This is a genomic window from Helicobacter sp. MIT 05-5294, from assembly GCF_000765675.1.
Classification (GTDB): domain Bacteria; phylum Campylobacterota; class Campylobacteria; order Campylobacterales; family Helicobacteraceae; genus Helicobacter_D.
Genome location: NZ_JRPA02000009.1, coordinates 1 through 97,862 on the forward strand (window position 1 = coordinate 1; position 97,862 = coordinate 97,862).

Annotated in this window: 106 protein-coding genes, 1 tRNA gene and 1 pseudogene; 61 read left to right on the forward strand and 47 right to left on the reverse strand. The window is 38.9% G+C overall.

Features of this window, described 5'->3' with window-relative positions:
• The 7 genes and pseudogenes from LS69_RS10420 to LS69_RS05725 all read left to right on the forward strand — a co-directional run.
• Positions 1-330 (forward strand): annotated as a pseudogene (locus tag LS69_RS10420) (MBOAT family protein); the annotation flags it as partial.
• Between the two features lie 13 nt (positions 331-343).
• Positions 344-1,522, forward strand: a complete 1,179-nt coding sequence (locus tag LS69_RS05700; RefSeq protein WP_138123040.1) for a hypothetical protein — start codon at positions 344-346, stop codon at positions 1,520-1,522.
• Between the two features lie 184 nt (positions 1,523-1,706).
• Positions 1,707-2,120 carry a nucleoside-diphosphate kinase gene (gene ndk, locus LS69_RS05705; RefSeq protein WP_138123042.1) on the forward strand — a complete coding sequence of 138 codons (414 nt, stop codon included), beginning with the start codon at positions 1,707-1,709 and terminating at the stop codon, positions 2,118-2,120.
• A 3-nt stretch (positions 2,121-2,123) separates the two neighbouring features.
• Positions 2,124-2,501, forward strand: coding sequence for a hypothetical protein (locus LS69_RS05710; RefSeq protein ID WP_138123044.1), 378 nt, complete (start codon positions 2,124-2,126; stop codon positions 2,499-2,501).
• Positions 2,502-2,504: 3 nt separating this feature from the next.
• Positions 2,505-2,660 carry a 50S ribosomal protein L32 gene (gene rpmF, locus LS69_RS05715; protein WP_138123046.1) on the forward strand — a complete coding sequence of 52 codons (156 nt, stop codon included), beginning with the start codon at positions 2,505-2,507 and terminating at the stop codon, positions 2,658-2,660.
• A 15-nt stretch (positions 2,661-2,675) separates the two neighbouring features.
• Complete coding sequence (gene plsX / locus LS69_RS05720) at positions 2,676-3,671, forward strand: phosphate acyltransferase PlsX (protein WP_138123048.1); 996 nt, start codon at positions 2,676-2,678, stop codon at positions 3,669-3,671.
• Positions 3,671-4,675: a beta-ketoacyl-ACP synthase III gene (locus LS69_RS05725; RefSeq protein ID WP_138123050.1), complete on the forward strand. Its 1,005-nt coding sequence runs from the start codon at positions 3,671-3,673 to the stop codon at positions 4,673-4,675. Before plsX ends, LS69_RS05725 begins: the two co-directional genes overlap by 1 nt.
• A 156-nt stretch (positions 4,676-4,831) precedes the next feature.
• Here the strand turns inward: LS69_RS05725 and LS69_RS05730 are convergent, their stop codons facing one another.
• On the reverse strand, positions 4,832-5,152 hold the full coding sequence (locus tag LS69_RS05730) for a hypothetical protein (protein WP_138123052.1): 321 nt from the start codon (positions 5,150-5,152) through the stop codon (positions 4,832-4,834).
• 411 nt (positions 5,153-5,563) lie between these two features.
• On the reverse strand, positions 5,564-8,368 hold the full coding sequence (locus tag LS69_RS10830) for an autotransporter domain-containing protein (protein WP_238699185.1): 2,805 nt from the start codon (positions 8,366-8,368) through the stop codon (positions 5,564-5,566).
• Positions 8,369-8,504: 136 nt separating this feature from the next.
• Here LS69_RS10830 and LS69_RS05740 point away from each other — a divergent pair, with 136 nt between their 5' ends.
• A complete protein-coding gene (locus tag LS69_RS05740) occupies positions 8,505-8,714 on the forward strand; it encodes a hypothetical protein (protein WP_138123054.1) in 210 nt (69 codons plus the stop codon).
• 187 nt (positions 8,715-8,901) lie between these two features.
• Here LS69_RS05740 and LS69_RS05745 read toward each other — a convergent pair whose 3' ends face one another.
• From LS69_RS05745 to apt, 11 genes are all read right to left on the reverse strand, one after another.
• Complete coding sequence (locus LS69_RS05745) at positions 8,902-9,471, reverse strand: class I SAM-dependent methyltransferase (protein ID WP_138123056.1); 570 nt, start codon at positions 9,469-9,471, stop codon at positions 8,902-8,904.
• Positions 9,471-10,355 carry a carbon-nitrogen hydrolase gene (locus tag LS69_RS05750; RefSeq protein WP_138123058.1) on the reverse strand — a complete coding sequence of 295 codons (885 nt, stop codon included), beginning with the start codon at positions 10,353-10,355 and terminating at the stop codon, positions 9,471-9,473. The genes LS69_RS05745 and LS69_RS05750 overlap by 1 nt, the downstream gene beginning before the upstream one ends.
• A 20-nt stretch (positions 10,356-10,375) precedes the next feature.
• A complete protein-coding gene (locus tag LS69_RS10425; protein WP_194145436.1) occupies positions 10,376-10,540 on the reverse strand; it encodes a hypothetical protein in 165 nt (54 codons plus the stop codon).
• A gap of 2 nt (positions 10,541-10,542) precedes the next feature.
• Positions 10,543-11,217 carry a ThiF family adenylyltransferase gene (locus LS69_RS05755; protein WP_138123060.1) on the reverse strand — a complete coding sequence of 225 codons (675 nt, stop codon included), beginning with the start codon at positions 11,215-11,217 and terminating at the stop codon, positions 10,543-10,545.
• Positions 11,218-11,464: 247 nt separating this feature from the next.
• Positions 11,465-12,259 (reverse strand): 5'/3'-nucleotidase SurE, encoded by a 795-nt coding sequence (gene surE / locus LS69_RS05760; RefSeq protein ID WP_138123062.1) that lies wholly within the window; start codon positions 12,257-12,259, stop codon positions 11,465-11,467.
• Between the two features lie 9 nt (positions 12,260-12,268).
• The gene (locus tag LS69_RS05765; protein ID WP_138123064.1) at positions 12,269-13,132 is read right to left on the reverse strand and encodes a polyprenyl synthetase family protein; all 864 of its coding nucleotides are present in this window, start codon (positions 13,130-13,132) and stop codon (positions 12,269-12,271) included.
• Complete coding sequence (locus LS69_RS05770) at positions 13,107-14,258, reverse strand: PDZ domain-containing protein (protein ID WP_138123066.1); 1,152 nt, start codon at positions 14,256-14,258, stop codon at positions 13,107-13,109. The genes LS69_RS05765 and LS69_RS05770 overlap by 26 nt, the downstream gene beginning before the upstream one ends.
• Positions 14,258-14,569, reverse strand: a complete 312-nt coding sequence (locus LS69_RS05775; protein ID WP_138123068.1) for a YbaB/EbfC family nucleoid-associated protein — start codon at positions 14,567-14,569, stop codon at positions 14,258-14,260. The genes LS69_RS05770 and LS69_RS05775 overlap by 1 nt, the downstream gene beginning before the upstream one ends.
• On the reverse strand, positions 14,562-14,930 hold the full coding sequence (gene panD, locus LS69_RS05780) for an aspartate 1-decarboxylase (RefSeq protein WP_138123070.1): 369 nt from the start codon (positions 14,928-14,930) through the stop codon (positions 14,562-14,564). Before panD ends, LS69_RS05775 begins: the two co-directional genes overlap by 8 nt.
• A 174-nt stretch (positions 14,931-15,104) precedes the next feature.
• Positions 15,105-15,308, reverse strand: coding sequence for a hypothetical protein (locus tag LS69_RS05785; RefSeq protein ID WP_138123072.1), 204 nt, complete (start codon positions 15,306-15,308; stop codon positions 15,105-15,107).
• Between the two features lie 8 nt (positions 15,309-15,316).
• Positions 15,317-15,871, reverse strand: a complete 555-nt coding sequence (gene apt, locus LS69_RS05790; RefSeq protein ID WP_138123074.1) for an adenine phosphoribosyltransferase — start codon at positions 15,869-15,871, stop codon at positions 15,317-15,319.
• Between the two features lie 149 nt (positions 15,872-16,020).
• Between apt and LS69_RS05795 the strand changes: the two genes are divergently transcribed.
• Positions 16,021-16,608, forward strand: a complete 588-nt coding sequence (locus LS69_RS05795) for a thermonuclease family protein (protein ID WP_138123076.1) — start codon at positions 16,021-16,023, stop codon at positions 16,606-16,608.
• Between the two features lie 90 nt (positions 16,609-16,698).
• Positions 16,699-17,328: a trimeric intracellular cation channel family protein gene (locus LS69_RS05800; protein ID WP_138123078.1), complete on the forward strand. Its 630-nt coding sequence runs from the start codon at positions 16,699-16,701 to the stop codon at positions 17,326-17,328.
• 4 nt (positions 17,329-17,332) lie between these two features.
• Here LS69_RS05800 and LS69_RS10430 read toward each other — a convergent pair whose 3' ends face one another.
• Genes LS69_RS10430 through hemJ form a run of 5 tightly spaced genes read right to left on the reverse strand, consistent with a single transcriptional unit; the run spans position 17,333 to position 20,282 of the window.
• Entirely contained in the window at positions 17,333-17,500 is a 168-nt protein-coding gene (locus tag LS69_RS10430) for a hypothetical protein (RefSeq protein WP_194145437.1), read from the reverse strand.
• 30 nt (positions 17,501-17,530) lie between these two features.
• The gene (locus LS69_RS10435) at positions 17,531-17,674 is read right to left on the reverse strand and encodes a hypothetical protein (protein WP_194145438.1); all 144 of its coding nucleotides are present in this window, start codon (positions 17,672-17,674) and stop codon (positions 17,531-17,533) included.
• Positions 17,674-18,393, reverse strand: a complete 720-nt coding sequence (ubiE, locus tag LS69_RS05805) for a bifunctional demethylmenaquinone methyltransferase/2-methoxy-6-polyprenyl-1,4-benzoquinol methylase UbiE (protein ID WP_138123080.1) — start codon at positions 18,391-18,393, stop codon at positions 17,674-17,676. Before ubiE ends, LS69_RS10435 begins: the two co-directional genes overlap by 1 nt.
• A gap of 2 nt (positions 18,394-18,395) precedes the next feature.
• On the reverse strand, positions 18,396-19,841 hold the full coding sequence (gene argH / locus LS69_RS05810) for an argininosuccinate lyase (RefSeq protein ID WP_138123082.1): 1,446 nt from the start codon (positions 19,839-19,841) through the stop codon (positions 18,396-18,398).
• Between the two features lie 12 nt (positions 19,842-19,853).
• Positions 19,854-20,282, reverse strand: a complete 429-nt coding sequence (gene hemJ / locus LS69_RS05815; protein WP_138123084.1) for a protoporphyrinogen oxidase HemJ — start codon at positions 20,280-20,282, stop codon at positions 19,854-19,856.
• 136 nt (positions 20,283-20,418) lie between these two features.
• Between hemJ and LS69_RS05820 the strand changes: the two genes are divergently transcribed.
• From LS69_RS05820 to LS69_RS05870, 11 genes are all read left to right on the forward strand, one after another.
• On the forward strand, positions 20,419-21,093 hold the full coding sequence (locus tag LS69_RS05820) for an amino acid ABC transporter permease (RefSeq protein WP_238699187.1): 675 nt from the start codon (positions 20,419-20,421) through the stop codon (positions 21,091-21,093).
• A 2-nt stretch (positions 21,094-21,095) separates the two neighbouring features.
• On the forward strand, positions 21,096-22,289 hold the full coding sequence (locus LS69_RS05825; RefSeq protein WP_138123086.1) for a class I SAM-dependent methyltransferase: 1,194 nt from the start codon (positions 21,096-21,098) through the stop codon (positions 22,287-22,289).
• Positions 22,264-22,887, forward strand: a complete 624-nt coding sequence (locus tag LS69_RS05830) for a restriction endonuclease (RefSeq protein ID WP_238699189.1) — start codon at positions 22,264-22,266, stop codon at positions 22,885-22,887. Before LS69_RS05825 ends, LS69_RS05830 begins: the two co-directional genes overlap by 26 nt.
• 17 nt (positions 22,888-22,904) lie before the next feature.
• Entirely contained in the window at positions 22,905-23,558 is a 654-nt protein-coding gene (locus tag LS69_RS05835; protein ID WP_138123088.1) for an amino acid ABC transporter permease, read from the forward strand.
• A 16-nt stretch (positions 23,559-23,574) separates the two neighbouring features.
• Positions 23,575-24,324: an amino acid ABC transporter ATP-binding protein gene (locus LS69_RS05840; RefSeq protein WP_138123090.1), complete on the forward strand. Its 750-nt coding sequence runs from the start codon at positions 23,575-23,577 to the stop codon at positions 24,322-24,324.
• A 558-nt stretch (positions 24,325-24,882) separates the two neighbouring features.
• Positions 24,883-25,926 (forward strand): flagellar basal body P-ring protein FlgI, encoded by a 1,044-nt coding sequence (locus LS69_RS05845; protein ID WP_238699199.1) that lies wholly within the window; start codon positions 24,883-24,885, stop codon positions 25,924-25,926.
• 10 nt (positions 25,927-25,936) lie between these two features.
• A complete protein-coding gene (locus tag LS69_RS05850) occupies positions 25,937-26,266 on the forward strand; it encodes a rod-binding protein (RefSeq protein WP_138123094.1) in 330 nt (109 codons plus the stop codon).
• The gene (locus LS69_RS05855; RefSeq protein ID WP_138123096.1) at positions 26,263-27,282 is read left to right on the forward strand and encodes a HAMP domain-containing sensor histidine kinase; all 1,020 of its coding nucleotides are present in this window, start codon (positions 26,263-26,265) and stop codon (positions 27,280-27,282) included. Before LS69_RS05850 ends, LS69_RS05855 begins: the two co-directional genes overlap by 4 nt.
• Before the next feature lie 201 nt (positions 27,283-27,483).
• Positions 27,484-28,695 (forward strand): phosphoglycerate kinase, encoded by a 1,212-nt coding sequence (locus tag LS69_RS05860; RefSeq protein ID WP_138123098.1) that lies wholly within the window; start codon positions 27,484-27,486, stop codon positions 28,693-28,695.
• A gap of 83 nt (positions 28,696-28,778) precedes the next feature.
• A complete protein-coding gene (gene corA / locus LS69_RS05865; protein WP_138123100.1) occupies positions 28,779-29,735 on the forward strand; it encodes a magnesium/cobalt transporter CorA in 957 nt (318 codons plus the stop codon).
• A gap of 28 nt (positions 29,736-29,763) precedes the next feature.
• Entirely contained in the window at positions 29,764-29,955 is a 192-nt protein-coding gene (locus LS69_RS05870) for a hypothetical protein (RefSeq protein ID WP_138123102.1), read from the forward strand.
• A 69-nt stretch (positions 29,956-30,024) separates the two neighbouring features.
• Here the strand turns inward: LS69_RS05870 and LS69_RS05875 are convergent, their stop codons facing one another.
• The 5 genes from LS69_RS05875 to LS69_RS05895 all read right to left on the reverse strand — a co-directional run bounded on the left by LS69_RS05875 (position 30,025) and on the right by LS69_RS05895 (position 34,222).
• The gene (locus tag LS69_RS05875; RefSeq protein ID WP_138123104.1) at positions 30,025-30,618 is read right to left on the reverse strand and encodes a thioredoxin family protein; all 594 of its coding nucleotides are present in this window, start codon (positions 30,616-30,618) and stop codon (positions 30,025-30,027) included.
• A 49-nt stretch (positions 30,619-30,667) separates the two neighbouring features.
• Positions 30,668-31,279: a recombination protein RecO gene (recO, locus tag LS69_RS05880; RefSeq protein ID WP_138123106.1), complete on the reverse strand. Its 612-nt coding sequence runs from the start codon at positions 31,277-31,279 to the stop codon at positions 30,668-30,670.
• Between the two features lie 88 nt (positions 31,280-31,367).
• Complete coding sequence (locus LS69_RS05885; protein WP_138123108.1) at positions 31,368-31,946, reverse strand: manganese efflux pump MntP family protein; 579 nt, start codon at positions 31,944-31,946, stop codon at positions 31,368-31,370.
• Positions 31,947-31,950: 4 nt separating this feature from the next.
• Entirely contained in the window at positions 31,951-32,739 is a 789-nt protein-coding gene (locus LS69_RS05890) for a thiazole synthase (RefSeq protein ID WP_138123110.1), read from the reverse strand.
• 28 nt (positions 32,740-32,767) lie between these two features.
• On the reverse strand, positions 32,768-34,222 hold the full coding sequence (locus LS69_RS05895) for an NAD(P)H-hydrate dehydratase (protein WP_138123112.1): 1,455 nt from the start codon (positions 34,220-34,222) through the stop codon (positions 32,768-32,770).
• 92 nt (positions 34,223-34,314) lie between these two features.
• On the opposite strand from LS69_RS05895, the gene LS69_RS05900 reads away from it, so the two are divergent.
• The 11 genes from LS69_RS05900 to LS69_RS11090 all read left to right on the forward strand — a co-directional run bounded on the left by LS69_RS05900 (position 34,315) and on the right by LS69_RS11090 (position 43,880).
• Positions 34,315-34,746 carry a hypothetical protein gene (locus LS69_RS05900; protein ID WP_138123114.1) on the forward strand — a complete coding sequence of 144 codons (432 nt, stop codon included), beginning with the start codon at positions 34,315-34,317 and terminating at the stop codon, positions 34,744-34,746.
• Between the two features lie 75 nt (positions 34,747-34,821).
• Positions 34,822-35,538, forward strand: coding sequence for a UMP kinase (gene pyrH, locus LS69_RS05905; RefSeq protein WP_138123116.1), 717 nt, complete (start codon positions 34,822-34,824; stop codon positions 35,536-35,538).
• Positions 35,539-35,547: 9 nt separating this feature from the next.
• Positions 35,548-35,766: a DNA-directed RNA polymerase subunit omega gene (locus LS69_RS05910; protein WP_138123118.1), complete on the forward strand. Its 219-nt coding sequence runs from the start codon at positions 35,548-35,550 to the stop codon at positions 35,764-35,766.
• 39 nt (positions 35,767-35,805) lie between these two features.
• A complete protein-coding gene (locus LS69_RS05915) occupies positions 35,806-37,950 on the forward strand; it encodes a RelA/SpoT family protein (protein WP_138123120.1) in 2,145 nt (714 codons plus the stop codon).
• Positions 37,951-37,964: 14 nt separating this feature from the next.
• Entirely contained in the window at positions 37,965-39,179 is a 1,215-nt protein-coding gene (gene tyrS / locus LS69_RS05920) for a tyrosine--tRNA ligase (RefSeq protein WP_138123122.1), read from the forward strand.
• An 18-nt stretch (positions 39,180-39,197) separates the two neighbouring features.
• Positions 39,198-40,286 (forward strand): nitronate monooxygenase, encoded by a 1,089-nt coding sequence (locus LS69_RS05925; protein ID WP_138123124.1) that lies wholly within the window; start codon positions 39,198-39,200, stop codon positions 40,284-40,286.
• The gene (locus tag LS69_RS05930; RefSeq protein ID WP_138123126.1) at positions 40,283-41,506 is read left to right on the forward strand and encodes an N-acetylmuramoyl-L-alanine amidase; all 1,224 of its coding nucleotides are present in this window, start codon (positions 40,283-40,285) and stop codon (positions 41,504-41,506) included. Before LS69_RS05925 ends, LS69_RS05930 begins: the two co-directional genes overlap by 4 nt.
• Positions 41,507-41,515: 9 nt before the next feature.
• Complete coding sequence (locus LS69_RS05935) at positions 41,516-42,349, forward strand: hypothetical protein (protein ID WP_138123128.1); 834 nt, start codon at positions 41,516-41,518, stop codon at positions 42,347-42,349.
• Between the two features lie 25 nt (positions 42,350-42,374).
• Complete coding sequence (trpB, locus tag LS69_RS05940; protein ID WP_138123130.1) at positions 42,375-43,577, forward strand: tryptophan synthase subunit beta; 1,203 nt, start codon at positions 42,375-42,377, stop codon at positions 43,575-43,577.
• A gap of 22 nt (positions 43,578-43,599) precedes the next feature.
• The gene (locus tag LS69_RS10440) at positions 43,600-43,767 is read left to right on the forward strand and encodes a hypothetical protein (protein ID WP_194145439.1); all 168 of its coding nucleotides are present in this window, start codon (positions 43,600-43,602) and stop codon (positions 43,765-43,767) included.
• Complete coding sequence (locus LS69_RS11090; RefSeq protein WP_275050963.1) at positions 43,755-43,880, forward strand: hypothetical protein; 126 nt, start codon at positions 43,755-43,757, stop codon at positions 43,878-43,880. The genes LS69_RS10440 and LS69_RS11090 overlap by 13 nt, the downstream gene beginning before the upstream one ends.
• 255 nt (positions 43,881-44,135) lie before the next feature.
• On the opposite strand, the gene LS69_RS05945 is transcribed toward LS69_RS11090, so the two are convergent.
• Positions 44,136-44,498, reverse strand: a complete 363-nt coding sequence (locus LS69_RS05945) for a DUF805 domain-containing protein (RefSeq protein ID WP_138123132.1) — start codon at positions 44,496-44,498, stop codon at positions 44,136-44,138.
• 529 nt (positions 44,499-45,027) lie between these two features.
• On the reverse strand, positions 45,028-45,585 hold the full coding sequence (locus tag LS69_RS05950) for a hypothetical protein (RefSeq protein ID WP_138123134.1): 558 nt from the start codon (positions 45,583-45,585) through the stop codon (positions 45,028-45,030).
• 96 nt (positions 45,586-45,681) lie between these two features.
• Here LS69_RS05950 and LS69_RS05955 point away from each other — a divergent pair, with 96 nt between their 5' ends.
• Positions 45,682-45,951 carry a helix-turn-helix transcriptional regulator gene (locus LS69_RS05955; RefSeq protein WP_138123136.1) on the forward strand — a complete coding sequence of 90 codons (270 nt, stop codon included), beginning with the start codon at positions 45,682-45,684 and terminating at the stop codon, positions 45,949-45,951.
• A gap of 57 nt (positions 45,952-46,008) precedes the next feature.
• Here LS69_RS05955 and LS69_RS05960 read toward each other — a convergent pair whose 3' ends face one another.
• Complete coding sequence (locus LS69_RS05960) at positions 46,009-46,878, reverse strand: zinc ABC transporter substrate-binding protein (protein ID WP_138123138.1); 870 nt, start codon at positions 46,876-46,878, stop codon at positions 46,009-46,011.
• A gap of 76 nt (positions 46,879-46,954) precedes the next feature.
• On the opposite strand from LS69_RS05960, the gene LS69_RS05965 reads away from it, so the two are divergent.
• From LS69_RS05965 to LS69_RS05990, 6 genes are all read left to right on the forward strand, one after another.
• Positions 46,955-47,031 (forward strand) — tRNA-Arg (locus LS69_RS05965).
• A gap of 47 nt (positions 47,032-47,078) precedes the next feature.
• Entirely contained in the window at positions 47,079-47,786 is a 708-nt protein-coding gene (locus LS69_RS05970) for a TIGR00730 family Rossman fold protein (RefSeq protein WP_138123140.1), read from the forward strand.
• 124 nt (positions 47,787-47,910) lie between these two features.
• The gene (locus tag LS69_RS05975; protein ID WP_138123142.1) at positions 47,911-49,080 is read left to right on the forward strand and encodes a replication-associated recombination protein A; all 1,170 of its coding nucleotides are present in this window, start codon (positions 47,911-47,913) and stop codon (positions 49,078-49,080) included.
• A 136-nt stretch (positions 49,081-49,216) separates the two neighbouring features.
• Complete coding sequence (gene gatA / locus LS69_RS05980; protein WP_238699201.1) at positions 49,217-50,557, forward strand: Asp-tRNA(Asn)/Glu-tRNA(Gln) amidotransferase subunit GatA; 1,341 nt, start codon at positions 49,217-49,219, stop codon at positions 50,555-50,557.
• A 9-nt stretch (positions 50,558-50,566) separates the two neighbouring features.
• Positions 50,567-52,018 carry an IMP dehydrogenase gene (gene guaB / locus LS69_RS05985; RefSeq protein ID WP_138123146.1) on the forward strand — a complete coding sequence of 484 codons (1,452 nt, stop codon included), beginning with the start codon at positions 50,567-50,569 and terminating at the stop codon, positions 52,016-52,018.
• 9 nt (positions 52,019-52,027) lie between these two features.
• Positions 52,028-52,366, forward strand: coding sequence for a hypothetical protein (locus LS69_RS05990; RefSeq protein ID WP_138123148.1), 339 nt, complete (start codon positions 52,028-52,030; stop codon positions 52,364-52,366).
• A gap of 5 nt (positions 52,367-52,371) precedes the next feature.
• Here LS69_RS05990 and LS69_RS05995 read toward each other — a convergent pair whose 3' ends face one another.
• The 13 genes from LS69_RS05995 to rpmE form a co-directional block, all read right to left on the reverse strand.
• On the reverse strand, positions 52,372-52,770 hold the full coding sequence (locus LS69_RS05995; protein ID WP_138123150.1) for a hypothetical protein: 399 nt from the start codon (positions 52,768-52,770) through the stop codon (positions 52,372-52,374).
• Positions 52,771-52,805: 35 nt separating this feature from the next.
• On the reverse strand, positions 52,806-53,663 hold the full coding sequence (locus LS69_RS06000; RefSeq protein WP_138123152.1) for a site-specific DNA-methyltransferase: 858 nt from the start codon (positions 53,661-53,663) through the stop codon (positions 52,806-52,808).
• The gene (locus LS69_RS06005) at positions 53,647-54,489 is read right to left on the reverse strand and encodes a type II restriction endonuclease (RefSeq protein WP_034370047.1); all 843 of its coding nucleotides are present in this window, start codon (positions 54,487-54,489) and stop codon (positions 53,647-53,649) included. The genes LS69_RS06000 and LS69_RS06005 overlap by 17 nt, the downstream gene beginning before the upstream one ends.
• 80 nt (positions 54,490-54,569) lie before the next feature.
• Entirely contained in the window at positions 54,570-56,396 is a 1,827-nt protein-coding gene (gene ilvD, locus LS69_RS06010; RefSeq protein WP_138123154.1) for a dihydroxy-acid dehydratase, read from the reverse strand.
• A gap of 83 nt (positions 56,397-56,479) precedes the next feature.
• The gene (locus tag LS69_RS06015; protein ID WP_194145440.1) at positions 56,480-56,896 is read right to left on the reverse strand and encodes an AAA family ATPase; all 417 of its coding nucleotides are present in this window, start codon (positions 56,894-56,896) and stop codon (positions 56,480-56,482) included.
• A gap of 139 nt (positions 56,897-57,035) precedes the next feature.
• On the reverse strand, positions 57,036-59,525 hold the full coding sequence (locus tag LS69_RS06020) for a heavy metal translocating P-type ATPase (protein ID WP_138123158.1): 2,490 nt from the start codon (positions 59,523-59,525) through the stop codon (positions 57,036-57,038).
• A 7-nt stretch (positions 59,526-59,532) separates the two neighbouring features.
• The gene (locus tag LS69_RS06025; protein ID WP_238699203.1) at positions 59,533-60,777 is read right to left on the reverse strand and encodes an NCS2 family permease; all 1,245 of its coding nucleotides are present in this window, start codon (positions 60,775-60,777) and stop codon (positions 59,533-59,535) included.
• Positions 60,778-60,908: 131 nt separating this feature from the next.
• Complete coding sequence (locus LS69_RS06030) at positions 60,909-62,126, reverse strand: LL-diaminopimelate aminotransferase (RefSeq protein ID WP_138123162.1); 1,218 nt, start codon at positions 62,124-62,126, stop codon at positions 60,909-60,911.
• Between the two features lie 9 nt (positions 62,127-62,135).
• A complete protein-coding gene (locus LS69_RS06035; RefSeq protein ID WP_238699191.1) occupies positions 62,136-62,996 on the reverse strand; it encodes a hypothetical protein in 861 nt (286 codons plus the stop codon).
• Positions 62,990-63,907, reverse strand: a complete 918-nt coding sequence (locus LS69_RS06040) for a hypothetical protein (protein ID WP_138123164.1) — start codon at positions 63,905-63,907, stop codon at positions 62,990-62,992. The genes LS69_RS06035 and LS69_RS06040 overlap by 7 nt, the downstream gene beginning before the upstream one ends.
• Complete coding sequence (gene rlmB / locus LS69_RS06045) at positions 63,894-64,580, reverse strand: 23S rRNA (guanosine(2251)-2'-O)-methyltransferase RlmB (protein ID WP_138123166.1); 687 nt, start codon at positions 64,578-64,580, stop codon at positions 63,894-63,896. The genes LS69_RS06040 and rlmB overlap by 14 nt, the downstream gene beginning before the upstream one ends.
• A gap of 33 nt (positions 64,581-64,613) precedes the next feature.
• A complete protein-coding gene (gene rsmI, locus LS69_RS06050; RefSeq protein ID WP_138123168.1) occupies positions 64,614-65,447 on the reverse strand; it encodes a 16S rRNA (cytidine(1402)-2'-O)-methyltransferase in 834 nt (277 codons plus the stop codon).
• A gap of 16 nt (positions 65,448-65,463) precedes the next feature.
• Entirely contained in the window at positions 65,464-65,667 is a 204-nt protein-coding gene (gene rpmE / locus LS69_RS06055; protein WP_138123170.1) for a 50S ribosomal protein L31, read from the reverse strand.
• A gap of 144 nt (positions 65,668-65,811) precedes the next feature.
• On the opposite strand from rpmE, the gene hisS reads away from it, so the two are divergent.
• Entirely contained in the window at positions 65,812-67,113 is a 1,302-nt protein-coding gene (hisS, locus tag LS69_RS06060; protein ID WP_138123172.1) for a histidine--tRNA ligase, read from the forward strand.
• A 144-nt stretch (positions 67,114-67,257) separates the two neighbouring features.
• On the opposite strand, the gene LS69_RS06065 is transcribed toward hisS, so the two are convergent.
• Together LS69_RS06065 and LS69_RS06070 are read right to left on the reverse strand one after the other, a co-directional pair.
• Entirely contained in the window at positions 67,258-67,758 is a 501-nt protein-coding gene (locus LS69_RS06065) for a hypothetical protein (protein WP_138123174.1), read from the reverse strand.
• Between the two features lie 8 nt (positions 67,759-67,766).
• On the reverse strand, positions 67,767-68,366 hold the full coding sequence (locus tag LS69_RS06070; protein WP_138123176.1) for a DUF4879 domain-containing protein: 600 nt from the start codon (positions 68,364-68,366) through the stop codon (positions 67,767-67,769).
• Positions 68,367-68,564: 198 nt separating this feature from the next.
• On the opposite strand from LS69_RS06070, the gene LS69_RS06075 reads away from it, so the two are divergent.
• Positions 68,565-69,218 (forward strand): hypothetical protein, encoded by a 654-nt coding sequence (locus LS69_RS06075; RefSeq protein ID WP_138123178.1) that lies wholly within the window; start codon positions 68,565-68,567, stop codon positions 69,216-69,218.
• Positions 69,219-71,060 (forward strand): hypothetical protein, encoded by a 1,842-nt coding sequence (locus tag LS69_RS06080; protein ID WP_138123180.1) that lies wholly within the window; start codon positions 69,219-69,221, stop codon positions 71,058-71,060.
• A gap of 73 nt (positions 71,061-71,133) precedes the next feature.
• On the opposite strand, the gene LS69_RS06085 is transcribed toward LS69_RS06080, so the two are convergent.
• Complete coding sequence (locus LS69_RS06085; protein WP_138123182.1) at positions 71,134-71,760, reverse strand: superoxide dismutase; 627 nt, start codon at positions 71,758-71,760, stop codon at positions 71,134-71,136.
• 229 nt (positions 71,761-71,989) lie between these two features.
• On the opposite strand from LS69_RS06085, the gene LS69_RS06090 reads away from it, so the two are divergent.
• The 14 genes from LS69_RS06090 (at position 71,990) to LS69_RS06155 (ending at position 86,893) form a co-directional block, all read left to right on the forward strand.
• Positions 71,990-73,528: a saccharopine dehydrogenase family protein gene (locus LS69_RS06090; protein ID WP_138123184.1), complete on the forward strand. Its 1,539-nt coding sequence runs from the start codon at positions 71,990-71,992 to the stop codon at positions 73,526-73,528.
• Between the two features lie 268 nt (positions 73,529-73,796).
• Complete coding sequence (locus LS69_RS10835) at positions 73,797-74,099, forward strand: restriction endonuclease (RefSeq protein WP_238699193.1); 303 nt, start codon at positions 73,797-73,799, stop codon at positions 74,097-74,099.
• Between the two features lie 203 nt (positions 74,100-74,302).
• Positions 74,303-74,872, forward strand: coding sequence for a hypothetical protein (locus tag LS69_RS06100; protein ID WP_138123186.1), 570 nt, complete (start codon positions 74,303-74,305; stop codon positions 74,870-74,872).
• On the forward strand, positions 74,865-75,731 hold the full coding sequence (locus tag LS69_RS06105) for a hypothetical protein (RefSeq protein WP_138123188.1): 867 nt from the start codon (positions 74,865-74,867) through the stop codon (positions 75,729-75,731). Before LS69_RS06100 ends, LS69_RS06105 begins: the two co-directional genes overlap by 8 nt.
• A gap of 89 nt (positions 75,732-75,820) precedes the next feature.
• Positions 75,821-76,819, forward strand: a complete 999-nt coding sequence (locus LS69_RS06110; protein WP_138123190.1) for a virulence RhuM family protein — start codon at positions 75,821-75,823, stop codon at positions 76,817-76,819.
• Positions 76,812-79,664 (forward strand): DEAD/DEAH box helicase family protein, encoded by a 2,853-nt coding sequence (locus LS69_RS06115; RefSeq protein WP_138123192.1) that lies wholly within the window; start codon positions 76,812-76,814, stop codon positions 79,662-79,664. The genes LS69_RS06110 and LS69_RS06115 overlap by 8 nt, the downstream gene beginning before the upstream one ends.
• 13 nt (positions 79,665-79,677) lie before the next feature.
• Positions 79,678-80,748 (forward strand): three-Cys-motif partner protein TcmP, encoded by a 1,071-nt coding sequence (gene tcmP / locus LS69_RS06120; RefSeq protein WP_138123194.1) that lies wholly within the window; start codon positions 79,678-79,680, stop codon positions 80,746-80,748.
• The gene (locus LS69_RS06125; RefSeq protein ID WP_138123196.1) at positions 80,745-81,572 is read left to right on the forward strand and encodes a phage Gp37/Gp68 family protein; all 828 of its coding nucleotides are present in this window, start codon (positions 80,745-80,747) and stop codon (positions 81,570-81,572) included. The genes tcmP and LS69_RS06125 overlap by 4 nt, the downstream gene beginning before the upstream one ends.
• Before the next feature lie 19 nt (positions 81,573-81,591).
• Positions 81,592-82,257: a uracil-DNA glycosylase family protein gene (locus LS69_RS06130; protein WP_138123198.1), complete on the forward strand. Its 666-nt coding sequence runs from the start codon at positions 81,592-81,594 to the stop codon at positions 82,255-82,257.
• Positions 82,254-83,735: a cysteine--tRNA ligase gene (cysS, locus tag LS69_RS06135; protein ID WP_138123200.1), complete on the forward strand. Its 1,482-nt coding sequence runs from the start codon at positions 82,254-82,256 to the stop codon at positions 83,733-83,735. Before LS69_RS06130 ends, cysS begins: the two co-directional genes overlap by 4 nt.
• Positions 83,723-84,628, forward strand: coding sequence for a sulfite exporter TauE/SafE family protein (locus tag LS69_RS06140; protein ID WP_138123202.1), 906 nt, complete (start codon positions 83,723-83,725; stop codon positions 84,626-84,628). Before cysS ends, LS69_RS06140 begins: the two co-directional genes overlap by 13 nt.
• A gap of 176 nt (positions 84,629-84,804) precedes the next feature.
• Positions 84,805-85,857, forward strand: a complete 1,053-nt coding sequence (locus tag LS69_RS06145) for a hypothetical protein (RefSeq protein WP_138123204.1) — start codon at positions 84,805-84,807, stop codon at positions 85,855-85,857.
• On the forward strand, positions 85,854-86,369 hold the full coding sequence (locus LS69_RS06150; RefSeq protein ID WP_138123206.1) for a hypothetical protein: 516 nt from the start codon (positions 85,854-85,856) through the stop codon (positions 86,367-86,369). Before LS69_RS06145 ends, LS69_RS06150 begins: the two co-directional genes overlap by 4 nt.
• Positions 86,369-86,893 (forward strand): hypothetical protein, encoded by a 525-nt coding sequence (locus LS69_RS06155; protein ID WP_138123208.1) that lies wholly within the window; start codon positions 86,369-86,371, stop codon positions 86,891-86,893. Before LS69_RS06150 ends, LS69_RS06155 begins: the two co-directional genes overlap by 1 nt.
• A 14-nt stretch (positions 86,894-86,907) precedes the next feature.
• On the opposite strand, the gene LS69_RS06160 is transcribed toward LS69_RS06155, so the two are convergent.
• Entirely contained in the window at positions 86,908-87,444 is a 537-nt protein-coding gene (locus LS69_RS06160; protein WP_138123210.1) for a phospholipase D-like domain-containing protein, read from the reverse strand.
• 101 nt (positions 87,445-87,545) lie between these two features.
• Between LS69_RS06160 and LS69_RS10840 the strand changes: the two genes are divergently transcribed.
• From LS69_RS10840 to LS69_RS06185, 5 genes are all read left to right on the forward strand, one after another.
• Complete coding sequence (locus tag LS69_RS10840) at positions 87,546-89,486, forward strand: hypothetical protein (RefSeq protein ID WP_238699195.1); 1,941 nt, start codon at positions 87,546-87,548, stop codon at positions 89,484-89,486.
• Positions 89,487-89,491: 5 nt separating this feature from the next.
• Positions 89,492-90,106, forward strand: coding sequence for a guanylate kinase (gene gmk / locus LS69_RS06170; RefSeq protein ID WP_138123212.1), 615 nt, complete (start codon positions 89,492-89,494; stop codon positions 90,104-90,106).
• Positions 90,107-90,174: 68 nt separating this feature from the next.
• Positions 90,175-93,438 carry a carbamoyl-phosphate synthase large subunit gene (gene carB, locus LS69_RS06175; protein WP_138123214.1) on the forward strand — a complete coding sequence of 1,088 codons (3,264 nt, stop codon included), beginning with the start codon at positions 90,175-90,177 and terminating at the stop codon, positions 93,436-93,438.
• Positions 93,438-93,986 carry a hypothetical protein gene (locus LS69_RS06180; RefSeq protein WP_138123216.1) on the forward strand — a complete coding sequence of 183 codons (549 nt, stop codon included), beginning with the start codon at positions 93,438-93,440 and terminating at the stop codon, positions 93,984-93,986. The genes carB and LS69_RS06180 overlap by 1 nt, the downstream gene beginning before the upstream one ends.
• A gap of 4 nt (positions 93,987-93,990) precedes the next feature.
• Positions 93,991-94,446, forward strand: a complete 456-nt coding sequence (locus LS69_RS06185) for a hypothetical protein (protein ID WP_138123218.1) — start codon at positions 93,991-93,993, stop codon at positions 94,444-94,446.
• Here the strand turns inward: LS69_RS06185 and metA are convergent.
• The 4 genes from metA to LS69_RS06205 all read right to left on the reverse strand — a co-directional run bounded on the left by metA (position 94,433) and on the right by LS69_RS06205 (position 97,861).
• Entirely contained in the window at positions 94,433-95,320 is an 888-nt protein-coding gene (gene metA, locus LS69_RS06190; RefSeq protein ID WP_138123220.1) for a homoserine O-succinyltransferase, read from the reverse strand. The two genes, LS69_RS06185 and metA, sit on opposite strands and share 14 nt — an antisense overlap.
• 8 nt (positions 95,321-95,328) lie before the next feature.
• Positions 95,329-96,627, reverse strand: coding sequence for an aminotransferase class V-fold PLP-dependent enzyme (locus LS69_RS06195; RefSeq protein ID WP_138123222.1), 1,299 nt, complete (start codon positions 96,625-96,627; stop codon positions 95,329-95,331).
• A gap of 216 nt (positions 96,628-96,843) precedes the next feature.
• A complete protein-coding gene (locus LS69_RS06200; protein WP_138123224.1) occupies positions 96,844-97,242 on the reverse strand; it encodes a hypothetical protein in 399 nt (132 codons plus the stop codon).
• A 1-nt stretch (position 97,243) separates the two neighbouring features.
• Complete coding sequence (locus tag LS69_RS06205; RefSeq protein ID WP_238699197.1) at positions 97,244-97,861, reverse strand: T6SS effector amidase Tae4 family protein; 618 nt, start codon at positions 97,859-97,861, stop codon at positions 97,244-97,246.
• Position 97,862: the final 1 nt, after the last annotated feature.

Genomic DNA, 97,862 nt, shown 5'->3' on the forward strand with positions numbered 1-97,862 from the left:
TTTATCAATATCACTTGGATATTTTTCCGCGCTGAAAATCTACAAGGCGCACTCAATCTACTCAAAGGAATGTTTGGGATTGTGTGGGTGGAGATGCCTAGAAAGGCTCATCACATGAAAGAGTTGTTGGAAAAGATTGAAGGTTCAAATGAGACGATTATTTTTATCTGTGCTGCCTTGTGTGTAGTATGGGTTTTAAATAGCATTCAAAGACTTGATTTATTTAAACCAACTTTAGGGAATGCTGTTATGGTAGTGATTCTTTTGATTGTGGCATTATTTAGTCTTGTTTCTACGCCTTATAGCGAATTTATCTATTTTAATTTTTAAGGGGGAGGGGAGTATGCTAACTTCAATTAAAAAACTTTGGAATGAAAATATTAGCGCCAAAGAGTTTATGAGTATAGGATTGTTGGGTGCATTGGTTATTGTCGGCATTGTTTGTGTGCTTTTATATCTCTATGATCCTATGCAAATTTTTCACAAACCATACTTCAGAAAATTGACTTTTCATCAGGATATGCGAATACAAGCAAAGGGGATTATTAAGCATTATGATTTTGATTCGTATATTATCGGCACTTCTATGCTAGAAAACACTTCGGCAAAGGAAGCGGGAGAAAAATTAGATGGCAAATGGGTGAATATTAGCCTAAGCGGAAGTATTTTTGAGGAAAGATCTGTTATTCTAGAATATTTATTTGCAAACAAATCACCTAAAAGTATTATCTATACGCTAGAACCTTATGCTATGTCAGACAAGATTATAGAAAATAAGGAGGCTATAAAAAGAACCGCTAAAGTTAGCTATCTTTATGACGATACAGAAATTGATGATATAAAAACTTATATGAACTATAAATTTATTTCTTGCGCTTTTTCTTGGAGTAATAGTAAAAAATGTATAGGAGAAAGTGATGATTTGGAAACACTTTTGCAATGGGGTTTAAGAGATGAATATAAGCGGCTATTTGGTGGATTTGAAAATTGGATAGAATATTCTCGTGATGATAAAGGTTTTGAATTGCTGAATCTTGAGGGTAAAATTACTCATTGGGATTTTGTTGGTGGAGTAGAAGTTGATAAACAAAAGCAAAATCTTACTAAAACACTTTTGAGGTTTATTGACAAAAATCCTAATACGCGCTTTTATCTTATAATTCCGACTTATTCAAGGTTTTTTTGGAGATTTAATATACAAAATGAAAAAGGTGTGTTTGCCGATGTTTTGTTTTATCAAAATAAAGAAGTATTCCAATGGTTTGTTAATGAGCTAGAAAAATACCCCAATGCCACACTTTATGGTTTTGATACTTTAGATTATGCAGATAATATTGCAAATTACAAAGATAGCACACACTATAATACCGATATGAATTCTATGCAGCTTGACGCGATAGCCAATAAAACACATATCATAACACCACAAAATGTGGAATCTTATTTTGAGATTATGAAACAAAAGATTTTAGATTATGATGTAAAATCACTAGTAGAAAGCGTTAAAGAGTTTTTGAAATAACCCTTTTATGTGGAATCCTAAAATCATATAAAGCCAAAAGCTTAAAGAGATTCCGCATTTTTGTGCTTTTTAGGATTTCTTTATTGTCAAAATTGTTTCCATTTAATAAAAAATGCAGGTTATTTTTACTATAATAATCCCCTTGTTTTAAATTTGCCCAAAAGATTGGGTTTTAGGAGTAGCAATGGAGCAAACATTATCCATTATCAAACCTGATGCAGTCAAAAAAAATGTCATTGGGAAAATCATTGATCGTTTTGAAAGCAATGGACTAAGAATCGCAGCGATGAAAAAAATCAGACTTAGCAAATGCGACGCGAAAGCATTTTATGCAGTGCATAAAGACCGCCCTTTCTTTGGTGAATTGGTAGATTTTATGGTAAGCGGACCGGTTGTAGTTATGGTGCTTGAGGGCTTAAACGCTGTTGCTAAAAATCGTGAGTTAATGGGTTCTACAAACCCAAAAGAAGCCGCACCCGGCACAATTCGCGCAGATTTTGCAGAGAGCATTGACGCAAACGCAGTGCATGGAAGCGATAGTTTAGAAAATGCTAAAAAAGAAATTGCATTTTTCTTCGCTACAAGGGAAATTTGCTAAGTAATGCACAAAGTTGCCTTTGCTAAAGTCTTTCAAACTTGCAAAAATGGAGATAAATTCCCATTTTGCGTTGAATCAGACGAGGCGAAGCTAGAGGGTGTTTTATCTTTTTCGTCTAATCATTCCAATCTGCTGAAGCTTGAGGGAATCTTGAGTGGCACAATCACGCTTATTTGTGATGTGAGCGGGGAAGAGTATGTGAAGACTTTAGAAGAGCCTTTAGAATTTTATTTAAGCGAAACGATTGTAAGTTTGGATAACGAGCATTTCGAAGAAATCGTAGAATGCGAAAATGGCGTGATTGATTTTAATGAAATTTTATGTGGCGAGTTAGAGATGATTCGTTGCGATTATCATACTAAAGATGAATTTAAGGAGTAACAAATGGCAGTACCAAAGAGACGCGTAAGCAAAACAAGAGCAGCAAAAAGAAGAACACATTATAAAGTTGCTTTGGCAGTTCCGGTAAAAGACAAAGACGGAACTTGGAAAATGCCTCATCGTGTAAATAAATTTACCGGAAAATATAAAAATAACTAATTTGGAATACCAAAAATGAAAATTGCCGTTGATGCAATGGGGGGAGATTTTGGCTCTTCTCCACTTGTGCAAGGTGCTTTACAAGCTTTAAAGGATCGTGATTTTACGCTTGTGCTTGTAGGGGATGAGCAAGTGATTGCTCCGCTCGTCCCTGCGGAATATAAGCAAAGAGTAGAGATTGTGCATTGCACAGATTTTATTACAATGGAAGAGGGCGCGACCTCTGCGCTCAAACGCAAAGAAAGCTCCATTTATGTTGCGATTGAAATGCTCAAGGCAAAGCAAGTTGATGCGGTGGTTTCAGCGGGACATAGTGGTGCGACAATGAGCCTTGCGACGCTAAAAATAGGGCGGTTAAAGGGCATTTCTCGTCCCGCGATTTGCACACTTATGCCAAGAATTGACGCGAGAAAAAGTCTCGTCGTTGATGCGGGAGCAAATGTGGATTGTAAGCCTGAAAATCTCTTTGAATTTGGAATTATGGGACATGAGTATGCAACTGCGATTCTGAATTATCCAAAGGCAAGAATTGGCTTGTTGGCAAATGGTGAAGAGGAGTGCAAGGGCAATGAGATGACAAAAGCCGCCTTTGAACTCCTAAAAAAGCACCCAAGTTTTATTGGAAATATTGAGGGCAATAATATCTTTGATTCCAATGTGGAAGTGATTGTGTGTGATGGGTTTGTCGGCAATGTCGTGTTGAAAACGAGTGAGGGCGTGGCGGATTCTATCGTGTTTTTGTTGCGAAAATACATCAAATCTTCCCCGATTGGAATCTTTGGTTCGCTGTTTATGAAAAATGTATTTAAAAAGCTTAAAAAGCAGATTGATTACGCAGAATACGGCGGTGCGCCATTACTTGGAGTAGATGGCAATGTGATTATTTGCCATGGCAAAAGCAATGCTAAGGCGATGAAAAATGCAGTTTTTCAGGCAATCTTGATGATACAAAATAATGTAAATGATAAGATTCTACACGCGCTAGAGCAATACAAGACAAACGAGGACTAATGGAAAAGCCAATCTATGCGACTTTAACTTCCATTGGCGCGTATGTCCCAAGCAGAATCGTTACTAATGAGGATTTGTCTAAAATTGTGGATACAAGCGATGAGTGGATTACGAAGCGTACAGGTATCAAAGAAAGGCGATTTGCAGAGGGAAACGAAGCGACGAGCGATTTAGCGACAAAAGCGGCGAGATTGGCACTCAAACGCGCGAATCTTGAAGCAAGTGAGATTGACGCAGTGATTGTAGCGACAATTTCTCCCGATTTTTTCTGTATGCCCTCAACCGCGTGTGTGGTGGCAAACAATTTAGGAATCCTTGATAAACCCGCTTTTGACATTGCCGCAGCTTGTAGTGGGTTTATTTATCTGCTTTCTCTTGCGAAGTCTTTTATAGAATCCAAAACTTACAAAAATATCCTCATTATCGGGGCGGAAAAAATTTCAAGCATTTTAGATATGCAAGACCGCAGCACTTGTGTTTTGTTTGGCGATGGGGCGGGAGCTGCTGTGATAAGTGCGACAGAGGATAAGAATCTAAGTGTGCTAGATGTGCGGTGTTCTTCTAATGGGCAATATCAGGAATTTTTGATGACTCCGGGTTGTGGTAGTCGCAATCCTGCAAGTGTGGAAATATTGCAAGAACGATTGCAATTTATTAAGATGAAAGGCAATGAGACTTTTAAAATCGCGGTGAAAACCCTAACAAAAGATGTCGTGGAGATTCTAGCCAAAAACAATCTTTCAAAAGATGATATTGATTTTTTTATCCCTCATCAAGCCAATTTGCGCATTATTTCCGCAGTAGGTGAGGCGTTGGGTTTCCCTAATGAAAAGGTTGCGTTGGTTGTGCAAAAATACGGCAACACTTCTGCGGCTTCGATTCCTATGGCAATTAATGATTTATATGAAAATGGTAAAATCCAATGCGGTTCAAGATTGCTTTTAGACGCCTTTGGTGGCGGTTTGACTTGGGGTTCTGCGATTCTAACTTTCAATGGCAAATAAGCCTCACTAAATTTCACATACTTTTTGCGTGTTTTGTTGTCTTTAGTCATTGCGAGAGATTCGTTAGAATCTCGTGGCGTGTGTGTTGCGTTAGCAACTCACCCACACTTGTAAATCTACGCTTTAATATCTCGCCATTGTAGAATCCAATTTATATTAAGATTGTGGATTGCTTCGTCCTCGCAATGACGGGTAAGTGGATTTTGCTATTTCTGTTATTGAGAGACTTCGCAGAAGTTGTAGTAATCCATAATGTAGGCTACTAGAGGATATAATAATGGAATCTCTAAAGCGAGATTCTGTATCATGGATTGCTTCACTGCGTTCGCAATGACGGCGGGTTGCTAACATTATGGATTGCCACGAGATTCTAACGAATCTCTCGCAATGACGATAAGCAACACGACACGCATTATAGAATCTTGCAATGACAAAAGGTAATGCCTTAAAGGCTTCTTGCAATGCGCAGTAGAACACCTTAGACTTCTTATAATGGTAGAATCGCAGAATGACAAATGGTAGAATCCGCCCTTGAATTATGGGCGAATTATCTTAAATATCAAAAAGGAGATTAAAATAAAATTTGGGTAGGCTAGGGATTCTAGCCTTTTATCCCATTAAACCACTTCTCTTAAGAGTGAAAGCAATTTTAAGCTACTTTCTTTAAGTATAAAGCAGTTTTCACTACTTTTCTTAAGAGTATAAAGCAACCTTAAACCACTCTCATTTCAGAGTGAAAGCAGTTTCAAACCACTTTCCTTTTTAAAATCAGTAAGCAGTTCTGTAAGTTACTTCTAATGATTATAAAACTAGAAGCAGTCTTAGTTGATTAGCTTCTTCTCCAACCTAGCCCATTGAAGAGCCGATTAGAGTAAAGCTAAAAGTAGATTAGAATTTATATTTAAGTCCTAAGTTACCACTTAAATAAGTTTCGTTTTTGTCATCTACTTTGTTTGCAAGGATTTGTTTCGCACCTACACCAAGTTGCAATGCCAAAGCTTCTGTAACTTCAATGTTTGCACCCAATACAAGTTGTCCATAAGTGCGTTTTTTGTCATCACCTGCGATTGTATAAGTCGTATCAGAGCCTGCAAATCTGGCAACATAATCATCACCATTATTGACAAGATATTGTTCAATCTTTGGTGTAGCATAGATATAAGAGTTATTAGAGAAGTATTTTCTCAACTCTAGTCCAATATCTGCGCTAAATGAGTTGTTGCTCATAGAATGAACATGTTGTCCAAATGTGCCACTTTCTGTATAATCATCAATAGTGCTGTAATAGTAGTTTAATCCCACAAATGGTTTGAGATACAAGCCATTTTCAAATCCAATGACTTTACCTACATTTCCACTTAAACCAAAGAATTTGCTATCAAAGTCTGCAGTGCTTGTGCCTGCTGCGCCATTGTGTCTGTATTGGTCAATAGAACCAAATTGTCCAAATCCTTTAAGTCCAATTTCCCAATCTTGTGGCAATTTGATAAGAGAATAAAGTCCGATTTGGAAGTTATCAGATTCTTGTTTTAGCAAGTCGTCTTTAAGGTCAGAATCTGCATAGGTGAAGTATGCACCAAGCAAGAAGTTATCTGTTACATTACCATCAACCCCTAGAGTGATTCCATAGACTCCGCCATTGTTGCCATCAATGATATTCGCACCACCAAAAGCATTTGCCCATACACTTGCAGTGTAGTTTTCATAGTAAGGATAGTTTGCATCACTTCCAATAGCTGCTAACTTTTGGCTATAAGGATTGTTTGCTTTTGCGATTCTGCCACCTAGAGCCATATCGTTAGAAACATTCATCACGCTTAATGCGGAAGTAGAAGCGTTAGAAAAGGTAGATGCGCTGCGTCCTGCGTCTCTTGTGTCGCGGAAGAAGCGGTTGTGAGTGATGACATTGAGTTTGTCATTATCATTGATAGAAGTTGAACGCGCCAAAGAAGCTAGGATTCCTAAACCTTCGCTTGTATTGCCTGTGTTTGATACTGCGATAGAAGTGTTGCGCAAATCATCAATACCAGCAGGAGTTAAAAGTGCAGTCATAAGGTTATTATTAATAGGGTTACCATTTGCATCTTCTCTTGTATCTAAAACTCTAAATAAGACATTTTGAGCTATTCCAGCGTTATTTGCGCCTACTAATGCAACCAAATTTGCGCGAAGTTTTTCAGAATCACTTGCGTTTGCAGCTAAAGAACTTGTTGCTTCAGTGTAAGCCTTTTGTCTAGCGTCAAGCTCTGCATAAGCTGCTTTGAGGTTTGCTTCTTGTGATTTTGCAGTATTTAGAGATTCTGTTTGTGTTGCTACGATTCCTTGTTGGGTCGCAATCGCTGTATTTGCAGTGTCAATCGCAGCTTGTGCAGTCGCTTTCTCTGCGTCTGTGGTCGCTTCGGCAAGTGCTTTTTGTGCATTGGCTAAGTCGGTTTGTGCTGTTTTTAGTGCCGCGTTTGCTGTGTTAATCGCACCTTCTGCAGTAGAGATTGCAGTAGTTGTAGTTGTGATTTCTGTATTGATAGAATTGAGCGCGTTTGTGATAGCGGTATTTTCATTGCCTGCAATCTCTGTGATTGAGTTTGCAATCGCTGTGGTGATTTGCGCTTGAGTTGAATCTTTGCTTACATCAAAGCTAGTCCAATCAGAAGTTACAATGATAGACAATGTTTTGTCATTATTACTAAGTCCTAATCCATAGTTAAAGGTTGGGCTTGAGTTAAGAGTAGTTGAACCATTTGTAATATTTGTATCCTCTAGGCTTGTTCCTGCTAGTAGATTAGGATTGCTTAGCAAAGAGCTGATTTTTCTATCATAAGGGTTTGTTACGGAGATTCCACCTAAGAATGTGTTAGCCGCAGTTGCATTTGCTGCTGTATCTGTTTTTAGCTCATCAGCTGCTGTTGCGCCTTTCCAAAACCCACCTTGTGCGTTTGCAATCACAACATCATCAGCAAGTTGTCTTTTGGTTGTTGTGTAGCTGATTGTGTTATTACCTGCTAAAGTGAATTTACCATCCGTGAATTTACCTTGTGCGTCTTTGGTATGCTGTTGAACATTAATTAAACCACTATCAAAGAAATCAAATGCAGTTGTGTTATTTGCGGTAAGATTACCTTTAACATTGATTACACCATTGTTTCCAAGAGAGAATTTACCGCTGTCTGAACTAACATTGCCTGTAATGTCTAGTGTCGCACTATCGGCAAAAATCTCGCCATTATTTGTAACATTACCTGTGATAGAAGAGTTTTTTCCAATGCCAAGTATCCCATTAGTGGCAGCGATGGTTGTGTCTCCTACGAGTTTCACGCCATAGAAAAGATCATTGTCTTGAGCGTTTTGATAGACTCCAAGTTCTCCATTAACATTGATTGTGCCGGTTACTCCGTCAGCGTCGGTTGTATCAATTGTGATAGAGTTGATAGGAAGTGTCGTCGCAGGTGTATCAGGTGTCGCAGGAACTACGATAGGCGCAGGACTCCAAGTGCTAGAACTAATATCTACGCCATTATTTGTTCCTTTGGTAGTGTTGTTTTTGTTTGTCCAATTGCCATTGTTGTTTGAAAATTCTGCTTGGAATTTTGTATTATCATCAACGGCAACTTGTGCTGCAAAGGTCGCGGTGCTAGTCAAAGCTACCACACCAAATCCAACAAGCGCGCGGCTTGCTACAATAGAAAGTTTCGTCATTTTGACTCCTTAAATTTTAAAATAAATTTAAGTCAAAATAATACCCCCCCCCCCCCTTAAAAGTCAATTAATTGATTACCAAAATTTTGGAAATTCCTGAAAATTTTAATATTTTAAGTTTAATTTAAGGTATTTAATGGGCAAGAATGTGTGGGAGTGTGTAGAAATGGAATCTTTAGGGCGGATTGGCAAGTCGTCATTGCGAGATTTCACAATGCGTGTCGTGTTGCTTATCGTCATTGCGAAAATTGCAATGCGGACGCTTTGGCGCACCCTTTTGTCATTGCGAGGAACAAACGAAGTGAGAGACGCGGCAATCCACAATCATGCACAAAGTGGATTCTAAAAAGGCGAGATTTAAGACTATGGGTTGCCACAGATTCCTAGCGGAATCTTCGCAATGACGCAGTAGCGTAATTTTTATTCATTAAAAATGCAATAGGAAACAACAATGCAAACTCTCGCAATGACGGCGGGGAAAGCTTTGAAACCCATTTACGATGACGCGTAGGTGAATCGCAGGTTGGTTTGGATTATGTGGCTTTGGCGACTAATCTCGCGACAAGTGCTAAGGAAGAGTTGGAATCTTTGGTGCGCTTAATTAAGGTTTCTTCATAAAATAAAATTTCCAAATCCAAAAAAGCGCGTAAAAGCTCGTTTTTGTGCAACAAATGCGCCGAATCACTTGCAAAGGCATTTTGGGATTGCTTTTCGCTTTTGGCAAAGGTTTCAAAGATTAGAATCCCACCCTTTTTCAAGCCTTTGGCGATAGAGGGAAACAAACGCCTTTCCAAAAAATAGCTGTTGCAAATCACATCGTAGTGGTTTGGTGGAATGCTAAAGCAATCCAAATCCACGCATAATGCTTTAATATTGGATTCGTTTTGCAAAGAGGCAATCGCAAAGTCTGATATATCTACACTCTCCACATAGAATCCGCAATCTCGCATAAAGCGTGAATTGCGCCCCATACCACAAGCCAAATCCAAAGCTTTAGCGTTTTTGGGTGGTTTGGGAATGTATTGCGTTAGAAGTTGTAGAGGTTCGCTAGGTGCGGGATTCTCTTTGTATTTGAGATTCCATTTGGTTTGGTCGCTTTGCATTAGTCGCAATATCTTTTAAGAATCTCTTGATAAGAATCAATGCGCCTATCACGCAAAAAGGGCCAGATTCTGCGCACTTCTTCGCTTCTTTGTTTGTCCCATTCAAAGTATAAAATCTCTTCTTTTTCAATGCTTCCAAGCGCGAGTAGTTCGCCTTGTGCGCCATAGGCGAAGCTAGAACCCCAAAAGCGTATGCCCTCCATTACACCGCTTTTGTCGCTTTCAAATCCTACGCGGTTGATTGTGGCAACAGGGATTCCATTGGCTACGCTATGTCCGCGTTGCACCGCCATCCAAGCTTCTCTTTGGCGTTCCTTTTCGTCTGCTTTGTCGCTATCAAACCAACCAATCGCAGTAGGATAAATCAGAATCTCCGCACCCTTTAACGCCATAATTCGCGCCGCTTCAGGATACCATTGGTCCCAACAAACCAACACGCCAAGCTTCCCTAAACTCGTTTCAATGGGAGTAAAATTCAAATCCCCGGGAGTGAAATAAAACTTCTCATAGAATCCCGGGTCGTCTGGAATGTGCATTTTGCGGTATTTCCCGACAATGCTTCCATCGCGTTCAAAAACTACTGCGGTATTGTGATAAAGCCCCGCGCTTCGGCGTTCAAAAAGCGAGGTTACAAGCACGATTTTGTTGCTTTTGGCGAGTTGGCTAAAATACTCACAATCCGCTTCAAAGCCGAGCGCATAATCAAAAAAATCCACATTCTCACTTTGGCAAAAGTATTCGCTCGTGTGAAGCTCTTGTAGTAAAACCAACTGCGCCCCATTTTGCGCGGATTCCTTTATCATTTGCGCACTTGTTTGTTGTGTTGCGGGTTTGCTACCTTTGTAGGCTTGTTGGATTAGGGCTACTTTGATTTTGGATTCCATTTTGCGCTCCTTTGGTGGGTTTAGTAATCTTCGTCTTCGTAGTCGCTATCATCGCTACCATAATCATCTTCATCGTATAAAAACTTGTCGCTGTCTTCATAATTTGAATCGTAGCCGTCGTATTCTTCGTCTTCAAACTCTTCGCATTCTTCTTCGCCATCAAACGCTTTTGAAAAAATTTGCATTGTTAATCCTTTTGTAAAATAATTTTAATAGCTTCACTTGCAAGGCGCAATCCAAAACTTGCAGTTACTCCGCTAAAACTTCCAAGCTCTTTGCATTTTGGCTCTTCGGGGCTAAATGCCACCATAAAGCTTCCTTTGAATCCTTGCTTTTTAAGCCCCTCACGCAGTTTTCTAGCGAATTTATCGCCATAGCTTTTCCAAATGGGCGCGAATTGGATTTGCGAGGGGTCTAGCTTTTTAGCACTTCCTGTGGAAGAAAGCAAAATAGGCTTTGTGGAATCGTCTTTGTGATTGGAGATTTTAAGGGCTAGTGCGATTTTGGCATCAATATCATCAATCGCGTCTAGCACAATATCATAGGGGCTAAAATCAAAGCTATCAATGAAATCTTTTGTAACTTTAGAATCCAATGCGACGATTCCTTTGTATGTCTCTGCTAAAACCTCTACTTTCTTGCGCCCGATTCCCTCTAAAGAACCGATTTGGCGGTTTTGGTTGCTTTCTTCAAAAGAATCAAAATCTATAATGCAAATCTCACCGATTCCTGTGCGATAAAGGCAATCAAGTGCGAATCCTCCAACGCCTCCCACGCCGAGTATTAGAATCTTCGCGTTTTGGAGCTTTTGGAATCCCTTTTCTTTGAACAATGGCAAAGTCCTAGCAAAACATTTTTTCATTTGGTTTCTTGCCTTTTTGGATTTGGTTTGAGATTTTATTGTAATTGCGAATATTAGCATAAAATTTTGTAATTTCATCTCTTAATGCAATCTAACGCAAAGCAAAAGTGGATTTTTGTTTTGGATTATGGATTGCCACGATTTAGCTCAATGCAGAATCTCGCAATGACGCAATGGCAACAAGCTACAACGCGCATTATAAAATCCCACAATGGTGCAGCAGAGGAATTGCGGGTTATTTGGATTCTTACTCTTTTAGCTTCTTTTGTGCCCAACTTTCCAAAGTGCGCAAACGATTCCTCGCGGTGAAATCCAACGAAATAGGCGTGATAGAAACATAACCCTTTTGAATCGCATCAAAGTCTGAAATCTCGCCATTCTCACGCTCTTGCCAAGCAAGTGGGTGAAGCCCGAGCCAATAATATTCTTCTCCGCGCGGATTGCGATGCACATGCGCGTCATTGCCATAAGTTCTGATTCCTAATTCGGTGATTTGGAATCCTTTGCAATCTTTGGGGTGGAGTTGCGGGATATTGACATTTAAAAATTCACGCGCTTGTAGGGGATAGGAATCCTCTAAAATCGCTTTGGCGATTCTGTAAATGCTTGTCTTTGCCAAGTCAAAATCAAATCCAAAGTAATTTTTGTCTTGCAAGACTTGTGAGATTGCGATTGAGGGAATCCCGTGTAATACGCCCTCCATTGCCGCACTTGCTGTGCCTGAATAGCTAACATCTTCTCCCATATTTGAGCCAATATTAATGCCACTTACAATTAAATCGGGCATAAATCCCTCTTGGTAAAGTGCGTTTAGAGAGAGATAAATGCAGTCTGTGGGGCTTCCGTCTTCTAGTTTATAAAAATCATCTTCTAGTTTGACAAAGCGCAGAGGGCGCGTCAAAGTCATTCCATGTCCACAGGCGGATTTTTCACTTGCTGGAGCGACGATTACGAGATGTCCAAGCTCACTTAAAGCGTCCTTTAGTGCGAGGAGACCCGGGGATTGATAGCCGTCATCATTGGTGAGCAAAATGCGTTTCACAGAGATTCCTTATAATGCGAAATAAGGGCTTAAAAGCTCGTTTAAAAGCTTGTTTGCCTTTGGGTGGAGTGCTTTGAGCTGCAAATGAATAGAATCTATCATTGCTTTGGCTTCTTTTTTCGCATTTTCTAAGCCTAGTAAATTAACATAGCTGTTTTTTGCCGAATCTTGATGTGTGGGCTTTCCAGCTTCTTGTTCGCTTTGTGTCGCGTCAATTATATCGTCTCGGATTTGGAAAAACAACCCCAAATCTAGCCCTAATTGATAGAGTTTTTTGCAGGTTTTTTTATCGCATTCTGCGAGGATTCCGCCCATTTGCAAACTTGCTGCAATCAGCTTTGCGGTTTTGTTTAGATGAATCGTGCGCAATTTTTTGAGCGGTAATTGTTGGTTTTCAAAATAACAATCTAACGCTTGTCCTAGCACCATACCATAGATTCCACCATTGCAGCTTAAGGCTTGAATCAATTTCACTTTGATTTTTGGCTTTAGCTTAGCTTTGGTGATGAGATAAAAACTTTGGGTATTTAGCCCATCGCCGATGAGAATCGCGCCCACTTCGTCGTATTTTGCGTGTAAAGTCGGGTGTCCTCTACGCAAGGGCGCATTATCCATCGCAGGTAAATCATCGTGGATTAGGGAGTAAGTGTGCAGAATCTCTAGTGCAAGAGCAGGGGCAAAGGCTTTTTCTAGCATTTTAGGTTTATAACCCGCCACGACGCTTAAAAGCAGTTTGGGGCGGAATCGTTTGCCGCCATTTAGCACCATTTCCCAAAGTGCGGTTTCAAAATAAGGGTGAAAACTAGCGACTTTTGGGGCTTGTTTGATACAATAATGTTCAAATCTATCAAAGACTAAAGGCATTAGATTCATTGAGAAGTCCTTGTATGAGGCTATCTTGCGTTTTTTGGGATTCTTTTTGATTGACATTGATAAAAAACTGAAAATCATCACGCGAAATAAGCCATTTTTGCATTTTGTCAGGATATTGTCCTAGTAGGCGGATAATCGCGTCATATCCTTGTGGCACAGCTTGTTGATTGACGCGCAGGACTTTATCGCCCACTTTTAAACGCTCAAAGCCATTTTTGGCATAAGGCGCAACGCGTGTAATGACGAAGTTGCTATCTACTTCAATGCCTACGCGCCCTAAAAAATCTTCTTTCAAAAGCATTCCTCCGCGTCTTTTATCCACATAGGCTTGTAACTCCATTACAACGCCCTTGCGTGAGATACGCACAGGGACGATTTCACCTTCTTTTAAATCAAAAACAACACGATTAAAATGCGCGACATTTGGAATCGCCTCGCCATTAATCATCATAATAATATCGCCATAAGCAAAGGGATTCGCGCGGAAAAAGGGGTCAATGAGATTGACTTCCACTCTATCATCGCTGTTTTGGAAGACGCGCACCCCAATATCACCATAATGCACGGAATCACTAAGAATAAAGCGGTCTAAATAAGCCTTTTCTATAAACTCATTTTTTCCGATTCCGATTCCATAAATATGGTCGCAAACCGTGCTAATGAGGCTGTTTTGGAAAGTTGGCGTATTGAGCGTGGCATAATTAATGGGGCTTTGCATACGCGTTGCGATTTTGCCACTTACTCCATCGTGAGGGAGAATGCTTGCCATTTCATCTTCTAGGATTTCTTTGTTGATAGTGCGCAAAGAAATTGGCAATAATTCAGTTTTGGATTCCAATAAATACATACCGATGAAAGGGTCGTGTTTAAGGATTTTGTAGCCTTTTGGTGTGGATTTTGGAGAATACACAAACAAAGCAACTTTAGAGGGCGTAAGATTGTTTTGAGAATCTTGCGCAGAATCCCCTAAACGCTTGATTGCGATTCCATAAGTATTGCCTACGCGCTCCATAGAAAGCATTGCCTTTTGCCTACAAGCTTCAAAATCATAAGCAATCAGCGGCAAACTGAAAAATAAGATTCCATACCCAAGCCAATAAAGTTTTTTAAATCCAACTGCCAACATTATAACCCCTTAAACGGAAAATCTCCCAAATTTCCAAGCATTTCCATCGCCATATTTTTGCGGCTTTGTTCAATGTTTTTGAGAGTATCATTAAACGCGCTCATTAGCAAGATTTGTAGAGATTCTTTATCTTCTAGCAAAGAATCGTCAAGACTTACATCAATCACTTCACCCTCGCCATTTGCGGTAATGCTTACTAATCCCCCACCACTTTTTGCGGTGAAAGTTAGGTTTTTGTTTTCTTCTTGTGCGGCTTTGAGTTTGTCTTGTAAATCGCCGAGTGTTTTAGCGAGTTCTTGTGGGTCAAACATTTTTTAACTCCTTCTTAATTGCGATGATTTGGTTTTTTTCATCAACTAATACGACTTTTGGTTCATAAGTTTTCAGCTCTTCTTTGCTATAAGAAGCATAAGCCATTACGATGATTTTATCGCCTACTTGCACTTTGCGCGCAGCTGCTCCATTAAGGCACATATCGCCTTTGTCGCCTTCAATCACATAAGTTGAAAATCGTTCGCCATTGTTGATATTGACAATATCTACCTTTTGCCCCTCTCTAAGTCCAGCAGCGACTAAAAGCTCCTTGTCAATGGTGATTGAGCCTACATAGTTGAGGTTGGCATCACTGACACTTGCGCGGTGAATTTTGCTATATAACATTGTGAGATTCAATGAAGTATCCTTAAAAAGTTTAAAGTCCAAAAACTTAAAAATTCTTTTGCTTTTTAGGAATTTTAACACATTTTATTCAAAATCAAGAATCTTTTGTTTGAAATTTTTGGATTCTTTATGTTTTTAGGGATTCTACTACTGCGTCATTGCGAGTGAGTGGAACGAACGCGAGAATCAATAATCTTGAATCTCGCCGTTATAGAATCCTTTTTTGTTTAAAGTTATGGACTGCCACGAATGCTTACGCATTCTTGCAATGACGGCGGATAATGCTTTTAGGCTTTTTGCAATGACGCAAACGATACTTAATGACTTCTTGCGAGGGTGCAAGGTAACGCCCAATCGCCTCCCAAAATAACAAGGGTGGAATCTTGGCAAAGATTCTGCTATAAATCCAAAAGCGTATAAGTGGGGGCGACTTCGCGCACTTTTTGTGCGCCTTTTAGGGATTCAAGATTTAAAATAAAGCAAGATTCTACGCATTTTGCCCCCGCTTGTTTGATGAGGTTCACCGCAGCGACTGCTGTGCCTCCTGTGGCGATTAAATCATCAACTAGTAGCACATTGGGGACGGATTGGTTGGAAGTTTTGAATGCGTCAAGATGGATTTCAATCTCGCTAAACCCATACTCTAAAGCGTATTTTTCAGAGATTGTTGTAGCGGGGAGTTTGCCTTTTTTACGAATCGGAACGAATCCCACTCCTAGTGCGTAAGCCAAAGTCGCCCCAAAAATAAAGCCACGACTTTCAATCCCGGCAACAAAATCAATTTGCAAAGTTTCATAGTGGCTTTTGAGATGATTGATGAGCATTTCAAAGGCTTTTTTGTTGTTTAAAAGTGTAGTAATGTCGTAAAATAAGATTCCTTGCTGTGGATAGTCTGGAATCGTGCGGATTGAATCTAGTAGGAATTTTTTTTGTTCTTGATTTAGCATTTGCATTTTTGTCCTTAAAAAAGCTGTTTGTGGAATCTTAACGCGTTTTTGTGTTTTGTGTCAAGATTTTGTGCTTTTGTCGGAGAGAAAAATTTAATCACAAGTAGAAGTTTGCTACAATTTTAGATAAATATTCTTCAAGGATAGAAGCGTTTATGCAGAAAATAGGGAAAGTCAAGAATCTTTTGCGGGTTGGTTTAGTTCTAGGTTTTTTAAGCACGAATCTCTTTGCATTTGCAACTCCACCCATTAGCCGACAAGTGATTTTGAAGCATATTTTTGCGCCGACACTTTTTAGCGTTTATAGCAAGGATTATGGAATGCTTTATTGCCAACTCTATGGCGTGGCAGGTGTCAGCAAAAGCTTTTCAAGCGAGACTTGCGAAGTGAGCCAAAGGGCGGTTAAAGAAATGCGGCATTTTGCGATGCAATACACACGCAATAAGATTTTTTTGGAAGAGCAGTATCGTTTGGGTTATACAAAGGGTTGGTGTTTTTTGCAACGCGGAGGGAATCTTTTTAATGCGGAACTCGTGCGTGATGGTTATGCAGTCGTGCAATATTTTGATATTGGAGAATCCGCAGTATTAGCGGATTTAGAAGTGCTTGAGAGTATCGCTAAGGCTGAAAAGCGTGGGTTGTGGAAAGAATGGGAGAAAGAAATGGACTGCCTTAAGCGCACTTTGCAAGAAATAGCCAAAGAAACCCTAGATAATCTAGCCGAGCAAGAGGGCGAAAACTGATTTATAAAAGCGCGTGTTTTGCTTGATTTTGGATATAATGCAAAGAGATTTGAAGAAAATTTTGAGAATGAATGAGGGTTTAGGATTTAAATGCTTTTAACGACTTTGTATATCATAGGAATCACCGCAGAGGGAATGAGTGGGGCATTAGCAGCAGGGCGGCATAATATGGATTGGTTTGGTGTGGTGTTTATCGCGTGTGTAACGGCTATTGGTGGGGGTTCAATCCGCGATGTGCTTTTTGGGCATTATCCGCTCACTTGGGTGGCGCACCCCGAATATCTAGCCCTTGTGTGTTTTGCTGCGATTTTGACGACGAAGATTCCGTATTTTGTGGGTAGGTTTGAACGCACTTTTTTGGTTTTGGACGCAATGGGACTTGCAGTTTTTAGTGTGATTGGGGCGCGGGTTGGGTTGGATTTGCACCCAAGTGGCGCGATGGCAGTAACGGGTGCGGTGATTACAGGCGTTTTTGGTGGGATATTGCGGGATATTTTTTGTGCGAGGATTCCGCTTGTATTTCAAAAAGAGCTTTATGCAAGTATTTCGTTGCTTGTAGGGAGTTTGTATGTGGTTTGTGATTTTGTGAGTGTGCGGTATTTTGAGATAAATCAGAATCTTATTATTATTGTTTGCCTATTCGTTGGTTTTGTCGCGCGTTTGGTTGCGATTCGCTATCATTTGGGGTTGCCGACTTTTAGATACACACCAAAGAAATAGGCGGCTAAGGTTTTTGCGATGAGGTTTTAACCCACGATTCTGCTATTTCTGTCATTGCGCAAGGCGTTACAACAAAGCAATCCATAATGTTGCACAAGGTGGATTTACAAAGGCGAGATGGCGAGATTCTGTAATGCGCACTGCGTTGCTTGTCGTCATTGCGGGTTGCCATTGTGCCATTGCGAGACAAAGCGCACACTGCTTAGCGGTTTGCCCACACTTGCAAATCTATAATGTTGATTTCAAGGAAATAATGCGATGGAATCTCTAAAACGAGATTCAAGATTATAGATTGTCGCGAATGCTTACGCATTCTCGCAATGATGCAGGGCGGTTCTAGCGTCATTATAATCTTTTGGCGATAAAAAGAGTGCAGACATTTGCCGAAAATGCTTTTGTAAAAAGAGGAGAAAAGCCTACTTCGCGCAATTCTTCGTTGAGTTTCTCTGCGGTTAAAAACTCTTCAATAGAATCGGGCAAATAACGATATGCGCGGTAGTTTTTGGATACGATTCCGCCGACAAAAGGCAAAATGTTTTTGGTATAAAATCCCATTAGCCGCTCTAAGAGTGAGGGATTCTCGCATTTGGTGAATTCCAAAATCACGAGGATTCCACCCACGCGAATTACACGCGCAAACTCTTCTAAAGCGCGTTTCCGCTCTACAACATTGCGGATTCCATAAGCAATACTGATAATATCCCTACTTGCGCTTTCTAAAGGTAATTTTGTCGCCTCGCATTGCACAAATTCAATCTGCGGAAGTTTCTTGCGTGCGACATTTAGCATACCTTCGCTTGGGTCTAGTCCTATAATGCTTTCTATGCACACATTTTTGCGCATTGCGTTTTTTTGCCAATGGCTTATCATATCGCCTGTTCCACACGCAATATCAGCGATTTGAAGGCTTTTAAGCCGCTCTTGTGGGAGGTTTTCAAAGGCAATCTCACACGCTTTTTTCCTCCACGCAATGTCTATCCCGCAGCTCATTACGCGGTTTGCTAAATCATAGCTTCCCGCAATATCATCAAACATTGCGATGATTTCTTGTTGTTTCTCTTGCATTTTTAGGATTCCTTATACGGGGTTGTGGAATCTAATGGTGCAGAGTTTTGCAAAGCGGCTAAAGCGCAATTCCACCACGCTTCAATACTTGCAATTTGCGCCTTTGTCGCCTCTGTGGAAGTGCCACCATAGGAATTGCGACTATTCATAGATTTTTCTAAATCTAAGCTTTGGTGCGCGGTTTGTGGGATTAAAGAATCCACACTACAAAGCTCTTCCACGCTTAGTTCGCTTAAGTCTTTGCCTAAGGATTCCGCGTAAGCTACGGCTTTGCCCGTGATATGGTGTGCTTCTCTAAAGGGGATATTGCAATTTTGCACTAAAAAGTCCGCAAGGTCTGTCGCACTTAAATGTCCCCTCTTACAAGCTTTGAGCATAGAATCTGTGTGGATACTCATCGTCTTTAGTGTATCTTTTAGGATTCTTAAGCTTAGTTCTAAAGTTTCAAAACTATCAAACACACCCTCTTTGTCCTCTTGCGTGTCTTTGTTGTAGGCAAGTGGTAAGCCTTTCATTACAACCAAAAGTGAGAGGAGATTGCCATACACGCGTCCGCTTTTGCCACGCAGAAGCTCGGGGACATCGGGATTCTTTTTTTGTGGCATAATGGAGCTTCCTGTGGAATACGCATCACTTAATGTGATGAATCTAAACTCATAGCTGCTCCATAGCACGAGTTCTTCGGCAAGTCTTGAGATGTGCATCGCAATCATACTACACTCATATAAGAAGTCTAGTGCGAAATCTCTATCACTCACGGAATCTGTCGCATTTAAGGTCGGCGCAGTAAACCCTAATGCTTTGGCGGTGAAAAATCTATCGGTAGCATAAGGCGTCCCTGCAAGCGCCGCCGCGCCAAGCGGGCAGAAATTATTGCGTTTGTAGGAGGATTCTAATCTTTCAAAGTCGCGCATAAACATATTTGCATAAGCGCACATTAAAAAGCCAAAATTCACGGGTTGGGCGTGTTGTAAGTGGGTCATTCCGGGCAATATGCTTTGCGTGTGGGGCTTTGCGATTTCTAGGAGTGTGGCGATAAGCTCTAAAAGAAGTGCGCGTAAGTTGCGGTTGGAATCTAGCACAAAAAGCCTAAAATCAAGTGCGACTTGGTCGTTACGACTGCGCGCGGTGTGGAGTTTTTTGCCGACTTCCCCGATAAGCTGTGTGAGGCGTTTTTCAACCGCCATATGAATATCCTCATCACTTAGGACAAACTCAAAACTTCCTTGCTCTATTTCGCTTTTGATTTGTTCTAGTCCGACGCAAATTTTTTGCGCTTCTTCGTGCGTTAGGATTCCGCAATGTGCTAACATTTTGGCGTGAGTTTGTGAGCCTAAAATATCTTGTTTGTAGAGTTTTTTATCAAAAGGCAAAGAAGCGTTGAATTTATCTAAAATTTCCGCCGCACCTTGTCCGAATCGTCCGCCCCAAAGTTTTTTGTTTTCCATAGTTTTTGCCCCTTAAAAAGGTTTGATGATTACCAAAATAGCAATGAAAATAATCGCAAGGGTTGGCACTTCATTGTAAGCGCGGAAAAATTTGCCACTTTTCAAACAACGATTCTCCCTAAAAGCCACCAAAAAGCGGTATAAACTATAATGATAAGCCACCAAAAGAAGCACGATAAGAATCTTCGCGTGTAGCCAACCACCGCTTAGCCAACTAGGCTCTAAGATGATGAGCCAAACCCCCGAAAGAAGTGTGCAAAAAAGCGCGGGATAACCGATGAAGTTGAAGAGTTTTTCTTCTTGAATCTTAACAACCTCCACAAATCCCGCATTATCTAGGTGTTCTGCGTGATACACAAAAAGTCTTGGGAGATAAAAAAGCATCGCCATCCACGATACAAATGCCACAATATGAAAAATTTTCACATACAAATAAGCCATAATTGCCCTCCTAGCGAATAAAGTCAAAATTGTAGCAAAACAGACTTAAACGAGGGCGAAAAATTAATCATCTTTTTTGTATAATTCCCGCAAAACACTTTAATGATTATTTAAAATAAAGTTTAAGGATTCCTTTTTGGGCGAATTGTTTATTAGTCTTGATTTTGAATTTATTAAAAACGCGATTCCAACCTTTGCCAAAGCTTTGTGGCTCACGCTCCATTTGTCGTTTTTTGGCATCTTATTTTCTATTATTTTGGGATTCTTGATTGCTTTGGTGCAAACCTATAAACTTCGTTTTTTAAGCACACTCACGCAGGGCTATATTGAACTTTCGCGCAACACGCCCTTGCTGATTCAACTTTTCTTTTTGTATTATGGATTAACGCAGATTGGATTTCGGCTTGATGGATATACTTGTGCGCTTTTGGGTGTCGTGTTTTTGGGTGGAAGTTATATGGCAGAATCTTTTCGTGCAGGGCTAGAAGCAGTGGGGAAGATTCAGTTAGAATCGGGGCGGAGTTTGGGACTAAGTGAGGCACAACTCGTGTTTTTTGTGGTGCTGCCACAAAGCCTTATGGTAAGTATTCCATATATTGCGGCAAATGCGATTTTTTTGCTCAAAGAAACTTCAGTTGTTAGCGCGATTGCACTTGCTGATGTGCTGTATGTAACCAAAGATTTAATCGGAAGCTATTACAAAACTAACGAAACCTTGCTATTGCTCGTGCTTTGTTATTTGGTGGTTTTGTTGCCTTTGTCTATCACTTTTTCGTTGCTAGAGAGGCATTATAAGAAGTATTTGGGGTAAATATGGAAAGATTCTTTTATGGTGCAAGATTAGATAAAAATTATTCCAAAAGTAGCATTACTCCATTTGGATTCAAAAGAGAATTGGGGCAGTTTTTCACTCCTAAGAATCTCGTAAATCAATGTATCGCTTTAATACAAAACAAAAATGGCAGACTTTTAGAACCGAGTTGTGGAAATTTAGCCTTTCAAGAATGCTTGAATGAAAATGCCGTGTTTATTGAAATTGATGCGGATTTGGTGAAAGACAAAAAAGTATTAAATATGGATTTCTTTCATTATCCTTTCTATGAAAAATTTGATACGATTATAGGCAATCCACCTTATGTCGATAATAAGCTTTTTAATATAACACACCAAACAAATATCAGTGTTGAAGCAAATTTATATCTTTATTTTATTGAGAAGTGTTTTCACCATTTAAAAGAGGGTGGAGAATTGATTTTTATAGTGCCAAGAGATTTTATCAAGCTCACATCGGCAAGATATACTAATAAACTACTATTGGATAATGGCACAATCACGCATTTTTTTGATTATGGAGACAAAAAGTTATTCAAGGAATCCTGCCCTAATGTTTGTATTTTTCGGTATGAAAAGGGTAATTTTTCTTACAAAACACAGACTTTTAGCGGAGAAAAATATTTGCTCATTAAAGACGGAATCATCTCTTTTGGCGAAAGCTTGAAAGTGAAATCATTAGGGGAGATTTTTGATATAAAAGTGGGCGCAGTAAGTGGCAAAGATGAAGTGTTTGTCAATAGTAATGGAGAGGAGTTTGTTTGTTCTACAACAGCAAAAACAGGAGAACTTAAAAGAATGATTTATCAAAGATATGATTTGGAGCTAGAAAAGCATAAAGAATCTTTGATTAATCGTGGTATAAAAAAATTCAATGAAAGGAATTGGTGGGCTTGGGGGCGTCCAATAAATTTTAGAGAAAACGAGCCTAGAATCTATGTAAACTGCAAAACAAGAAATCAAAAACCATTTTTTATTAACAAATGCAAAAAATGGGACGGCTCAATTTTGGCACTTTTTCCAAAAATTCCTTTAGATTTAGAAATGGCAACTAAGGAGTTAAATGCTTTAAATTGGGAACAAATGGGATTTGTAACAGGTGGCAGATATATTTTTGCTCAAAAATCTTTAAAAGAGGCAATGATAGATGATGCAGTATTTGAAAAGCATTGTTGAATTTTTGCAAAACAATCCGATTGTTTTGGCGAATGAAAACGATGATGGCAGGTTAAATTCTGCGACAAATGAAGAGGCGATTTTGCGAAAATTAGCTGAAAACTTCAAGGCAATTAAAATGCCAAGTATTAGAGAATGGTATGATTTTAGAATCCAACAACAAGATGAAATTTTTGTCAATCTTAAAATCTCGGATTTGGATAATAATGCAGCGGATAATTGTTCTTCAAAACTAGGAATGGGCTATGCTTTGAGTGGAATAAAAAATATGCCTATATCTTGGGATAAATTTCACAAAATGCTAGTTGATGAACTAAAAATAGGCTATGACTATTATTTTTTGGTAATCAACAAGAATAACACAAAAGATTGTTTTTATACCTCTCTTAAAAAAATTCAAACACTTGTGCCAAATGGAAATAATTTACCATTTCAGTGCGATTGGTCTAAAAATAGGGAGTTTTCAGATAGAAGTGAAATTGAAGCTATGCGATATATTTTGAAAACTTATATAGAAAGTTGGGATAAAAAAATCAAAGGTTATCCTTTTGAATTAAAAGAAATGCTTGTAAATCATAAAATTTTGGATAAAGAATAAATTTAGGAATCTTTTAAATGGAACTACTCTTTTTGCCTCAAAATATTTTAAGAATCGCTCAAGGTGTGCTAGTAACTCTCCAGATTGCGCTCATCGCCATCGTGTTTTCGTGCATTTTTGGCTTTATTTTGGGCTATTTGATGACGCTAAGATTCCGCATTTTGCGATTCCTTTGTCGGTTGTATTTGGAATCTATCCGCATTATTCCAATTCTAGCGTGGCTTTTTATTGTTTATTTTGGCTTTTCAAGTTGGGTAAATTTAAGCGGAGTGAGTGCTTGTATTTTGGTTTTTAGCCTTTGGGGAATCGCAGAAATGGGCGATTTGGTGCGTGGCGCGATTTCTAGTTTGCCAACACATCAAGTGGAGAGCGCGAGAGCTTTGGGTTTAAGCGAATTTGCTGTGCAATACCATATTATTTTCCCACAGAGTTTCAAGCGACTTTTGCCAAGCCTTGTAAATCTTTTTACAAGAATGATAAAAACAACCTCCCTAGCGGCACTCATCGGCGTGAGTGATATGCTAAAAGTCGGGCAACAAATCATAGAAGTCAATCTCATCGCTTATCCGACGGCTAGTTTTTGGGTGTATGGTGGAATCTTTATGATTTATTTTGCGTTGTGCTATCCTCTTTCGCTGTGGAGTAGGAGTTTAGAGAGAAAATTAACTTAAGGTTTTAAGGAAGTCAATGAGTGAGAATCCGATTTTGTTAAAATTAGAAAATATCACCAAAAAATACGGAGATAATTTAGTGTTAGATTCCGTGAGCTTAGAGATAAGTAAGGGCGAAGTTTGTGCGATATTAGGACCAAGTGGTTGTGGCAAAAGCACTTTTTTGCGCTGTATTAATGGGTTGGAATCTATCCAAGAAGGGAAGATTTTTTTCAAAGAAAAGCAAATCGCAGGAGAGGGCGCAAAAGTGCAGTGGCGCAAGGTGCGACAAAAGGTTGGTATGGTGTTTCAAAATTACGAGCTTTTTCCCCATTTGAGCGTTTTAGAAAACATCATCTTAGCTCCTATAAAGGTAGAGAATCGCAAAAAAGATGAAGTGATTGCCCAAGCGATGAGTCTTTTAAAACGCGTAGGCTTGGAGCAAAAAAGCAATGCTTATCCTAAGGAATTAAGCGGAGGGCAGAAGCAACGCGTCGCAATCGTTCGGGCTTTGTGTATGAATCCAGAAATTATGCTTTTTGATGAGGTAACTGCCTCGCTTGATCCTGAAATGGTTAAAGAAGTGCTTGATGTGATTAAAGAATTAGCAAGTGAGGGAATGACGATGTTGCTTGTAACGCACGAAATGAAGTTTGCCCAAAATGTCGCAGATAGAATCGTGTTTTTTGATCATGGCAAGATTGCTGAAATCGCCTCCCCAGAAGAGTTTTTCAAGAATCCTAAAAGTGAGAGGGCGAAGAAATTTTTAAGTGTTTTTGAATTTTAGTGAGAATTGACTTTGGTAGGTGGCTAATATTAAGTCCTCTGCACAATGCAAAAATGCGCAAATGTAAGGCATTTCACCTAAAATTTGCAAATCCAAAATCTCACAATCTGTAAAATATTTAATCAGAATTGCCAAAAAAATTTGTATAATTATGCAATTTTATTTGAAGGAGAGCTTATGAAAAAAGTGTTTGTTCTATTAGGGATTTTAGGCGTAATGTTCGCATTTAATGCGTGTAAAGGAAACGATTACCAACACCCATCTCATCGTAGCGGTCAGGTAAAATAACCCGCAATTTGGATTTTGGATTCTGCGTATTGATGATTTCTTGTAGAATCCAAATTCAAAAAACACCCACAAGATTAACTCATGAATCTTCTTATGATTTTAAATGTTCTTTTGAATCTTTTTGTAGCTTTAAAAATGCAATCCAAGCACTTTAATAAAATTTTGGAATAAAACTTGCTTTATCTTAAATCAAAGCTTTAAGAAAAGGATATTCAAGCGATGAAACCCATAAAACGATTTTTTAGGATTCCGATATTTTTTGTATCGTTGATGCTTTTTGCGATTCCGTCTTTTGGGGCAAAAGTTGGGGATTTAGTCAATGTTGTAGGCGTGAGAGATAATCAACTCATTGGCTATGGCTTGGTTGTGGGGCTAAATGGGACTGGAGATAAAACGACTTCAACTTTTACAATGCAATCCATTTCTAATATGTTAGAAAATGTAGGCGTTAAAGTAAGCACAGATGATATTAGCTCCAAAAACGCAGCGGCTGTAATGGTAACTGCGAAATTACCCGCTTTTGCAAGGCAAGGGGATAAGGTTGATGTTGTGGTTTCAAGCATTGGAGATGCGAAATCGCTAGAGGGAGGAACGCTTTTGCTTACACCGCTTAGCGGTTTAGATGGTAGAATCTATGCAGTCGCACAAGGTGCGGTTGGGATTGGCGGTAAAAGCGAAAGAGGAGGAAGTGCGAATCACCCACTTGCTGGGATTCTGCCTAATGGCGCGACGGTGGAAAGAGAAGTGAGCTATGATCTTTATAATAAACTCAATGTAACTTTAAGTCTAAAAGAGGCTAATTTCCAAAATGCAGTGCGAATCCAAACACGCATTAATGCGACTTTCCCAAATCCTCAAAACACAGAGGAAATACAAACAACCCCGATTGCAACAGCGGTAGATCCGCGCACAATCAAGCTACAAAGACCACAAGAAATTAGTATGGTGGAGTTTCTCGCGCGTGTGCAAGAAATTGAAGTAGATGCCATCAAAGAAGATAGAATCATTATTAATGAGCGGACGGGAACGATTATTGCTGGTATGAGTGTGGAGGTCTCCCCTGTGGTGGTTACACACAATAGCATTACGATTAAAGTTAGCAATGAGCCAAACAATGATCCTGAAGCTGTGGATATGGGCAATGGAGCGAGTTTTAGCGCACAGGGCGCGATGGTTACAAGCGAGAAGAATCCAACCATTTCAAGCGTAACGCGTGCGTTGCAGAGAATGGGCGCAACGCCTAAAGATGTGATTGCGATTTTGGAGACGATGAAAAAAGCAGGTGCGTTTAACGCGGATTTAGAAATCATCTAAGGAGAAAACGATGAATCTTGATTTTAATGGAATTGGTGGATATTCTAAGGATTTGCTAGACGCGGCAAAATCTACCCCGACAATCACAAAAACTGATGATGATTCAAGACTTAGAGAGCAAACTGATGCGTTTGAAGCATTGATTATCAAAAATATGTTAGATACTGCGCTTAAAATGGACGAATCGCTTTTCCCTAAAGCTCCCGGACACGATATTTACGAATCTATGTATCGGGACACTTTAGCGGATAGCTTAAGTGGAAGTTTTGGATTTAGTGATTTGCTTTATGATTATCTCAAAGATTTGCAAGGCAAACAAGGCTTTAAGGGCGGAATGTGATTGACCAAAACTTATTGGAATCCCTAAGTAGTAGCGATAAAGAATCCTTTGCTAAAGGATTAAAAGAACTCATTACACAAACTTATCAAGTAGAAAAAGAGTTTGTGGAGTTAAAGGCTTTGTTTGAAGAAGTGTTAGATATTCTCCCAACAGCCGTTTGGGTGCTAGAACAAGGAGGGGAGATTTTTTATCAAAACAGCCTTGCAAGTGAGATTCCAGAGCTATTAGAAAAGCTTGATTTATCGCACGATAATAGGCAAGAGATTGAACTAGAATCCCAAGCGCAAAGCAGAGTGTATTTGGTGCAAGCCAACCAAAAACTAAACAAGCTCATCATCTCCGCGACGGATATTACAAGCGAAAAAAGGCGCGAAAGACTTGCTTCAATGGGGCAAATTTCCGCACATTTAGCACACGAGATTCGGAATCCTGTGGGTTCTGTTGCCTTACTTGCCTCCACACTTGCAAATCGTGTAGATATAAAAAACAAAGCTCTAGTGCTAGAGATAAAAAAATCCATTTGGCGCGTGGAGAGAATTGTTAAGGCGACTTTGTTGTTTTCTAAAGGTGTGCATTGCAACAAAGCCAAAATCAATTCCCAAAGCTTGAAGGAAGAATTAAACGAATCGTTACAATTTTACACTTATTCTAAAAATATTGATTTTGTTTTTAATTTTGAATGCGATTCTTTGGAAGCGGACTTTGATTTGCTTTGCATTGTATTGCAAAATTTCCTATTTAACGCGATTGACGCGATTGAAGAAAGCGAAGAAGAGAGCGGAATCGTAGAGATTTGTTGCGCTAAAGATTCGCAAAATGCGGTTTTTAGGATTTATGATAGCGGAAAACCGATTGAAAATCCAGAGATTCTTTTTGAGCCCTTTAAAAGCACGAAATTAAAAGGAAATGGTTTGGGCTTGGCACTTTCTTTGCAAATCATTGAAGCGCACGGAGGCACGATTTCTTTAAGTAAGAGCGATAAAAAAGGCTTTGAGATTCTGCTTCCACAAGGATAGTGAGATTCTGTATTAAGGCGGAAATATTTGATTTAGATTCTGTTGTGGATTCCCTTTGCTTTATGAATTTTGAATCTAAACGCGTAGAATTTGCACATTTTATTTAAAAATTAAACTTTTACTATACTTTTGTTTGAATTACAATAGGAATTAAGAGATTTTGAGCTAAAATTCCCACACTACAAAACAAAAAGGGCAAAAATGAGCGACAACAATATCCAAAAAATGCAAAATGTGAAAAGTCTCCGCGAAGTCAATATCAAAGACAAACGCGTTTTGATTCGCGTGGATTTCAATGTCCCAATGGATAGTGAGCTAAATATTAGCGATGATACGCGGATTCGTGAGGCGATTCCGACTATTAATTATTGTATTGACAATGGCGCAAAATCCGTGATTCTCGTCAGCCATTTAGGGCGTCCGCAAGGGAGAAGTAATGAGTTTTCTCTGAAGCATATTTTAAAGCGATTGGAGAGGCTTTTATCTAAAGATGTTGTTTTTGTGGATCATTTAGACAATGCGCAAATCACGCTCAATACTTTGGTAGATGGTAGTATTGTATTGCTAGAAAATATCCGATTCTACGAGGGAGAAGAGGAGAACGACCCCGAATTATCACAGAAGTTAGCCACGCTTTGCGATGTTTATGTAAATGACGCTTTTGGGACAGCACATCGCAAACATTCCTCTACTTATGGAATCGCAAACTATGCTAAAGAAAAAGTCGCAGGGTTATTGCTTAAGAAAGAAATTGATTCTTTTGCAATCGCGCTTTCCAATCCCTTGCGCCCATTGTTGTTGATTGTTGGTGGTTCTAAGGTTTCTTCTAAGCTCACGCTTTTGAAATCTATTTTAGATGTGGTGGATAAAATCATTATCGGCGGGGCGATGAGCAATACCTTTTTGAAAGCGGTTGGGTATGATATGAAAAGCTCTTTGATTGAAGAAGATTTGCTTGAAGAGGCGCGGAGTATTTTAAGAAATGCTAAAGAAAAGGGCGTGAAAATTTATTTGCCCGTAGATGTGGTTGCGACAGATAATCTAAAAGAACCTAAAGAAATCAAAATCAGCCCTGCGCAAGATATTCAAGATGGCTTAATGGCGGTGGATATTGGACCTGCGACCGTGAAGCTTTTTAACGAAGTGATTCGGGATTGTGAGACGATTATTTGGAATGGACCTCTTGGCGTCTATGAGAATCAAAAATTCTCTCGCGGGACCTTTAGTATTTCCCACACGATTGCGGATACTTACTCGTATAGCGTGATTGGTGGAGGGGATACGGCTGACGCGGTGGATAAAGCAGGAAACAAAGATGGTATGAGCTTCACTTCAACAGGTGGTGGAGCGAGTTTGGAGTTGCTTGAAGGCGCGGTGCTACCAGCATTTGAAGTATTGGATAAGAGGGATTAAAATGGGAGAACCCCCTACGAAAACTAAATGCTAAAGGAGATTCCATAAGTCTCCTTTAGTTCTTACAAAATTAGAGGTAGATGATGTTGAATCTTTTTATTAAACGCAATGGTATGGTGGTAAGAGAGAGTGTGCATGCAGTAGATGCAGTGCAAGTAGATGCAGATGTGCTTTGGATTGATTTGTTGCACCCAACCGCACAAGAAATTGCTTTTATATCTAAAACTTATTTGTTGGATATTCCAACCAAAGAAGAGAGAGAAGAGATTGAGGAGTCCTCGCGTTATTGGGAAAATAGCGAGACCGTAACGATTAACACTTATTTTCTTACGCGCCCGAGTGAACGGAATCTCTTGCATAATGAGACGATTACATTTTTGATTACACATAATATTCTTTTTACCGTGCGGTATAGCGAATTTAAAGTGTTTGATGAGATTCAACAACGCGTGCTTGCAAGTCCGAAACATTTTGAAGATGGGTTTGATTTGATTTCTAAGATTTTTGAATTGCGCGTGGAGAAAGATGCGGATATGCTAGAGAGTATCGCGAAGCAAACGCGTCTTTTGCGCCGTTCTGTTGTGTTTGATAAAAAACTAGGCGATGAAATCTTAGAGGACTTGTCTATTTTGCAAGAAATGCACTTGAGTTTGCGAGATAGTTTGTTTGATAAAAGACTTGCGATTGCTGCATTGCTGCGCACACATAAAACCGATGTGGAAGTCAAAAAAGACTTAGGAATCGTGCTAAAAGACATTAACTCACTTGTAGAATTTGCCAATGTGAATATGAATATTTTGGACAATATCCAAACGCTTTTTTCAAGCCAAATCAACATTGAACAAAACAAAATCATTAAAACTTTTACAATGGTAACGGTTGCGATGATGCCTCCAACGCTGATTGCTACGATTTATGGAATGAACTTCACACATATGCCGGAGCTTGAATGGACTTATGCTTATCCTGTTGCATTGGGTATTATGGTGGTTTCTACGATTCTGCCTATGCTGTATTTCAAAAAGAAAAAATGGCTATAAATCACAGATTGCAAAGCCTAATTCGTCATTGCGAGTGAGTAAAACGAACGCGGCAATCTATAGTTTTATAAACAAAAGAGGATTTCACAATAGCGAGATTCTAGGCTGTGGATTTGTGCTAAAGCGGGTGAAATTTGTTTCACAAATTGCACACCACGAGATTCTAGCAAATCTCTCGCAAGGACATACTAGTAGAATCTCCTTAAACTTGGCATTATAGATTGCCACAGCCTTTTGTCAGAGGCTTCGCACAGGGACATAGTGGCACAATCTCTGCGCAATTCCCCAATCACACACCCTTTTGCTTGAAATACTCTTGCAATTCTTGCGCAATTGTTTTAGAATCTTTACTCTCCAATGCGGGATTCTTTAGAAATTCCAAAGTTGCTAAAAAGCGATTTTTGGGCATAAAACCGGGATAAATAAACAATTCTTTGCCTTTATTGCTAAGAAAAACAAGCGTGGGCGTAGGCTTGATTTGGTAGAGTTGCGCTAACTCTGTCGTGCTTAAGGTTTGGTTTAGAAAGCCGACTTTGTGGGATTTCGTATAGCTGATATTAATATAATAGGGCGCGTAATTTTCTTTGATAAAATGCTTAATATCTGAATTTTCCTTGATGAGGGATTTGAGCCTATCGCAATACACACAACCATTTGCCGAAAACACCAATAAAAAGGGCAGATTCTCACTTGTAATTTCGCTTGTCTCCAAAAACACATCAGAAACTTCCGCATAAGAATTTCTATCTACATTTTCCATTGCCAAAAGTTGCTCTTTGGTTTGGTTTGTGCCACTTGAGATAATCTCACTATTAACTTCTTCTTGACACGCGCTTAAAGCCAATGCCAACGCAACACATAACGCAAAGTATTTTTTGTTCATTTTAGATTCCTTTAAAAGGAAAATTATAGCCAAAATTCTAGCTAGATTCCTAAATGCCTTGCATTAAAAGATTCCATAAGTTATCTACTTCGGATTCCTCTAAAAACTCTCCTTGAAAGTTTAGCCATTTGGCAATGTGGGCTTGGTTGAAAAGTGCGCCTTGCATACAGGATTTATGCCCACAGACTAGCCCTCTACCTAAGACAATTTCTTCTTGCAAGGGTTGTTCGCAAATAAGGCAAGTTTGCAAGGTATTGCCTCTTCCTTCAAAATGCAATAATTGGGCGTAGAGATTTAAAATCGCGCGTTTGGGATTCTCTTTGTTAAGCCGTTTTGCCCCTTCTTCTAAGTGTTCAAAATAAAAAGAATCCAAATCGGATATATCCCTTAAATGCGCGTTTAAGAGGTTTAAGTATTGTTGCCAAAAATAACGCTTATGAGAATCTCTTTCCCACACAAAGCCCAAATGGATAGGTTCGCGTAGTTTGCCGATTTCTCGCAAATCTTGTTCTATGGAAAAGTCAATTTTATGTCCTAAATGCACGACACTATGTCGCGCACCATAGAATCTATAAAGCGTGTAAAGTTGGCTTTGCGTAAGGATTCTAACAAGCAAATCTTCCTCACGCACACGCAAAGTGTGTAGAATATAGCCTTGCAAAATTTACCTTTGTGCTTAAAATTTTGGAATTGTAACATACTGCAATGCGACTCTTTTGTGTCGCATTTGTAAAATCTGTTGATAGAATCTAAAATCCTATATGCTCTAACAACACTTTAAATCCAAGCAGAATCAAAATGCAACCCGCAAGGATTTCAAGGGGGCGAGAGGGAAACTTATGAAAGGTTTTACTTAAAAGATAAGCGACAAAAACGCAAACAAAAGTAATAATGCCAATTAGCAAAGCACTAGGAAGCAATGGGGTGTTTTGGGAGAATATCATAACACCTGCTGCAAGGGCGTCTATGCTCGTCGCGATTCCAATCACAAGCAAAATCCATAGCGAAAGATCTTTGGGAGTTGTTTGTTTTTCCTCGTTAGAATTGGAATCCTTGATGATTTTGATTCCAAGCAAAAGGAAAACGATAAAAGTTATCCAGTGGTCTATCATGCTGACATAATCAGAAAAACTATCATTGATAAACCAAATCACAAGCCACCCAACTAGTGGCATTAGAAACTGAAAAAACGCCGTTACTAATGCGATTTGAAGCCCATGATAAAGTCTCCAAGGCTTAAGGGCTAATCCATAAGAAAAGGCGATAATACAGGCATCAACTGCAAGTGTGATGCCCAAAAGCAGAATCTCTAAATAGCTAATCAACATTAATTTAGGCTTTTAAATCCGCTAACCCTTCTGTGGGTGAGCTTGCACTCGCATAAGGTTTTTTGGGGATTCTTCCTGCAAGATAACTAGCGCGTCCCGCACGCACAGCGTCTCTCATCGCCTCCGCCATAAGAATTGGATTCTGCGCCCCAGCAATCGCGGTATTCGTTAGCACTGCGTCCGCGCCAAGCTCCATAGCAATCGCCGCATCAGAGGCGCAACCCACTCCAGCATCTACAATCAGTGGCACTTTGATTGCTTCTTTGATAAATGTGATATTGTAGCGATTCTGTATGCCAAGTCCGCTACCAATAGGTGCGGCAAGGGGCATTACCGCGCTTGCTCCGGCATTTTCTAAATGCTTTGCCATAATAGGATCATCATTGCTATAAGCAAGGACGCAAAACCCGTCTTTTGCCAAAACTTCACAAGCTTTGAGTGTCTCTAGCACATCAGGATAAAGCGTTTTTTGCGTATCTCCAATGATTTCTAGCTTGATAAAATCAATCCCTGTGGCTTCGCGCGTAAGGCGAAAAAGTGTAATGGCTTCTTCTGCGGTGGTGCAACCTGCGGAATTTGGCAAAAATGCAATCTTGCTACCTTTAAAATAATCCAACAAATTTTCTTCGTTGGGATTCGTGATATTCACGCGCCGAACCGCAACGGTGATGATTTCTGCTTGTGCGGCTAGGGTAGCGTCAAAGGTGGTTTGAAAGTCTTTGTATTTGCCACTACCAACAATCAAACGGCTTTGGAAAGTTTTGTTGCCAATTTTTAAAATATCATTTTTCATTTTTGGATTCCTTAAAATTTAATAAACCTTAAATATAGCGGATTTGTTCAATTAAATCAAGGGGGCTAAGGGAAAAATTGTTGTAATTTTTAACATAATTTTGCGCACAAAAACTATGCAACAAAACCCCTTGTATCGCGGAATCTAATACGCTATTTCCTTGTGCTAGAAGTCCGCTAATGATTCCGGCTAACACATCGCCGCTTCCGCCTTTGGCTAAAGCATTTGTGCCAAAAGGATTGCAATAGATTCTTTGGTTTTGGCAAATAAGCGTATTCGCGCCTTTAAGAACCAAAACAACATTAGGATACGCCTTGCAAAACTCCAAAGCATAGCGGATTCTCTCTTTTTGCAACTCTTGCGTGGAGAGGGTGGCGATTTTTGTGGTTTTGAGAATTTGTGTAAATTCTTTTGGGTGCGGTGTTAAGAGGATTTGTCGGTGTGTGGAGAGAATCTCTAAAAGGCAAGAATGATAAAAAATATCCGCATCAAGTAATAAAGGAATGTTTTGCAAAGTGGAATCGGGATTGGTGAGGAAATTGGGCGGGGTATTATGAATGCCAAATCCCATACCAAGCGCAATCGCGGTAGTATTGTGCGGAATCTCTTGTGGATTCATTAGGCTAATGGGTAGATTTTGGATTGTTTGTTGGCTTAACACACTCACTAGCCCCGCACCGCTACGCAAACCTGCAAGAGCGCATAAGATTCCAGCTCCGCTTTTTTCTCCAGCATAAACGCATAAATGCCCGAAATTGCCTTTGTTGGTGTTTTGCGTGATTCTATGCGGGGCTTTAAAGTCGCTTCTCTCTAGTAGTTTTAAGTCGGAATCAGGAGCAAAAAGGTTTTCGCTAATCCCTAAATCTATCAAATGCGCTTCTCCTACGAAATCTTTTGCCTCATCGGCGAAAAGTGCTGCTTTAAACGCGCCCATACTTAAGGTAAAATCCGCCTTAAATGCGCATTCTCCACCGATAAAGCCCTCTTGTGTGATTCCACTTGGAATATCACAGGCGATTTTGATTGCTTCCATTTGGTTGAGAGTATGCAGGATTTGGGTGGTTTCTAAGTCCAATTCTCCCCTAAAACCCGCACCAAAGATTCCATCTATGATAAGGTCGTAGGGTTGGGATTCTAAAGTTTTTAAAAAATGTAAATTCGCGCTTTTTGAGGTTTTCAAGGATTCTAAGCGTTGGAGTTGTAGGGCGCAAAGTGTGCTTTTAACGCCTTTTGGCAAAAACACCCAAACTTCGCAGATTCCACAAAGCATACGCGCCAAAGCAAGACAATCCGCGCCATTATCGCCATTCCCACAAACAAGCAGAACCTTTAAGCTTTTGGGTTTGGCGGAATCCAAAAAGCGAGTTTTAAGAAAATAATACATTCCACTTGCGGCATTTTCCATCAGCAATTCTGAAGGTAGATTGAAGTTTTTTGTCGCGTTGCTGTCTAATTCTCTCGTGCTTACAAATAGGTTTTTCATTTTGGATTCCTTGCGTGATTTAAAAACTTTTGGAATCTTAACAAAATATGCTATAAATTCAATCTAAAATTTATGGGTTTAAAGTATTATTTATGTTTTTGAAAAATATTTTTTTGGGATTCTGCCTTTTTGTGTTGTTGAATTTTGTGGGTTGTAATGAAGAAAATCCGCCCCCCAAAAATCAAGAGAAAAACCAAGAAAATAATGCAACCAAAAAGCCGAAACAAGAAGAGGAGATTTCGCAGGATTCCCCTTTGCAACAACAACTTAAAAAGAATCTTAAAAGCCATTTGGACGCTCTAAGCAAAGAATTGCAAGAAAAAGATTTAAAATCTTTGCAATTAGAGCAAAACACGGGACTACAAAAGCATATGGAACATTTTGAAAGCTTGTATGGGAGGAAAGATATTCCCAAAAACAACGCTTCATCAGAGAGTTTAAACCAAAAAATCCAAAAGGCGCAGGATTTTCAGCAAGAAAGAATGGAAAAATTGCGGCAAAAAAATGATGAAATTAGCAAATAGCAAGAAATTTACTAGATTATTAAGTAAGTTTTGATTAAAATTATAAATTTTGAAATTCAATTAAGGGCATAATATATGGCAAAACGCGTCTTGGTTAAGTATTCTGGTGAGGCATTATCGGGTGAAAGCGGCTTTGGGATTGAAAGTGGGATTTTGGATTATCTTTCAAGAGAACTAAAAACGCTCGTAGAAGCTGGAATTGAAGTTGGAATCGTGATTGGTGGGGGAAACTTTATTCGCGGAGTGAGTGCTTCTCAAGGAGGCTTGATTCGGCGCACAAGCGGGGATTATATGGGAATGCTTGCGACGGTGATTAATGGCGTTGCAATGCAAGAAGCGTTGGAATATTATGGTTTAGATGTGCGGGTGCAAAGTGCGCTAGAGATTAAAGAAGTTTGCGAAACTTACATTAACAGACGCGCGATTCGGCATTTAGAAAAAGGACGCGTGGTGATTTTTGTTGCAGGGACTGGGAATCCGTTTTTTACCACAGATACTGCAGCGACTTTAAGGGCTGTTGAAATCGGCGCAGAAATGATTATTAAAGCAACCAAAGTAGATGGGATTTTTGATAAAGACCCTGCGAAGTTTGAAGACGCAACCATGCTAAAAGAAATCAGCTATGATCAAGCCTTAAAAGACAATATTAAAGTGATGGACGATACAGCAATCGCACTTGCAAAGGACAATGCGCTTCCTATTGTCGTCTGTAATATGCTAAAAAGCGGGAATTTGCTTAAAATTATTCAAGGCGATTGCGATGCTGTATATTCTAAAGTAATTCAACAATAAAGGAAAACAATGAGAACTGAAGAAATTGCTTCAAAAGCTTTACAACAAGTAAATGGCGATAGATATTTATTGTCTAATATTTTATTTATGAGAATTGATGAGCTAAGTCGTGGGGCTAAGCCACTTGTTAATAAAGACATTAAGATTGACAAGCTTTCTGATATTGCTTTGCTAGAAGTTGCAGAGGGGAAAATTGGTTTAGACAAAATTGAAGAATCGCAAAATTAATTCCGTATTTTAGAAATAAAAAGTAGCAAAAGGTAAAATTTGGAATTTTTAAAACAAGTTGCAGAAATTGCAAATCCTAAGGCAGCATTGGAATTGTTATATTCTATGGTGGAAGAGACGCCAAATATCCAAAACGCAGTTGTTTTCGCCACACAGGCGCACGAAAATCAAAAGCGAAGAAGTGGTGAGCCTTATATCGTGCATCCTTTGCTTGTAGCGTGTATTGTTGCTTATTTTGGCGGAGATGAAGTTATGGTGTGTGCGGCACTTTTACACGATGTCGTAGAGGATACAGAATATACACTAGCGGATATTACGCGGGATTATGGGGAAGATATTGCGTCTTTGGTTGATGGTTTGACAAAAATTGTCGCTATTCGTGCGGAGGAACTGCCCGCTTCGCATTCTAACGAAAAGCTCGTCGTCTCCGCGCTAAGTTTCCGTAAAATGCTAATTACTTCAGTCAAAGATGTGCGGGTGCTTGTTGTGAAGCTTTGCGATAGATTGCATAATATGCTAACTCTTGATGCTCTGCCACCGAATAAACAAAGAAGAATCTCGGAAGAAACTTTGGTTGTTTATGCGCCAATTGCCCATCGCTTAGGAATCTCCTCGCTAAAAAACGAGCTAGAAGACCGCAGTTTTTATTATATTTTTCCTCAAGAATACCGCAAAATAGACGATTATTTTTTAAGCCACAAACAAACGATTCAACTTAAACTCAATGCGTTTATCCAAAAGGTGCGCAAAAGCCTTGTCCAAGAGGGAGTGCCAGAGAGTGAGTTTAACATCACAAGTCGGATTAAGCGGCATTATTCTATTTATCTGAAAATGCAACGCAAAGGCATTTCTATTGATGAGGTTTTGGATTTATTGGCGATTCGTGTGATTGTCAAAACTCCTTTGGATTGTTATCGGGTTTTAGGAATCTTGCATTTGAAGTTTAAGCCTATTATGTCGCGTTTTAAAGATTATATTGCCTTGCCAAAGGAAAATGGCTACCAAACGATTCATAGCACATTGTTTGATGATTCGGCGATTTTTGAAGTGCAAATTCGCACAGAAGATATGCACAAAAGCGCAGAATATGGAATCGCAGCGCATTGGAAATATAAAACAGGCGGAAATAGTGGTCCTAGTTTGGATTGGCTCAATAAATTGCAATTTCAAAACAATTCTATTGAAGAATTTTATGAGTTGGTCAAAAATGATTTGTATCGCGAGGATATTGTTGTGTTTTCTCCTGATGGCGACAATTATTCTTTGCCTATTGGCGCGGTGGTGTTGGACTTTGCCTATGCGGTGCATACAGAGGTGGGGAATCGGGCAAAAGATGCGTATGTGAATAATCAAAAATCTTCCTTGCTGACAACCTTAAAAAGCGGGGATATTGTTAAAATTATTACTGCAAAAGATACGATTCTGCGATGTTCGTGGATTGACGCGGTAAAAACCTCACGCGCGAAGAGTCAAATCAAAATGAACTGCGCGACAAGAATCAAGGAGATTGAACGCAAAAGTGCGATTAATATTATTGCGACAATCTTTGGCAAAAGCGCAGAAGAGATTGAACGATTTATTGAAAAAAATGATTTGGACGATACGATTTATCGCGCAAGCACGGATATTGGATTTTTAAAAGATGTGAAGAATCGCATTAAAAACTTCTACAAACAAAACGCCGGATTCTTAGAGCAGATTAAAATTAGAATCCTAAAATTAAAAGAATTGCATTTTGACAATCTTGTGATTGAAACGAATCACAATATCAATCAAGCGGTGTTTGATTATTGTTGCCACCCAAAATTCGGAGATTCTATTATCGCGTTTAAAAGTGGTTCTAAGGCATTTGTGCATCATAAACTTTGTGAGCGTGCGTATTTGGAGATTCAAAAAGGCGTAAAAATGCTTTATGTGGATTGGTTAGAAGATAAGCTACAAGCCTATAAGTTGATTGTTGCGCTAGAGAATCAAAAAGGCGTGTTGGCGAATTTCTTGTCCTTTTTGGCAAAACACGATATTAATGTTTTGGGTGTGGAGTTGGGTTCGCAAAAAAGCACTTATGCAACGCATTGTGAATTGCGTTTTGAATCTAGTATGGATATTAAAGAGTTAAAAAGCCTATTGGGCAGTCAATATAAAATCATTGAAGTGCATGCGTTAAAAGACGCATACGCGGATTAAGTTTAGGAGTATGTATGAATGTAGAATCGCAAATTGAACTTGCTTTAGAGGAAATTAAACGCGGCACACAAGAAATTATCGGAATGGAATATATCAAGGATTTGGTGAGTGCGTATTTCAAAGAGGGCAAGACCTTTAGCGTCAAAGCAGGTTTTGACCCAACCGCTCCAGACTTGCATTTGGGACATACGGTTCTTTTGCAAAAACTCGCTACTTTCCAAAAATACGGCGCAAAAGTCTATTTCCTCATCGGTGATTTCACAGGAATGATTGGCGACCCTAGCGGCAAAAGTGAGACGAGAAAACCGCTAAGCAAAGAGCAAGTTTTAGCAAATGCAAAGACTTATCAAGAGCAAGTTACTAAAGTCTTGGATTCTGATAAAATGGAAATCGCCTTTAACTCCGTATGGTTAGATAAACTTGGCACACGCGGAATGATTGAATTAGCCGCGAAATTTTCTGTCGCTAGAATGCTAGAGCGAGATGATTTTGAAAAACGCTTTAAAAGCCAAAGCCCAATTAGCATTGTGGAGTTTTTTTATCCCTTGTTGCAAGGTTACGATTCTGTGGCATTGAATTGTGATATTGAATTTGGTGGCACAGACCAAAAGTTTAATTTGCTAATGGGACGCCAACTCCAACGCGCTTATGGGCTAAACAAAGAGCAATCCGTCGTAATGGTCCCGCTTTTAGAGGGATTAGATGGTGTGCATAAGATGAGCAAAAGTTTAGGAAACTATGTTGGAATCACACAAGAGCCACAAGAAATGTTCGGGCGACTTTTGAGTATTTCAGATGAGCTAATGTGGCGATATTATGAGCTTTTAAGCACAAAAAGCTTACAAGAAATAGAATCCCTAAAACAAGGTGTAAATAATGGTGATTTGCACCCGAAAGCAGTTAAAGAGGATTTGGCAGTGGAGATTATCACGCGCTATCATAGCAAAGAATGCGCACTAAAAGCAAAAGAAGAGTTTGCGAGGGTTTTTTCCAAAGAAGAGTTGCCAAGTGAGATTCCAGAGTTTCGTAAATCTGAAAGTATTTGGATTGCCCAAGCTTTGAACGAATGCGGTCTTTGCGCTTCTAATTCTGAAGCTTTGCGCCTCATCAAGCAAGGCGGTGTGAAGCTTAATGGTAATAAATTGGAGGATTCTAAGTTTGTCTTAAGCAAAGGTGAATATATTGTGCAAGTCGGTAAGCGCAAATTTGCCAAAATCATTGTTGAATAAATCCCAAAAGGAGAGAATATGCCACACACATTAAAAGCACTTAAAATTGGAAAATACACGATTCCTTTGCCTATCGTTCAAGGCGGAATGGGGGTTGGAATCAGTTGGGATAATCTCGCAGGGAGTGTTTCTAAATGCGGTGCGCTTGGGATTGTCTCGTGTGTGGGGACAGGATATTATAAAAAAAGTGCTTTTGTGCAAAAGACGATTAAGCATAGACCTTTTGAGAGTTTGAATTTTTATTCCAAAGAATCCCTAATGGAGATTTTTAAAAATGCGCGTAAAATCTGTGGGGAAAATCCTCTAGGAGCAAATATTCTTTATGCGATTAATGAATATGGACGCGTGGTGAGGGACGCTTGTGAAGCGGGTGCGAATATGATTATCACCGGAGCGGGATTGCCTACAAATATGCCTGAATTTACGAGCAATTTCCCCAATGTTGCTTTGATTCCTATTGTTTCTTCCGCTAAGGCTTTGAAGATTCTCTGTAAGCGGTGGGATGGGCGCTATAAGCGTATTCCTGATGCTGTGATTGTGGAGGGACCCTTAAGTGGTGGACATCAAGGGGTGAGTTATGAGGATTGTTTCAAGCCAGAACATCAGCTAGAAGCTATTTTGCCCGAAGTAATTGAAGAGAGCAAGAAATGGGGAGAGATTCCTGTGATTGCCGCAGGGGGGATTTGGAATCGCGAAGACATTGATAAAATGTTGGATTTGGGTGCAAGTGGAGTGCAAATGGGGACGCGATTCTTGGGTGCGAAAGAATGTGATGCCAAATACTATAATGAACTAATGTTAAGAGTTAAAAAAGAAGATATTGAGCTGATAAAATCCCCTGTTGGCTATCCTGCGCGTGCGGTTATTACAGGTGTGATTAAAGAATTGCGTGAGGGAAGAGCACCTAAAGTCGCTTGTGTTAGCAACTGCGTAACCCCATGCCAAAGAGGAGTAGAAGCCAAAAAGGTAGGGTATTGTATCGCCGATGGCTTGGGAGATGGTTATTTGGGAGACCCGACAAATGGATTGTATTTCACAGGTGCGAATGGCTATCGGATTGATAAAATCCAAAGTGTGCAAGAAATCTTAGATGAATTAAGCCGATGATACGATTCTTTGTTGCATTTTGTTTGTTTTGTAGTGTATTGTTAGCAGAGGTTAAGATTCTCTCTGTGCAACAACTGCAAAATGGCATTACGCTTCAATTTAGCGAGAATATCAAAAATGCAAATTTCAAGAACTTTTTACTGCAAGATAAAGGAGTATTGCGGTATGTTTATGATATAGAATCGCAGTTGCAAGGAAGCGCGAGGGTTTTTGAATTTCAAGGAGATGTGCGGATTAAAATTGCGCAAAATTCTCAAGAAAAAGTGCGTTTAGTTATCACGAGCTCTAAGAAGTTAAATATAGATTTTAAGATTGACAAGAAACAAGCTACTTTTACGATTCCAAATGCCAAATTGGAGCAAAATAACTTTTCTATCGCTTCGCTTTTTGAACCAAAAACCACGAGCCAAAAACCACAGACGCAAACTTCCAAACCAACTTCACAAAAATCCGATTCCACAAAAACAGAATCCCAAAAAACAAATGACAAAGGGCAAAGGGCTTCAACTCCAACCAAAACAACGCCAAAATCAAATAAAAACAACACAAACAAAACGATTGTGATTGATCCCGGACATGGCGGTAAGGATTGTGGGGCGATGGGCGTGGATAAAGTGTGCGAAAAAAAGGTCGTGCTTAACATCGGTAAATATTTGCGCGATGAGCTAAAAAAACGAGGTTATAAAACCTATATGACGCGCGATAAAGATGTGTTTATTGGATTGCGCCAAAGAACGAATTTGGCAAATAACAAAAATGCGGATTTGTTTATCTCTATCCACGCAAACGCGATTCCAGAAAATAAAGCAAAATTTGAAGGCATTGAGAGTTATTTTTTATCCACTGCAAGGAGTGAGCGCGCTAAAAAGGTCGCTGCATTAGAAAATAAAGACGATACAGAGGGAATGAATTATTTTTCTAAACAATCCTTTTTAAATACCCTAAATACGCAAAGAATCGTAGCTTCTAATCGTTTGGCAATTGACATTCAGTATGGTATGTTGCAGTCTTTGCGCTCTAAATACAAAGTCGTTGATGGCGGTGTGCGTGAAGGTCCTTTTTGGGTGCTTGTAGGGGCAGTGATGCCATCGGTTTTGCTTGAAGTAGGCTATATTACACACCCAACAGAAGGGAAGCGGCTCAATCAAACTGCTTTCCAAAAAACCATTGCCAAAGGCATTGCCGATGGCGTAGATGGCTATTTTCAAAAGAATCCCTAAAGGTTAATAATGCGAAAAGTTACAATTCCCCATTTAGTATTTTCTTCTTTATATTTTATTTTGGCACTCTTTACGATTTTGATGTTGGCACTTACAAGCTTTGCGCCAGATTTTAAGCATATGTTTCGGCTTACTACCCAGCCTTTTGGCGTTTATTTTGGAATTTGCGTGATTTTACTTGCTTGTGGCGTGATTGTGAGTGTTTTTAATATCGTGCGCATTTATTATAGCCATTTGCCAAAGTTTTATAGTGTTATTATTGGCTTGTCGTTGTGTGTGTTTGCTTTTTTTCTTTATTATGAATTGTTCGTCGTGCGTAGAACCTATTTTGATGCCTTTTCGTTTGAAGATTCTTTAAGGCTTGTTCAAGAAAATGTGTTTACTAAAAGCCTTTATCAAGGTTGCGTGGATTATGCTTTTTATATTCTTTTTGTGTTTTGTCCTGCTGTGGTTTATTTGTTTGGTTTGTCGTTTGATAAAAGCTTGAAATTTGGCAGAATCTTGCATTTGATACAACCGAGTTTTAATGTAATGCTTAGCGTTTTGTTTGGGTTTGCAATTTCTCCCTTTTTTAAAAGCGGGATAGCGGGTTATTTTGATTTAGTCTTGTTGGTTTTAGGGCTTGGAATGGTGCTGTATCTTTGCATTAAAGGCAATCGGAGTTTTGACTCTTATGAAATCTTCAATCTGCTGTTATTGTTGATTATGTGCGTGATTATGATGATTTCTTCTTATGGTTTTGTAGATGGCGAATCTTATTTTGAAGTGCGCAAAGCATTCTATGCCTTAGTGTTGTTTGGTTGGTGCAGTTCATGGATGATGAAACTGACCATTAAATATTAAGTGATTTTATGACAAAGGATATAAAATGAATAAACCTTACTTGAAACAATTTCCCGATGAAAAGGGTTTTTTTGGAAAATTTGGAGGAAGCTTTGTGCCAGATTCCATTCAACAAGCAATGGACGAGATTAACACCGCGTATAATTTAATTGCGCAAAATAGTGATTTTATCGCGGAGTTGCGCAAGATTCGGGAGACTTTTCAAGGACGCCCAACGCCGATTTATTTTGCGCATAATTTGACGAAAAAATACGGCGGTGCGGGGATTTATCTCAAGCGTGAAGACTTGAATCATACAGGAGCGCACAAACTAAATCATTGTATGGGTGAGGCATTACTTGCGAAATTTATGGGTAAGAAGAAATTGATTGCCGAAACAGGAGCTGGGCAACATGGAGTGGCAATCGCAACTGCAGCGGCATATTTTGGGCTTGAATGCGAAATCCATATGGGCGAAGTGGATATTGCCAAAGAACACCCAAATGTTGTGCGTATGAGGGTTTTAGGCGCGAAAGTGATTGCAGTTACCGCAGGAGCGAAAACGCTCAAGGAAGCTGTGGATTCTGCCTTTGAATCCTATCTTAAAGATCCCAAAAATGCGATGTATGCTATCGGTTCTGTGGTAGGTCCTCACCCTTTTCCTAAAATGGTGCGCGATTTTCAAGCGGTTGTTGGCGTGGAATCGCGTAAGCAATTTTTGGAAATGACAGGGGAATTGCCCGATATTGTTTGTGCTTGTGTTGGAGGTGGAAGCAATGCGATGGGAATCTTTAGCGGATTTATAGAAGACGCAGTGGAGCTTGTTGGAATAGAGCCTTTGGGGCGTGGGAGTGCGTTGGGCGAACACGCGGCTAGTCTTAGCTATGGGAGCGAGGGAGTAATGCATGGATTTAACTCTATAATGCTAAAAGATTCGCAAGATAATCCCGCACCTGTGTATAGTGTGGCAAGTGGTTTGGATTATCCAAGTGTGGGACCAGAACACGCGTATTTGCATAGTATTGGGCGCACAAAAGTCGCGGCTATTAGCGATAAAGAGGCAATCGCCGCGTTTTTTGAATTAAGCAAAAATGAGGGAATTATCCCTGCAATTGAATCAAGCCACGCGTTAGCTTACGCACTTAAAATTGCACCGGATTTAAAAGGGCAAAAGATTCTTGTTAATCTTAGTGGAAGAGGGGACAAGGATATTGATTTCGTGGTAGAAAACTTCGGATATGGGGAGTAGAATCTCGCTTGTAAGGGATTCTATGTTGCATTCAAATCTCTTAATGCCACAGACGATGAATTTCCCTGCATCATTGTGGGCGAGAGGACAATCCATAATCTGCAATGTTTGCGCCCTCTTTTTACTACGAGGCAATGCCGAAGCAATCCATAGTTTTATCTTAAAGGAGATTTTACTATGGAATCCTTAGAAAGTTTGTTGTGTTGTCTTGGGATTCCATTGCAAAGCCTTTTGATAGCCAAAATGATAGATTGCCACGAGATTCTAACAAAATCTCTCGTAATGACGCAATGGAATCTCTAGTGAGATTCTTACATTTTGTTAACCATCACAAATGCTAATTTGCGATTCTTTAAGCGTTTAATTACCTTATACACGCCACAATGCCCCAAATTACAAGCCCAAAAATCCCAGCTCCTACGATAAAGCCAAGCAATGGATTCTTAGTCCCCTCCGCTACTTCCCGCTAAAACGCTCCCGCCGCTTAATGCTATAAAGCCAATAATAATTATAGGCATAAGGATAATTCCAAGCGTGATACTTATGGCTAATTCCATCTCACTCCTTAGATTTTGGCATTACTGGTGGGCTTGGTTGCAGTGGGTCTGTGCCATATTGATTCTCCCCCACATCGCCCTTTGTCCCACCGCACCAAACTATAATAATAAGCCACCCAATAATTGGGATAAGCAGCCAAAGGCAGTTCCAGCCCGAGCGGTTAATGTCGTGCAGTCGCTTCACACAAAAGATAATAAAGAAAAGCTCCGCAATAAAAATGGGTATCAACAAAGCCACTCCGTCATATCCGCTACTCACCGCTATCTTAAATGCCATTAAAAAAAATAATTTAATGACAAAATAAACAATGAAGTATTGCCAAAATTTGCTTCTGCTTATTCTGCTAGAATCTAAATTATTCATAATAACTCCTAGATTTCTTCAATCCCTCACAATCATCACAAAACGCAAGATTTGCGAATGAACTAACTGTTACCAAAGCCCTAAAACTTCTCATTCTCACACCTTATAACAAGAATCGCGTTTAATTAATTCACACATACATAAGTCTAACCCACACACGCCACAATGCCCCAAATCACAATACCAAAAATCCCAACACTAACGATGATTCCAAGAAGAGGATTCCCCGTTTTTTCTGAAGTCGCCACCCCAGCACCAATGCCACCAAAGAAAATGATTTGAAAAATAGTGAGGATAAATGGCTACAAGATGAATGCTAGAATGATCCCTAGCGCGATACTCAATGCTAATCCCATAGAATCTCCTTTTTATTTAAGCTTATCCAAAGTAGGTATACCCATTGTATCCCCTTGAATTTACAAGTAGAATCCTAAAAAGGATTCTACATTTCAAAAACATTAAATTTCCTCTGTTTCAAAGAAAATTGTCTTATCCAAATGCGTAAAAATGTTTTATTTAAAACCCCGCTCTATTTGCCTGTATTTTGCATAATATCCGCAAATTCTTTATGTGTAATGATTTTATTAATCAAATCTTTTACGCCTGTATTTAGAGTTGAAGCCATATTGGTGCAAGCGGTAAAAGCCAAATATGCCGATGGATAATCTGTTTTGGATTGGACATTGAATGTTTTTGAAGTATTTTCTTGAGAAATTGTTATATCAAATGACCAATAAGCATTCCCTATCATACTACTACCATAGATGTTATTGAGATTTCCTATGATAACAATATCGGAATTTTCATCATACAATCCTGCTATTTTAAGTTCCTCTATAAGAGCCTTTCTAATGTATTCCGAAAATGTCTCTCCGCTTGGCGTAGAAATTGTTTCCGCCAACCTACATAAAATATGGTTTTCTCCCGCATTATTTGCACTAAAAGCACCAACTTTGACTTTTGTGTTGTATTTTTTCAATTCTAACATATTGTCTGCTGATGAATGATATGTTTGTGTTTTAATTCCACAACCTACAAAAAGCAACGCAAATAAACCGATTAAACTCAAGTATAAAAACCTCTTCATTAAAACTCCTTGTGAATTTTAACTTATTATAATAAGTTGAAATTGGATTCTACAACTTATAAAATTAAAAATAACTTATTATTATAAGGTAAATTATTGCCATTAGAACCTGAAGAAGTAAGAGAAATTTATAAACAAATCGGTGCAAATGTCGCAAAAATAAGAAAGCAAAAGCATTACTCCCAACTCAAACTTTCTCTAGCCATAGGGCATAATTCAGTAAGCCTTATTTCTTTTGCTGAAATTGGGCTTAAAGGGGCGCATTTTAATATTGAACATCTCCTGCAAATCGCCAAAGTCTTAGAAGTGGATATTTGTGAGTTTTTTGCAGGAATTTCTTTAGAGGAAATGGGGGATAAACCCTAAAGCTTTATGGGGCGTGGAATCCTTAAATGAGATTCCACACAGCAAACAAGTAGAATCTTATGGCTCTAAATTCTTGTTGCTTAAAGTATTGGCAAACTCTAAAAGATTCTCACTCCAAGGGGTTTTAAGCGGGGAGAAAAATCCGAGTTTAGCTCCGCTTTCTTTGGCGATAAATTCCGCTGCTTTGGTAGAAAATTCGGGTTGGGCGAAGATTATCTTAAGTTTGTTTTTTTTAATGGTTTCAATTACGCGCACCATTTCCTGCATTTTTGGGCTTTTGCCCTCAATCTCAATTGCAATTTCTTCTAAATGATAATCTCTAGCAAAATACCCAAGCATGGGGTGGAAAACAACGAATTGCTGGTGTTGCGGCAAAGTGCTTAGGATTTGTTCTAATTGCAAATGAGTTTGTTGAATCTCCGCAATTAACGCCTCATAAGCCTTTGTATAATCCGCGCTAGAATCCAAAGTCTTAAGTGATTCGTAAATGTTTTTTGCAATCTGTTTGGCATTGTTTGGAGAAAGCCAAATGTGTGTATCTCCCCTCTCGTGTGAATGGTGCGATTGCATGGAATCGTGGGATTCGTGCTTGGAGTGAGAATGCTCCCAAAAAATCCGCGTGATTCCTAAGCTATTATCAAAGACTTGCATTGCTTTGTTTTGTGCCTTAAATCGTGGAAGCCAAATGTCTTCGAACTCAATTCCGATTCCAAAATAAGCCACAGCAGAATTAACTTTCTTAACATCGGAGAATTTTGGTTCAAAATCGTGCGGATTGACGCCGGATTTGACAAGCGAGACGACTTCGTATTGTTCCCCTGCGATTTTTTGCGCAAACTCTTGCTGCATAGGAATGCTCACAACAATGATTTCGCGCCCAAAGGCGATTTGACATAAGAAGCATAAAATGAAGAATATATTTTTCATCTTTTTCCTTTTTAGTAATTATTAAAACTTTTTGGGATATTATTTTAACTTATTTTTTTAAAAATGCGAAATTAATGCGTTCATAGCTCAATTGGATAGAGCATCAGACTTCGGATCTGAGGGTTGGGGGTTCGACTCCCTCTGAGCGTACCACTATGCTTTCTTGACACTTATCAATCAAACATTATAAAAGGCGAAATATGGATTTAGGTGCGCTAGAAATAGAGATTAAAAAGGGATTAAGCACTTTAGAGAATTTAGAAAATATTGTTACAATCTTCGGCGGTGCGCGTGTGGGTAGAGACACCAAAGCCTATCAAAGCGTAAGGAAGTTGGCTAGGAGATTAGGCAAAGAGGGCTATTCTGTAATGACAGGTGGCGGACCCGGGATTATGGAAGCGGCGAATCGTGGGCTTGTGGAGTATAAAAACGATTTGAAAAATGGTAAGCTTGATAAGAAAAGATGCAAGATAGAATTCCAAAGAAATGAGCAATCCGCCAAAAATGCTTCTTTGCAACCCGCAAAAGATTCCATTATCTCTATTGGTTTAAATATCCAACTTCCCCACGAGCAACAAATGAATCCCTTTGTAGAAGTGCCGCTAGAATTTCAAAATTTCTTTAGCAGAAAATTAGTCTTTAACTACAATTCTACTGCATTTGTTGTGGCAATGGGTGGATTTGGCACTTTAGATGAGTTAAGCGAAGTTTTGGTGCAAATCGCCACTGGCAAACACAAAAGAATCCCGATTATTTTGTATGGCAAGGATTATTGGCGAGGATTTGTCCAATGGCTAAGAAGCACTATGCTAAAAGAAAGTACGATTTCCAAAGACGAGTTAGAATTAATCCAAATCGCCAACAAGCCTAAAGAGGTTTTGAAAATTTTAAAAGAGAATCAAAAATAAATGGAATCGCGTTTAAAACACAGGATTCCCTGTGCCATACATCATAAAAAGCACCATAAAGGCGGCGAAAAACCCAAGCAATAAAGGAATAAACTTTGACATACTTTTCCCCAAAAGAATAAAAATGAAAAATTTAGCATACAATAAAAGACCTAAAAGTTTTCAAGATTTTGTCGGACAAGCACATCTTTTTGGCGAAAATGCGCCTTTTATGCGCCTGATTTTGACGCGCAAGATTCCGCATAGCTTTTTTTTCGGACCTGCGGGAAGTGGCAAAACAACCGCTGCGATTCTCATCGCGAAAGCAATGGATTATCCATTTTATTCTTTAAATGCAACAAATTTTAAAACCGAAGATTTGCGCGGGATTTTGAAATCTCATCAAAACACTTTGCAAAAGCCACTTATTTTTATTGATGAAGTGCATCGCCTAAACAAGGCGCAACAAGAAACGCTTTTGCCCATTATGGAGAATCACCAATCTTTGATTTTGGGAGCCTCGACAGAGAATCCTTATTTTGCGCTTACACAAGCGATTCGTTCGCGCTCTATGGTATTTGAATTTTATCCTCTAAAAGAACAAGATTTAAAGCAGATTTTAGAATCTTATGATTTACAAGAAGAGATTCAAGAGTTTTTGATTCAGACAAGCGGAGGCGATGCAAGGGCGATGCTGAATCTGCTAGATTGCGCGTTAAGCACGGATTTGCCTTTGAGCGTGGAGCTTTTGGAGACTTTTCGCAAAACTTCTTTGAGCGGGACAAGTGAGTTGGATATGCATTATAATTTGATTTCTGCGATGATTAAAAGCATTCGGGGGAGCGATGAAAATGCAGCGATTTATTATCTTGCACGGTTGATTGCAGGGGGAGAGAATCCTGAATTTATCGCGCGTCGCCTTGTGATTTTGGCGAGTGAGGATATTGGCAATGCGAATCCTAACGCGCTTAATCTTGCAAATTCTACCATGCAAAGTGTCGCGAAAATTGGCTATCCAGAGGCAAGGATTATTTTAGCGCAATGTGTGATTTATTTAAGTAGTTCGCCCAAATCCAATAGTGCTTATGAAGCAATTGATAGTGCGATTTCTTATGTGGAAAAGCACCCCAATGAGCCGATTCCACCTCATATTTTGCAATTTCATAAAAACTACCTTTATCCGCACGATTTTGGGGGTTGGGTGGAGCAAAAGTATTTGGATAAGGATTTGCAGTTTGTTAAGTGGTTACCCAAAGGGTTTGAAAAGACTTTGAAGGAATGGCTAGACAAGATTAAAGGAAAGACAAAAACTTGAATCTAAGAATCTTATTTTTGCTTTTTGTGGATTTTTAGCTTTGAAACTACGACTTAAGATTCTTGGTTTAACCACTTTTCAACAAAACTTCTTTATAATTCCAAAATTTTTAATCTATGCGGAGAATTGAATGAGTATTCCAACACTACAAGAGGCGTTAAAGCTAGATATTGATGGCATTAGGGAGCTAAAAGCAAATCTAAAAGAGAAGATAAAGCAAAGCACTTTAAACGCCTATGTCGGAGAGTTGCAAGATTATGATAGCGCGTTTTTACCCATTGCTATTAAAGATAATATTAATGTCAAGGGTTGGGAAATCACTTGTGGGAGTAATATCTTGCAAGGTTATATCGCGCCTTACAACGCAACAGCGGTAGAAAATCTGCTAAAATCGCGTTTTGCGCCTTTTGGACGCACCAATATGGACGAATTTGCGATGGGAAGCACGACTGCAAGTAGTTTTTATGGTAGAACGCTAAATCCTAAAAATCCCAATAAAGTCCCAGGTGGAAGTAGCGGAGGAAGTGCCGCGGCAGTCGCAGGTGGAATTGCACTTGCTGCGCTTGGAAGTGATACGGGTGGGAGTATCAGGCAGCCCGCTGCATTTTGTGGTTGTGTGGGATTGAAACCTACTTATGGCAGAGTTAGCCGCTATGGGCTTGTGGCTTATAGTTCTAGTTTAGACCAAATCGGACCTATCACGCAGAATGTTACAGATTGTGCGATTCTTTATGATGCGATTGCAGGTTATGACAAAATGGATTCTACAAGTGCAAATTTAGAATCCAAAAGCACTTTTAACAATCTAAATCCAAATTCTAAAATGACGATTGCGATTCTACCAAACCTCCTTAAAGACGCGGATTCTAATATCCAAAATGCTTACCAAAAAACAATTGAGATTCTAAGCAAAAATGGGCATAAGATTGTAGAAAAAGAAATGCTAGATACAAGCTATATTATCTCCGCTTATTATGTGATTTGCACTGCGGAAGCAAGTTCTAATTTGGCGCGTTTTGATGGTGTGCGTTATGGGAATCGTGCTAAAGAGATTAGCAATCTTAAGGAATTATATCTTAAGACGCGTTCGCTTGGCTTTGGCGATGAGGTTAAGCGCAGAATCTTGCTTGGTTCTTTTGTGCTAAGTAGCGGTTATTATGATGCTTATTATGTCAAGGCGCAAAAAGTGCGCACATTAATTGCGCAACAATACAATGCAATTCTGCAAGATTGTGATGTGATTCTCTCTCCTGTTGCGCCAAGCGTTGCTTTTGGTTTTGAAGATTGCAAAACCCCACTGCAAATGTATTTAGAGGATATTTATACGATTGGTATTAATCTCGCAGGGCTTCCCGCGCTTTCACTTCCTGTTGATGAAGATGAGGGATTGCCTATTGGTATGCAGCTTATTGGGAAGCCTTTTAGTGAGCAAACCTTGCTGGATTTGGCACTTAACCTAGAAAACACATTACGCTAAGGAGCATTTATGAAAATTAGAAAACGCGCATTGACATTTGAAGATGTTTTGTTAGTTCCTGCTTATTCGGAGATTTTGCCCAAAGAAGTTTCTTTGCAAACCAAACTTTCACGCAATATTGCTTTAAATGCTCCGTTAGTTTCTGCTGCAATGGATACCGTAACAGAATACAGCACTGCAATCGCAATGGCGAGGCTTGGCGGAATCGGAATCATTCATAAAAATATGGACGAAAAATCACAAGTCGCACAAGTTAAAAAAGTCAAAAAAAGCGAAAGTGGTGTGATTATTGATCCTATCTATATCAGCCCGGATTCTACTTTGTTTCAAGCAAAAGCAATTACGGATAATTATAAGATTTCTGGTGTGCCTGTGGTAGATGATAATGGAAATTTGATTGGAATCTTAACCAATCGTGATATGCGCTTTGAAACGGATTTAAGCCGCCATGTCAAAGAGGTGATGACAAAAGCACCGCTGATTACTGCGGAAGTTGGCACGAGTTTGGAAGAAGCGCGCAATATTATGAATAAACACAAGATTGAAAAGCTCCCTTTGGTTAATGATAAAGGAATCCTAAAAGGGTTGATTACGATTAAAGATATTCAAAAGCGGATTGAATATCCTAACTCTAACAAAGATGATTTTGGGCGTTTGCGTGTGGGGGCGGCAATTGGCGTGTTTCAATACGATAGGGCTAAGGCTCTTGTAGAGGCGGGAGTTGATGTGCTTGTTTTGGATTCTGCGCATGGGCATAGCAAAGGAATCCTGGAGACTATCAAAGAGATTAAAAAGCATTTGGCGGTGGATATTGTCGCTGGAAATGTCGCTACAAGCGAGGGCGCACAAGCATTGATTGACGCGGGAGCTGATGGGGTGAAAGTCGGAATTGGTCCGGGAAGTATCTGCACAACTAGAATTGTCGCGGGAGTGGGTGTGCCACAGATTACGGCGATAGATGATGTGGCACAAGCTTGTCAAAAAGCAGGGATTCCTGTAATTGCCGATGGTGGAATCAAATATTCAGGCGATATTGCCAAAGCACTCGCAGCAGGAGCTTCTAGCGTAATGGTGGGAAGCATTTTAGCAGGGACTGAAGAATCTCCGGGCGAAATGATCATTTATCAAGGCAGACAATACAAAACTTACCGCGGTATGGGAAGTTTGGGGGCGATGAATAAGGGCAGTGCGGATAGATATTTCCAAGAAGGCACTGCACAAGAAAAGCTCGTGCCAGAAGGGATTGAAGGGCGCGTTCCTTATAGAGGCAGAATCGCGGATATTGTGCATCAAATGTTGGGCGGTTTGCGCTCTTCTATGGGATATTTGGGTTCAAAGGATATTCCAACATTGTGGGAGAGGGCGGAGTTTGTGGAAATTACACAAAGTGGGCTTAGAGAATCCCATGTGCATGATGTGATGATTACCAAAGAAGCTCCAAACTATCATATTAGTCATTAGGAGATTTAAATGCCAAAGTTGCTTTTTGGTTATAGCTTGTATCACGCAAATGCGCAAGATTACGAGGCAATTTTAACGAAACTACGCACAGAGTTTGCGCAAAATAAACCGGATATTTATTTGAACAATCCGGAATATTTGCTTTTTATGCCAATAAGTGAGGAATGGCAAAAGGAAATTGTTGCGTTGATTGCACGATTAAAAAAGTTCGTCAATAGTGAAGTGGAATCTCTGCGTGAGAGTGGGAGTAATGCGCATATTGTCTATCGCTTTGGAATCTTAGAAATGGAAAGCGCGTTTTTCCAATTCCCCCCGGATTTGGAAGACGATGATGAGGAAGAATCGTAAAAACACTAAGAGGTGCGTAAATATTGTTTTAAAAGATTTAAAATCTTGTTTAAGATAAAGATTCTAGGATATGTGGCGATTGTTTGATTTATCCAATCTTGTAATGTGTTCTCATCTGCTAGAATCTCCTGTGGGCAATCGTATGTGTTTGGGTTGTCGCAAATGTCTTGTTTGCAATCTTGAATAGAATCTTCTATGAGGCTAATGTCTTCTAATCTAACCTCTACACCTTTTTGCAATAAGCTATGAAGAGAATCTATCAAATCTTCATCAACAGGGGGAATGATGACGATTTCATCATCACAACCCTCTTCGAGTGTCCTAATTCTGATAATTTGGGTTTGTTTGAGTAACTCTTCAAACTTTTTGCGCTTGGATTTGAAAAGGTTGGTTAAGAATTTCATTTGGTTAATCTCCTTTGTGTTGTTTTTAGGAAGTTTTACTTAGTAGATAATTTAAGATTTGCAGACAATCGTATTGATATGTCTTTTATCTTAGATTCTGTCTCTTTTCTATTTTTATCTAACTCCACTTTTCTATCCACTGACATTTTGATAAACTCATTTTCTTTTTCTATACCTATAAAACTTCTATTTAGCAGATTAGCTGCTATTCCTGTGGTGGAGCTTCCACTAAAAGGATCGCAGATAATAGAATCCTCATTACTTGCCATTAAAAGCAATCGCACAAGTAGATTCAAAGGCTTTTGCGTAGGGTGTTTGCCATTAGCTTTTTCCCAAGGGGCAATCGCTGGAAAACTCCATACATCACGCATTTGCTTATCTCCATTAAGCCTTTTAAGGATTTCATAATTAAAAATATGCTTATGTTTTGGGCTTTTTCTTGCCCAAATGATTTGTTCAGTCGAATGCGTGAGATAGCGACAACTAAAGTTGGGTGGAGGATTAGTTTTTTGCCAAGTGATGAGATTAAGAATCTTGAAATCAAGTTTTTGCAAGACTCGCCCCAAAGAAAAAATATTATGATAAGTTCCACTAATTAAAATGCTCCCTGTATCTTTTAGGGCAATTTTTGCATTGCGTATCCACTCTTCATTAAATTCATCGATATCGTTAATATTCTCTTCTCTATCCCAAGTTCCTTTATTAACGCTAACTATTTTGCCACTCTGAATACTCAAGCCATCATTAGAGAGAAAATAAGGAGGATCGGCAAAGATAAGATCAAATTGTCCCTTAAAATCAGGCAATATTTGATTGCAATCCCCTTGATAAAGCCTAAAGAGAGAATCTTCACTTATAAAAATAGGAGACAAGTTTTTATTGAGCAATTCCATTTTTTACCTTTTGAATGAAGTCATTAATGTTGCTTAAATTATAAATTTCTACAGATTTATAAGCCTCTTGGAGTTTGTTTTTAGCACTTAACCAACCTTGCCCATCTGTTATCCAAATAAATTTATAAGAAGAAAAGGTTTTGAATCTTAAAGCTAAATCTTGATAGGCTCTTGCAGTTTCATTAAGCTTACTTCCACCACTTGTATAAAAATTAGATTCTATAAAATAGGTAGCGTTTTTACCCCAAATGACAAAATCAAATTTTTTAATATCAGCTCCAAACGATTGGTGCAAATCGTTAAAATCTTTGATATTAACTTGGCTTTTAAAATGCAAATTAGCCCTTGCAAAAAGATTTTCAAGATAAGATTCCATAGTGTTACCACTACGATTTTTTCTTGCATTGCTATCAAGTCCTACTTCAATACCAAATACAAAATCATTCAAATCCTTAATCTTTCTATCGCTAAAAACTTCGCACAAGCCACTTTCACAAATAAAATTATAAGCTTTGTCTGCATTATAAAAATAAGATTCTATAGCACAAAGACTATTATTAGAATCCAAAACCATTTCTTTTTTATCCCTCACTGCAATCAAAATGTGCAAAACCTCAAAAGCCTTTGGATATTCAGCAAAGAGTTTATGCACACAATCTTGCATTTCATCTTTATTTTTACCCAATAAAAAATTCAAATGATTGAGGCAAATACTAACAGAATCTCTATTGCTTAAACATTTTTGCCAATCCACAAAAAAGTTTAAGCGTCTATTGGTAGTTTGCAGTGTTTTTAAAAATTCCTCAAAAGTTAAAGTGTTTGGCATTTATCCCACATTTCTTGTCTAATTTTTATAACCTTAGAGTAAAATCTATCATTTGCAATTTTGACTAAGCTCATTTTCCCCTACAACTCCGTCTTCAGCACCGCGCCATTTGCAGCATTGCTCACAAGCAGCGCATAGCGACGCAACCACTTGCTTTTTATCTCTTTTTGAATCGGCTTCCAACGCGCCTTACGCGCTTCTAAAACTTTAGAATCCACGAGCAGTTCCAAGCTCCCTTTGCTTACAGAAATCGCGATTTTATCGCCGTCTTCAACAAGCGCAATCAGCCCGCCCTCTGCCGCTTCGGGGCTAACATGCCCAATGCACCCGCCCCTTGTCGCGCCGCTAAATCGCCCATCGGTAATCAGCGCGACACACTCACCAAGCCCCATTCCCATAATCATACTCGTGGGGCTAAGCATTTCCTGCATTCCCGGTCCGCCCTTTGGTCCTTCATAGCGAATCACCACAACATTCCCAGCCTTGACCTTGCCCCCTGCAATGCCCCTAATCGCCTCATCTTGCGAGTTAAAACACACCGCACTGCCTTCAAATTCTTTCATCTTTTCTGCCACCGCGGCGACCTTTAGCACCGCACCCTCACGCGCGAGGTTGCCATAGAGAATCTTTAGCCCCCCCATTTGCGAATACGCATTCTCATTATGGCGAATAATCTCACTATCAACAATCTCTGCATTCGCGATTCTCTCGCCCAAAGTCTCGCCTGTAATCGTCAGCGCATCAAGGTATAGAATACTCTTGCTCATATCATTAGAAATTCTAGTATCTTGCGTAAGATTTGAATGTTGTGCAAGATGAGGCGAAGGGAGTTTGCTAGACGCAAATGACCGAGCCAAATCGCCGCACTCATTTAAAGATTGCGCAAGAGACGAATTTCTCTTCGCCACCTCATTCATCACCGCGCTAACCCCTCCCGCGCGGTGAATGTCTTCCATGTGAATCGTGCCAAGCGCGGGCGCAATCTTTGCAATATGCGCAACTTGGCTTGCAATCGTATTAATCGAATCAAGATTAAAATCCACCTCTGCTTCTTTGGCAATGGCTAGCATATGCAAAATCGTATTGGTGCTGCCACCCATAGCCATATCGACCACAAACGCGTTATGCACAGCTTTTCTGTTCAAAATATTGCAGAATCTAAATTGTTCGGTTTTTTTCTCATCAAGCGCAATCTCGACAATCCGCCGCGCGGCTTTGCGCAAAAGCTCTTCGCGTTCGGGGCTAAGGGCTAGAATCGTCCCGTTCCCGGGCAGCGCGACACCCATTGCCTCACAGAGGGTATTCATCGAGTTTGCAGTAAACATTCCGCTACAACTCCCACCACTAGGGCAAGCTTTGCATTCTATCTCGTGTAATCTTTGCTCATCAATCTTGCCTTCGTTAAACGCGCCCACCGCTTCAAACGCCGAGTTTAGGTCGAGAATCGTCCCGTCTTCAAGCCGCCCCGCGCGCATCGGTCCGCCGCTGACAAAGATTGTCGGGACATTCACCCGCAACGCGCCCATCAGCATTCCGGGGACAATTTTATCGCAATTAGGGATACAAACCATCGCATCAAGGCTATGTGCGTTCATCATCGTTTCGATACTATCGGCAATCAGTTCGCGGCTTGGCAACGAATAGAGCATTCCGCTATGCCCCATAGCGATGCCATCATCAACACCAATCGTGTTAAACTCAAACGGCACACCGCCAGCAGCGCGAATCTCGTCTTTGACAATCTGTGCGTATTTGTTTAAGAAAAAATGCCCGGGAATGATGTCAATATAGCTATTGGCAATGCCGATAAAGGGTTTGTCAAAGTCTTCGTCTTTTAGCCCTGTGGCGCGCAAAAGGCTTCTGTGCGGGGCTTTTTGGAATCCTTTTTTGATAATATCACTTCGCATAAAATCACCTTTGTTTTAAATTTGTTTCAAATCCCAAATTTTAGCAAATTTTGCGACAAAATCTTTTGAAGTCGCGTAATTTTCTAAGTCAAGTCTAATTCAAGTTTATAATGATAAGGAATCTTATCGTTAATCGTGCAATCAATGAGACTTTGGATTTTTTGGGGATTTCCCCTTTCTCTTTGTTTTATGCGCTTGATTCTTGTTTGTTCGTCGCAAGAAACACGCACTAAAATATCTGCAAACTCCAAACGCTGTAAATTAGCAGAGATATAAAAAACAATCTTAACATAAGGAGGTAGGAATCTTAAAAAAGGTTTGAGATTGTCAGTTTTGTTTGTGGGGAATTTGATTTTTGGGCGAATGAGAAAAAGATTAAGGCTCATCACAGAATCATCAATCATAGCAATTTGATAAGGAGCAAAACAACCAAAGCCTTGTTTTCGGATTCTGCCTCCTAAAGTGCTTTTGCCACTTCCGCAAGCTCCACAAATTGCCACGATAACCTTACCCTTGATGGGGCTATATTCAGGTGATTTTAAGATTTCATTCGTCTCTCTCTCTCTCTCTCTCTTATGGCTTTATTATGCAAAACCTCTTTGCATAAGCTTTCTAGCTGCTCATAAAATTTTGACATTCTTAAGATTCTCCTTTGTCTTTAATCCTAAAGCTATTGCCCACGACAAGCAAAGAGCTAAGCGACATAGAGAGTGCAGCAATCAGCGGAATCACAAAACCTGCCATCGCAAGTGGAATCGTAAGGGCGTTATAGAGCAAAGAAAGGGCGAGGTTTTGCAAAATGAAGCGATAGGTTTTGCGTCCAAGAGCGAAAGATTCTACAATGCCTCGCACACTATTATCTAGCACGACGATGTCGCTGACGCTGATTGCAATATCAATGCCTCCACCCATAGCAATTGCAATATCACTTTTGCCAAGCGCAATAGAATCGTTGATTCCGTCCCCTGCCATTACGACTATTTTGCCTTGTTGGTGTAAGCTATCAATAAAATTTGCTTTATCAAGGGGGCTTTGCGCAGCGTAATATTCTGTGATTCCAACTTCTTTTGCCACATTTGCACACGCTCCCTCATTATCGCCGCTTAGAAGCACACACGAAATGCCTTGCGTTTGAAGTGTTTGGATAGAATCTTTCGCATCTTTTTTGAGCGTATCTTGCAGGGTGAATTTCGCCAAAATCACAGAATCTTTGGCAAAATAAAAAACACTTCCTTGAGATTCTTCTAATGCAAAAGGAATCGTAGTGCCATGTTCTTGCAAAAGTGCTAGATTGCCACCTAAATAGGTTTCTTTGTTGGCTTGTGCCACGATTCCACGCGCGTTGAGTTGTACCATTGAATCTAGTGTGATTTCTTCACCTCTGCCTATAAATTCCAATACCGCCTTGCTGATAGGGTGGGCGTTTTGTGTGAGCATTGCGCGTAAGATTCCTAAATGTGTGGAATCCAAAGTTTTTGCTTGTGTGAAGTATTGCACCTCTAGCACTTTGAGCTTACCCTCTGTTAATGTCCCTGTTTTATCTAGCACCAAAACATTCGCTTTGGCAATTGTTTCTAGGAATCGCGCTTCTTTGAAAAGGATTTTGTTCTTTAACGCTTCGCTTAAGCCAATCAAAGAGGCAATAGGCGTAGCAAGTGCAAGGGCGCAAGGACAAGCGATGATAATCACAGAAATCATCACCATTAACGAGCGTTCAAATGGGGCGTGTAGTAGGGATTCCCAAACCAAAAAAGTACCAAAAGCTAAAGAGAGAATCACGAGCGAAAAATAACGCGAAATTTGGTTTGCTTTTTCTTGAATCTTTGGACGCGCGTTGAGGGAGTTTTCTACCAATCCTACAATTTTCATCATCAGCGAATCTTTAAAGACTTTGCAAACTTGATAATTAAAAGGACAATTCAGTGCTAAAGAGCCAGAATATATGAAATCCCCAGTAATCTTAACTTGCGGTAAGGATTCTCCATTCATCGCACTTTCATCACAAAGTGCTTCTGCGCTTAGTAATGTCCCATCTAGTGCGACACGCTCACCCGGGCGCACTTGCACAATATCGCCGACTTGCACAGATTCTATGGCGATTTCTTCAAAGTATTCTTGAGAAGCGGTCTGTGATTGTGTTGCATGGGATTCTAAGTTGAATTGGGTTGTTTGGGATTGTGGAATCTTCAAAACTCGCACACTCACAGGCATTTGCGCATTAAGCCTATCTAGGCTATCTATGGCACTTTTTTTGCCCCGCACTTCTAGGAATTTGCCAATTAACACAAAAGTAATAATCATCGCCACAGATTCAAAATAAGTTTCGCCCCCTTTGAAACTCGCATAAATAGAATACAAATAGGCTAAACTTGCCCCGCTAATAACAAGCAAATCCATATTGGGGGTTTTGTATTTGAGAGCTATCCAAGCCCCGCGCCAAAAGATAATCCCGCTAAAAAACAATACCGGCGTAGAGAGCGCAAATCCCGCGAAATTAAGAATGTTGCGCATATCCTCCGAGATTCCGCTAAAATACCCTGCGTATTGCGCCACAGCAATCCACATAATGTTCATCACACAAAAGATTCCAACAACCATTTTGATATAGTAGTCGCGCTTTTCTTTTCTTGCATAGGCTTCTTGTAAGCGCGGGTCGTAGGCGTGTGCGTCGTAGCCGATTTGGTGGATTGTTTGGATAATTTCTGAAATTTTAATGATTTTTGGGTCGTAAAGAATCGTTGCTTTGTTGTTGGTGTAGTTGATATTGACTTTTGCGATTCCATTGGTTTTAGAAAGGATTTTTTCATTAAGCCACACACAAGCAATACAATGGATTCTTTCTAAAATCAAAGAGATTTCACATAAGGATTCTTTGGGGGTTACGAAGCGTTCAAAAAAAGGCGTAGAATCAAAGGATTCTAAACTTTCAAAGGTTGGAATCTCTTGCGCGGGTTCTAGTGTGTTGTTTCCTAATTTGCTATAAAAATCTCCCAATCCTGCATTGTTAAGAAGCTTATAAACACCCTCACAGCCCCGACAACAAAAGTATTTTTTCGCGCCGTTGATTTCTGTTTGGATTAGCACTTTGGTGTCAAATTCTAAATGGCAATGGTCGCAAATATGTTTCATAGAATCTCTAAAGAATAAAAGGTAGCAGACTAAGGAGCGCGATGAAAATCAAGCCTAGATGGATTTGCCGCCATTGTCGTTGGAGGATTAAGAGGAGCAAATACACCAAAAATCCCGCACTTAGCCCGATGGTGATAGAAGTCGTCAAAGGCATTAGCAAGATGACGAAAAAACTCGCAACTGCTGAAGGGTAATCGCTAAAGTCAATCCGCACAATCTCTAAAAACATCGCAACTCCTACGACAACTAGAATTGGATAAATCGCAAAAGAGGGAATGCTCAAAAACAAAGGCAACATAAAGAGTGTGAAGCAAAAAAAGAGTGCGGTAAAAATCGCACTAAGTCCGCTTCTGCCTCCCATTGTTACACCACTTGCAGATTCTAAAAAACTTGTCGTAGTAGAGACGCCAAAAAGGCTTCCCATTGTGGTTGCAATCGCATCAACTTGCAAGGTTTTTTCTAATGCCTGATCGTGTTTTTTGTGGTTGCCCTCTAATGCGTGAAATAAATTCACTTTTGTTCCGATTCCAGAGAGTGTGCCTAAAGAATCAAATAAATCCGTAATCATAAGGGTTAGAATAATTGGAATAAAAGAAAATTTCAAGACGCTTAGAATCTCTAATTGAAAGGCAAGTGGTGCAAGGGAAGCGGGGGAAGAAAGAATCTGTGTGGGTGTTTGTGCGATTCCAAAAGAAAAGCCCACAATGCTAAGAATCGCGATTCCTAAAATAAACGCGCCTTTGATTTTAATGGTATAGAGGAAGAGGATTAACAAAATGCCAAGTGTGCCTAAGAGGGTAGAGGCGTTGCTTAAATCGCCTAATAATAGATTGCCATTTTGTAACACAAAGAATCCTAAGCCTTTAAGTCCAATCGTTGCAAGAAATGCTCCAAGACCGACGCAAAGGGCAAAACGCAGGTTTTTAGGAATGGATTTGAGAATCCAAATTCTAAAGTTACTAAAGGAGACAATCACAAACACAACGCCCGAGATAAACACGATTCCTAAGGCTTGTTGCCATGGGATTCCTGCGCCTTGCACGATTCCATAGGTGAAATAAGCATTCAATCCCATACCCACACTCATCGCTACAGGCGTGTTTGCGTAGAATCCACAAGCGAATGTGGAGAGAATCGTAACAAGCGTTACAGCAGTGATGAGTGCGTCTTTTGGCATTCCTGCGTGGGAGAGGATTTCAGAAGAAACCGGAATCACATAAAGCATAGATAAAAAAATCGTAAAACCTGCCATAAATTCGGTTTTAATATTGGTTTGTTTTGCCTTTAGTTTGAAATATCGCTCTAACACTCCCTCATTTTTAGATTCTGTGGATTGTAGAATCTCTTTTTTGCTTTGCGATTCCTTTGGCTTCATTCTTTAAACTACTTTTGCGCTTCAAATTGCGCTAAAAACTTTTTCAGATTCCTTGCTGCTTGACGAATCCTATTTTCATTTTCTATTAAAGCAATGCGCACGAAATTATCCCCATGATTTCCAAACCCAATGCCCGGGCTTACCGCGATTTTCGCTTCCTGTAATAGGCGTTTAGAAAACTCCATACTGCCTAAATGCTTCGCACATTCTGGAATCTCTGCCCAAATAAACATACTCGCCTTAGGTTTTGTCATCTTCCAACCTGCCGCACCAAAGCAATCAATCAAGACTTCCATACGCTTTTCGTATTTGTCCGCAATCTCTTTCACACAAGTTTGGTTGCCATTTAACGCGATTGTGGAGGCGATTTGAATCGGGGTGTAAAGCCCATAATCCAACCAACTTTTGATTTTTTGCAATGCGCCAATAAGCTTTTCGTTGCCTACCACGCAACCTACGCGCCAACCCGCCATATTGTAGCTTTTAGAAAGCGTGTAGGATTCCACCGCGACATCTAATGCGCCCTCTACTTCAAAGATAGAAGGTGCGACATAACCTCCAAAACTTAAATCCGCATAGGCGATGTCATTAAGAATGTAGAATCGCTCTTGTTTAGCCAAAGCAACAAGTCTTTCATAGAATCGCTTATAAACTACCACCGTGGTAGGATTGTGAGGAAAGTTTGTTACGACAAATTTCGGCTTTGGCATTGTGTTTTTGAGGGCTTTTTGTAAGGATTCAAAATAAGCCTCTTCGTCTAATTCGTAAGATTCATTCCATTTTAGCCCAAAAGTCGCGACATTTGCACCGGCTAACATAAAGGCATAATAATGAATTGGATAGGCTGGTTCTGCAACGATTGCGGTATCGCCGGGATTCGTGATTGCTTGGATTAAATGCACATAGCCCTCTTTAGAACCCATTGAAACGCAAACTTGCGTATCTGGATTGAGAGATATGCCGTATTTGCGCTTGTAAGTATCGGCAAATGCAAGGCGTAGTTTGTAGATTCCTTTACTTGCAGAATAGCCGTGATTCTTTGGTTTATGGGCTGCTTCACAAAGCTTATCTATAATATGTTCTGGCGTCGCTCCATCGGGATTCCCCATACTAAAGTCAATCACATCTTCGCCCTCTTGGCGCATTTTTAATTTGATTTCGCTAATGGCGGCAAAGACATATTTTGGCAATCTTTTGATTTTTTCAAATTCAATTTCTTCAAACATCTTTTCTCCTTATTTTAGTGTAATATCTAAACCATTTTTGGTTGTAATAGGCAAGTAAGTATCCGTGATTTTAACAAACTCTGCGCCTTTTGGAATCCCTTTTTGAATCATTTGTAGGGCTTTTTGACTGCTTGAAATTTCCAAAATATTGAGATTCTTATCAAAAAAGATGAGTTTAGGATACCAAAGGATTCCATTGCTGGATTTGACTTCTAGGGATTTTCCTTGACTGATTTGATACCAATATTCGCCCTTTAGATTCGCTTTTTTTTGAGTTTCATTTGGGATAAGCTTTGTCGCTTTGGGATATTGGAAAGCTGTTGTTGTGATTGTGTAATTCCATTGGTGAATGCTACTTCGTTCAATACTTTGAACTTTGTAGCCATAATCTAAGAGTTTTTCTTGAAACAAAGTCGGGTCAATGGCGTATTCTGTATTCATTGAAAGAATGAATTTGAGTTGTTGCCCATCAAGCAGACTTTCTTTGAGCAAGAAATAATAATATCCCATTTCATTAAGAATCTCATATAGCACATTGATGAAAGTTGCTGCATTTTCATTGACGATAAAGGCAATTTCAAGCTCCATAGGTTGTTTAAAAGTGAGCTTTAGTAAGCCATTTTGCTTTAAAGTGCTAGAGATTTTGTAGAGGTTTGGCTGTCCTTTGGCGTCCAAAAAATATCCTTGATTGCTAAAAAGCCTTTGGACAAATTTCTGATTCATCTTGTATTCTTGCACACCGAGTAATTGCATAACTTTATAGTCAATGGGATTCTGCAATTCTGATGTTTGCGCATTTGCATTTAGAGGATTCACCCAAAAAAAAGCTAAAAACGCTAGAAAAAGCCCTTTGTAAGCAAGTTTTACCAACCTAATCCCCTTGTGTGTTGATTGTATTCTGCGAGGGTGATTTCACTGAAATTCCCCGCTTCATCAACCATAAAAAATATTTTTTCTGCTTTGTTGAAGTTTGTCAGTGCGCCATCTTTGTTCAAATCAATCATTCCATGCCCTGTAACAATCGTTTGTGGGCGTGTTAAGTCAATTTCAAGAGCTTGAGTTGTGAGTAGGGAAGTTTTTTTGCGCGTATCTAAATACACGATTCCAACCCACACATTGGAGCGTGGGACGATTTCTAGTTTTTGTATAGGGGCTGTTGCGCTAGTGGTTTGTGCTGGTGTGGAATCTTGCGCTTGGTCGGGAAGATTGGATTCATTAATAGGCGCAGAAGCAGAAGCGTCCAAAGAATGGTTGGTTGGCAAAGTGGGAACATCAGAGAGATTTGCATTTGTCTCTTGAGTGGTTGCATTATTCTCTGTATTTTCTGAAGTCTTGGCGTCTTCTGTATTGGAATGGGTTGTAAAAGATTCTAGTGGATTGGATTGGATTGAATCTTCTGTTTGTGCAGGATTTTCAGAAAATTTTACATAAACATAGAATCCAATACCCAAAAAGATAACCAAAATCGCGCTTAGAATCGTATATTTTGTAGAATCGTTTTGTTTGATTGCTTCGTGTGTTACTTTGAAATTAATCACGGTTTCCAAGTTTTCTGTTTTTTCTTGGTGTGTGTCGCAAAACTCCTTATATTCTTCTTGCCATTTTTGCAAATCCACATTGTATTCTCGCTCTAGAATCTTAACAAGTCCGATGGTTGTCGTGTAGTCTTGCAAGGCTTCAAAATTGGAATCCAAAATATATTGGATTTTATTTAATGCCATGTGTGTGTGCTTTGAAATTTCTCTCGCGCCGATTTTTTTTAGTTTTTCAATATCTTCCATTGATGATCCTATCTATTAAAATTGCACCTGCTGTGCTTACATTTAAAGAGTCAAACTCTCTTTTTTGTGGAATCCTTAAATTAGTATCCATTTTGCTTAAGATTTTGTTGCTTAAGCCCTCTCCTTCATTTCCTAGAAACAATGCTTTTTTGCCCTTTGGAATCTGTGTCAAATCCGTGCCTTTTGGATTTGTCCCATAAAGCGTAAAATGAGCTAATTTAAGCTCATTAACGACATCTAGCGCATGGGTTACAACCGCAAAAGGCATATCTAGCATTGCACCCGCACTCGCACGCAATGCACCCTCTTGCTTGAAGTCCTTTAACCCGCAAATGACGATTCCATCTACTCCTAGCACAAAGCTTGTGCGAAAAAGCGCACCAAGATTCCCCACATCGTTAATGCCGCACAATACTAGCACAAACTCCATTGATTTTATCGCGCTAAACTCTAAGGGTTCTAATGGAGAAATCTCTAGCAAATAACCTTGATGATTGCCGCCTCTTGCTAGGCTTTGAGCTTTTTTAGAATCCACACGAAGTAGGGGGACATTAAGCCTAGAAAAGGCGTTAAACTGCCTTTTGTCAATCTCTTTGGCAAGGTAAATAGTCTGTATTTTTTCGCTATGTTTTAAAAGAACAAGTTCCGCAATGCGTTTCCCATAAACAATCATTGATTTTATCCTATTTTTTCTTAAAATTTTCGCTTATTTTGCTAATTGCTCATAATATTCACTCGCACTTCCGCCTTTGAGTTTTGCTAGAATTTTTGCTTTGATTTTAGGCGGAATCTCTAAGCGTAGTAACATTTCTTCTGTTAAAACCTTTTCTTCTAGTTCGTAAGGGGTATGTTGTAGGATTATCACCCATTCGCCTTTAAGTAATGCAGAATTGCCTTTGCCTCTCTTGCGCAGAGATTTCAAGATAGCTTCTAACGAATCTTTGAAAGTTTGCTGGTGCTTTTTGGTTAGCTCTTTGGCTAAGAAGACTTCGCGCGTTTTGTCTATGGATTCCATAAGCTCCAAAGTCTCTAATAAGCGGTATGTGGATTCATAAAAGACAATGGGATAAGGGCTTTTAAAGGCTTTATGCAAGGATTCCAAACGCTCTTTGATTTTATGTGGGAGGAATCCTAAGAAGCTAAATTCCTTTTCTACGATTCCGCTAAAGGCGACTGCTAGGGTTACTGCGCTGATTCCACCAAGCACTTCATAGGGTAAATGATGGGATTGCAAAAAGCGGACGAGTTCCACGCCCGGATCGCTAATGCAAGGCATTCCCGCGTCGCTTAAAAAGCCGATTTGCTGGTCAAAGAAATCCAAGCTAACTTGGTCTAAAAATCGGGATTGATTATGCGTGTGAAAAGCAAAATACTGATAATCTTTAGCAGGTAGAAATCCTCGTTCGACAAGAAGCGCGATAAGCTTCTTGCTCACTCTTGTATCTTCGCACAAAAGCACTTCGCATTGTTTTAGGGTTTCTAAAGTCCGTAGTGTAATGTCTTGTAGGTTACCAATTGGAGTTGGTAAAAAAGTAACCATCTTTCCAATCAATAAATTATTTTAGATTATATCTTTGTTTAAATTTCTCTACTCTTCCCGCAGTATCTACGACTTTGTCAGAACCTGTATAAAAAGGGTGGCAAAACGAAGAAATATCAATTCTCAACTCGGGTTTAACGCTCATTACTTCAATTTGTTTTCCGCTTGTAACGCAAGTTACTTTGCATGGGACATATTCTGGGTGGATTCCTTTTTTCATCTCTCTAGCCTTAATGTAAAAAATTCAAAGCGTGAATTATATCTCAACAATACTAAATTTAGTATAAATTTCAACAATCTTTAGCTTAATTTTGTTAAGATTCTTTGTTTGAAACTTTAACTTTAATAAGAATCGGAGCAAATAATGATTACACCACGCACTTTAAGTGGTTTTAAAGACCGCCTCCCCAAAGAAGCTTATGCCAAATCAAAAATGCTAAAACGCATTGTGGAATCCTTTGAAAGATTCGGATTTTGTCCCATTGAAACGCCACATTTAGAATATGCAGAGATTCTCAAAAAACAAGGGAGCGAGGAAATCCAAAAAGAAATGTATCATTTCTTAGACCATGGAGGGCGCGAAGTTGCCTTGCGCTTTGATTTGACCGTGCCTCTAGCGCGATTTGTTTCACAATACAAAAACGAATTAGGTTTGCCCTTTAAGCGGTATTGTATTGGAAATGTGTTTCGCGGTGAGAGGGCGCAAAAAGGGCGTTATCGGGAATTTACGCAATGCGATTTTGATTTTTTAGGCACACAGAGTATCGGAGCTGATGCGGAAATTGTGGAAGTGATTTACCAAACTTTGCGACATTTGGGTGTGGAGCGTTTTAGTATTCATTTAAACAATCGCAAGATTTTTAATGGTTTAATGGAATCCCTAAATATGGAATCCCAAACTATTGAAGTGCTAAGAATCATTGATAAAATTGACAAAATCGGACGAGAAAGCGTGTGTGAGGAGCTACGCGCTAAAACTTCCTTAGATGAGGAGAAAATCGCAATGCTTTTGGATTTTATTGCGCAAAAACAGCAAGGAAGCGCATTGGAATTTTTGGAGCATTTGGAATCCTATAAAGCATTAAATACGACTTTGGCAGAGGGGATAGGGGAGCTAAGAAGTCTTTGTGAGATTCTTAGCGCGTTGATTCCGCAAGAGTTTTATCAAATCAATCTTTCAATCGCGCGGGGGCTTGGCTACTATACCGGAATCATTTATGAAACGACATTGGACGATTTGCCCTCTTTGGGTTCGGTTTGTTCAGGCGGGAGATATGATAATCTCACGCAAAATTTCTCTAGCGATTCTCTAAGTGGCGTAGGCGCGAGTATCGGGCTAGATAGAATGCTTGCAGGGTTGGAAGAATTAGGGCTAGTAGAAAGTAGTGCTAATGTCGCAAATGCGTTGCTTATTTCTTTGGATTCTTTGGGATATGGCTATAAAGTCGCGCAAGATTTGCGCAAAATGGGGCTTAAAATTGAAGTGTATCCTGAAGTTGTGAAGCCTAAAAAGTCCTTTACTTACGCGAATGCTAGAGGGTATAAGTATGTTATCGTGCTAGGAAGTGAGGAGAGAGAGAAGCAAACCTACTCACTAAAAGATATGGAAAGCGGGGAACAATGGAATCATTTAAAGCTAGAATTGCTAGTAGAGAAGCTCAAATAATATAATCTCACGCTTGTATTCGGGATTCCATTATTGTTTCCTTAGGTTCAATATTATGGATTGCCACGATTTCTGCGAAGTCTCGCAATGACGAAAGAAAATCCATAATGTAGAATCCCAACACCCACAAGGTGAGTGTAACCCTTATGCCTTAATATCTTGCAGAATCGCACTTAAAATATCAATTGCCTTGCTTTTGCGTTCTTCAAAATGCGCTTGGGATTCCGCCTCACCCTTATGATAGCCTTTTTGAATTGATGTTTTGGATTCTAAAACATCAAGTATATTGTTTAGCATTTCTTTTTGTTGCAAAGAAGATTCAAAACGAGAATGCCAATTTGCATTAGCGACTTGCCAATTAACGCTAAGTGGGTTGGTGTTGTTTTCTTTGGCGTATTCTTGAATCGCAGAGACAATTTGCGCTGTGCGTAGCATATGCCCCTCCTTGCTATCCCAAGCTACCCCTAGCTCATTTAGCATTGTATCAAAGCTCACGAGGTTTGCTTTTTGCATTTCTTGAGATTCATTGATACTATTGCTTTGTGAGGATAAAAGCGCGTCAAATGAGGCTTGATTCTCTTGTGCTTGTTTGTTTTGAGGGCTAAGAAAAATATCTTGCTTATAAGAGTTGGCGTTGATTTGCATAGGAATCCTTATTTAATATAGATAGAGGCACTTTTGGATACCGCTGGATTATTGATTGAAGTTGCAGTAAATTCAAATGTGCCATTAGTATTGGCTGGTTTGGAAATATCCCAATAATCAATAAAACCATCTACAATATTATCTCCATTTAAATCTACGCCATCAGAATATAGTTGTGTCGCTGTATTGCCAGCAAACTTAGCTTTATCATAGCTTCCTCCACCATAGCCTTCAACAGCGGTAATAACTTCAAAAAAGCTACCATCGTGGTCATATTGCGTTTGCGTTTGCCCATCTTGAATTTCCTCGCACTGATTATTAACTTTTGAAGAACAAACATATAAAATGAGAGCTTGTGTAACTAATGGTGCAGAGGCTTTGGGTTGTGTTTTAAGATTTTTTTCATACCCGTTTTTCAAGGCTTCTAATGCCTTATCAAAGTCCCCGCGTATAATTTTATCCTTATTGGGCGAATTTGTTTCTAAAAAGATATTAACGCCATTTCTTGTAATCTTTTCTTTACCCTCTGTGGTGTAGTTCTCCGAACCAAAGGCAATTCCACAACTTAAAACACTTGCCAACGCAAGATTAAAGATTCTTTTTGTCATTTTTAACTCCTTAAAAATAAAATACATAAATCTCTAAGCAAAAAGCATTCCATTAAGCTTTTGGGATTCCTTATTTTTAAATATTTCACTAACGCTCTATATGATAATGTGGAATCCTTGCGATGATTTAAGTTTCTCTCTAAAAAGCCGATATTAATGCTATAATCAAAAAATCCCAAAACTTAAAAAGGAGAGAAAATGCTTAGAAAAGCTTGTTTGGTAGCATTTTTGTGCGCTATTTTTGGATTTGGTTTTGGCGTGGCAAGTGAAGTGGATTTGCCTAAAAATGCAAAAATTGGTAAAACTTTGGAGGGCAAAAAGCTTCAAGAAGTGTTACAAAAAGTAAAGGATAGTAAAAAAGCTGATGGCACATTGCAAATCACTTCCGCCTTAACAGATTATTCAGTAGATAGGGTTTATACTACAAGACCTTACCCGCTCAATGAATGGGTGTATATTCAAGCATTCCAACAAGCAAATTTATACACAATAGGTTGGAAAACCGCTACTGATGAAGAGAAATCAAGCAAAACATTCTCAAGGCAAACAGATTTAGTCGCCGCAACTTTTGATAATATCTTTAATTATGTCAATTCAAGTTCATGTATCCCTATTAAAGAATTTTTTTGGCAATCCGGTATTTTTATGTTTGAGTTGATGTATAACTACAATGCAAAAAGTAAGCTTATAATGCAAAATAGACAAAATGTTTTTGGATTAGATACAGAATTAGTGGATAATATCAATGCTGTGATAATGGAGCAACCATCGTTTTTGACTGAAAAATCTTTTGTTGTTTATGCAGATAGCAATGACATTGTTATAGACATTAGAAACACGATAGGATTTTAAATGTATTTAGGGAAAACAAGTAATTCGCACTATTTGCGTTCAAGTGCAAATAGTGCGGAGAGCTTAAAAATAAAAAATAAATTAAGCATTGAGGGCAAAGTAGAGTTAGATGAAAATGGGAAGCCAAAAGTAGTTAATGGAAAATACCAATGGACGGCGGAGTGGCAAGCGGAATTAGATAGAGAAAATAGGAGAATCAGCAACGAAACAGCGATTAATTTTTTGAAAAACTCCTTGAGTGTTCCTTATGGTGCGAAGAGTGTAAGCAATATCACAACATTTCAAGGGCAAAATCTTTGGTTGGCAAAGAGTGGGCAGCAATATACCTTTAAGGTGCATTATGGTGCGCAAGATTCGTATCGTTTTGCAAAGTCTAATATGGAAGGTATGCCTTATCAAACCCCCCTCCAAATCAACGCATTAGGCGAATCTACGAAGCTAAAAACTGCAATGGGAGATGCGGAAGTTTTCTTGGATATGTTTGGGGATAACGATTCGTTGGGGCTTGGAGAAGTGGGGAAACTTGGGAATCTCTTTAGCTTCGATAGTAATGGAGATGGATTTTTAAACCACGAAGATGAGCTTTTCTCTAAGCTTAAAATCCGCGTGGATAAAGGCAATGGTGAGTTTAGAATCGCAAACCTTAGTGATGTAGTAAGTCAGATAGATTTGTATGACTTTGTCAAAGGCTATGATAAGAGCATAGGCTATGATGGGCTAACTCTAGCAGAGATTAAGCAATACCGCGCGAATTATCATTTCCAAAAAATTCCAAATGAGATGAAGCTAGACCCTTACACAGACATTCGTGCTTTTAGGAGTGGCGAGATGAGTTTGTTTCCACCTGAACAGCACTATAAAAGAATAGATGATAAGGACATTCGGGCGATGTTTGAAGCCTATGCGGACAAAGAGGGTTGGATAAACTTGCAAGAAAAGCAAGTCAATGAAGCACTCTTTGCAAGTGGGGATTTTATCACGAATTTTGCTTATAAAAAGACGAATCTTGCCGGAGTGGAAGTGCTAGAGGAGTTTAATATCGTAGATAGGCTAGATAATGGCTCACGCCCATCGCCCTTTTATGAGGGGACGAATATTAGGGAGTTTGAAGAGAAGTGGAATCGTATCCACCCCAATACACGCCCAAGCTATGAGGAGCGTTACAAAGAGGCTTTTGACTATCTCTATGATAGCTATTATCAAAATAAAGCAAGTTTTGAAGAAAGTAAGCAAAAACTACTAGAAAATGAATATGTAGATGAGGAGCTTAAAGACAAGATTAACGCACTAGAGGAATCTAGTGCAATGGGTGCGATAAGACAGCAGTTTTATGACATTACAGGCATTGAGTTTAGCGAGGAGAGGCTAGAGAAGCTTAAAAGCGCATTAGAGAATCCACAAGTGGCAAAAGAAGCGATTGCTGCGATGAAAGATACAGACGCGGTTACTTCTATGCGACTAGAAAATGACGGGAGGATTCTATTGCGTTTTGATTCGGGGCGTGAGATTCTTGTCGATGGACTTTATAATGACACGGGCGAATTGCTAATAACCAAAAAAGGCGATAGAGCAAGTGAGAGCTTGAGCGCAAGAAGTATGAGTGATGAGGAGCTAAGCAAGATAGACTTTGGCGAATATGGAATCAAGCAAGGCGAAGACATCGTGAGTTTGCAAGACATTGGTGCGGAGATGATACGCAAACTCGTCAATGAAAATGGCAAGTTTTTGGGATTCGTGATTAATATTGCAGGGCAGAAACAAGAGCAAATCGTGGAGAATCTTTATAATATTTACACAATAAACAACTTCAATAAAACAAGGAATTTTCAACTAGAGGCATAAAGATAGTTTAAAAGCCTTAAAACATCAAGCTTTAGGTTCTTTATGGAATCCTAAAACTTGAGTTGAATTTGAATTAAGAATGGAGAGATTTTGTATAGTTTTTGACCGCTTCTAATCCATTTTTCTTAGCTGTTTCTAGTGATTTAGAAACAAATTCCCAATTAATATGGTTGAAAAATTGTTCTAAATATGCAGGACGCGCATTTCTATGGTCAATGTAGTAAGCGTGTTCCCAAACATCGACAACAAGCACAGGAATCAACTTCTCTGTTACAGGAGTTTGTGCATTACTAGTTTGTTTGATTTCTAGTTTTTGAGATGATGGATTATAAACTACCCAGCACCAACCAGAGCCAAAAAGCGTTGTGGCAGCGTTTAGAAATGTCTCTTTAAATTTAGCTAAGTCTCCAAAACTTGCTTTTATCGCGTCTTCTAGTTCCGCGCTTCTTACACTTGTTGTAGGTGTAATGCAATCCCAATAAAAATCGTGATTATACACTTGTGCAGCGTTGTTAAACACGCCTCCTTGTGATTGGGTGAGAATCTCAAATAAGCCTTTGCTTTCAAACTCTGTGCCCTTAATCAGATTATTTAGATTGTTAATGTAAGTTTGATGATGTTTGCCATAATGATATTCACAGGTTTCTTTGCTGACTAAGCCCGCAATCTCTGTAAAAGGTAAGGTTCTTAATTGAAACATGATATTTCCTTAATAAAAAATTAAAACATAAAGTTTTGAATCGCAATTATAGCGCAAAAAATAAAGATAAAGGTTAAAAAATGCTTTAAGATTTTGCGAGGCTTTGAATGTAAAGGTTTGCTTGATGGCTTGGTTTTGGAATCATCTAGAAGTCTTAAGAATCTTTACGCAAGGTTTAAAGCAAAATTTTGTAAAATTGCTTAATTTTCAAGATTAGAAGGACTTTAATATGGCAGTTGTGTTACAAATTGGTGCGGGTGGCGTTGGTGGTGTGGTGGCACACAAAATGGCAAAAAATCGCGAGGTGTTTTCGCGCATTGTCCTTGCTTCGCGCACAATTGGCAAATGCAAAGCGATTGCAGATTCTATCCGCGCTAAGGGCTTGGGCGAGATTGAGATTGATGTCGTTGATGCGGATAATGTGGAATCTGTGGTGGCTTTGATTGAAAAATATTGCCCAAAGCTTGTCGTGAATGTCGCGTTGCCTTATCAGGATTTGGCGATTATGGAAGCGTGTTTGCGCACCAAAACGCATTATCTTGACACCGCAAACTATGAACACCCCGATAATGCGCATTTTGAGTATAAAGAGCAGTGGGCGTATGACGCGCGCTACAAAGAAGCGGGGATTTTTGCGCTGCTTGGCAGCGGGTTTGACCCGGGCGTTACGAATGTGTTTTGTGCGTATGCGCAGAAACATTATTTTGATGAAATTTATTCTATCGATATTTTGGATTGCAACGCGGGCGACCATGGGTATGCGTTTGCGACAAATTTTAACCCGGAGATTAATTTGCGCGAGGTGAGCAGCAAAGCGCGGTATTGGGTGAAGGGCGATTCGTCATTGCGAGCGGCTGAAAACCGCGCGGCAATCCATAATCTCGTCTCCCAAACCGATTTGAATCTAAACCCAGACTTGCAACAAGACACGATTTATCGCAAGTTTGAACGCGAAGAAAAGCATTTTAGTTTAGAATCCAACACGCAGGATTTGAAAGTCGAGGGGTATTTTGGCGGAGAATGGCGCGACATTGCGCCTTTGGCTCTGATGAAAGAGTGGGACTACCCCGAAGTAGGGGTGAAAAACTCTTATCTTTTGTATCATGAGGAGTTGGAATCTTTGATAAGAAATATCAAAGGTTTGCGCAAGATTCGCTTTTTTATGACCTTTGGCGAGAGCTACCTTACACATATGAAATGCCTTGAAAATGTCGGGCTTTTGCGCGTAGATTCTGTGCCACACAAGGGCGGGAGCATTGTGCCTATCGAGGTGCTAAAGACGCTATTGCCCGACCCAGCGAGCCTCGCACCGCGCACAAAAGGCAAGACGAATATTGGCTGCTATATGCGCGGGGTGAAGGACGGCAAGGAGCGCACGATTTATATTTATAATGTTTGCGAACACGAAAAATGCTTTGACGAGGTGAATGCGCAGGGGGTGAGCTATACCACAGGCGTGCCGGCGATGATTGGGGCGAAGTTGATATGCGAGGGTAAGTGGGGCGTTGGGGCGCAAAAGAATGCAAGCGGCGCGGATAATAGCGATATGCCAAAAGGCGGCGAATATCAGGGGATTGACAATGCGCTTGAATTGCAAAAGAACCGTGCGGAAGTAAAAGCTGAATTTCAAGGCGCGGGGGTGTGGAATATGGAGCAAAACGACCCCGACCCTTTTATGAAAGAACTCAATAAACAAGGGTTGCCATTTGTGGTTTTAGAGGTGGAATCTAATGGGGAAATTAGGGTGATAGAAGATGGGAGGAAGTAAATTAGGATTATTACTTTAAAAATATGAAGTTTGTTGTTTAGTATTGTGGAAAGGCGATGATAGAAATAATATTTGTAGTTGCTCTCATAGTAGTTGCTTGGAAATTTTTTAAAGTTGAATATAGAGGATATACCAAATCAAGTGATAGATTTAGTAAAAAACCCTTAAAAACTTACAAAAGTCGCAATAATGCACAATGCAATAAACAAAAAGGCGATGATTACGAGAGACAGATTGGCAAATATTATCACAGGAGCAAGGGTACAAGGTGTATTTCAAGGGGATTAATGAGGGATTGCGGGATAAGGGCATTGATTTAGTGGCATACAAAGGCAAAGAAGAGGCACTTTTGATTCAATGTAAAAATTGGGAAAAATCTCAAGTCAAGCAAGAACATTTAAGGATTTTTCTAGGAGACTGCACAGCGTATATTGAGCAAAATCAAAAGATTTTTGCCAAACGAAAAGTGCATCGAGTTTTTGTAACGAGTTGCCAAACTATAGATTATGGTGTGAAAAAATTTCTTGAAGGAAATAATGTGGAATATAAGATTATTCCTTATGAAGTTTGAGTATTAAAAATATGATTTTAAAAATTAAGGTGAGGGCTAGAATATGGATTACAAAAAGGTCTTTTATATGAAAATGAGGAGATTGTTTGTGGAATCTAAAGACTATAGGAACTTGTGGGTTTGATAATGGGGAAATCATTGCTAAAGATCGCTTGGATTTACACAAATACTCCAAGCCTAAAAACCTTATTTGGTGGTAAGAAATGGAATTATTTTTATTTATTTTTTACTTAATATATGTCGCAATGGCACTAACACCTCTTATGGTAATATTTATATTGCAAAATAGAGATATGCAAACATTTATTTATGAAAATATTATTTTTAATAATCTCATTGTGGCTTTGTGTATAATTGTTATAGCTTTACTGCTTTCTTATCTTTATATTTATTGCGTGAGAAAATATCATCAAGATACTGAAAGTGAGCTAATGAAATGTAGTGAGATTGAAATTGCAGAACCTAAATATATACCCATTTATATTGCATATTTTGTTATTGCTGTAAGCATAGATAATTGGATAGTTTTTGGAGTAGTATTTATTTTAATTTATCTTTTAATTTTAAAGGGTAAATTTTCATACTTTAATCCCTATCTTTTATTTCTTGGTTATCATTTTTATGAGGTATCTATAGATATAAATCGAAGCAAATATGCAAAATATAAGATATTTTTAATATCCAATCAAACAATAAAAACAATAAAAAAGTGTGGTCATTTGATACGGTTAAATGATTTTACATATCTTGATAAAAGGAGTAAAAATGAGTAAAAAGAGTATTTATGGGAAAGCAAAAAATACTTTTTATAAGGTTGCAGAACATTCGCTTAATAGAATTTGGGATTATAAGCTTGAGGGTTATAATGAAATTGACTTTGTTAAGCAGGGAGGTGGTAATTATATACTTGGTGAAAATGAGATATTTTTTATAAAAACTAGAAATGAAGAAATAGGGGATTATCTTGAGCATATAATAAATACGAGTGCTTGTAACTTCATAACCAAGAGCACCTTAAAAGATTTAGCGACTATATATGTTTTTGACAGGATAAATGATAAAATTCATCTCTATATCCAAAGAATAATGCCTACTGCTAGAATAGAGAAGACTTATTTGTCATTCAATCCAGATATTAAACTAGCACATATTGAAAATAAAGTTAATGTGGTTATTTATAATTATACACATCTTTATTGGAATCAAGAAACACAAAAGATATATTTTACTAAATTTAGCGATTTAGAAAAAGTATTTCCTGCTTTTACAATATACTATAGAGACGCGACTAAAGAAGATGTAAAAAACTTCAAAGATGCTACAAAATATCCATTTTTGCAAGTTAGAATCACAGATTTTGAGTCTTTGCCAAAAACAAAACTTAAAACAATTGCAATGATTGTTGATGAATTAGAAAAAGTAAAAGTAAAAGAAAATTTTGAAGAGTATAAGCAATATGCTCTTAAATACAAACAAAGCTTCGTTAAAAATAATAAGTTTGAAATTAGTGACGCAAAGGATATAGACCATTTAGCTGACATAGTTTTTAGAAAATTTTATACTACTGAAGCGGGTGAAGAGGAAAGAAGAAAAGTTAACTCATTTAGAACATTAAAAAGTGAAAATGAGTGAAATCCCATGCCAAACCTCCTTCCTTATATCATTTCAGTCATTCGGGAAATCCGAACAACTGCCATTAAAAACAAGTGCAAGGATAGATAATGAAAAAGCAAAAACTCACAACCAATCAAATGATTATTTATCAAGATTCTACCAATGCTCCTGCGATTAGTATAAAACTAGAAAATGAAACGCTTTGGCTCACACAAAAGCAAATTGCGGAGCTTTTTGATAAAGAAAGGAGCGTTATTACTAAGCATATCAAAAAGATATTTAATGAGGGAGAATTAATGGAAGATTCAGTATGTGCAAAATTTGCACATACTGCCAATGATGGCAAAACTTATGAAACATTCTACTATAATCTCGATATGATTATCTCTGTCGGCTATCGTGTCAATTCCAAAAGAGCGACACAATTTCGCCAATGGGCAAGTAGAATCTTAAAAGAATACCTTATTAAGGGTTTTGTGCTTGACGATGAGAGGCTAAAGGGTGAGAGAGAGGGATATTTTGATGAGTTATTAGAGCGACTTAGAGATATTCGCTCAAGTAAAGCGAGAATCTACGCTCAAATCTTAAAAATCTATGCGACCGCAATTGATTATGATAAAAATTCTGCAATCACGCAAGAGTTATTCAAAACCATACAAAACAAACTGCATTATTCTGCACATGGGCATACGGCAAGTGAGCTGATTTATCAAAGGGCAGATTCTAATAAGCCTAATATGGGACTTACAAATTTTAAGGGCACTATACCAACAAAAAAAGAAAGTGAGATTGCTAAAAACTATCTCAAAGAAGATGAGCTAGAGGCTTTAAACAGAATCGTTAGTGCATATTTTGAATTTGCAGAGCTTAGTGCGCTAAATCGTGAAACAAAAACAATGCAAGAACATTTGGATAAACTCAATAGTTTTTTAGAGTTTAGTGGAAGAGAGGTTTTACAGAATGCTGGGAATATCTCACACGAAAAAGCTATGCAAAAAGCACACAAAGAATACAATCTTTATAAACAAAAAACTAAAGAAGAAGTAGAAATCGCCTATGAGAATTTTTGCACAAAGACTAAAGCATTGAAGGGTAAAAATGGCTAAAGCAAAACACAACACAAAATCATCACAAAAAGAACTGCTTCTCAAAGATATTATCGCCCCAAAGATTCAAGATTACGAATCACTTTTTGCAAATCTTGACTTTAATAGCTTTTCTTATGATATTACTTTGCAAGATTATCAAATAGCCGCGCTTAAAAGTGCTATTACGACTTTAAAGCTTTATTTACACGATAGTGAAACATTGTATCAAAGCTATTTAGACGCACAAACAGGGATTCCTCTTAAAGACAAGATACAAAAAGAGACAATCAATACTGCGAGTTTTTGGATGGCAACAGGAAGCGGTAAAAGTATCGTGATGATAAAGCTTATCGCCCTTTTACAACATCTTTTTGTCCAAAAAGAACTTCTGCAAAAGCCCATTATGCTCCTTGTCCCTAATGATAAGATTTTGGAGCAATTCAAAAATCATATCCGTGAGTATAATGCTTATCAAAGCGAGAATATTATTATGAAAGATTTAAAAGATTATGAAAGCACGATAGCACATACTTCGTTACTTGATGATAGCATTATCTTTATCGGACGCAGTGATTTACTTGAGACAAGCGAAAATGTGGGTAAAGATTCTAAAGCAAAGCGACTAAATTATAAAAACTTTTTGAATGAACAGGGTTGGATTGTCTTGCTTGATGAAGCTCATAAGGGTGATTATACTGATTCTGTGCGTAAAAGCTATATTAGAGAACTTGCAAGAGGAATAGAGAGGGAATCCTCAAATCCTAAAGGTTTCATCTTTAATTTTTCTGCAACTTTCAGTGATAGCTTTGACTTGCAAACTTGTGTGTTTAATTATAATTTAGAAAAATTCAATCGTGAGGGTTATGGAAAAAATATCGCAGTTTTGGATTCTGATTTGAAATCTTTTAAAGATACACAAAATCATGAGGAACAAATCATAAGAATTTTAGAGAGTTTTATTCTCTTCTGTGCCATTAAACAACATAAGCAAAAAATCCTATCAAACTTTAGTAATTTTGCAGAATCTAAAAAGCATAAACTCCAATATCATAATCCGCTTATTATCGCAGTGGCTGATAAGGTTAATACCAAAGATGCGGGAATAAGGCTGTATTTTGAAGCAATTTTGAGTATTCTTAAATTGGATAGAGATATTACAGAGATTGCAAAAAGCCTCTCTGAAAAGCTCCAAAATCAAGTTTTGTATTTTGAAAGCATTAGCTTTGATAAGGAGTTTTTAGAATGTATAGCGGCAATAGATTCTAAAATTTTAAGGAAAGAAATCTTTTATGCTAACGAAACTTCAGCGGTTGAAGCTTGTAAGATTAAAGGCAACAATAAAGAGCTTTGCTTTAAGAGTAAGAATGCGGATAAGCCCTTTTTGCTTTTAAATATTGGCAGTATTAAAGAGTGGGAAAAGCAATATTTGCTTGAGCTTGGCATTGAAAGTGGAGAAGACATTACAAGCGGATATTTTCAAAGTATTAATGAGAGCAATTCGCCGATACAAATTATGATGGGAAGCAGAGTTTTTAGCGAGGGTTGGGATAGTAATCGCGTGAATTTGATTTGTTTTATTAATATCGGCAGTAAAAATGCTAAAAAGTATGTGCTGCAAACCATTGGTAGAGGTGTGAGGATTGAACCTTTTAGGGGAGTGAGAAAAAGGCTTGAAAAATGCCAAAGTTTGGAGTATCAGACAAAAGAGAGTTTGTGCAAAGGAAGTTTGGGTATAGAGACACTTTTTATTATGGCAAGTCAAAATACGGCAATTGAAGGGATTTTGGAGGGGTTAGAGGATTTTATTCAGACAAAACCCTTAAATGGATTTGTCAAAAGCAAAACTTTTGAACCTTTGCTTGTGCCTAAATATAAAGATTCTAGTGAGCTAAGGAAAACCTATAAAATCTCGCAACAAGATTTTGAGAATCTACAAAACTATATAGAATCTTTTGATGAAGATGTGCTGTTGTTGCACGAAAATATCCAAGCTAAAGATTTGGGATATTCTATACTTTTAAAAATACACGAGAAAAAGGGCATTGAAATCTTTGGGGACACCAAGACTTTAGAGGCAAAAAATGCTCTAAAAACGCTCAATCATTTCTTCCAATCTCCGAGCAAAATTTTTGAGAGATTTGAGCCTTTGAGTGATGAAATTTGTCATTATCAGAAATTTAGCTCCACGCTTGATATTATGATAGTGGAAGAAATGAATAAAAGAATCAAAGAACTCATATTGGCAAAAAATAGCGAAACAAAGGAAGAATTAGAGCAAAAAGGCGTCCTCAAAGAATATATAGACACCATCTTACAATCACTGCAAGAACAGAAAACCGCTGAAGTTTATGGCTATATATTAGATTCTACCTTGCAAGAACATTATTATAATCCTTTGGTGATTGATAAGGCAAATAAAGGCGAGATTATCTATGCGATAAAAGAGCAAAGCGAAATAGAATTTATAGAAGATTTACAAAAGTATGTAAAAAATAAAGATAATGCCCTAAAAGAGTATCAATGGTGCTTTAGTCGGATTGTAGAAAATGTGGATTCTATTTTTATCCCATATTTTGATGAAGAAATTCAAGAAATGCGTAAATTCTATCCTGACTTTATCTTTTGGTTCAAACACAAGCAAACACAAGAATATAAAATCTTTTTCATTGACCCAAAAGGTTTGCGACATACAGACAATGCTCGTTATAAGCTCAAAGGTTTTAAAAATATTTTCAATAAGGATTCATTAAAGCTTGATGCCTTAAACATAAAAGTCTTGTTGTTTTACTACAATAAACAAAATTATCCGATTGAGGGCATGGAAGAGTATATCAAATCTAGCATTGCAGGCATATTTGATTAAAAAGGGGATAAGTATGGCAAAAGATATGCACACTGAAGAATGGGAGAGCGCAACATTAACTAAGTTAGCGGTATTTGAACAATATATCCATGATTGGCTCAATGTAACTTTAAATTATCAAAGAGGCTTGAAATTTAACACCTTAGAAATCTATGATTTATTTTGTGGTAGTGGATATGATGGGGTAAAAATCCATAAAGGCTCACCACTTCGCATTCTTGATGCAGTGTTAAAAAGAAATCGTAAAGAAAAAACAATAAAAATCTATTTGAATGATAATGATAAAAATAAGATTGAGCGGCTAAAGCAAATTATCCAACAAGAATATCCCAATTTAGAGGAACAAAATATAAAACTTCAATACACTTCTATTAATACCAAAGACTACAAAATACATTCGGGAAATTACTATAAACTCATCTTTTTAGATCAATATGGAATCCAACATGTTAATAAAATTGAGGAGTTTTTAATGAAGGGAACAGATTTATTAGTTTTTATTTCTTCGGGACATGTTAGAAGGTTTGTAGAAGATGAAGGTTTTAAAAAATATATAGATTCGCGTTTTATATCTAAACAAGATTTTGAGGGCAAATCAAACTATGAAACACATCGAGTTATCACACAATATTTTAAACAAAAATTCTCCCAATCTTTCATTTCTCCTTTCTCATTAGTTAAAGATAATGGAAATATTAATGGACTGATTTTTATTTCTTCACACCAAAAAGGACAGGAGCAATTTTTAAAAACTGCTTGGAAAATAGATGGTGATTTTGGTGAGGGAAATAAAAATATTGATAGAGATATCACGAAAGAAAAAGGCACTTTGTTTTATGATAAAGATGCGGTAAGTGAAAAAGAGAAAAGATACAAAGAACTTTTAGTTGATTATTTGAAAGAATGTAGAAGCAATATTGATATAAAAACCTTTGGGTTAGATAATGGTTTTTTAGCAAAACATACGAATGTAATATTGCAAGATATAAAAAATAACTTGCAATTACAATATTATAATAATGCAAAATCTGGATTTCATTTAGATGATGACAAATTGAAAGTTAAAGTAAGATATATCAAATGAAACCCACCAAGATTGAATGGACACAAGCAAGTTGGAATCCAACGATTGGTTGCAATAAAGTAAGTGATGGTTGCCAAAATTGCTATGCAGAAGTTATGGCAAAGCGACTCCAAGCTATGGGCAACAAAGACTATCAAGAAGGATTTAAATTTAAAATGCTAGAACAGCGTCTTGATGAACCACTCAAAAACAAAAAACCTACACTTTATTTTGTAAATTCTATGAGTGATTTATTTCATGAAAAAATGCAAGTTGAATTTTTAGATAAAATTATGCAAGTAATACAAGCTACTCCACAACATCAATATCAGATTCTCACAAAACGACCGCACAGAATGTTTGAATATTTTGAGGGCAAAAAATATTCTCAAAATCCTATTTCAAATCAAGAAAATAAAAAAATTTTTGGCGGTGGCATTATGCATGATATTCCCCCCAATGCTTGGCTTGGCACGACTACAGAATCTAGTCGTGTCAAAGAGAGAATCAACATCATTCGCCCCCTAAAAGCAAATGTCAAATGGCTTTCAATCGAACCCTTGCTTGATGATATAGGAGAGCTTGATTTAAGTGGGATTGATTGGGTGATTGTCGGAGGTGAAAGTGGTTTTAGGGCAAGAGCAATGCAAGAATCTTGGGTTCTTAAGATTCAAAAACAATGCAAAGAACAAAATGTTGCCTTTTTCTTTAAGCAATGGGGAACTTGGGGGAGTGATGGCATAAAACGCAATAAAAAAGACAATGGTGCAATGTTAAATGGCAAGCTTTATAGAGAATACCCAAAGATTGCTACCCAAACGATAAGGCAACTTTTTAATGACTAAATAAAATCAAGGAGATATAATGCCCACCCACCCATTCCAGCCTAGTGGTTTGAATGCAGATTCTAAAACCCTCATTCTTGGCTCTTTTCCCTCTGTTGCCTCGCGGGAAATGGGATTCTATTATGCACATCCACAAAATCGTTTCTGGAAAGTGTTGGGGACATTGTTTGATGATAAGAGTATCGCACAAAATCTCGCCCCAAACCCCGCTTCACTCAAACATACGAAACAAAAGACAATCACAAGCCCTGAAAATCAAGCCTTAATAAACAACATCGCCGCCAAAACCGCATTTTTACAATCCCATTCCCTCGTGCTGTGGGATATTGTGCAAACCTGTGAGATTATCGGCTCAAGCGATAGCAGCCTCAAAAATATTGCGTTCAATGACATCTTTGTGCTGCTTAGTTCAAGCAAGATTAAGACTATTTGTCTCAATGGCACAAAAGCAAGTGCACTTTTTCAAAAATATTGCAAGAATCTCGACTTTCCGCTCACAGCCCAAACCAAAGAATATTATAAAATCCTTATCCCCCCACCCTCTTTTTCACAAAAATTCAACCGCAATATCAGCTTCTTTTCTCTGCCCTCAACCAGCCCCACAAACGCCAAAACTAACCTTCAAAAACTTCTCATTTCGTGGCAAATTCTGCTATACTTCGGCATTCGTTTAAGGGAGCAATGATGATTAGATTTTATGATAGCAAACAAAAAGAAAAGGTTGAATTTATACCGATTAATCCTAAGGAAGTGCGGATTTATGTCTGTGGTCCGACGGTTTATGATGATTCGCATTTAGGACACGCAAGAAGTGCGATTGTGTTTGATTTGTTGCGCAAACTTCTGCGTGAATGCGGTTACTCCGTGAAGTTTGCCAAAAATTTCACCGATATTGACGATAAAATCATCAACAAATCCCTACAAAGTGGCTTAAGCGTGGAATCCATCACGCGAACTTACACTCAAAAATACTTGGACGAAATGGAATCCCTAGGCGTGGAACGCGCGGATATTGAGCCAAAAGCGACGCAGAGTTTGGATAGCATTTGTGCGATGATTCAGGTTTTGTTGGATAAAGGATTCGCCTATCAAACCCCCAATGGCGATGTGTATCTTTCTGTGGATAAAGACGCTAAATATGGCGATTTAAGCGGTAGAATCCTTGAAGCAGAATCCCAAAGTAGAATCCAAAATAACGAGCAAAAGCACGATGTCAAAGATTTTGCCTTGTGGAAAAGCTACAAAGGCGTTGATGATGTGGGTTACGATTCTCCCTTTGGCAAAGGGCGTCCGGGTTGGCATATTGAATGTAGTGCGATGATTAAGGAACATTTGGCTTTTGAAGGTGAATATGCGATTGATATTCACGGAGGTGGGGCGGATTTGCTCTTCCCGCACCATGAAAACGAAGTGTGTCAAACGCGCTGTGCTGATGGGCAGACTTTGGCGAAATACTGGATACACAACGGGTTTGTAACCATTAATGGCGAAAAAATGGCGAAGTCGCTAGGAAATAGCTTTTTTATCAAAGATGCTCTGAAAAATTACGATGGAGAGATTTTGCGATTCTATCTTTTAAGCACACATTACCGAGCAGGGCTAAACTTTGCCGAAGAAGATTTGCTTAGCTCCAAGAAGCGTTTGGATAGAATCTATCGCCTAAAAAAGCGCGTGGCACAGATTCTGCAAACACAAGGTAAAACGATTCAAGAAATAGAATCCCAAAATGCAAATTCCCAAAATAATCCAAAAACTCCGAACAATGCAGAATCCCAAAATGATTTTAGGAAAGCATTTTTGGGAAGCTTAAGCGATGATTTGAATATTTCTAAAGCCCTAAGTGTGCTAGATGAATTTATCGCCCATGCCAACGAAATGCTAGATAATAAACAAAAAGATAAGATTCCGCAGATTTTAGCGAATCTCTCGCTTGTGGTAAGAGTGCTAGGCGTGGGCTCTAAAGACGCTTTTCTTTACTTCCAGCTTGGCGTGGATAAAGAAAAACGCGCAGAGATTGAAGCACAGATTCAAAAACGCGCAGAATACAAAAAAGCAAAAGACTTCCCAAATGCCGATAGAATCCGCGAAGAGTTAAGGGCGGCTGGAATTGAAATTATGGATACGCCCAATGGTTGCGAATGGGAAAAAATATGGGACATTTAGATTTTATTAGTCTCTTTGGGATTGCGCTTGTTGGGGGATTTGGGCATTGTATTGGAATGTGTGGTGGAATCGTTTTAGCGTTTAGCGGGAAATTGGTAGACCAAAACATCAGCAAAGCGCGTATGATAGGATTCCATTTGCTCTATAATCTCGGGCGCGTCAGCACTTATGTGATGCTTGGGGCTTTAGTAGGTATGCTTGGAAGTATGTTTAGCTTAAATGGCACTTTGCGCGGTGCATTGTTTGTGGGAGCTGGTGCTTTGATGATGTTTGCGGGGCTTTCGCTTTTGGGTAAGCTAAGATTCCTAACAATTCTAGAACGCTCCGTGCAAAATTCTAAGTGGTATCAGCAGGGATTCCATAATGCCTTAAGTCTCAAAAGCCCTTTAAGTCTTTATTTGCTTGGAATCCTAAATGGCTTGTTGCCCTGTGGCTTTGTGTATGCGTTTCTCTTTAGTGCCGCTGCGTCTGCGAGTATTTTTAAAGGCGCATTGGTAATGCTTGTCTTTGGGCTTAGCACAATCGTGCCTTTGCTTATATTTGGAATCGTGGCAAATACGATTCTAAATCAAACATTTTGGCGCAAGTTCGCAATGAGCCTTGCCGCACTTGCGATTGTTGTGTTTGGAATCTTGATGATAGAAAAGGGTGTGAAATTTTTAAACAATCCCCAAATGGCGCACAAAATGCACTCTATGACGCACGATTCTGCAATTCCGCCTATGCACAATCATAATTCAGAACAAAGAGATTCTGCTTCAAATCAAGGAGATTCCATGCAAATGGAATCTCATCAGAAGGATTCCGCGCATTTTTCAGATGAAGCAGAATTGCAAATGCACCCAAAGGATTTGGAGCATAAAGATTCTACACAATCCCAAATGTGCCATTAAAATGCAATAAAAAGTTGCAAAGTGTAGAATCTTAAAGGCTAAAAGAGAGGTTTGATTTGGGGTTTGTTGGATTTGGTTTGATAAAAAACAAAATATTTGCTTAAAAAGTCTATTTTTTAAGCCAAAATTGCATACTATTAGCAATGCGAGTTTCAGTTTAGAGTTTTGGAGTAATGATGAATTTGATGAAAATGATTCGCCCATTTTTTGCCACGGTGATTGCCGGTATTGAAGTGGATCACAAGCTGTGTAGTATTGCGGTGAATTTTTACCGCAGAGGGCAACTTTTGGAAACTCAAATCAAAGAATTTAAAACCAATCCGGGCGAATTGCCTATCCAAGCGGTGCGTTATATCAAAAAGATTCGCGCCAAAAATCCTTTTACTTATGTTTCAACCCTTTCTTATTCCATTACACAAGGCGTGATTAACTCAGACAAAGAAGAAGATTTCCAAAAACATGGCGTGAATTGCAACGAAATTGTTTATAAGAGATTTGATAATAATTGGTCTGTTTATGTCCCTAACGAGGGAGTTGCAGAGACTAAAAAACGCTTTTTAAAGCTGGGCGCGGATTTTGTTATTTCTCCTTTTATGATATTGTATCGTTTGGCTAAGGATACTTTTCAGGATTCTTGTAAACTTTATGTGCTTTTCCAACGCTCCAATATGACTTTGATTGTTACTAAACAAGACGCGGGTGTTTTGTTTGGCGGTTATTATGTGCTAGAGAGTGAGATTGATTTGGGATTATCTGTCGTGAAGCATTCCTTAAGTGAAGATGAGGATGATATACGCAAAACCGATATTGAATCGGATTTGCAAAACGAGCTAAGCAGTATTGAAAATGTCGTGGATTTGGAGAGTGAAAGCAGTAATGACGATGAGCTGATTAAGGTTTTAAAAAACGATGAGGGAGATGAGGGGTCGCACGAGGATGATGAAGAATCTTCAAAAGGCGATGATTTGGACGATTTTTCGCGTATTAACACCGCTGCGAAATTTATCCAATCCGCTCTTAATGAGTTTTATAGTAATGAACTCTATAACAGCGAATTTATCAATCAAATCGTGATTTTCAACCCCCACGATATTGCGCAAGAAACACTCCAACAAATCCAACAAATCACAATGCTAGAAGTGCAGATTCTATCTTGTGATATTTCCAAAGAACTAGCCAATTTGGGTTATGAATCTTATAAGTTTTTTGAATCAAAAGGGCAAGTATGAATTATAGTTTCACGCAACCCGGCAAAAAAACAATTTTAAAAAAAGTTTCGCGCATTTGGTGGGGTTATATTTTCTTGACGCTTTTTATTTTTGCAGGTTTTGTGGCAATGCTAAAAGTGCAAGGATATTTTATGCAACAAAACGAAAAAGCTGCGTTAGAAGCACAGCAGCAAATGCTCAAACAAATCAAAGAATATCAAGAAATGATGATTATAGAGGAAGAAAAAGTGCAATTTGAAGCCTATGCGGTCAATCAAAACAAAATGCTACAAGAGAGCGTGGAGAATCTTTTTGATTTGATTCCAGAGCAAATTACATTGAACAAAATTCAAATGGAACAATACCAACTCACGCTTTATGGCACAACGCCTTCAAAGCAAATTTATACTTTCTTGCTTGAAGTGCCGCTCCGCTCAATATTCAATCAAAGTCGCGCGGATTTTTATATGTTGCCAAATGGTTGGTATAATTTCGTTTCTATTAGCAAATTAAACCAAGAGGAAGTGCAATAATGAGGGCGTTTTTTGCACAAATTGATTGGATTCGTAATACTTTTTTCTTTGTTTTTTACTTTTTTATGGTGATTGGAGTTTTCCTTGCTGTGGTCAAGCCACAATTAGATATTTTCCGCAAAACCAATGCCCAATATCGCAAAGAACTTTATGTGCAAAGTCAAGTGGAATCCCAACGCGATGCAGAAATGCAAAAGCTTATCAATTATCAAAATCAAAATGCACGCACGCTTCGGGGCTTTGAACATCAAATCACACAAAGAGAGATTGAAGAAAAGCTAAGGATTATCTTTGAAAATGTTGGTGTTGTGGCAGATGGAACGCCGATTTTAGAGGGTAAATACCTTAAGCAAAGATTCGTGATTAGCGGTCGTTTGCAAAATATTCATAAGCTCAAAGAAGCTCTTAAAATGACGCAATCTATGCCCGGCATTGTGCGGTTTAATTTCCCGATTCATATTGAAAGAGAGGGTGCGGAGTTAGTTTTCTCTTTCCGATTGGACGCTTATTTTTTAAATCTCTAATTCAACGCACTAAATCAATATTTTTCGCATTTTTGAAACATTTTTTCAAAGGCGCGTTTGGCTTTAAAAATAGAATCTTTATCTTGTGTGATGAGAAATGTTTCATAATTGGTTTCAAATGCGCTTTTAGACCAATTTGCAGAGCCTAAAACAAGGGCATTTTCATCGCTGATTGCCATTTTCATATGCATTAACCCGCGAAATTTGCGATTCTCTGAAAGTTCTCCTTCAAGCAAACAAGTTTCTATGTTTTTAAGCTTTGCAAGATAGCCAATAGTGGATTTGTTGGCGTTTTGATTGCTTTTTTTATCATAAACGATTCTCACTTTAACGCCTTTTTTGGCAATATCACGAATTGCCTTGCTGATTTCGCGGTTGGTGAAGCTGTAAATCGCGACATCTAATGTTTTTTGTGTGTTAGAGATAGTGGAAATGAGCGTTTTGAAAGCTTTATCTTGTTCTTGTGGCATAAAATAAAGTGTGTCTGCATAGGAAAAACCAACCAATAAACCTGCAAAAATTCCAAGAATTGCTAAAACTTTTTTAAACATTAAAAGTTCCTTGTAAAATTAAGATACAAATTGCTAGAATTTTAGCAATTCTTTGTTTAAAAGAGCAAACAAAGCCAAAATTTGGAAGCACGGAGTATCCAATGAAACTATATCTTATCAATAAGAATCCCATTATTAGCAAACTCGTAGCATTGAGCGTGGCTAAACTTGGCATTGAGATAGAAGAATCCCACGAGATAAGTTTGAATCGGGGCGCAGAAATTGTATTGATTGATGATGAATGTTTTGAGCAAGAATTGTTTGACTCTTACAAGAGGGAAAATCCCGAAACAAAATTTGGATTATTTTATGCCAAATCCACAGAGCGTTTGGAGGGGTTTAATGAATATATCCAAAAGCCATTTTTACCAACAGACCTTGTGAAAATATTGAGCAAGATTTCTGGAATCACACCTATTGATAATTCACACGCACATAAGGCAGAGAATGAAGACGCATTAGACCTTGGAGACGAATCCTTAGAGGGCTTAGATGAAGAGCTTGATTTATCCGGGTTTGATGATTTGCAGTTAGATGATGACGAAGTAGGCGCGGGTGATGCGCAACTAGACTTTGGCGCGGAAGAGAGCGAAGAGGGCATAGAAGAAGCCGTAGATTCTGGCGATGAACAGCTAGACTTTGGCGCGGCAGAAGGGATAGAAGAAGCAGCGCAAACAGCGGGTGATGAACAGCTAGACTTTGGCGCGGAGGATTCGGAAGATTTGCAAGAAGAATCGCAAGATTTAAATGTGCTAGATAAAGGCGATGTGGAAGAGATTAAAGACTTGCTATCCGATGAAGATTCTAAAGAAGAATCCAAAGAGGAAGCACTAGATTTAGGCAAAGAATTTGATGTTGGTGACGATTCTAGTGCGGGTGATGATTTGGATTTTGGGGATTTGACAGCAGAGCTTGATAAGATTGGTGCAGAAGAAGAAAATGAGGAATCTTCAGAGGATTTGCAACTAGAGAATTTGGAAGTAGAAGATGATATTCGCGCCAATAGCGCAGATTTTGCAACAACAGAGGGAACGGAAGATTTTGATTTTGGGGATTTGGATTTGGGCGAGACAGAAAATCAAGAATCTAAAGATTCCTTAGAAATGAAAGAATCCCTAGAAGAAGAAGCGACAGAACCGAATCTAGCACAAGATTCACAACCAGCAGAATCGGATATGGATTTGGAGAGTTTGACAAATGATTTAGATTTGGGTGGTGATTTGGGCGATGTTGGTTTGGATAATTTAGCGGAGGCGCAGGATTTAGGCGATTCTGATTCTAATTTAGAATCCAATGATTTAGGAAATTTGGGCGATTTGGCAGATTTTGGAGGAGAGGCAGAATCTAGCGAGATTTCTGATGAATCTTCTAATGGGTTAGAGGATTTAAAAGATTTGGATTTAGGGGATTTATCTAGTGAGGGTAAATCAATCGGAGAGGAAGCAGTAGAGACTGCGAATGCGGATTTGGACTCTTTAGGGGATTTGGGAGATTCACAGGATTTAGGCGAAGCGCAGGAATCTGAAGAATCCGAAGACGCGCAAGAATTGGATTTAGGTGAGATTGTGGATTCTAGTGATTTAGGTGAAGAATCGCCAATCTCGGAAGTCGCTTTTGATGAGGATTTGGGAGAATCTCAAGTAGAATCTGAACTATCAGATGCGACCCAAGCGGAATCTTTGGAATCTGATTTGGATTTAGGAGAGGATTTAGGCACAGAGAGTGCAGAAGTAGAAGCTTTGGAATCCTCACAACCTAATGAGCCTAGCGAATCTACATTAGGCGGTTTGGACGATTTTGATAGTTTAAGTGCGGAGGGTATGAGTGAGGCTTTAGGAGAACCCATCGTTAAAGCCCCAAATCCTGCACCTATCGTGCCTAATGACCAAAGCAATTCGGATTCTGCACTGCCAAGCAATATTCAGGCAAATTCTTTAGAATCTTTAATTAGCGTATTGCAAGGGCTACAAGCGCAGAATCTTAAAGACTTATTAAGTGGTGCGACGATTAATATCAACATTCAATTCCCTAAGAAAGATTAGAATCTATGAAGCATAAAGGAGCGATTCTAATCCTCTCTGGTCCTAGCGGAGCGGGAAAAAGCTCATTGTATAAGATTCTAGCTAAAGAGTTTCCCAATCATTACTTTTCTATTTCTTCTACAACGCGCTCCAAACGCGAGGGCGAAGTGGAGGGAGTGCATTATCATTTCATAGACAAAGCAACTTTTGAATGCGGAATCCAAAAGGGAGAATTTTTAGAATGGGCAGAGGTGCATGGAAACTATTATGGCACTTCCAAAAAGCAAGTTTTAGAGGCATTAAATGAGGATAAACTCGTGATTTTTGATATTGATGTGCAAGGACAGGCAAACCTTAAAAAATCTTTCCCTAATCATACGACAAGTGTTTTTATCACAACTCCTAGCAAAAGCATTTTATCGCAACGCCTTAAAGGGCGCGGGAGCGATAATGCAGAGGTGATTGAAAAACGATTGGAAAATGCGCTAGATGAGGTGAAAAACCTCGCCAATTTTGATTATTTGATTCTCAATGAAAATTTAGAGGATTCCGCAAAAAAGCTTATTTGTATCGCAAAAAGCGCGTTTTGCAAAGCAAGTTTGTATGAAATACAGCCTTTTTTGCAAAATTGGGAAAAATAAATTTTCTAGCAGTTTAAGTCATAAAACGCTAAAATTACCAAATTTTTCCAAAATGCAAAAGGGATTCTATGCCAAAACGAAATGATATTCAAACGATTCTTTTGATTGGTTCAGGACCAATCGTGATTGGACAAGCGTGTGAGTTTGACTATTCTGGCACACAAGCCGCAAAAACGCTTAAAGAGTTGGGTTATAAAGTTGTTTTGATTAACTCTAATCCAGCGACGATTATGACAGACCCGGAGTTTGCCGACCGCACTTATATTGAACCCATTACAGAAGAATTGGTTGCCGATATTATCCAAAAAGAAAAAGTTGATGCAATTTTGCCTACAATGGGAGGACAAACTGCGCTCAATATCGCAATGACAATGTTTGAAAAAGGTATGCTAAAAGGTGTGCAATTCCTCGGGGCGAAGCCAGAAGCGATTAAAAAAGGCGAAGATAGACAGGCTTTCAAAGAGGCAATGTTAAAAATCGGTATGGATTTGCCGAAATCTCGCTATGCTTATACTTTAGATGAGGCGTTAGAGGCGGCAAAAGAGATTGGATTCCCTTTGATTATCCGCGCAAGTTACACTCTAGCAGGTGGGGGAAGTGGTGTTGCGTATAATATTGATGAGTTTAAGAATCTCGCCCAAAATGGTTTAGAGATTAGCCCAATAGGCGAAATTTTGATTGAAGAATCCTTGCTTGGTTGGAAAGAATTTGAAATGGAGGTGATTCGCGATAGCGCGGATAACTGCATTATTGTTTGCAGCATTGAAAATTTAGACCCAATGGGTGTGCATACGGGGGATTCCATCACGATTGCACCAGCACTCACACTCACAGATAAAGAATACCAACGAATGCGTGATGCTTCTTTCGCGATTTTGCGCGAGATTGGGGTGGATACGGGCGGAAGCAATGTGCAGTTTGCGATTAATCCAACCACAGGCAGAATGACCGTGATTGAAATGAATCCCCGCGTTTCCCGCTCTTCTGCACTTGCTTCTAAAGCAACAGGCTATCCGATTGCCAAAGTCGCTACCTTACTTGCGGTGGGCTTTACTTTAGATGAAATCAAAAACGATATTACAGGAACTCCTGCGAGTTTTGAACCTAGCATTGATTATATTGTAACTAAAATCCCTCGCTTTACTTTCGAAAAATTCCCTCAAGCGGATTCCACGCTAACAACTTCAATGAAATCTATCGGTGAAGTGATGGCGATTGGCACGACTTTCAAAGAATCTTTACAAAAAGCACTCAATAGCCTAGAGACAGGAATTTTTGGTTTCACTCCTATCAGTAGTGATTTAAGCGAGATTCAACGCGAAGTGCGTCGTCCCAATGCGGAGCGTTTGCTTTATGTCGCCGATGCGTTTCGCTGTGGAACAAGTGTAGAGGAAGTGCAAAAATGGTGCAAAATTGATTTTTACTTCCTTAATGAAATTGCGCAAATTATTGCGCTAGAGAAGCAAATCACTTTTGAAAAATTAAATGACGCAGAGTTTTTGCGATTGGTCAAAAGAAGCGGTTTTAGTGATAGAATGCTTGCCTTTTTGATTAATAAAAGCGAATCTTTAGAATTGCGCGAGGAAGATATTTATGCTTTGCGTCAAAAGGCAAATATCACGCTAGAATATAATGAAGTAGATACTTGCGCGGCGGAGTTTGCGACAAAAACGGCGTATTTGTATTCTGTGATTCCTTTTGAAAAAGCAAATGAAGAATCCCAAAATACTCCACAATCTAGCAAGAAAAAAGTGCTAATCATCGGTGGGGGACCTAATCGTATCGGGCAGGGAATAGAGTTTGATTATGCTTGTGTGCATGCAAGTTTTGCATTGCGTGATATGGGCTATACAAGCATTATGTATAATTGCAATCCAGAAACCGTCAGCACAGATTATGACACGAGCGATGTGCTGTATTTTGAGCCCATTACTTTTGAACATGTGCGAAGCGTGATTGAGCGGGAAAAACCTGATGGAATCATCGTGCATTTTGGAGGGCAAACGCCTTTGAAACTCGCTAAAAAGCTTACCAAAATCGGCGCGAAGATTATCGGGACGAGTGCGAGAACGATTGATATTGCAGAAGATAGAGAGAAGTTTGCAAAATTTGTAGAAGAAAATGGATTGATTCAGCCCCAAAATGGCACAGCTTATACCAAAGAAGAAGCGATAACAATCGCCCAAAATATCGGTTTCCCTGTGCTTGTGCGTCCAAGCTATGTTTTGGGTGGTCGTTCTATGCGGATTGTTTATAATGTGGGTGAATTGCAGAATTATATGAGTGAAGCGATAAGTGTGAGCGAGGATAGTCCGGTGCTGATTGACAAATTCCTAAATAATGCCATTGAATTAGATGTGGATATTATTTGTGATGGCAAGGAAGTCTATATCGCAGGGATTATGCAGCATATTGAAGAGGCGGGAATCCATAGTGGCGATTCTGCTTGTTCTTTGCCTACGATTAGTTTATCCAAAGAACGCATTAAAGAAGTAGAAGAAACGACAGCAAAAATCGCTAGGAATCTCGGGGTTGTTGGTTTAATGAATACGCAATACGCAATCTTTGAAAATACGCTTTATCTTATTGAAGTCAATCCTCGCGCTTCACGCACCGTTCCTTTTGTTAGCAAGGCAACAGGGATTCCACTTGCCAAAGTCGCAACCGATGTAATGATTAATGGTGACTTAAAATCCGCACTCAAACGATATGACAGATTCCAAAAAACAGAATTTAAAGAGGGGCTTTATAAGCCAAAAGATTCCAAACATATTGCGGTCAAAGAATCCGTCTTTCCATTTAACAAGCTCAATGGCGCGGTAATGGTGCTAGGTCCTGAAATGCGTTCTACAGGCGAAGTTATGGGGATTAGCGAGAGTTTTGGGCTAAGCTTTGCTAAAAGTCAGCTTGCTTGTAAAAACTCACTTCCAACGCAAGGAAAAGTCTTCATCTCATTAAGGACTTTGGATAAACCCCAAGCGATTCCTTTGGCGAAAGATTTGCTAAGCTTTGGCTTTCATCTTTGTGCAACAAAAGGCACAGCAGAGATTCTACAAAACGCAGGAATCCCGTGCGAGGAGGCATTAAAGATTAGTGAGGGGCGTCCAAATATCGGGGATATGCTTGCTAATAGAGAGATTGCTTTGGCGATTAATACAAGTGATGAGGCTTCTAGCAAAGATGATACCGATAAGATTCGCACACAAGTTTTGCGTCATAATGTGCCTTATTTTACTACGATTGAAGCGGCGCGTGTCGCAGTGTGTGCGATTGCTGAATTAAAATCTTATAGCCCTAATGTTGCTAAGGCGATTCAGGATTATTTAGCTTAATGAGAGAGGAATCGCAAAAGGAGCAATTTAGCAAGGAGTGGTGGGTAGCGCATACGCCTGTATTTTTGGCTCAAAGCGATACAACGGCGGGATTTTTGTGCGCAGATTTTACAAAACTCAATGCTATTAAAGGGCGCGCCAAGCTCCAAAATGTGCTTTTAACACTAGATTCTTTGGAGAAACTCAAAAATCTCGTGCGTCCTCCTGCAAAATACAAAAACAAAATCCGCAAAAGTACAAAAAACACCTTTATTTACAGAGGAAAACACGCATTAATGCTTGAAAATCCTTGCAATGCCAATCTTGCGATTCGTGTGGTGCGCAAAGGAAATGTTGGCAAAGAATCGCAAGAGGCTTCCCATAGTGATTTTCTGCAGTTTTTTCCTTATTTGTTTTCAAGTTCTGCAAACGCGCACAAATGTAAATTTGATTTGGATTTCGCGTGTGGCAATGCAGATATTATTGTGCTAGATAAACGCGGTTTGCAAGAATCCAATCCCTCCAAAATCTATAAAGTCTCTAATGTTAATCTCAAATGTGTAAGGTGAGTGAATGAAAGTTGCGTCTTCAATGATTGTTAGTTTTATGCTTGTTTTTTTGCTGTTTGCTGTTTTTTGGGCGACAATTTTTAGCGGATATATCCAATATTATGGTATTAGCGTTTTTTTTAATCCATTTTTTTTTAATGTTTTTAACCCCATTGCGTTTTTGCTGTTGGTTGCCATCTTTGGAATTGGGTTTGCGATTCCATTTGTGGAGAAGATTTTTAAGATTCTTTTTGTGGTTTTATTAGGCAGTGCGGTTTTGTTGTTTTTCCCAAGTTTAGGAAAAGCAGCAGGAGAGATTTTTTTGGCAAAGGATTATACTTTAAGTATTGCTGGAGAAATGCAGAGTATTCGCGGATTATATGAAGATGCGCGTTATATTGTTTATTTAAGTGAGGATTCAGAAGACTTTGAAACGCGCAAAAGGAATCTCGTTTATTATGAGAAACCTAATGCAGAATAAAAGGCGTGTCTTGATAAACAGAGAAGTTTAGCCAATTTGCAAAAAGCATACTAGCACTTGAACGCCAAATAAACATTGGATTTTGATTTTCATTATAATAATGATAGGGTGGGGCGATTTCTAGCCCTTGATTTAAATCACGCTTATATTCCAAGTCTAGCGTTTCTTTGGAATATTCAGGGTGTCCTAAGATGAAAAAGTCTTTTTCGTCCTTTAATGCCGCGATTCCGCTTAATTCACCTTCAAGTAGAATTTTTAGATTTTTGTTGTTTCTGACTTGCGATTCGTTGATTCCAGAATGCCTTGAATGTGGAATCTTAACGATTTCATCTAAGCCATTGAGCAACAAATCCTTTTCTACCCAAAAATGTTCAAAAACGCCAAAGAGTTTGGAATCCAAAGGAATCTTTTGGATATTGTGGAAATAATGCAGTCCTGCCATTGCTCCCCAACAAAGATACAACGAGCTTGTGCAATTTGTTTTTAGGAAGTCCATAATGCGCGTAAATTCTCCCCAATATTTCACTTCTTCAAAGTCTAAATGCTCTATGGGCGCACCTGTAACAATCGCACCATCAAATTTGCGATTCTTGATGTTTTCAAAATTAACATAGAATCTATCAAGATGAGATTTTGGCGTGTTTTTCCCTATGTAACTTGCCGTAGAAAGCAGAGTGATATTCACTTGCAAAGGGGAGTTTGCAAGGAGGGATAGAATCTGATTTTCTGTTTCTATTTTTGTCGGCATAAGGTTGAAAATCAAGACTTCCAAAGTGCGAATATCTTGGGATTTCGCGCGATTATATCCCATAATAAACGCATTTTGCTTCAAAAACGAAAAGGCTGGAATATCCTCTGGAATGATTAATGGCATAGGAATCCTTATTTTTCTAATGCCTGTTTTAAGTCTGCAATCAGGTCTTGCGGGGATTCCAAACCAATACTTAAACGAATCGTGCAAGGCGTGATACCTGCGGATTTTAGCTCGGATTCGTTAAGCTGTGAATGGGTTGTGGAAGCTGGGTGAATCACGAGGGATTTAGAATCGCCAATGTTTGCTACAATCGCGAAAATTTCTAGCGCATTGCAGACTTTTTTTGCTTCTTCAAAGCTAGAGACTTCAAAGCTTAGAAGTCCGCTTGATTGCGAATCTTTAAAGTATTTTTTAAGCAACGCATTGTAGGGGTTGTCGGATAGGGCGGGGTAGAAAACGCCCTTGACTTTTGGGTGATTTTGCAAGAATTTTGCTACTTCTAATGCGTTTTGGCTGTGCTTTTTGATACGCAATTCTAAGGTTTCTAAACCTTGTAGGATAATCCAAGCGTTTTGCGGAGAGATGGTCGCGCCGATGTTTCTTAGCCATTCTGTGATGAGGCGGATTCCAAAAATAGGCAAAGCCTCTGCAAGGGAAGCATACACAAGTCCGTGATAACTTTCATCTGGGGTATTAAAAGCAGGGTAGCGGGGATTTTTTACGAGCAATTCATTTAATCCTTTGCGTTCAATCACTGCCCCACCGAGTGCGCTTCCTTGCCCATTAACATATTTGCTTAAGCTATATACGCAAACATCTACGCCAAAATCAAAAGGTCTGTGCAAAAATGCAGTGGCGACGGTGTTATCACAAATCGTTACGATTCCGTGCTTTTGTGCGATTTTGACGATTTTTTCCACATCAGCAATCGCGATTTGCGGATTGGAGAGGCTCTCAAAGAAAATCACCTTAGTTTTTTCATCAATTGCGGATTCCAAAGTTCCCTCAATATCGTCAATATCAAAGACTTTGGAATGAATGCCAAATCGCTTAAGCGTGTGCACGATAAGGGTTTGTGTGCCACCATAGATTTTGTTAGAATACACAATACTATCTCCATTTTGTGCGAGATTTGCTAATGCGTAAAAAATCGCAGAAGTTCCACTAGCTGTGGCGACGCCAAAAGCACCACCCTCAACTGCGGCGAGGCGGTCGCCTAGGATTCTAAAGGTAGGATTAGTAAGTCTAGAGTAAATATTGCCAAGCTCTTGCAGACCAAATCTCGCGGCTGCTTGTTCTAAAGTCTCAAAACTATATGCTGTGTTTTGATAAATCGGTACACTTAGAGTGCGCTCCGAATCGTAAGTGTAACCTGCGTGTAAAGCGAGGGTTTCTTGTGTGTAGTTATTGTGGGCTAAATTTGCCATTTTGTTTTCCTTTTGTAAAAATTTATGAAATTATAGCATAAAATTTAAAAAATACAATATGTATTTAAAAATTTATTAAAAAATTTTATTTTTTTACAAATAAGTGTGGAATCGCCTTTTAAAAATAAGATTTTAGATTCAAGGCGTTTTAAATGAGTTTGCTTTGTTTTATTGGCGTTTTCTTTTAAGGGATTATGGGATTAGAGTGCGTTACAATTATTTACAATCCTTACAATACTTCTTTACTATGCGTTCAATTTCGGCTTGGTAGTCTTTAGATTCATACATTCTCAAACACGAAAAAAAATATACGGGCTCATTTGGTTTTGGGTTCTCTTCATTTGGTTTAACATACACAAGATGATTGTTAATATATTGCACAATGTATTCTACAAGTTCCTCGTAACTATTATATCCTGCAATCATATTTTCAAAATAGATATTTAATGATGCTTTTATGTCATTAGAAGGCTCTGTTTGATGAAAATTAGCAAGACAATATGCTAATCCATATTCGCGCATATATTGTTTCTCATTGCGCTTATCTGCCGCAAAGATAAATGAATATGGCAAGAACATTAATAATATAAATAGTATTGCGCTACTCTTTAGCATTTTACAATTCCCAAAAATAAAGCTCTTTGACAATGCAATTCGATTGTATTAAATAATTGGAATTATCCAAAAATTCTTTTTCTTCCCCATCCCATAGTGTAATATGTCCTGTGGCATTGCTCCAACCGCTAATCATCATTGCTACTACTCCATTTTTATTGAATTTTGAAAATTCATTATTATAAAAATTGATATTATCTTGTTCTGTTTGCATTATCTTAGGGTTGTAGGGTTCATCAGCATCCCCCCAAACCTCTTTTAATTGGAAAAATTGTATTAATGTTTTAACTTTTATAATATAATTGTGTCCATCATCACCCAATGCAATAGAATTATCCTCAATTCCTTGTGGTTGTTTTTCTACTTTTCTTGAAAGATATTGTTCAATAAACATTTGGCTTTCATTTAAAGCATAGCTTATCTGTAAAGCACAAGAATTTTGATAACCACTAAGCCCACTTTGATGTGCTTTCAAAAGGGCTTTTGATACCATTGCATACCTTGTTGCAATATTTTTAGAGTTTATCTCCCTATATGCCTTACTTACATTACTCCAACTTGGTCTTTTACACTTTATACTTGCACTTGCAGTGCCACAAGTAGCTCTCCATTCTGTCATT

What these genes read in the sequence shown, in the direction of transcription:
- LS69_RS05725 (WP_138123050.1), top strand. Translation starts at nt 3,671, where the DNA reads ATGGAAAAGCCAATCTATGCGACTTTAACTTCCATTGGCGCGTATGTC.
- LS69_RS06115 (WP_138123192.1), top strand. Translation starts at nt 76,812, where the DNA reads ATGGCTAAAGCAAAACACAACACAAAATCATCACAAAAAGAACTGCTT.
- LS69_RS05845 (WP_238699199.1), top strand. Translation starts at nt 24,883, where the DNA reads ATGCTTTTTGCGATTCCGTCTTTTGGGGCAAAAGTTGGGGATTTAGTC.
- LS69_RS06110 (WP_138123190.1), top strand. Translation starts at nt 75,821, where the DNA reads ATGAAAAAGCAAAAACTCACAACCAATCAAATGATTATTTATCAAGAT.
- LS69_RS05795 (WP_138123076.1), top strand. Translation starts at nt 16,021, where the DNA reads ATGCAGAAAATAGGGAAAGTCAAGAATCTTTTGCGGGTTGGTTTAGTT.
- LS69_RS06040 (WP_138123164.1), bottom strand. Translation starts at nt 63,907, where the DNA reads ATGGAAGATATTGAAAAACTAAAAAAAATCGGCGCGAGAGAAATTTCA.
- carB (WP_138123214.1), top strand. Translation starts at nt 90,175, where the DNA reads ATGCCAAAACGAAATGATATTCAAACGATTCTTTTGATTGGTTCAGGA.
- LS69_RS05700 (WP_138123040.1), top strand. Translation starts at nt 344, where the DNA reads ATGCTAACTTCAATTAAAAAACTTTGGAATGAAAATATTAGCGCCAAA.
- LS69_RS06100 (WP_138123186.1), top strand. Translation starts at nt 74,303, where the DNA reads ATGGAATTATTTTTATTTATTTTTTACTTAATATATGTCGCAATGGCA.
- LS69_RS06075 (WP_138123178.1), top strand. Translation starts at nt 68,565, where the DNA reads ATGCTTAGAAAAGCTTGTTTGGTAGCATTTTTGTGCGCTATTTTTGGA.
- ubiE (WP_138123080.1), bottom strand. Translation starts at nt 18,393, where the DNA reads ATGCAAGAGAAACAACAAGAAATCATCGCAATGTTTGATGATATTGCG.
- LS69_RS05775 (WP_138123068.1), bottom strand. Translation starts at nt 14,569, where the DNA reads ATGTTTGACCCACAAGAACTCGCTAAAACACTCGGCGATTTACAAGAC.
- LS69_RS06205 (WP_238699197.1), bottom strand. Translation starts at nt 97,861, where the DNA reads ATGACAGAATGGAGAGCTACTTGTGGCACTGCAAGTGCAAGTATAAAG.
- LS69_RS05770 (WP_138123066.1), bottom strand. Translation starts at nt 14,258, where the DNA reads ATGTTGGCAGTTGGATTTAAAAAACTTTATTGGCTTGGGTATGGAATC.
- LS69_RS05755 (WP_138123060.1), bottom strand. Translation starts at nt 11,217, where the DNA reads ATGAAAAAATGTTTTGCTAGGACTTTGCCATTGTTCAAAGAAAAGGGA.
- LS69_RS05990 (WP_138123148.1), top strand. Translation starts at nt 52,028, where the DNA reads ATGCCAAAGTTGCTTTTTGGTTATAGCTTGTATCACGCAAATGCGCAA.
- cysS (WP_138123200.1), top strand. Translation starts at nt 82,254, where the DNA reads ATGATGATTAGATTTTATGATAGCAAACAAAAAGAAAAGGTTGAATTT.
- LS69_RS06105 (WP_138123188.1), top strand. Translation starts at nt 74,865, where the DNA reads ATGAGTAAAAAGAGTATTTATGGGAAAGCAAAAAATACTTTTTATAAG.
- plsX (WP_138123048.1), top strand. Translation starts at nt 2,676, where the DNA reads ATGAAAATTGCCGTTGATGCAATGGGGGGAGATTTTGGCTCTTCTCCA.
- LS69_RS05900 (WP_138123114.1), top strand. Translation starts at nt 34,315, where the DNA reads ATGTTTTTGAAAAATATTTTTTTGGGATTCTGCCTTTTTGTGTTGTTG.
- LS69_RS06160 (WP_138123210.1), bottom strand. Translation starts at nt 87,444, where the DNA reads ATGTTTAAAAAAGTTTTAGCAATTCTTGGAATTTTTGCAGGTTTATTG.
- LS69_RS06145 (WP_138123204.1), top strand. Translation starts at nt 84,805, where the DNA reads ATGAATTTGATGAAAATGATTCGCCCATTTTTTGCCACGGTGATTGCC.
- guaB (WP_138123146.1), top strand. Translation starts at nt 50,567, where the DNA reads ATGAAAATTAGAAAACGCGCATTGACATTTGAAGATGTTTTGTTAGTT.
- tyrS (WP_138123122.1), top strand. Translation starts at nt 37,965, where the DNA reads ATGAATGTAGAATCGCAAATTGAACTTGCTTTAGAGGAAATTAAACGC.
- LS69_RS05945 (WP_138123132.1), bottom strand. Translation starts at nt 44,498, where the DNA reads ATGAATAATTTAGATTCTAGCAGAATAAGCAGAAGCAAATTTTGGCAA.
- LS69_RS05910 (WP_138123118.1), top strand. Translation starts at nt 35,548, where the DNA reads ATGAGAACTGAAGAAATTGCTTCAAAAGCTTTACAACAAGTAAATGGC.
- LS69_RS05710 (WP_138123044.1), top strand. Translation starts at nt 2,124, where the DNA reads ATGCACAAAGTTGCCTTTGCTAAAGTCTTTCAAACTTGCAAAAATGGA.
- LS69_RS05930 (WP_138123126.1), top strand. Translation starts at nt 40,283, where the DNA reads ATGATACGATTCTTTGTTGCATTTTGTTTGTTTTGTAGTGTATTGTTA.
- hemJ (WP_138123084.1), bottom strand. Translation starts at nt 20,282, where the DNA reads ATGGCTTATTTGTATGTGAAAATTTTTCATATTGTGGCATTTGTATCG.
- LS69_RS06005 (WP_034370047.1), bottom strand. Translation starts at nt 54,489, where the DNA reads ATGCCAAACACTTTAACTTTTGAGGAATTTTTAAAAACACTGCAAACT.
- LS69_RS06020 (WP_138123158.1), bottom strand. Translation starts at nt 59,525, where the DNA reads ATGAAACATATTTGCGACCATTGCCATTTAGAATTTGACACCAAAGTG.
- LS69_RS06070 (WP_138123176.1), bottom strand. Translation starts at nt 68,366, where the DNA reads ATGACAAAAAGAATCTTTAATCTTGCGTTGGCAAGTGTTTTAAGTTGT.
- corA (WP_138123100.1), top strand. Translation starts at nt 28,779, where the DNA reads ATGTTGAATCTTTTTATTAAACGCAATGGTATGGTGGTAAGAGAGAGT.
- LS69_RS05800 (WP_138123078.1), top strand. Translation starts at nt 16,699, where the DNA reads ATGCTTTTAACGACTTTGTATATCATAGGAATCACCGCAGAGGGAATG.
- LS69_RS05950 (WP_138123134.1), bottom strand. Translation starts at nt 45,585, where the DNA reads ATGAAGAGGTTTTTATACTTGAGTTTAATCGGTTTATTTGCGTTGCTT.
- rpmF (WP_138123046.1), top strand. Translation starts at nt 2,505, where the DNA reads ATGGCAGTACCAAAGAGACGCGTAAGCAAAACAAGAGCAGCAAAAAGA.
- LS69_RS06150 (WP_138123206.1), top strand. Translation starts at nt 85,854, where the DNA reads ATGAATTATAGTTTCACGCAACCCGGCAAAAAAACAATTTTAAAAAAA.
- LS69_RS05960 (WP_138123138.1), bottom strand. Translation starts at nt 46,878, where the DNA reads ATGAAAAATATATTCTTCATTTTATGCTTCTTATGTCAAATCGCCTTT.
- LS69_RS06155 (WP_138123208.1), top strand. Translation starts at nt 86,369, where the DNA reads ATGAGGGCGTTTTTTGCACAAATTGATTGGATTCGTAATACTTTTTTC.
- ndk (WP_138123042.1), top strand. Translation starts at nt 1,707, where the DNA reads ATGGAGCAAACATTATCCATTATCAAACCTGATGCAGTCAAAAAAAAT.
- apt (WP_138123074.1), bottom strand. Translation starts at nt 15,871, where the DNA reads ATGCAAATGCTAAATCAAGAACAAAAAAAATTCCTACTAGATTCAATC.
- LS69_RS05925 (WP_138123124.1), top strand. Translation starts at nt 39,198, where the DNA reads ATGCCACACACATTAAAAGCACTTAAAATTGGAAAATACACGATTCCT.
- LS69_RS05740 (WP_138123054.1), top strand. Translation starts at nt 8,505, where the DNA reads ATGGGCAAGAATGTGTGGGAGTGTGTAGAAATGGAATCTTTAGGGCGG.
- rlmB (WP_138123166.1), bottom strand. Translation starts at nt 64,580, where the DNA reads ATGATTGTTTATGGGAAACGCATTGCGGAACTTGTTCTTTTAAAACAT.
- LS69_RS10840 (WP_238699195.1), top strand. Translation starts at nt 87,546, where the DNA reads ATGAAACTATATCTTATCAATAAGAATCCCATTATTAGCAAACTCGTA.
- LS69_RS05745 (WP_138123056.1), bottom strand. Translation starts at nt 9,471, where the DNA reads ATGCAAAGCGACCAAACCAAATGGAATCTCAAATACAAAGAGAATCCC.
- LS69_RS06000 (WP_138123152.1), bottom strand. Translation starts at nt 53,663, where the DNA reads ATGGAATTGCTCAATAAAAACTTGTCTCCTATTTTTATAAGTGAAGAT.
- LS69_RS06080 (WP_138123180.1), top strand. Translation starts at nt 69,219, where the DNA reads ATGTATTTAGGGAAAACAAGTAATTCGCACTATTTGCGTTCAAGTGCA.
- LS69_RS06025 (WP_238699203.1), bottom strand. Translation starts at nt 60,777, where the DNA reads ATGGCAGGTTTTACGATTTTTTTATCTATGCTTTATGTGATTCCGGTT.
- argH (WP_138123082.1), bottom strand. Translation starts at nt 19,841, where the DNA reads ATGGAAAACAAAAAACTTTGGGGCGGACGATTCGGACAAGGTGCGGCG.
- hisS (WP_138123172.1), top strand. Translation starts at nt 65,812, where the DNA reads ATGATTACACCACGCACTTTAAGTGGTTTTAAAGACCGCCTCCCCAAA.
- LS69_RS05875 (WP_138123104.1), bottom strand. Translation starts at nt 30,618, where the DNA reads ATGAACAAAAAATACTTTGCGTTATGTGTTGCGTTGGCATTGGCTTTA.
- LS69_RS06185 (WP_138123218.1), top strand. Translation starts at nt 93,991, where the DNA reads ATGAAAGTTGCGTCTTCAATGATTGTTAGTTTTATGCTTGTTTTTTTG.
- LS69_RS05995 (WP_138123150.1), bottom strand. Translation starts at nt 52,770, where the DNA reads ATGAAATTCTTAACCAACCTTTTCAAATCCAAGCGCAAAAAGTTTGAA.
- LS69_RS11090 (WP_275050963.1), top strand. Translation starts at nt 43,755, where the DNA reads ATGGAATCCTTAGAAAGTTTGTTGTGTTGTCTTGGGATTCCATTGCAA.
- LS69_RS05765 (WP_138123064.1), bottom strand. Translation starts at nt 13,132, where the DNA reads ATGAATCTAATGCCTTTAGTCTTTGATAGATTTGAACATTATTGTATC.
- LS69_RS06085 (WP_138123182.1), bottom strand. Translation starts at nt 71,760, where the DNA reads ATGTTTCAATTAAGAACCTTACCTTTTACAGAGATTGCGGGCTTAGTC.
- tcmP (WP_138123194.1), top strand. Translation starts at nt 79,678, where the DNA reads ATGGCAAAAGATATGCACACTGAAGAATGGGAGAGCGCAACATTAACT.
- LS69_RS05835 (WP_138123088.1), top strand. Translation starts at nt 22,905, where the DNA reads ATGGAACTACTCTTTTTGCCTCAAAATATTTTAAGAATCGCTCAAGGT.
- LS69_RS10830 (WP_238699185.1), bottom strand. Translation starts at nt 8,368, where the DNA reads ATGACGAAACTTTCTATTGTAGCAAGCCGCGCGCTTGTTGGATTTGGT.
- gmk (WP_138123212.1), top strand. Translation starts at nt 89,492, where the DNA reads ATGAAGCATAAAGGAGCGATTCTAATCCTCTCTGGTCCTAGCGGAGCG.
- LS69_RS06125 (WP_138123196.1), top strand. Translation starts at nt 80,745, where the DNA reads ATGAAACCCACCAAGATTGAATGGACACAAGCAAGTTGGAATCCAACG.
- LS69_RS05935 (WP_138123128.1), top strand. Translation starts at nt 41,516, where the DNA reads ATGCGAAAAGTTACAATTCCCCATTTAGTATTTTCTTCTTTATATTTT.
- LS69_RS05885 (WP_138123108.1), bottom strand. Translation starts at nt 31,946, where the DNA reads ATGTTGATTAGCTATTTAGAGATTCTGCTTTTGGGCATCACACTTGCA.
- LS69_RS06195 (WP_138123222.1), bottom strand. Translation starts at nt 96,627, where the DNA reads ATGGCAAATTTAGCCCACAATAACTACACACAAGAAACCCTCGCTTTA.
- LS69_RS05850 (WP_138123094.1), top strand. Translation starts at nt 25,937, where the DNA reads ATGAATCTTGATTTTAATGGAATTGGTGGATATTCTAAGGATTTGCTA.
- LS69_RS06180 (WP_138123216.1), top strand. Translation starts at nt 93,438, where the DNA reads ATGAGAGAGGAATCGCAAAAGGAGCAATTTAGCAAGGAGTGGTGGGTA.
- LS69_RS05830 (WP_238699189.1), top strand. Translation starts at nt 22,264, where the DNA reads ATGCAGTATTTGAAAAGCATTGTTGAATTTTTGCAAAACAATCCGATT.
- LS69_RS06130 (WP_138123198.1), top strand. Translation starts at nt 81,592, where the DNA reads ATGCCCACCCACCCATTCCAGCCTAGTGGTTTGAATGCAGATTCTAAA.
- LS69_RS05895 (WP_138123112.1), bottom strand. Translation starts at nt 34,222, where the DNA reads ATGAAAAACCTATTTGTAAGCACGAGAGAATTAGACAGCAACGCGACA.
- LS69_RS05970 (WP_138123140.1), top strand. Translation starts at nt 47,079, where the DNA reads ATGGATTTAGGTGCGCTAGAAATAGAGATTAAAAAGGGATTAAGCACT.
- metA (WP_138123220.1), bottom strand. Translation starts at nt 95,320, where the DNA reads ATGCCATTAATCATTCCAGAGGATATTCCAGCCTTTTCGTTTTTGAAG.
- pyrH (WP_138123116.1), top strand. Translation starts at nt 34,822, where the DNA reads ATGGCAAAACGCGTCTTGGTTAAGTATTCTGGTGAGGCATTATCGGGT.
- LS69_RS06140 (WP_138123202.1), top strand. Translation starts at nt 83,723, where the DNA reads ATGGGACATTTAGATTTTATTAGTCTCTTTGGGATTGCGCTTGTTGGG.
- LS69_RS06030 (WP_138123162.1), bottom strand. Translation starts at nt 62,126, where the DNA reads ATGTTTGAAGAAATTGAATTTGAAAAAATCAAAAGATTGCCAAAATAT.
- trpB (WP_138123130.1), top strand. Translation starts at nt 42,375, where the DNA reads ATGAATAAACCTTACTTGAAACAATTTCCCGATGAAAAGGGTTTTTTT.
- LS69_RS06200 (WP_138123224.1), bottom strand. Translation starts at nt 97,242, where the DNA reads ATGCTAAAGAGTAGCGCAATACTATTTATATTATTAATGTTCTTGCCA.
- LS69_RS05860 (WP_138123098.1), top strand. Translation starts at nt 27,484, where the DNA reads ATGAGCGACAACAATATCCAAAAAATGCAAAATGTGAAAAGTCTCCGC.
- LS69_RS10435 (WP_194145438.1), bottom strand. Translation starts at nt 17,674, where the DNA reads ATGACGCTAGAACCGCCCTGCATCATTGCGAGAATGCGTAAGCATTCG.
- LS69_RS05825 (WP_138123086.1), top strand. Translation starts at nt 21,096, where the DNA reads ATGGAAAGATTCTTTTATGGTGCAAGATTAGATAAAAATTATTCCAAA.
- LS69_RS05975 (WP_138123142.1), top strand. Translation starts at nt 47,911, where the DNA reads ATGAAAAATTTAGCATACAATAAAAGACCTAAAAGTTTTCAAGATTTT.
- LS69_RS05890 (WP_138123110.1), bottom strand. Translation starts at nt 32,739, where the DNA reads ATGAAAAATGATATTTTAAAAATTGGCAACAAAACTTTCCAAAGCCGT.
- LS69_RS05840 (WP_138123090.1), top strand. Translation starts at nt 23,575, where the DNA reads ATGAGTGAGAATCCGATTTTGTTAAAATTAGAAAATATCACCAAAAAA.
- LS69_RS10425 (WP_194145436.1), bottom strand. Translation starts at nt 10,540, where the DNA reads ATGCAAATTTTTTCAAAAGCGTTTGATGGCGAAGAAGAATGCGAAGAG.
- LS69_RS05750 (WP_138123058.1), bottom strand. Translation starts at nt 10,355, where the DNA reads ATGGAATCCAAAATCAAAGTAGCCCTAATCCAACAAGCCTACAAAGGT.
- rpmE (WP_138123170.1), bottom strand. Translation starts at nt 65,667, where the DNA reads ATGAAAAAAGGAATCCACCCAGAATATGTCCCATGCAAAGTAACTTGC.
- LS69_RS06065 (WP_138123174.1), bottom strand. Translation starts at nt 67,758, where the DNA reads ATGCAAATCAACGCCAACTCTTATAAGCAAGATATTTTTCTTAGCCCT.
- rsmI (WP_138123168.1), bottom strand. Translation starts at nt 65,447, where the DNA reads ATGGTTACTTTTTTACCAACTCCAATTGGTAACCTACAAGACATTACA.
- LS69_RS10440 (WP_194145439.1), top strand. Translation starts at nt 43,600, where the DNA reads ATGTTGCATTCAAATCTCTTAATGCCACAGACGATGAATTTCCCTGCA.
- LS69_RS10430 (WP_194145437.1), bottom strand. Translation starts at nt 17,500, where the DNA reads ATGGCAACCCGCAATGACGACAAGCAACGCAGTGCGCATTACAGAATC.
- LS69_RS06090 (WP_138123184.1), top strand. Translation starts at nt 71,990, where the DNA reads ATGGCAGTTGTGTTACAAATTGGTGCGGGTGGCGTTGGTGGTGTGGTG.
- ilvD (WP_138123154.1), bottom strand. Translation starts at nt 56,396, where the DNA reads ATGCGAAGTGATATTATCAAAAAAGGATTCCAAAAAGCCCCGCACAGA.